At 72.6% G+C, this 115343-nt stretch carries 95 protein-coding genes and 1 pseudogene (1 of these 96 running past the window's edge); 58 read left to right on the top strand and 38 right to left on the bottom strand.

Going from position 1 to position 115343, the window contains the following annotated elements; genetic code table 11:
• Nucleotides 1-114: the beginning of a hypothetical protein gene (locus tag OEB99_RS16505; RefSeq protein WP_263578391.1), read on the bottom strand. 351 nt of this gene lie to the left of the window's left edge; 114 of the gene's 465 nt are visible here — the first part of the coding sequence; the start codon lies at nucleotides 112-114; its stop codon lies off the left edge, out of view.
• Between the two features lie 44 nt (nucleotides 115-158).
• On the opposite strand from OEB99_RS16505, the gene OEB99_RS16500 reads away from it, so the two are divergent.
• The 14 genes from OEB99_RS16500 to OEB99_RS16435 all read left to right on the top strand — a co-directional run bounded on the left by OEB99_RS16500 (nucleotide 159) and on the right by OEB99_RS16435 (nucleotide 13272).
• Nucleotides 159-3176, top strand: coding sequence for a phage tail tape measure protein (locus OEB99_RS16500; RefSeq protein ID WP_263578390.1), 3018 nt, complete (start codon nucleotides 159-161; stop codon nucleotides 3174-3176).
• Entirely contained in the window at nucleotides 3177-3965 is a 789-nt protein-coding gene (locus OEB99_RS16495) for a hypothetical protein (protein ID WP_263578389.1), read from the top strand.
• Entirely contained in the window at nucleotides 3965-5062 is a 1098-nt protein-coding gene (locus tag OEB99_RS16490; protein ID WP_263578388.1) for a hypothetical protein, read from the top strand. The genes OEB99_RS16495 and OEB99_RS16490 overlap by 1 nt, the downstream gene beginning before the upstream one ends.
• Nucleotides 5062-5880, top strand: a complete 819-nt coding sequence (locus tag OEB99_RS16485) for a hypothetical protein (RefSeq protein ID WP_263578387.1) — start codon at nucleotides 5062-5064, stop codon at nucleotides 5878-5880. The genes OEB99_RS16490 and OEB99_RS16485 overlap by 1 nt, the downstream gene beginning before the upstream one ends.
• A 9-nt stretch (nucleotides 5881-5889) precedes the next feature.
• Complete coding sequence (locus OEB99_RS16480; RefSeq protein WP_263578386.1) at nucleotides 5890-6576, top strand: hypothetical protein; 687 nt, start codon at nucleotides 5890-5892, stop codon at nucleotides 6574-6576.
• Nucleotides 6573-7187 (top strand): SGNH/GDSL hydrolase family protein, encoded by a 615-nt coding sequence (locus tag OEB99_RS16475; protein WP_263578385.1) that lies wholly within the window; start codon nucleotides 6573-6575, stop codon nucleotides 7185-7187. Before OEB99_RS16480 ends, OEB99_RS16475 begins: the two co-directional genes overlap by 4 nt.
• On the top strand, nucleotides 7184-8029 hold the full coding sequence (locus OEB99_RS16470) for a M23 family metallopeptidase (protein ID WP_263578384.1): 846 nt from the start codon (nucleotides 7184-7186) through the stop codon (nucleotides 8027-8029). The genes OEB99_RS16475 and OEB99_RS16470 overlap by 4 nt, the downstream gene beginning before the upstream one ends.
• Before the next feature lie 3 nt (nucleotides 8030-8032).
• Nucleotides 8033-8311, top strand: coding sequence for a hypothetical protein (locus tag OEB99_RS16465; RefSeq protein ID WP_263578383.1), 279 nt, complete (start codon nucleotides 8033-8035; stop codon nucleotides 8309-8311).
• A complete protein-coding gene (locus OEB99_RS16460) occupies nucleotides 8308-8433 on the top strand; it encodes a hypothetical protein (RefSeq protein ID WP_263578382.1) in 126 nt (41 codons plus the stop codon). Before OEB99_RS16465 ends, OEB99_RS16460 begins: the two co-directional genes overlap by 4 nt.
• Before the next feature lie 10 nt (nucleotides 8434-8443).
• On the top strand, nucleotides 8444-8806 hold the full coding sequence (locus tag OEB99_RS16455) for a hypothetical protein (RefSeq protein ID WP_263578381.1): 363 nt from the start codon (nucleotides 8444-8446) through the stop codon (nucleotides 8804-8806).
• A 40-nt stretch (nucleotides 8807-8846) separates the two neighbouring features.
• Nucleotides 8847-10004 carry a hypothetical protein gene (locus tag OEB99_RS16450; RefSeq protein ID WP_263578380.1) on the top strand — a complete coding sequence of 386 codons (1158 nt, stop codon included), beginning with the start codon at nucleotides 8847-8849 and terminating at the stop codon, nucleotides 10002-10004.
• A gap of 3 nt (nucleotides 10005-10007) precedes the next feature.
• Nucleotides 10008-11150, top strand: coding sequence for a hypothetical protein (locus tag OEB99_RS16445; protein WP_263578379.1), 1143 nt, complete (start codon nucleotides 10008-10010; stop codon nucleotides 11148-11150).
• Nucleotides 11151-11160: 10 nt separating this feature from the next.
• Nucleotides 11161-12123 (top strand): hypothetical protein, encoded by a 963-nt coding sequence (locus OEB99_RS16440; protein WP_263578378.1) that lies wholly within the window; start codon nucleotides 11161-11163, stop codon nucleotides 12121-12123.
• A 141-nt stretch (nucleotides 12124-12264) separates the two neighbouring features.
• Nucleotides 12265-13272 carry a hypothetical protein gene (locus OEB99_RS16435; protein WP_263578377.1) on the top strand — a complete coding sequence of 336 codons (1008 nt, stop codon included), beginning with the start codon at nucleotides 12265-12267 and terminating at the stop codon, nucleotides 13270-13272.
• Nucleotides 13273-13402: 130 nt separating this feature from the next.
• Here the strand turns inward: OEB99_RS16435 and OEB99_RS16430 are convergent, their stop codons facing one another.
• A complete protein-coding gene (locus OEB99_RS16430; RefSeq protein WP_263578376.1) occupies nucleotides 13403-13906 on the bottom strand; it encodes an excisionase family DNA-binding protein in 504 nt (167 codons plus the stop codon).
• Nucleotides 13907-13988: 82 nt separating this feature from the next.
• Entirely contained in the window at nucleotides 13989-14192 is a 204-nt protein-coding gene (locus tag OEB99_RS16425) for a hypothetical protein (protein WP_263578375.1), read from the bottom strand.
• A gap of 215 nt (nucleotides 14193-14407) precedes the next feature.
• Between OEB99_RS16425 and OEB99_RS16420 the strand changes: the two genes are divergently transcribed.
• Both OEB99_RS16420 and OEB99_RS16415 read left to right on the top strand, forming a co-directional pair.
• A complete protein-coding gene (locus OEB99_RS16420) occupies nucleotides 14408-14650 on the top strand; it encodes a hypothetical protein (protein WP_263578374.1) in 243 nt (80 codons plus the stop codon).
• A 104-nt stretch (nucleotides 14651-14754) separates the two neighbouring features.
• Nucleotides 14755-16101 (top strand): DUF4214 domain-containing protein, encoded by a 1347-nt coding sequence (locus OEB99_RS16415; protein WP_263578373.1) that lies wholly within the window; start codon nucleotides 14755-14757, stop codon nucleotides 16099-16101.
• A gap of 28 nt (nucleotides 16102-16129) precedes the next feature.
• Here the strand turns inward: OEB99_RS16415 and OEB99_RS16410 are convergent, their stop codons facing one another.
• Both OEB99_RS16410 and OEB99_RS16405 read right to left on the bottom strand, forming a co-directional pair.
• A complete protein-coding gene (locus tag OEB99_RS16410; protein ID WP_263578372.1) occupies nucleotides 16130-17377 on the bottom strand; it encodes a tyrosine-type recombinase/integrase in 1248 nt (415 codons plus the stop codon).
• A 217-nt stretch (nucleotides 17378-17594) separates the two neighbouring features.
• Nucleotides 17595-18503, bottom strand: coding sequence for a helix-turn-helix transcriptional regulator (locus OEB99_RS16405; RefSeq protein WP_263578371.1), 909 nt, complete (start codon nucleotides 18501-18503; stop codon nucleotides 17595-17597).
• Nucleotides 18504-18572: 69 nt separating this feature from the next.
• Between OEB99_RS16405 and OEB99_RS16400 the strand changes: the two genes are divergently transcribed.
• The 5 genes from OEB99_RS16400 (at nucleotide 18573) to OEB99_RS16380 (ending at nucleotide 26650) form a co-directional block, all read left to right on the top strand.
• Nucleotides 18573-22016, top strand: coding sequence for a DUF5107 domain-containing protein (locus OEB99_RS16400; RefSeq protein WP_263578370.1), 3444 nt, complete (start codon nucleotides 18573-18575; stop codon nucleotides 22014-22016).
• 2 nt (nucleotides 22017-22018) lie between these two features.
• Complete coding sequence (locus OEB99_RS16395; RefSeq protein ID WP_263578369.1) at nucleotides 22019-23071, top strand: substrate-binding domain-containing protein; 1053 nt, start codon at nucleotides 22019-22021, stop codon at nucleotides 23069-23071.
• Nucleotides 23072-23142: 71 nt separating this feature from the next.
• Nucleotides 23143-24675, top strand: coding sequence for a sugar ABC transporter ATP-binding protein (locus OEB99_RS16390; protein ID WP_263578368.1), 1533 nt, complete (start codon nucleotides 23143-23145; stop codon nucleotides 24673-24675).
• Nucleotides 24675-25697 carry an ABC transporter permease gene (locus tag OEB99_RS16385; RefSeq protein WP_263578367.1) on the top strand — a complete coding sequence of 341 codons (1023 nt, stop codon included), beginning with the start codon at nucleotides 24675-24677 and terminating at the stop codon, nucleotides 25695-25697. The genes OEB99_RS16390 and OEB99_RS16385 overlap by 1 nt, the downstream gene beginning before the upstream one ends.
• Nucleotides 25694-26650 (top strand): DUF4380 domain-containing protein, encoded by a 957-nt coding sequence (locus OEB99_RS16380; protein WP_263578366.1) that lies wholly within the window; start codon nucleotides 25694-25696, stop codon nucleotides 26648-26650. The genes OEB99_RS16385 and OEB99_RS16380 overlap by 4 nt, the downstream gene beginning before the upstream one ends.
• A gap of 116 nt (nucleotides 26651-26766) precedes the next feature.
• On the opposite strand, the gene OEB99_RS16375 is transcribed toward OEB99_RS16380, so the two are convergent.
• A complete protein-coding gene (locus OEB99_RS16375; protein WP_263578365.1) occupies nucleotides 26767-27369 on the bottom strand; it encodes a TetR/AcrR family transcriptional regulator in 603 nt (200 codons plus the stop codon).
• Nucleotides 27370-27462: 93 nt separating this feature from the next.
• On the opposite strand from OEB99_RS16375, the gene OEB99_RS16370 reads away from it, so the two are divergent.
• Nucleotides 27463-28311 (top strand): SDR family oxidoreductase, encoded by an 849-nt coding sequence (locus OEB99_RS16370; protein ID WP_263578364.1) that lies wholly within the window; start codon nucleotides 27463-27465, stop codon nucleotides 28309-28311.
• 121 nt (nucleotides 28312-28432) lie between these two features.
• Here the strand turns inward: OEB99_RS16370 and OEB99_RS16365 are convergent, their stop codons facing one another.
• Both OEB99_RS16365 and OEB99_RS16360 read right to left on the bottom strand, forming a co-directional pair.
• A complete protein-coding gene (locus OEB99_RS16365) occupies nucleotides 28433-30169 on the bottom strand; it encodes a hypothetical protein (RefSeq protein ID WP_263578363.1) in 1737 nt (578 codons plus the stop codon).
• Nucleotides 30170-30454: 285 nt separating this feature from the next.
• On the bottom strand, nucleotides 30455-31180 hold the full coding sequence (locus OEB99_RS16360) for a TetR/AcrR family transcriptional regulator (RefSeq protein WP_263578362.1): 726 nt from the start codon (nucleotides 31178-31180) through the stop codon (nucleotides 30455-30457).
• 288 nt (nucleotides 31181-31468) lie between these two features.
• Between OEB99_RS16360 and OEB99_RS16355 the strand changes: the two genes are divergently transcribed.
• Nucleotides 31469-35041, top strand: a complete 3573-nt coding sequence (locus OEB99_RS16355) for a glycosyl hydrolase (RefSeq protein WP_263578361.1) — start codon at nucleotides 31469-31471, stop codon at nucleotides 35039-35041.
• A gap of 136 nt (nucleotides 35042-35177) precedes the next feature.
• A complete protein-coding gene (locus tag OEB99_RS16350; protein WP_263578360.1) occupies nucleotides 35178-36491 on the top strand; it encodes an MFS transporter in 1314 nt (437 codons plus the stop codon).
• Here the strand turns inward: OEB99_RS16350 and OEB99_RS16345 are convergent.
• The gene (locus tag OEB99_RS16345; RefSeq protein ID WP_263578359.1) at nucleotides 36442-37089 is read right to left on the bottom strand and encodes a TetR/AcrR family transcriptional regulator; all 648 of its coding nucleotides are present in this window, start codon (nucleotides 37087-37089) and stop codon (nucleotides 36442-36444) included. The genes OEB99_RS16350 and OEB99_RS16345 overlap by 50 nt on opposite strands.
• Nucleotides 37090-37375: 286 nt before the next feature.
• Here OEB99_RS16345 and rhaS point away from each other — a divergent pair, with 286 nt between their 5' ends.
• The 13 genes and pseudogenes from rhaS to OEB99_RS16280 all read left to right on the top strand — a co-directional run bounded on the left by rhaS (nucleotide 37376) and on the right by OEB99_RS16280 (nucleotide 50920).
• The gene (gene rhaS / locus OEB99_RS16340) at nucleotides 37376-38440 is read left to right on the top strand and encodes a rhamnose ABC transporter substrate-binding protein (protein WP_263578358.1); all 1065 of its coding nucleotides are present in this window, start codon (nucleotides 37376-37378) and stop codon (nucleotides 38438-38440) included.
• Between the two features lie 70 nt (nucleotides 38441-38510).
• Complete coding sequence (locus OEB99_RS16335) at nucleotides 38511-38855, top strand: L-rhamnose mutarotase (protein ID WP_263578357.1); 345 nt, start codon at nucleotides 38511-38513, stop codon at nucleotides 38853-38855.
• A gap of 69 nt (nucleotides 38856-38924) precedes the next feature.
• Nucleotides 38925-40091, top strand: a complete 1167-nt coding sequence (gene rhaI, locus OEB99_RS16330) for an L-rhamnose isomerase (RefSeq protein WP_263578356.1) — start codon at nucleotides 38925-38927, stop codon at nucleotides 40089-40091.
• Between the two features lie 36 nt (nucleotides 40092-40127).
• Complete coding sequence (locus OEB99_RS16325) at nucleotides 40128-41615, top strand: rhamnulokinase (protein WP_263578355.1); 1488 nt, start codon at nucleotides 40128-40130, stop codon at nucleotides 41613-41615.
• Between the two features lie 88 nt (nucleotides 41616-41703).
• Nucleotides 41704-42528, top strand: a complete 825-nt coding sequence (locus OEB99_RS16320; protein WP_263578354.1) for a class II aldolase/adducin family protein — start codon at nucleotides 41704-41706, stop codon at nucleotides 42526-42528.
• A gap of 377 nt (nucleotides 42529-42905) precedes the next feature.
• A complete protein-coding gene (locus OEB99_RS16315) occupies nucleotides 42906-43415 on the top strand; it encodes a mycothiol transferase (protein ID WP_263578353.1) in 510 nt (169 codons plus the stop codon).
• A 106-nt stretch (nucleotides 43416-43521) separates the two neighbouring features.
• Nucleotides 43522-45450 carry an FAD-dependent oxidoreductase gene (locus OEB99_RS16310; protein WP_263578352.1) on the top strand — a complete coding sequence of 643 codons (1929 nt, stop codon included), beginning with the start codon at nucleotides 43522-43524 and terminating at the stop codon, nucleotides 45448-45450.
• 162 nt (nucleotides 45451-45612) lie between these two features.
• On the top strand, nucleotides 45613-46755 hold the full coding sequence (locus OEB99_RS16305; protein WP_263578351.1) for a 4Fe-4S dicluster domain-containing protein: 1143 nt from the start codon (nucleotides 45613-45615) through the stop codon (nucleotides 46753-46755).
• Nucleotides 46752-47579: an FAD/NAD(P)-binding protein gene (locus OEB99_RS16300; protein WP_263578350.1), complete on the top strand. Its 828-nt coding sequence runs from the start codon at nucleotides 46752-46754 to the stop codon at nucleotides 47577-47579. Before OEB99_RS16305 ends, OEB99_RS16300 begins: the two co-directional genes overlap by 4 nt.
• A complete protein-coding gene (locus tag OEB99_RS16295; RefSeq protein WP_263578349.1) occupies nucleotides 47579-48400 on the top strand; it encodes an NADH-quinone oxidoreductase subunit B family protein in 822 nt (273 codons plus the stop codon). Before OEB99_RS16300 ends, OEB99_RS16295 begins: the two co-directional genes overlap by 1 nt.
• A pseudogene (locus OEB99_RS16290) lies at nucleotides 48397-49656 on the top strand (Ni/Fe hydrogenase subunit alpha); the annotation flags it as partial. The gene OEB99_RS16295 and the pseudogene OEB99_RS16290, both read left to right, overlap by 4 nt.
• The gene (locus OEB99_RS16285; RefSeq protein ID WP_318011431.1) at nucleotides 49581-50174 is read left to right on the top strand and encodes a hydrogenase maturation protease; all 594 of its coding nucleotides are present in this window, start codon (nucleotides 49581-49583) and stop codon (nucleotides 50172-50174) included. The pseudogene OEB99_RS16290 and the gene OEB99_RS16285, both read left to right, overlap by 76 nt.
• Before the next feature lie 134 nt (nucleotides 50175-50308).
• Nucleotides 50309-50920, top strand: coding sequence for a D-alanyl-D-alanine carboxypeptidase family protein (locus OEB99_RS16280; protein ID WP_263578347.1), 612 nt, complete (start codon nucleotides 50309-50311; stop codon nucleotides 50918-50920).
• 63 nt (nucleotides 50921-50983) lie between these two features.
• Here OEB99_RS16280 and hypE read toward each other — a convergent pair whose 3' ends face one another.
• The 5 genes from hypE to OEB99_RS16255 all read right to left on the bottom strand — a co-directional run bounded on the left by hypE (nucleotide 50984) and on the right by OEB99_RS16255 (nucleotide 56746).
• Nucleotides 50984-52042 (bottom strand): hydrogenase expression/formation protein HypE, encoded by a 1059-nt coding sequence (gene hypE, locus OEB99_RS16275; RefSeq protein ID WP_263578346.1) that lies wholly within the window; start codon nucleotides 52040-52042, stop codon nucleotides 50984-50986.
• Nucleotides 52039-53151, bottom strand: a complete 1113-nt coding sequence (gene hypD, locus OEB99_RS16270) for a hydrogenase formation protein HypD (RefSeq protein WP_263578345.1) — start codon at nucleotides 53149-53151, stop codon at nucleotides 52039-52041. The genes hypE and hypD overlap by 4 nt, the downstream gene beginning before the upstream one ends.
• Nucleotides 53148-53516, bottom strand: a complete 369-nt coding sequence (locus OEB99_RS16265; RefSeq protein ID WP_263578344.1) for a HypC/HybG/HupF family hydrogenase formation chaperone — start codon at nucleotides 53514-53516, stop codon at nucleotides 53148-53150. Before OEB99_RS16265 ends, hypD begins: the two co-directional genes overlap by 4 nt.
• 1 nt (nucleotide 53517) lies before the next feature.
• The gene (gene hypF / locus OEB99_RS16260; RefSeq protein ID WP_263578343.1) at nucleotides 53518-55962 is read right to left on the bottom strand and encodes a carbamoyltransferase HypF; all 2445 of its coding nucleotides are present in this window, start codon (nucleotides 55960-55962) and stop codon (nucleotides 53518-53520) included.
• A gap of 73 nt (nucleotides 55963-56035) precedes the next feature.
• The gene (locus OEB99_RS16255; RefSeq protein WP_263578342.1) at nucleotides 56036-56746 is read right to left on the bottom strand and encodes a hypothetical protein; all 711 of its coding nucleotides are present in this window, start codon (nucleotides 56744-56746) and stop codon (nucleotides 56036-56038) included.
• Nucleotides 56747-56856: 110 nt separating this feature from the next.
• Between OEB99_RS16255 and OEB99_RS16250 the strand changes: the two genes are divergently transcribed.
• The 5 genes from OEB99_RS16250 (at nucleotide 56857) to OEB99_RS16230 (ending at nucleotide 63952) form a co-directional block, all read left to right on the top strand.
• A complete protein-coding gene (locus OEB99_RS16250; protein ID WP_263578491.1) occupies nucleotides 56857-58002 on the top strand; it encodes an LLM class flavin-dependent oxidoreductase in 1146 nt (381 codons plus the stop codon).
• Nucleotides 57999-58625, top strand: coding sequence for a CE1759 family FMN reductase (locus OEB99_RS16245; RefSeq protein ID WP_263578341.1), 627 nt, complete (start codon nucleotides 57999-58001; stop codon nucleotides 58623-58625). Before OEB99_RS16250 ends, OEB99_RS16245 begins: the two co-directional genes overlap by 4 nt.
• A gap of 88 nt (nucleotides 58626-58713) precedes the next feature.
• Complete coding sequence (locus tag OEB99_RS16240; RefSeq protein ID WP_263578340.1) at nucleotides 58714-60222, top strand: histidine kinase N-terminal 7TM domain-containing diguanylate cyclase; 1509 nt, start codon at nucleotides 58714-58716, stop codon at nucleotides 60220-60222.
• Nucleotides 60219-62456: a putative bifunctional diguanylate cyclase/phosphodiesterase gene (locus OEB99_RS16235; RefSeq protein ID WP_263578339.1), complete on the top strand. Its 2238-nt coding sequence runs from the start codon at nucleotides 60219-60221 to the stop codon at nucleotides 62454-62456. The genes OEB99_RS16240 and OEB99_RS16235 overlap by 4 nt, the downstream gene beginning before the upstream one ends.
• Nucleotides 62453-63952: a histidine kinase N-terminal 7TM domain-containing diguanylate cyclase gene (locus OEB99_RS16230; RefSeq protein ID WP_263578338.1), complete on the top strand. Its 1500-nt coding sequence runs from the start codon at nucleotides 62453-62455 to the stop codon at nucleotides 63950-63952. The genes OEB99_RS16235 and OEB99_RS16230 overlap by 4 nt, the downstream gene beginning before the upstream one ends.
• A gap of 46 nt (nucleotides 63953-63998) precedes the next feature.
• Here OEB99_RS16230 and OEB99_RS16225 read toward each other — a convergent pair whose 3' ends face one another.
• Nucleotides 63999-64547, bottom strand: a complete 549-nt coding sequence (locus tag OEB99_RS16225; RefSeq protein WP_263578337.1) for an arsenate reductase/protein-tyrosine-phosphatase family protein — start codon at nucleotides 64545-64547, stop codon at nucleotides 63999-64001.
• An 82-nt stretch (nucleotides 64548-64629) separates the two neighbouring features.
• On the opposite strand from OEB99_RS16225, the gene OEB99_RS16220 reads away from it, so the two are divergent.
• Both OEB99_RS16220 and OEB99_RS16215 read left to right on the top strand, forming a co-directional pair.
• Nucleotides 64630-67023, top strand: a complete 2394-nt coding sequence (locus OEB99_RS16220; protein WP_263578336.1) for a putative bifunctional diguanylate cyclase/phosphodiesterase — start codon at nucleotides 64630-64632, stop codon at nucleotides 67021-67023.
• Nucleotides 67024-67087: 64 nt separating this feature from the next.
• Nucleotides 67088-67864 (top strand): VIT1/CCC1 transporter family protein, encoded by a 777-nt coding sequence (locus OEB99_RS16215; RefSeq protein WP_263578335.1) that lies wholly within the window; start codon nucleotides 67088-67090, stop codon nucleotides 67862-67864.
• A 51-nt stretch (nucleotides 67865-67915) separates the two neighbouring features.
• On the opposite strand, the gene OEB99_RS16210 is transcribed toward OEB99_RS16215, so the two are convergent.
• From OEB99_RS16210 to OEB99_RS16190, 5 genes are all read right to left on the bottom strand, one after another.
• Nucleotides 67916-68944, bottom strand: a complete 1029-nt coding sequence (locus OEB99_RS16210; protein ID WP_263578334.1) for a LacI family DNA-binding transcriptional regulator — start codon at nucleotides 68942-68944, stop codon at nucleotides 67916-67918.
• A complete protein-coding gene (locus OEB99_RS16205) occupies nucleotides 68941-70458 on the bottom strand; it encodes a GH1 family beta-glucosidase (protein ID WP_263578333.1) in 1518 nt (505 codons plus the stop codon). The genes OEB99_RS16210 and OEB99_RS16205 overlap by 4 nt, the downstream gene beginning before the upstream one ends.
• Nucleotides 70455-71360 carry a carbohydrate ABC transporter permease gene (locus OEB99_RS16200; protein ID WP_263578332.1) on the bottom strand — a complete coding sequence of 302 codons (906 nt, stop codon included), beginning with the start codon at nucleotides 71358-71360 and terminating at the stop codon, nucleotides 70455-70457. The genes OEB99_RS16205 and OEB99_RS16200 overlap by 4 nt, the downstream gene beginning before the upstream one ends.
• On the bottom strand, nucleotides 71357-72355 hold the full coding sequence (locus tag OEB99_RS16195) for a carbohydrate ABC transporter permease (protein WP_263578331.1): 999 nt from the start codon (nucleotides 72353-72355) through the stop codon (nucleotides 71357-71359). The genes OEB99_RS16200 and OEB99_RS16195 overlap by 4 nt, the downstream gene beginning before the upstream one ends.
• A 136-nt stretch (nucleotides 72356-72491) precedes the next feature.
• Nucleotides 72492-73814, bottom strand: a complete 1323-nt coding sequence (locus OEB99_RS16190; RefSeq protein WP_263578330.1) for an ABC transporter substrate-binding protein — start codon at nucleotides 73812-73814, stop codon at nucleotides 72492-72494.
• A 268-nt stretch (nucleotides 73815-74082) separates the two neighbouring features.
• Between OEB99_RS16190 and OEB99_RS16185 the strand changes: the two genes are divergently transcribed.
• Nucleotides 74083-74727 carry a helix-turn-helix transcriptional regulator gene (locus OEB99_RS16185; RefSeq protein WP_263578329.1) on the top strand — a complete coding sequence of 215 codons (645 nt, stop codon included), beginning with the start codon at nucleotides 74083-74085 and terminating at the stop codon, nucleotides 74725-74727.
• 24 nt (nucleotides 74728-74751) lie between these two features.
• Here the strand turns inward: OEB99_RS16185 and OEB99_RS16180 are convergent, their stop codons facing one another.
• Both OEB99_RS16180 and OEB99_RS16175 read right to left on the bottom strand, forming a co-directional pair.
• Nucleotides 74752-76002: a Glu/Leu/Phe/Val family dehydrogenase gene (locus OEB99_RS16180; RefSeq protein ID WP_263578490.1), complete on the bottom strand. Its 1251-nt coding sequence runs from the start codon at nucleotides 76000-76002 to the stop codon at nucleotides 74752-74754.
• A 198-nt stretch (nucleotides 76003-76200) separates the two neighbouring features.
• The gene (locus OEB99_RS16175) at nucleotides 76201-77256 is read right to left on the bottom strand and encodes a M15 family metallopeptidase (RefSeq protein ID WP_263578328.1); all 1056 of its coding nucleotides are present in this window, start codon (nucleotides 77254-77256) and stop codon (nucleotides 76201-76203) included.
• Between the two features lie 205 nt (nucleotides 77257-77461).
• Between OEB99_RS16175 and OEB99_RS16170 the strand changes: the two genes are divergently transcribed.
• The gene (locus tag OEB99_RS16170) at nucleotides 77462-77980 is read left to right on the top strand and encodes a flavodoxin domain-containing protein (protein ID WP_263578327.1); all 519 of its coding nucleotides are present in this window, start codon (nucleotides 77462-77464) and stop codon (nucleotides 77978-77980) included.
• Here OEB99_RS16170 and OEB99_RS16165 read toward each other — a convergent pair.
• A complete protein-coding gene (locus OEB99_RS16165) occupies nucleotides 77968-78468 on the bottom strand; it encodes a DUF2505 domain-containing protein (protein WP_263578326.1) in 501 nt (166 codons plus the stop codon). The two genes, OEB99_RS16170 and OEB99_RS16165, sit on opposite strands and share 13 nt — an antisense overlap.
• Nucleotides 78469-78555: 87 nt before the next feature.
• Between OEB99_RS16165 and OEB99_RS16160 the strand changes: the two genes are divergently transcribed.
• The gene (locus OEB99_RS16160) at nucleotides 78556-80025 is read left to right on the top strand and encodes a sensor histidine kinase (protein ID WP_263578325.1); all 1470 of its coding nucleotides are present in this window, start codon (nucleotides 78556-78558) and stop codon (nucleotides 80023-80025) included.
• Nucleotides 80026-80188: 163 nt separating this feature from the next.
• Here the strand turns inward: OEB99_RS16160 and OEB99_RS16155 are convergent, their stop codons facing one another.
• Nucleotides 80189-80440, bottom strand: coding sequence for a WhiB family transcriptional regulator (locus tag OEB99_RS16155; RefSeq protein WP_263578324.1), 252 nt, complete (start codon nucleotides 80438-80440; stop codon nucleotides 80189-80191).
• 267 nt (nucleotides 80441-80707) lie between these two features.
• Between OEB99_RS16155 and OEB99_RS16150 the strand changes: the two genes are divergently transcribed.
• The gene (locus OEB99_RS16150; protein ID WP_263578323.1) at nucleotides 80708-81097 is read left to right on the top strand and encodes a hypothetical protein; all 390 of its coding nucleotides are present in this window, start codon (nucleotides 80708-80710) and stop codon (nucleotides 81095-81097) included.
• A gap of 91 nt (nucleotides 81098-81188) precedes the next feature.
• Here OEB99_RS16150 and OEB99_RS16145 read toward each other — a convergent pair whose 3' ends face one another.
• The 5 genes from OEB99_RS16145 to OEB99_RS16125 form a co-directional block, all read right to left on the bottom strand.
• Nucleotides 81189-84503 (bottom strand): FtsK/SpoIIIE domain-containing protein, encoded by a 3315-nt coding sequence (locus OEB99_RS16145; RefSeq protein ID WP_263578322.1) that lies wholly within the window; start codon nucleotides 84501-84503, stop codon nucleotides 81189-81191.
• Between the two features lie 157 nt (nucleotides 84504-84660).
• Nucleotides 84661-87207 (bottom strand): ABC transporter permease, encoded by a 2547-nt coding sequence (locus OEB99_RS16140; RefSeq protein WP_263578321.1) that lies wholly within the window; start codon nucleotides 87205-87207, stop codon nucleotides 84661-84663.
• On the bottom strand, nucleotides 87207-87971 hold the full coding sequence (locus OEB99_RS16135) for an ABC transporter ATP-binding protein (RefSeq protein WP_263578320.1): 765 nt from the start codon (nucleotides 87969-87971) through the stop codon (nucleotides 87207-87209). The genes OEB99_RS16140 and OEB99_RS16135 overlap by 1 nt, the downstream gene beginning before the upstream one ends.
• 130 nt (nucleotides 87972-88101) lie before the next feature.
• Nucleotides 88102-88773, bottom strand: a complete 672-nt coding sequence (locus OEB99_RS16130; RefSeq protein ID WP_263578319.1) for a response regulator — start codon at nucleotides 88771-88773, stop codon at nucleotides 88102-88104.
• Nucleotides 88770-89957 carry a sensor histidine kinase gene (locus OEB99_RS16125; RefSeq protein ID WP_263578318.1) on the bottom strand — a complete coding sequence of 396 codons (1188 nt, stop codon included), beginning with the start codon at nucleotides 89955-89957 and terminating at the stop codon, nucleotides 88770-88772. The genes OEB99_RS16130 and OEB99_RS16125 overlap by 4 nt, the downstream gene beginning before the upstream one ends.
• 108 nt (nucleotides 89958-90065) lie before the next feature.
• Between OEB99_RS16125 and OEB99_RS16120 the strand changes: the two genes are divergently transcribed.
• The 5 genes from OEB99_RS16120 to OEB99_RS16100 all read left to right on the top strand — a co-directional run bounded on the left by OEB99_RS16120 (nucleotide 90066) and on the right by OEB99_RS16100 (nucleotide 95168).
• Nucleotides 90066-90743: a response regulator transcription factor gene (locus OEB99_RS16120; protein ID WP_263578317.1), complete on the top strand. Its 678-nt coding sequence runs from the start codon at nucleotides 90066-90068 to the stop codon at nucleotides 90741-90743.
• Between the two features lie 3 nt (nucleotides 90744-90746).
• Entirely contained in the window at nucleotides 90747-92093 is a 1347-nt protein-coding gene (locus tag OEB99_RS16115) for a sensor histidine kinase (protein ID WP_263578316.1), read from the top strand.
• Nucleotides 92094-92213: 120 nt separating this feature from the next.
• A complete protein-coding gene (locus OEB99_RS16110; RefSeq protein ID WP_263578315.1) occupies nucleotides 92214-93425 on the top strand; it encodes a 5-(carboxyamino)imidazole ribonucleotide synthase in 1212 nt (403 codons plus the stop codon).
• A gap of 60 nt (nucleotides 93426-93485) precedes the next feature.
• Nucleotides 93486-93989: a 5-(carboxyamino)imidazole ribonucleotide mutase gene (gene purE, locus OEB99_RS16105; RefSeq protein WP_411910702.1), complete on the top strand. Its 504-nt coding sequence runs from the start codon at nucleotides 93486-93488 to the stop codon at nucleotides 93987-93989.
• 63 nt (nucleotides 93990-94052) lie between these two features.
• A complete protein-coding gene (locus tag OEB99_RS16100) occupies nucleotides 94053-95168 on the top strand; it encodes an acyltransferase family protein (protein ID WP_263578313.1) in 1116 nt (371 codons plus the stop codon).
• A gap of 113 nt (nucleotides 95169-95281) precedes the next feature.
• Here the strand turns inward: OEB99_RS16100 and OEB99_RS16095 are convergent, their stop codons facing one another.
• The 3 genes from OEB99_RS16095 to rfbB all read right to left on the bottom strand — a co-directional run bounded on the left by OEB99_RS16095 (nucleotide 95282) and on the right by rfbB (nucleotide 99001).
• A complete protein-coding gene (locus OEB99_RS16095) occupies nucleotides 95282-96223 on the bottom strand; it encodes an LCP family protein (RefSeq protein WP_263578312.1) in 942 nt (313 codons plus the stop codon).
• A 367-nt stretch (nucleotides 96224-96590) separates the two neighbouring features.
• Nucleotides 96591-97871 carry an LCP family protein gene (locus OEB99_RS16090; protein ID WP_263578311.1) on the bottom strand — a complete coding sequence of 427 codons (1281 nt, stop codon included), beginning with the start codon at nucleotides 97869-97871 and terminating at the stop codon, nucleotides 96591-96593.
• Between the two features lie 134 nt (nucleotides 97872-98005).
• Entirely contained in the window at nucleotides 98006-99001 is a 996-nt protein-coding gene (gene rfbB, locus OEB99_RS16085) for a dTDP-glucose 4,6-dehydratase (RefSeq protein ID WP_263578310.1), read from the bottom strand.
• A gap of 185 nt (nucleotides 99002-99186) precedes the next feature.
• On the opposite strand from rfbB, the gene OEB99_RS16080 reads away from it, so the two are divergent.
• Nucleotides 99187-101121 carry a DUF4214 domain-containing protein gene (locus tag OEB99_RS16080; protein ID WP_263578309.1) on the top strand — a complete coding sequence of 645 codons (1935 nt, stop codon included), beginning with the start codon at nucleotides 99187-99189 and terminating at the stop codon, nucleotides 101119-101121.
• Between the two features lie 23 nt (nucleotides 101122-101144).
• On the opposite strand, the gene OEB99_RS16075 is transcribed toward OEB99_RS16080, so the two are convergent.
• Both OEB99_RS16075 and OEB99_RS16070 read right to left on the bottom strand, forming a co-directional pair.
• Entirely contained in the window at nucleotides 101145-102356 is a 1212-nt protein-coding gene (locus OEB99_RS16075; protein ID WP_263578308.1) for an ABC transporter ATP-binding protein, read from the bottom strand.
• On the bottom strand, nucleotides 102356-103276 hold the full coding sequence (locus OEB99_RS16070; RefSeq protein ID WP_263578307.1) for an ABC transporter permease: 921 nt from the start codon (nucleotides 103274-103276) through the stop codon (nucleotides 102356-102358). The genes OEB99_RS16075 and OEB99_RS16070 overlap by 1 nt, the downstream gene beginning before the upstream one ends.
• Nucleotides 103277-103414: 138 nt before the next feature.
• Here OEB99_RS16070 and OEB99_RS16065 point away from each other — a divergent pair, with 138 nt between their 5' ends.
• The gene (locus tag OEB99_RS16065; RefSeq protein WP_263578306.1) at nucleotides 103415-105331 is read left to right on the top strand and encodes a SpoIID/LytB domain-containing protein; all 1917 of its coding nucleotides are present in this window, start codon (nucleotides 103415-103417) and stop codon (nucleotides 105329-105331) included.
• Between the two features lie 36 nt (nucleotides 105332-105367).
• Here OEB99_RS16065 and OEB99_RS16060 read toward each other — a convergent pair whose 3' ends face one another.
• The 3 genes from OEB99_RS16060 to OEB99_RS16050 all read right to left on the bottom strand — a co-directional run bounded on the left by OEB99_RS16060 (nucleotide 105368) and on the right by OEB99_RS16050 (nucleotide 109100).
• Complete coding sequence (locus tag OEB99_RS16060) at nucleotides 105368-106762, bottom strand: glycosyltransferase family 4 protein (RefSeq protein ID WP_263578305.1); 1395 nt, start codon at nucleotides 106760-106762, stop codon at nucleotides 105368-105370.
• An 86-nt stretch (nucleotides 106763-106848) separates the two neighbouring features.
• The gene (locus OEB99_RS16055) at nucleotides 106849-108360 is read right to left on the bottom strand and encodes a glycosyltransferase (RefSeq protein WP_263578304.1); all 1512 of its coding nucleotides are present in this window, start codon (nucleotides 108358-108360) and stop codon (nucleotides 106849-106851) included.
• Nucleotides 108357-109100: a hypothetical protein gene (locus OEB99_RS16050; RefSeq protein WP_263578303.1), complete on the bottom strand. Its 744-nt coding sequence runs from the start codon at nucleotides 109098-109100 to the stop codon at nucleotides 108357-108359. The genes OEB99_RS16055 and OEB99_RS16050 overlap by 4 nt, the downstream gene beginning before the upstream one ends.
• Before the next feature lie 95 nt (nucleotides 109101-109195).
• On the opposite strand from OEB99_RS16050, the gene OEB99_RS16045 reads away from it, so the two are divergent.
• Both OEB99_RS16045 and OEB99_RS16040 read left to right on the top strand, forming a co-directional pair.
• Nucleotides 109196-110182, top strand: a complete 987-nt coding sequence (locus OEB99_RS16045) for a GDP-mannose 4,6-dehydratase (RefSeq protein ID WP_263578302.1) — start codon at nucleotides 109196-109198, stop codon at nucleotides 110180-110182.
• Between the two features lie 5 nt (nucleotides 110183-110187).
• Entirely contained in the window at nucleotides 110188-111156 is a 969-nt protein-coding gene (locus tag OEB99_RS16040; protein ID WP_263578301.1) for a GDP-mannose 4,6-dehydratase, read from the top strand.
• 3 nt (nucleotides 111157-111159) lie between these two features.
• Here OEB99_RS16040 and OEB99_RS16035 read toward each other — a convergent pair whose 3' ends face one another.
• Complete coding sequence (locus tag OEB99_RS16035) at nucleotides 111160-112722, bottom strand: DUF2142 domain-containing protein (RefSeq protein ID WP_263578300.1); 1563 nt, start codon at nucleotides 112720-112722, stop codon at nucleotides 111160-111162.
• 122 nt (nucleotides 112723-112844) lie between these two features.
• On the opposite strand from OEB99_RS16035, the gene OEB99_RS16030 reads away from it, so the two are divergent.
• A partial coding sequence (locus OEB99_RS16030; protein WP_263578299.1) for a glycosyltransferase occupies nucleotides 112845-115343 on the top strand: 2499 nt, incomplete at its 3' end.

The raw sequence follows: 115343 nt of genomic DNA, 5'->3' as shown, positions 1-115343 counted from the left end.
AGGCTCCGCCTGTGCGGTCGTCGACTCCGCCGGGGAGGCCTCATCCCCGCTCGATCCCGATGCGCAGCCGGCCAGGAGCAGGGCGAGCAGAGGCACCAGTGCCGCGCGGTTCATCCCGCCATTCAACCGCAGTCGCCCGACACGGGAGGTGACCCCCGATGGCTGAGCGCTCCGTCGTCGTCCGCCTGCGCGCGGAGGTCTCCGACTTCAAGCGTGCGATGGCCGAGGCCGCGCAGGCCGCCGACAAGATCCCCGAGTCGACGCGGCGGGCCGACACGGCGCTCGGCCAGATGGTTCAGTCGGCCCAGTACAACCGCGAGGCCTGGGACCGCACCGGCCGGACGATGGCCACCTTCGGCACACTCACCGTCGGCGGGCTCGCACTGGCCGGCAAGGCCGCGGTCGACTGGGAGTCCCAGTGGACCGGCGTGACCAAGACGGTCTCCGGGTCGAGCATCCAGCTCGAGGCGCTGCAGGAGCAGCTGCGCCAGATGGCCCGCGAGCTCCCGGCGACACACGAGGAGATCGCAGCGGTCGCCGAGGCCGCCGGGCAGCTCGGGATCAAGACCGAGAACATCGCGGCGTTCACGCGCACGATGATCGACCTGGGTGAGACGACGAACCTGACCGCCCAGGACGCAGCCACTGGACTGGCCCGGTTCGCGAACGTGATGGGTACCGCCCAGACCGACTTCGACCGGCTCGGGTCCGTCATCGTCGGCCTGGGCAACAACTACGCGACGACCGAGTCCGAGATCCTGGACATGGCCCAGCGGCTCGCCTCCGCGTCACGCGTGGTGGGGCTCAGCGAGGCCGACACCCTGGGCCTTGCGGCAGCCATGTCGTCGGTCGGCATCGAGGCCGAGGCCGGCGGCTCCGCGGTCTCCCGCGTGATGATCAAGATCAGCCAGGCGGTCGACGACGGCGGCGACAACCTCGACCAGTTCGCCCAGGTCGCCGGCATGTCCTCGGCGCAGTTCGCCGACCAGTGGGCCAACGACCCGGTCGCCGCGCTCCTGGCCGTCGTCCAGGGCCTGTCGAAGATGACCGAGACCGGCCAGGGCACCTTCGGGATGCTGCAGGAGCTCGGCCTCAACGACATCCGGGTCACCAACGCCCTGCTCAGCATGTCCAACGCGACCGAGCTCACCACGGCTGCGGTGGCGCAGGCCTCTGACGAGTGGGAGCGCAACAACGCGCTCGCGGCCGAGGCGGCCAAGCGGTACGACACCGCCCAGGCGAAGATCGAGATCGCGCGCAACTCCATCGTCGACGCCGCGATCAGCCTCGGCGAGACGTTCCTGCCGGCGGTGGCGTCTGCGGCGCAGGGGGTCGCGGACTTCGCCGGCTGGCTCGCCCAGCTCCCCGAGCCCGTGCAGCAGGTCGCCGGGCAGATGGGCGGGCTGGTCGGGACCGTCGCCCTGCTCGGCGGCGCCTTCCTGACGATCACTCCGCGGCTCCTCGAGCTCCGGACCGCGTACCGCCAGCTGCGCTCCGACAACGCCGCCCTGGCCTCAGGGCTGACGCGGGTCGCGAAAGTCGCCGGGCTCGCCGCCGTCGCGGCGACGGTCCTCCAGATCGCCGACGCGGCCCAGCAGGCGAAGGTCAACGCGGCCGAGCTGGCCAACTCGATGCAGGGGCTCGCCGACGGCGCGACGACGGTCTCCGACGTGTTCGACCGGCTCCCTGAGGGCACGTGGGGCAACGTCCTGGACCCGAACGACGTCGACGCGATGGCCCACGAGCTCGAGTACCTCACCCGGGTGCAGAACAACAGCGCCGAGGCCTCGCGGCTGTGGCTGAACGACCTGATCGGCACCGACTCGGGCGCCCGGACACTGTCGAACAGCATCCACGAGATCGGCCGGAACCTCGGCGACCTGACCGGCACCAACCTCACCGAGGCGCAGCGCCAGTTCAACGCCCTCAACCAGGCGTTCGGCGGCACCGAAGAGTCCGCCGGGAACCTCCTGCACATCATGCCCGGGTACCGCGACGCGCTGCTCGCCACCGCGACCGCCGCCGGCATGACCCTGGACGACACGTCGCTCCTCGCCCTCGCGACCGGGAACCTCACCCTCGCGCAGGACGCGGCCGCGTCCTCGACCTCGGACGTGGCCGATGCCACCGCGGCGGCCAACGACCAGCTCGACGCCGCGATCCAGCTCACCCAGGAGTGGCGCGACGCCGTCTCCCAGGCCGACGCCTCGTTCGTCGACCTGGCCGGCGCCTACCAGGGCGTCATCGACAAGAACACCGAGATCGCCCAGGCGGCCGCTGACGCGACCGACTCGATGAGCGACTCGTGGGAAGACTTCTACGACGGCCAGACGGTGTCGGCCGAGGACTACATCGCCCAGCTGCAGGCGCAGGTCGACGCGCAGGCCGCATGGGAGCAGAACCTGCTCGACATCTCCGGCCGGGTGCGCGACGGCATGACCGGCGACATGCGGACCGCCGCCGAGCAGATGATCGACGAACTGCTCAACCTCGGGCCTGACGGCGCCGCGCAGGTCCAGCTTCTGCACGACATGACCGACGAGCAGTTCGCCAAGGTCGTCGAGCTCTGGTCGCAGAAGGGCACTGACGCTGTCGCCGAGTTCACCTCGCAGGTCGAGAGCTACCGCAACCCGGTGATCCCGGTCGAGGCGGACACCACGCCGGCCGACCGCACGGTCCAGGCATGGATCCAGACCCGCCGCATCGCTTCCATCGAAATGCGGGCCACGCTGCCCGACCTGAACGGCTCGGCATCGGGATCGGGCCGCCCCGGCCTGGCGGAGGGCGGGGAGGTCCCCGGCCCGTACATCGGTCCGACCGCGGACAACGTGCTCATCCGGGCGAACCCGAAGGAGTGGGTGCACTCGGTGGCGGCCGTCGACTTCTGGGGTACCGGGTTCATGGACTCTGTCAACCGACGGGATCTCGCGTCCGTGGTCCGCTCGCTCCCGGGCCGAGCCTCGGGTGGGCAGGTCGGGTACGCACCGGCGCCCGGCTACATGACGGTCGTCGGAGGCTCCTTCTCATCGGGCTCTGCGCCATCCCTTGCCGGGCTCGAGATCGTCGGAACGCTCGACACCCCATGGGGGCCGGCGCAGATGCGCGGGATGGTCCGCGAGGAGATCGCGTCGGCGCAGCGTTCGCGCACGTCCGCGTCAGCGAGGGGGGTGGCCTGAGTGGCGCTCGCGATCACCGCGACCCTGGCGGGGGCGACAGATCCGCAGCTGGTGCAGCTCGCGGTGACCGGCCTCACGGCCGGGGTCACGTTCACGGTGGAGGGGTCTGCCGGGTCGTGGACGTGGACGGTGCCGGGTGGCGCCGGGCAGGAGGCGGCCGCAACCACGGCGCTGCTCGCTGACATCTTCACGCCGTTGAACGTCGAGCTCACCTACACGGTGACCCAGGCGGGCGACACCGCGTCGGACACGGTCACAGTGGACTTCGGCGGCCGGTACGTGCTGCAGCACGTGGACGGGTCGGTCGTGGTGCCGTTCGTGTGGCAGGACAACGCTGACCCGCGCTCCGAGCTCGTGCGGGCGACCGCGTTCGAGGTGCCGGGGCGCATCCGCCAGCCGGGCCGGTACGACGTGTCCGCCGGCGAGACGGGCGAGTTGCTGATCCGTGCCGCGGCCTCGGCCGGAGCCACGCTGAAGACGGCGTTGCGGTCCAAGGCGCCGATGTTCGTGCTGCGCACCGACGGTCAGGTCCGGGACCTGGACCCGGTGCAGGTGATCGTGCTCCGGTCGGTGTCCCACGCGCTGTGGGGCGGGGCGACTGACCGCATGGCCAGGATCTGGCGGCTGGCGTTCTTCGCCTCGGACGCGGACCTGTCGACGACCCTCGCGGCATCGACCTGGGACGACCTCGACTCGGTCTACGCATCCTTGACGTGGGACGACTTCGACTCTGAGTGGTCGACGCTCACCTGGGACGACTTCGACACCACCGACTGGGCGAACCGCTGATGCGCGAGGGCGCACCGTCGGACGTCCTGGCTGGGTGGGTCGGCTGGCGCCCGACCGCGTCGGTCTGGCGTGACGGGGCGCTGCTCGCTGGCTCGGTGCCGATCAACTGGGGCAGGTTCACCGCGGCCCGGTCGTTGCGGGTGCCCGAGCGGGTGGAGTTCACCGTCCCGGACCTGGTCGACGGGTTCTCGTGGGTTCCGCGCGATCCGGACCACCCGTTGGCGCGCTACGGGCAGGTCGTGGTCCTGGGCATCACGGTGACCACCCCGCAGGGCGCGGAGTACGAGACCCGGCTCGGCCAGTTCCTGATCCACGACTCCGACCACGACGACGTCGGCGGGCTGGTGCGGGTGTCCGGGCTGGGCATGCTGAACGTGGTCGAGACCGACGACTTCCAGGTCCCGGAGGTCCCGCGCGCCGGCGGCACGTTGGCCTCGGAGTTCCGGCGGCTGATGTCGCCAGGGATCCCGGTGTCGATCGCGGACGGCCTGGTGGACCGGGACTGCCCGCGGTCATTCCAGTGGCCCGATGACCGCCTGGGTGCGCTGTACGACATCGCCAAGGCTTGGCCGGCGCGGATCCTGACCGACCAGTGGGGGCAGGTCGGGCTCCTCGAGCCGCTGCCGGCGGTGCCGTCCCCGGTGCTGTCCTACACCGACGGCCAGGGCGGCACCGTGGTCTCCGCGCCGACGTCGGATACCCGTGAGGGGCAGCCGAACATCGTGGTCGCGACGTCCTCGGTCACCGACTCCACCGCTCTGGAACCCCTGTCGGCGACCGCCCGCGTGACCACCGGGCCGCTGGCTGCGACCGACGACGGCACCGGGTACCGCCGGGTGGTCAAGAAGTGGTCCTCCCCGTTGGCGACGACCCGCGCCCAGCTCGCGGCGTCGGCGGCAACGATCCTGGCCGACGAGTCTCGCGGGTCGGTGGTCCGCACCGTGACCGCGGCCCCGGACCCGCGCCCCGAGCTCGACGACGCGATCTCGGTCACCCGAGACGGCCACACGCAGTGGGGGTGGGTCGTGGCCGTGGAGATCCCGCTCGTCGTGGCCGACGCGGGCGACACGATGCGCCTGGACGTGGGGCTGTCCTGATGGGCGCGCTCGAGGACGCCCGGGAGGCCGCCGCCCAGCCGGTCGGTGCACGCCGTGGGCAGCTGACGAACGTGTCCGGGGTGGCGCGGCTGCTGTCGATCGACGCTGGCACCGCACGGGCGACGGTGTCGTTCCGCGGGTCGCAGGGCTTCGAGCTGCCCTACCTCGGCGCGGACACCGACTACACCGGGATCACCACCGTCCTGGTGCTGTGCAACCCGATGGCGGGCGGGCGGGCGGAGTTCGTGCTCGGCCCGATCGGGGTCGTCGACGAGGACACCGCAGGGCCGGCACCTGTCGTGCCGACGGGCACCGTGACCGAGAAGGCGACGATCCTGCCGACTTGGTCTGGGACATGGCGGGTCATCCGCTCGGCGTGGGACCGGTGGAACATCGACCGCTACGGCGGCCGCTCGGACCTGTACCAGGGTGATGACTACGGGTCGGGCACCCTGATCGGCCTTGCCACCTACGGCGACCAGATCAAGAACCTGGGTGCCACCGCGATCACCGCCGCCGTCGTCAGCGCCCGCCGCAACGGCTCGGGCGGGTCCACCGCCCAGCTCGTGCTGCAGGGCGCTCCGCACGCCTCCCAGCCCGCCGGCGCGCCGTCCCCGACCGGGACCACCGCCGCGGCCAGCGCGGCCGTCGCGATCGACCAGTGGTGCCAGGTCACCTTGCCCTCCGACGTGCGCGAGAACCTGCGCACCGGCGCGGCCAAGGCCCTGGCCGCTGTCGGCGGCACCTACTCCGGCTGGGGTGGCACGGCCACCGCCGGCTCGATGGTCATCTCTCTCACCCTGACCCGTCCCGCCTAGGAGGCGCACATGACTACCGACGCCCGCGGACACACCACCTGGGCCGGCTCCGAGCACCCCTCGCGTGCCTCGCTCCTGGCGTTCGGGCTGTCGATCAACGACCCGATCAACGTCGCGAACGCGACCGCCCGGGCCACCAAGCTCACCGAGCTCGCAACGGCCGGTGTCACCCCATCGACGTCCGCGCCGCTGTTCTTCTTCATGGCCGACACCGGCCAGCTCGTGCAGACCACCGACGGCACGACGTTCGCCATCCTGGTGGCTTCGACCGGCCCCACCGCCTGGGTGCCCGCCTTGACCGCCTCTGGAGGCGGGGTGTCCCTCGGGTCCGGGTCGACCGCGACCGGCGTCTACTCCAAGACCGGGGAGTGGGTCGACGCGTACTTCTCGATCCAGTTCGGCACCTCCGGGGTCACGGTCGGCACCGGCACCTACCGCATCTCGGTTCCAGTCACGATCCACGCCGACCTGGCCTCCGTCACCGACGGCACGATCCCCCTCGGGCAGGTCCGTCTACGGGACGCCTCGACCGGCACGGAGCGGATCTACGAGGCGATCACCCGCTCCGACGACGCGAACACCTTCGAGCTGCGGGCCATCGACGCGAACGACAACTCCGCCGTCACCAACGCCGCCCCGTGGACGTGGGGGATCTCGGACCGGCTGCGCGGCGTCCTGCACTACCGGGCGGCATGACCATGACCCACCGCACCCCGTTCGCGCTCGCGGCCGGGGCGATCGCCGTCGCCCTGAGCATCCTGCCCGCCACCACATACCCGCCCGAGCCCGAGCCTCTCGTGGTCGAGCTCGCCGGCGACTCCCTGACCGACCGGTACGCGAGCCTGACGGACTTCGACCCGATCGGCTGGTGGTACCCGGGCGCGACGTCCGCAGGGGTTCTGAACTACATCCAGCCGGGCGGCGACGTGCTGGTGCTCATGGTCGGCACGAACGACATCCGCGAGGGCATCAGCCGCACGACGACCGTGGCGAACGTGCACGCGATCGTGGACAAGGTCGGCGCCGCACACGTCGTGCTCCTGGCCGTGGCTCCGTGCGACGTCACCGACGACAACGGCATCGATCGCCAGCGCGAGGCGTCGGTCCTGAACCGTTCGCTCGCCACACACGCGCAGGACGCGGGCTGGCTGTTCGTCGACCCGTGGGCGCGGATCCGGACGCTCGACGGCGGCTACGCGTCGGGCATGACCACCGACGGCGTGCACCCGACGACGGCAGGAGCGCAGATCGTGGCGGACGTGGTCGAGGGAGCCGTGCTCATCGCGACCGAGGGGGCCGGGTCATGAGATGGGTTCCTCCCGCGGCCGGCCGGTTCACCGACGACTTCGGTCCGCGCATCGCACCACTGCCCGGCGCCTCGACCTACCACCGCGGCGTCGACATCGCCCCACCGATCCCCGGTCAGACCGGTCGACCCGTCGTCGCCGTCTCCTCGGGTGTCGTCGCGGCGAACCTGTTCTCCCCGGTGCGCGGGTGGTGGGTCGTCGTCAAGCACGACGACGGCTCCTCGACCCGCTACCAGCACCTCGCGGCCCACGCGGCCGTGTCCACGGGGCAGCGCGTGGTGACCGGGCAGCGCCTCGGCGAGATGGGCGCCACCGGCGTCGCCCGCGGGGTGCACCTGCACTTCGAGACCTACAACCCCGGCGTCTCGTGGGTGTCCTCGACCAGCGCCACCGACCCTGAGCCGTTCATGGCCGTCCGCGGTGTGAACCTGCGCACCGACATCGCCCTGGTCGGCAACGCCCTGTGGACCGCGGACGGGCTGCCGACCCCCGAACCCGTCACCACCCTGCCCACCCCGCTGACCCCGGAGGACGACATGCCCTACATGAGCCCCGACGACGTCAAGGCCGTGTTCTCGGCCTACCTCGGCGAGCCGTGCAGCGACTACGACGCCGTGAACATGGCGATCGACGCGCAGACGTCGAGCTGGTCGCTCAAGGACATCCGCACCAAGGTCCAGCGCAGGCCGGCCAACGACTACGCGGTCAAGACCCTGTTCTGGAACATGCTCGGCCGCAAGGCCACCGAGGACGACCTCGCCGAGCGCGTCGGCCAGCCGATCGTCGACATCATCACCGCGATCAAGGCCGGGGACGAGTACCTCGCCCGGGCGAAGGGCTGACCGGTGACACCACCGGTCGACATCACCATCGTCACGTCCTGGCCACAGGCCGTCGTCGCGACCGTGATCGTGTTCGCGCTGCTCGTGTGGCCCGGCATCGCGGCGTGGCTCACCTCCCGGCGGACCAATCGCGTGCTCACGACCAACAACGGCGGGTCCCACGTCAAGGACCAGCTCGACCGCATCGAGGCCGACACGAAGGACAACAGCGTCGCCATCGCCACGCTTGCCGGCCGGTTCGACGAGCACCTCGCCGCCGAGAAGTCTCGCCGCCGGCGATGACGGACGACCACCGGCCCTCGCACACGCCGCCCTGGCGGCTCTCCCGGGTGTGGTGGGTGCCGTTCCTGCTCGCGCTCCTGATCTCCGCAGCCGGCGCCGCCGGCGTGCTCGTCAACCCCTGAGGAGTCCCTCATGCTCACCACCTACACCAAGGCCATCGTCGCGATCGTCGCGGCCGCGCTCGCCGTGCTCGGAGCTGCGACCACCGACGGGGTCGTGACCCCGGTCGAGGCCATCAACATCGCGATCGCCGTCGTCACCGCCGCCGGGGTCTACCTCGTGCCGAACCTCGACACCGGGATCCGCGCCTACGCCAAGGGCATCGTCGCGTTCACCGGAGCCGGCCTCGGCGCCCTGGTCGTGATCCTCGCCGACGTCAACGGCTGGGCCGCGGTCTCCCTGTCCGACTGGATCACCGTCGCGCTCGCCGCGCTCGGAGCGATCGGCGTCGGGGCCCTGCCGAACACCAAGGCCGACGTCGCGCTGGCGGCCTGAGTCCACCACCGCACCAGCCCGGCGAGTACGGAGGTGACCCGTGTCCACCACGCTGCCTGACCCGATCGTCTACGGCACCGTCATCGGGCGTCTGATCGCCGCCACGACGGACAGCGCCGACGCCGACGACCTGCCGGACGCCTCGCCGATGGCGGGCACGGTCACCTTCACCCCGTCGACCTCGGCCGTGCTCCTGGGCACCGCGGTGCCCCCGACCACGCTCGTGCCGAAGCCGATCACGGTCGCCCTCGACGCCAACGGGGCGTTCAGCGTGAAGCTGGTCGCCACCGACATCGCCGACGCCACCCCGACCGCGTGGACCTACACGGTCTCGTTCAACCTGACCGGTGCGATCTACAAGGCCTTCTCGCTGTCGGTGCCCGCCGGCGACACCGTGGACATCACCACCGCCGCTCCCGTGCCGTCGGCGGCCGGGACGGTCACCGTGGTCTCGATCGCGGACCGGCTCGCCGCGCAGGCGGCCGCGGCGGACGCCATCGACGCTGCCGCATCGCTCGAGGTCGGCGTCGCCGGTGGCGTCGCAGCCCTCGACATCGACGGGGACGTGGTCGACGCGACCGGGACGAAGGTGCTCGGCGGAGCGGACCTGACGTCCTACGCCACCCAGGTCGCAGACCTGCCGGACTACCCCACGGCCTTCCCGGTCGCCGACGGGGCAGTGGCGCTCGCCAAGCTCTCCGCCGCGCTGCAGGCCTCCATCGCCAAGGCCGACGCGTCGCTGAACCAGGCCGAGGTCGACGCCCGCGCGCAGCTGATCGTCGACGCCGTCGTCGCCAGTGCACCGGGAGCGCTGGACACGCTCAACGAGCTGGCGGCCGCGCTGGGCGACGACGCGAACTTCGCATCCACCGTCACCACCGCGCTCGCCGGGAAGGTCCCCACGACCCGCACGGTCGCCGGCAAGGCGCTGGACGCCGACGTGGCGCTGGCGCCGGTCGACGTCGGCCTGGACGCCGTCGTTGTCGAGTACCTCGCGGCGGGGTGGCCGACGCCGCTGCCGACGATCACGGGCACGCAGTACTACCGGTTCCGGTCGGTGCGCGTGGTCCCTGGCGACTCGGCGACGGAGGCGGATCTCATCGCGGCACCCGACCCGTACACCGCCTACGGACTGTCGGCCGACGGGCACGCCTGGCTGCCGCACCCGGCGTCCGCGGTCTACGACACGCTGGTCTGAGCGATGCCGCTGAACGAGCTCACCAGGATCGGCGGCGTGTGGGTCGCCGGCGACGGTCGACGCGCGACTCCGGGCCCGGCCGTGGGGACCCGCGAGTGGCGGGCGTCGCTGGTGCCCGGGACGTTCCTGCCGGACGACCGCACCAACGGGCTGCTGTACGGCACCAAGCTCGCGGACGTCTCGGCCGCGATCCCCGGCGACCTCGAGCACGTCGACCTCGGTTCCTCGACCCTGACCCTCGGCACCGTGCCGGTCTACAACAAGCTGTACTGGGGCAAGATCAAGATGGCCCGCAACGGCTGGAACGGGACCGGGTCTGCGGGCGGGAACATCGCCGTCGCCGGGCCCCGACCCGACCTGGTCACCCCGGGCGACGTGTTCTACCTCGTCTCGGCCTACGACACCGACACCTCCCAGCACGCCTTCGACGACGTCCTGGTCAACCCGCTGCTGTGGATGCGCTCGGACGCCCCGGGTGGGCCGTGGACCGAGACCCAGATCCGCGAGGCCTACCTGAACAGCGTGGGCGTCAAGGGCGGCTACGGGACGTTCCGCAACTGGAAGGTCGCGAACTGCCAGGACGACTGGCAGTGGTCGAACAACCGCGTCGACGACGCCGACACCCGCTTCACCCTGATCGAGCACCCCTGGCTCGAGCACCCGATCTGGTACGCGGGCCCGCTGTGGCCCTCACAGCTCGAGGGCACGCACTCGGACAACCTGCAGCCGCAGGTCGGCCAGAACTTCACCGCCCGGGGTGGCCTCATCGGCGGCCCGAACGACCCGGACTCGCTGACCGCGGCGGGATGCGGCGTGACCTGGAAGCAGGAGGACTGGCGGTCCGGGACGACCCCGCTGCCGGCGTGGCGCAAGCAGCGGAACATCCACTACGACCGCGTGATGTTCTGGTTCGCCAGCGGCGGGAACTTCAACGTCAACATCGCCTACAACCCGACGTACCCGAACGACTTCTCCGACGACTGCTCGATGACCGGGTGCCTGCACGTGTTCCGTGACGACGCCAAGTACGTGAACCGCGAAGCCGCCTACTTCGCGCACCTGGACGACCCCACCAACCGGGTCATCTCCAACCCGAGCTCGGGCACCTGGACCGACCTCGGCGCCGTGACCTACACGAACGGGTGAGGAGGCTCACGTGGGCAAGCTGAACACCTTCGAGGGCGGCACCGACGGCGCAACCATCACCGTCGCCAACAGCGGCGGCGCCAGCGGCGACGCGTTCGCGATCGAGCCCCAGCCCACCTCGGGCAACCAGTGGACCTACGAGGCCGACGCCGCCCACCGCGGCACCCTCGGCGCCCGGCGGGTCCTGGACGCGACCGGCGGCTACCTGCGCCTCGACGTCGCCGCGCCCGGCGGTCGCACCGGCGCCGGCGGCTGGTTCTACCTCCCGGCCGTGCCGTCCTCGTCCGCCGCCGGCGTCGTCATCCAGGCGCGCTCAGCCGCCGACGCCACCATCTACAACTGCGTGTTCCGCTCGACCGGGTCGTTCGCCCACGCACCCGGCGGAACCATCAACACCAGCGCCGCCAACCAGTCGCCAGCGATCACCGTGCCGGCCTGGTACCACGTCGAGTGCTGGCTCTACGTCGACACCGCGAACGCAGCGAACGACACCGCCCAGATCGTCATCCGCGACGAGTCCTGGGCAGTGGTGTGGGACCACACCCTCACCGGCGCCTCCGGGATGGGAACCGTCGACCCGGCGCGCTTCCGTCTCGGCGGCGTCACCAACGCCGGCGGATGGTCCGTCATGGACCTCGACGACCTGCGCGTCGACCAACTCACCGCGCCCGCCGTGTTCGACCAGCTCCTCACTGCGCCCACCCTCGTCCTGACGCGCGTCGGCAACGTCATCGACGCCCGCGGCTCCACCTACACCGGCACCCCGACCTTCGCCATCACCGACGCCGACAGCCTGACCTACGAGCAGGTCACGCCCGGGGTCTTCGTGTTCGACGACGACGGCACCGGCCACACCGTCGGGGTCTCTCTGACCGACGACGTGGACACCGCCACCGGCACGATCGACCTGCCCGCCGTCACCGCGACCCGTCGCGTCGGCGAGCTCGTCCGCATCGGAGACCGCTGGCAGTAGCGCACCCGGCGCAGCACACACCGCCCCCTCCCGGCCTGAGCCCCTGGCTCACGGCCGGGAGGGGGCGCCTGCGTGTTTGGCCGTCCTGCCGTGGGCGATCTGGGTAGCCTGCTGGCGACCTCGAGCCGAATTGGGCGTGTCATGACGCAACACCTGGTTGTCGCGACGCCGTGCTACATCACCCAGGCCGGCGATCGCCTCCTGACGGTGAAGTCAGGCGACACGTTCGAGCCCTGGGACCGCTACACCAACAAGTCCTTGATCGTCATCGCGGACGACGGGGGCTTTACCCTCTCCTTCGCCGGGAGCGCCTTCGTCGAGAGAACCCCGACGGATCAATGGCTCGCCGAGACCATCACCGGTCGACCGTCAACTCCCGGCCCTCGAGGTCCACTCGCACCAGCGATCACAGGAGGCCCACTCCCGCAGCGGGTCAGGGTCGGGCCAGCACTCGCCGCAGTCGTCGCCCGACTCGACGCTGCCTTCCCGAACGAGCCGGCCCTGATTCGCGACCACGGCATCGAACTGCTCGCGGCCGGCTGGACGTTCAAGGCCAGGGCCATGCGCATGGGTGCGCCCCCCCGCACATTCTTGTGGACCGCATCGATCAGAGGCGACGACCACGCGTGCACGACTGCCGGGCCACGTCACCGCTATCGAGCCGTCCACCGCGCGCCGCTCCGGTCCGTGGAGCTCGCCGCGATCGGATCCACCGTCGGGGTCAAGGACATGCTCGCAGCGTTCCGTGAGCGGTACCGGACCGGGCTTCCCGAGCTCACGGATGAGTCTGCTGAGGAGTTTCTCTCCGAGCACATTCGCCTCGCGGCGTCGTCGCCCGGTGGCGGAGCGATCGGAACCGACGTCATGGCGATCACCCACGATCCCTTCGGGTCGCCACTCTTCCGCGTCCGCTACCGCCAGGACCCCGCGCGCGGCGTCGCGCGGCAGGCGTTCACCCCCTGGGTCATCACGAACCACATGGTTCAGCCGCCGGCGGTCATCGGCGGGTCGGCGCCGCTCCACATCTCCTGGGTCCCAGGCACCGAAGAGGGGGAGCCCGTCGAGCTCATCAGGTACGAGTCGATTCCGCCAACCACTTGGTCGGGGGGCAACATCCTCAGCAGTCAGCTCCGCCGGCAACCGCCCTGACCGACAGCGACACGGTGACCATCACCACCGCCGCGGCGATTCGATCCACCGACGCATCAAGGTGCTCGGGGGCCAGGAGTAGACACCCACCACCTCACCGCACGGCCCCTTCCCGGCCTGAGCCCCTGGCTCACGGCTGGGAGGGGGCGCGCTTCGCCGTCTCGGCGTTCGAGGGGTCGTCGAACGTCCTCACCCTGATCTGCCTCGAGAAGACCTCCGGGCTCCCGGCAAGCTGCACGATCACGCGCCTGGGCAGGTGCCAGTCGCGGCCGCGGCGCTCGCCGGGCAGGGACCCGGAGTCCAGGCGCTGGCGGACCGCCTGGGGCGAAACGCCGAGCAGGTTCGCGGCCTCGCGCACGGTGATCGTCGCGGGCTCCTCCAGGCCCCACCGCAGGTCGAAGTCCTCGGTCGTCATCACAGTCAGAGCCTGCGGCTCATGCCCCGCGGCCCGCACCACAGACCAGCCGAGGGAGGCCGCCTGGCGCAGGTCCTCGGCGGGCAGGGTGAGGATGAGCTCGAGCGTGCCATAGCGGGTGCCGGCGGCGACGGCGTGGTGCTCGGCGAGCGGGTCGAGGTCGAGGGTGACCGGGTCGACTCGGCCAATGTCGACCACGACGTTGTAGCTGGTGGCCATCGTGTGTGCTCCTGGGTCTGGGTGGGACGATGGTGGACCCGGGGTCGGGAGCCGCTTACCTCGGTTCCCGACCCCGGTCCCGCTAGCGGCGGGGCGGCCAGACGAACCCGTGGCGCCGCAGTGCGGCGATGAGGTTCCTCAGGCTTCGCTGGTCGCCCGGGGTGGTCGAGGCCTTCGTCACGAAGACCCCACCGCGGTAGACCATCGGGTGCCCGTCGCTGGTCGTCCGGATGGTGAAGCCCTGGCGCTCCGCTTCCCGGAGGACCTTGCGGGTGTCCTTGTCCATTGTCCCTCCCCTCTATCTCGTGAACAAGTCCAGAGTATCGATCGCCTTGCGCTAGCGCAAGGCGATCGAGTCGTTCGGGTGAACCCACACGACTCGCACCTCGCGTCATCGGTCACCGATGTAGCGTCCGAGCTCGCGAGGCTCCGCTCCGGCCCCCTGCGAGCGGGGCCTCGCTCCTTGCTCAGGTGTCACCGCCCCCGGGCACGATCGACTCCATGCACCCCGAGCTCGTCCCGCACGCCGACCTACTCGTGACCGTCGGCGACCCGAAGTCCTCGCGCATGCTCGAGCGGCCTCGGCGGGTCCGTGTGCAGTGGCGCACCTACGGCAGGGACGAGGTCACGCTCGAGCTCGACCAGGTCGCAGCCGCGGCCGACCTGGTGTGCGTGCGCCAGGACCGCGGGTTGCCCGACCCGTGGAACGCGTGGGTGCCAGCCGCGGCGGTCAAGGGCGGTTGAATCCGAACGGATGAACACGCAAAGACATGGCACATAAGTCGCGCACCGGACACCCAAGTTCCGGCAGACTCCGCATCGGAACACCACCAGCTGGGAGGGACAACGTGCGTCCGGGTCGTTCGCTCATCTCGTTCGCTGTCGGGTGCACGCTCGCCGCGACGTCAGCTCTTCCCGCGGTGGCCGTGTCGGCCGAGCCGCAACAGCCCACGGTCGTCCAGGCCGCAACCGCCACGGTTCCGGTCGCGTCGCTGCTCGAGCTGCTGTGGATCGAGCCTGAGAACACCTCGGCCTACGACCGGTCGTACTTCCATCACTGGATCGACGCGAATCACGACGGGTGCGACACCCGCCAGGAGGTCCTCAAGGCCGAGGCGTTGAATGGCACCGTTCCGGTGGGCGGGGGATGCCCGGTCACGTCGGGCTTCTGGTACTCCTACTACGACAGGACGACCACGATTGTCCCAGCCGACCTCGACATCGACCACATGGTCCCGCTGTCGGAGGCCTGGGACTCGGGGGCCTGGGCGTGGAGCGCGGCCCAGCGCGAGGCGTTCGCGAACGACCTGGACTGGCCCGCCAGCCTCGTAGCCGTTACCGACAACGTCAACGCGTCCAAGGGCGACCGCGACCCGGCCGACTGGATGCCGCCGGACTCCCAGGTCGCGTGCCAGTACGTGACCGACTGGGTGACCGTGAAGTACCGGTGGAATCTGACGATCGACTGGGACGAGTACGACGCCCTCTCGTACTGGCTGTACGACACGTGGTGCGCGGGCACCACCACGACGGTCCCGGCCAAGGCGGGCACACCCGAGGCCGTGGCCGCGATCCACGCCTACATCTACGCGGTCTACTACGACCTATTCGGGCGCAAGCCCGACTCGACGGGCCTGGCGACCTGGACCACCAAGCTGCAGACCGGCACGCCCTACGGTGAGGTCGCCAACGGGATCACGTACTCCAACGAGTTCCGATCCCGGTTGATCCAAGCGTCCTACCGGCACTACCTCGGCCGGCCAGCGGACTCCTCGGGCCTGGCGTTCTGGCTGGACAAGATGCGCAACGGCTGGCACATCGAGCAGATGCAGTCCGGGTTCATCGCCTCCGACGAGTTCTACGCCCGCGGCGGCGGGACCGACGCCGGATGGGTCCGGCTGCTGTACCGCACCGTGCTAGGCCGCTCCGCCGGATCCTCCGAGGTCGCCTACTGGGTCGGGGAGCTGAACGGTGGCCGCACCCGCCAGAGCGTCGCACTCGGATTCCTGTACTCCACCGAGCACCTGACCGACGTCGTCGACGGCTACTACGTCGACCTGCTCGGCCGACGCATCGACGCGACCGGTCGCAAGTTCTGGGTCACCCAGATCCAGCAGGGCGCCCGCGACGAGCAGATCATCGCCGGCATCGTCTCCAGCGACGAGTACCGCCGGCTCGCCTACGCGATCGTGTGAGCCTGGGCCAGGACTCGACCGTCGGCGCTCACGGCGTGGTCGCCCTATCCTTCTCGCCCTTCGCCGCGCCCAGCTGCAGGCGCTCGGCGATCCGATCCAGTGCCCTCCGCCTCATCGTGGGGGAGACGTGCTGATATCCGCGGGTCGTCGCGATCCGCGAGTGGCCCATGATCTCGATCACGGTCCGTTCGGAGACGTCTGACTCGAGGAGGAGCGTCGCGGTGGCGTGCCGCGCCTCGTGCAGTAGCCACGGACGGCCGGACGGGTGCGCGGCCCCGACCTTCTCCTGTAGCGCGTACCAGGCCGCGCGGTCGTCGACATCGCGTCGCGGCAGCCCGTTCGCGTCTGGCCACACGAGCCCGTAGGGCGACGCCGGTGCGACCTCCCGCCAGGTCGCGAGGGCGGCGCTCATCCAGGTGACGAGCGGGATGATCCGCTTCCCGGCGGACGTCTTCGGGCGGGTGAGGTGCCACGCGCCGGTCAGGTGCCGAGCCTCGTACCCGTCGGGGATCCGGAAGCCCGACGTGCGGTCGTAGGGGATCCGGTAGGGGAGCGGCTGCGCCTGCCACGAGACGTCGAGCGTGCCGGCGTCAAGGTCGACGCACTCCCAGGTGAGCCCGAGACACTCGCCTTGCCGCATGCCCTGGAGGATCGCGGCGACCCAGCGCGAGCCGTCCGGCTCGTTCGCGGCCGCGGCGAGCAGGGCGACAGCCTGATCCAGAGGGATCGCGTCGCGGTCGGAGGCGGCCTTCCCGGGAGCCTGGACGTGCAGAAGGCGCTCGGGCACCTGGTGGCCCTCGACGATCGCCGCTCGGAGCATCCGCGTCAGTGTGCCCTGCGCGTAGGCCGCGGTCGTGCTCGACTTCCCCGCCTTCCGGATGGCTGTGGTGACGGCCCGCACGTCAGCCGGCGTGAGCCGGGCGAGCTCCTTGTGCCCGATCGTCGGGATGAGCCACCGTCGCACGACCGAAGCCTCGGTTGCGTAGTAGCGGGGACGGGCGTGGTGCTCCAGCTCGGCGAGCCACGTCACCGACCATGCCTTGACGGTGGTGCGCGCGCCGGCGCCTTCGGTCGGCATGCCGTCCTTGGCGATGTCGCGCTGCCGGTCGCGCAGACGCTGGCGGCACTCGGCCTCGGTCTTGGCCGACACGGTGATGCGCCGCCGTCCACCGGTACGCGTCCAGCCGGCTTCGATGGTGCCGATCCAGCGGCCGTCGCTTGCACGTCGATGCACCGACCCGGTGCCGTACTGACGTCGCTTGCGCTCTGCAGCCATCTGTGCAGCCATTCTCTGGGTATCCTGAGGGTAGCAACCTAGCACGTCTGTGCAGGTCAGATGCCCTTTCCGTACGGCTCCAGGATAGCCGTTCGTCTGACTACGGATCAGAAGGTTGGGGGTTCGAGTCCCTCCGGGCGCGCAGAACCAGCAGGACGGGAGCCCCGGGCTGAGGCCCGGGGCTTTGTGCTTTCCGGGCGCGGGGCCTGCCGCCGGGTCAGCCCTTCGCGTGCGCCCGGTACGCGCTCGGGCTCGTGCCGTGAACGCGGCGGAAGTGGCGCGAGAAGTACAACGGGTCCGCGTACCCGAGGTCCCGGGCGATCGACGTGATCGATCGCGTCGTGGTGTCGAGCTGCTCGCGGGCCAGGGCCATGCGTTGCCGGGTCTGGTACTCCAGGACGCCGTAGCCGGTCGCCTGGCGGAACAGTGCCGCGTAGTGCGAGGCGCTCAGCCCGACCATGCCGGCCAGGTCGGCCACGGACACCCGCGACGAGGGGGCCTGCCGCAGGTGCTCGATGGTTGCCTCGACCGGGTCGGCCCGGTCTCCCCCGATGGTCCGCCGCTCGGCCGCCAGCAGGGCCAGTGCGTGCCATGCCGCGCCCGCGGCCGCGACCAGGGACGAGCGCGTCTCGTCGCGCTCCATGGCGCGGATGACGGTCTCGATGAGCGCCGTGACCCGCGCGGGGTTGGCGAGCACGACGACCGGCTCGGCGACCGAGACGTGGGCCGCGGCGAGCAGGTCGTCGAGCGCGTCGCCGACCAGGTGCATCCACCAGATCGTCCAGGCGTCGCCGACGGCTGCGCCGTACTGGTGCGGCGTGCCGGCGGGGATCACCACCGCTTGACCCGGTCCTACCTGGTGGCGACCTGACGGCAGCCGGCACTCGCCGGCGCCCTCGGTGCACACGATCACGATGGTCTGGTCCGCGCCGTGAGCACGAGCACGGCCGTGCATGGCCGCATGGGGGAAGTAGCCGGCGTCGGTGACGAGCACCTGCGAGGTCGCCGGCTCGCGTGACGCCTGGGCGACGAGGGGGCGTGGAAGCACTCTCATGCGCTGGCCCGGGAAGCCCTCGCGCACCCGTCGCACGGCCGGGGGACTGCTGAGGTCAGGGTCTGAGATCATGAAATCGTCCATGTGGTCCGTCGGTTTGGTCATTCTGCCGCATCCGTCGGACTCCCTAGCCTCGGGGCCATGCTCGACGAAGAGTCCCGCATCCAGCTCCCGCCGGTCCCCGCCGCCCAGGCCGACCTGCCGGTCGCCGCGTGGCGTGAACCCGTGACCATCGACACCTATGCGCCGATGGCGCCGGACCGCTACCCGGCGTACCTGGACCGCCGCGTGTACCAGGGGTCCTCCGGTCGTATCTACCCGCTGCCGTTCCACGAGCGCATCGAGCCGGACAAGGCGCCGCGGTCGTGGGACGCGGTGCACATCCAGAACCGCTGGGTGCGCCTCATGGTCCTGCCCGAGCTCGGCGGTCGCATCCACATCGGCGTCGACCTGACCAACGGCTACGACTTCTTCTACCGGAACAACGTGATCAAGCCGGCCCTCGTCGGGCTCGCCGGGCCGTGGATCTCCGGTGGCGTCGAGTTCAACTGGCCGCAGCACCACCGGCCGGCCACGTTCCTCGCCACCGAGGTCGAGATCGAGCACGAGCCCGACGGCTGCATCACGGTGTGGTGCTCCGACCACGACCCGTTCGCCCGGATGAAGGGCATGCACGGTGTGCGGCTGCGGCCGGACTCCGCCGTGGTCGAGCTCCGCGCCCGCCTGTTCAACCGCTCCGAGGACGTCCAGACGTTCCTGTGGTGGGCCAACGTCGCGGCCCGCGTGGGCGACGACTACCAGTCCTTCTTCCCGACCGACGTCACCATGGTCGCCGACCACGCCAAGCGTGCCGTGACCGGCTTCCCGAACGCCGACCGGCCCTACTACGGCGTGGACTACCCGGCGCGGGTCGACGCGGACCACCCGGACGGCGACCGGCTCGACTGGTACCGCAACATCCCGGTGCCGACGTCCTACATGGCGATCGGCAGCGAGGACGACTTCTTCGGCGGGTACGACCATGGTGCGGGCGCCGGGTTCGTGCACTGGGCCGACCATCACGTGTCCCCCGGCAAGAAGCAGTGGACCTGGGGCAACGCCGAGTTCGGCTGGGCGTGGGACCGCAACCTCACCGACGGTGACGGGCCCTACGTCGAGCTGATGGCCGGCGTCTTCACGGACAACCAGCCGGACTTCACCTTCCTGGCACCCGGCGAGACGAAGGCGTTCAGCCAGTACTGGTACCCGATCCAGCGCACCGGCCCGGTGCACCAGGCGACGCTCGACGCCGCCGTCCGGCTCGACGTGGACCACCTCGGCTCGGCGACCCGGGCACACGTCGCGGTCGCGGTCACGGCACCGCGGCCGGACCTGACGGTCGCGCTGCTCGTCGACGGATCGGTGGTGTGGACCGCGCGACGTGACGCGGCGCCCGACGCCCCGGTCCTCGAGACGGTCGAGCTCGGTGCCCGGTACGAGCCGCACCAGCTCACCGTCGAGGTGCGGTCCGGCGACGACCTGCTCGTGGCCTGGCAACCCCGCCGGCCGGGCGCATCGGCACCCGCCCTCACGCCGGCAGCGGAGCCGACCGCCCCCGAGCTCGTGGCGACGACCGAGGAGCTCTACCTCGTGGGCCGTCACCTCGAGCAGTACCGGCACGCGACGCGGTCACCCGAGCCGTACTGGCGCGAGGCGCTCCGCCGCGACCCCGAGGACGTGCGCTGCAACGTCGCGCTCGCCGCGCGGCTGCACCGCGACGCGCAGTACGCACAGGCCTTGGGTCATCTCGAGACCGCACTGGCCCGCCTGACCCGGCTCAACCCCAACCCGGAGACCGGCGAGGCGCACTACCGCCTCGGCGCCACCCTCGCGAGGCTCGGCCGCGACCGGGACGCCCGCACCGCCTACGGCAAAGCCGGATGGGACAACGCCTGGACCGTCCCGGCGGGTCTTTCGCTCGCCCGGCTCGAGGCCGCCGAGGGCGAGCCCGGTGCGCTGGACCGGGTGCTCGACCTGCTGGCGCGCGAGCCGCAGCACCTCCAGGTCCGGGACCTGGCCGTGGTGCTGCTGCGGCGCTCGGGCGACGCCGACCGCGCCGACGCCGTGCTCGCGGCGACCCTCGAGCTCGACCCGCTCGACCAGTGGGCCCGGCACCTGCGGGACGGCTCGTTGAGCTCCGACCCGACCACGTGCCTGGACGTCGCCCTCGAGTACGCCACTGTCGGCGAGTGGGCCGCCGCCCTCGACGTCCTCGAGACCACGGCGGCCCGGCCGACCCCCGTCGGCCAGGTGAACGTCGCCCCGCTGGCGCACTACCACCGGGCCGACCTGCTCGCCCGGGCCGGCCAGGAGGCTGCCGCAGCCGAGGCGTACGCCGCGGCGCACGCCGCCGACCGGACCTACTGCCTCGCCTCACGCCTCGACGACGTCGACATGCTGGAGCGCACGGTGCAGCGGGACCCGCAGGACGCGCTCGCCTGGGCACTGATCGGTCACTGGCGCTACGCCCACGACCGGCACGCGGACGCCATGACCGCGTGGCGTCGGTCGCTCGACGCGGGCGCCGAGGACCCGGTCGTCTGGCGGAACCTCGCGGTCGGCATGGTCAACGTCGAGGACGACCCGGACGGGGCGCGGCACTGCTACCGCGTCGCGCGTGAGCTCGCGCCAGGCGACGCCCGGCTGCTCTACGAGACCGACCAGCTGGCGCGTCGCCAGGGGGAGTCGACCGGAGTGCGGCTCGCGGCCCTGCAAGCGGCCGGGTCGCTGGTCGAGGACCGCGACGACCTCGTCGTCGAGCTGGCCCGGCTGCGCACCGCGAACGGCGATGCCGAGCGTGCCGCGACGATCCTGGGCTCGCGGGTCTTCCAGCCCTGGGAGGGCGGCGAGGGCCAGGTGCTCGGCGCCTGGGACGAGGCGTGCCTCGCGCGAGCGCGAGCCGCGCTCGCAGGCGGTGACGCCGCGTCAGCCCTCGCCGCCGTCGAGGAGGCGTTGGTCCCGCCGCTGACCCTGGGCGAGGGACGCCACCTGCTCGCGAACAACAGCCACCTGCTGCTCGCACTGGGCGACGCCCGCGCGGCGAGCGGCGACCTGGACGGCGCACGTGAGGCGTGGTCGAGGGCGGCAGCGTTCTCCGGCGACTTCCAGGAGATGGCGACCACGCCCTACTCCGAGATGACGTACTACTCGGTGCTGGCGGCCCGCCGGGCCGGTGACGACGCGACGGCTGACCGACTCGTCGCCGGTCTGGCCGAGCACGTGGCACGGCTCGCCGACACCCCCGCGACGATCGACTACTTCGCGACATCGCTGCCCACGTTGCTGCTGTTCACCGAGGACCTCGACGCCCGGCGGGCGATCACGGTCCTGGTGCTGCGCGCCCAGCTCGGCGACCTGACGGCCGAGACCGCCACCGACGAGCTGCTGGACGAGGCGCTTCGCCGTGACCCCGGTCACCTGCGCGCGCTCGACCTGCGGCGGCTGCGCGACGCCGCGCGCACCACCCCCGAACCCGGGCGCGAGGCCGCGCCCGTGCCCGTGCCCGCGACGACGTCGCCGGGCGATCGACAGTACGGAGAGGAATGAGCATGACAACGAGGACATGGTCACGGACCCGGAGCACGGCGGTCGCCGTCGTGGGTGCGACAGCACTGCTCGTGTCGCTGACCGCGTGCGACTCCGGCCAGGAGGCCCCCGCGGACGCCGCCGGGACGTCGGCCGCGGGCGACGCCGGCGGGTCCGGCCCGCTGGAGATCGTCTACCTGCAGAAGCAGGGCGACCAGCAGTACTTCGTCGACGAGGCGGACGGCGCGAAGGCTGCCGCTGAGGCGGCCGGCGACGTCACGGTCACCGTGGTGAACCTCGGCACGGACTCGAACAAGGCGATCAGCGAGCTCGACGCCGCCATCGCCCGTGGCGTGGACGGCATCATCATGGTCGCGCCGGACCAGGCCATCGGTCCGCAGGTGATCGAGAAGGCGAACGCCGCGGGCATCCCGCTGCTGGCCTCGGACGACATCCTGACCGACGCCGACGGCAACGAGGCGCCCTTCGTCGGGTTCGACGGCACCTCGATGGGCAACGAGGTCGGCACGAAGGCCGCCGAGCTGTACCAGGCTGCCGGCTGGACCGCCGCGGACACCGCGATCATCGCGGTCGGCAAGCCCGACCTGTCGGTGTGCGTGCAGCGCCTCGAGGGTGCAGCCGACACGTTCGGACAGGGCGCCTCGGACGCGCCGGAGATCCTCGACCTCGGCACTGACAACTCGGTCACCGACGCGCTGAACAAGGCAGGCGGTCTGATCACCGCGCACCAGGACGTCCAGCACTGGGTGGTCTGGGGCTGCAACGACGAGTCGGAGACGGGTGTGGTCACCGCGCTGCAGAACGCCGGTGTCTCGCCCGACAGCATCATCGGCGTGGGCCTCGGCGCGTACCTGACCTGCAAGGACTGGAAGGCCGGGCAGGACACCGGGAACAAGGCCGCGCTGTACATCTCCGGCTACGACGTCGGTAGCGCCGCCCTCGACGCGATGGTCGCCGACCTGCGCGACGGCACCCCGCTGCCGCCGAAGACGATCGCCGCCACCCACATGGTCGACGCCTCCAACTGGGAGGCCGAAGGCGTGACCTGCACCTGACCCACCGGCGCGGGGGCGTGGCCGACCGGCTGCGCCCCCGGCCATCGGCCCATCGACCACGGGAGACGAGGATGAGGACCGTGACGCAGGCGTCGGCGTCCCTGACGGCGCGCGGCATCAGCAAGAACTTCTCGGGCGTGCGCGCCCTCGACGGCGTGGACATCGACCTGCCGGCCGGTCGCGTCACCGCACTGATGGGCGAGAACGGCGCCGGCAAGTCGACGCTGCTGAAGATCCTCAGCGGCGACCACCTGCCGGACGCCGGCGAGATCGAGATCGGCGGCGAGACGGTGTCGTTCCAGACGCCGTTCGACGCCCGCTCGGCCGGCCTCCGGGTGATCGCCCAGGAACCGGAGATCGTCCCTCACGTGTCCGTCGCCGAGAACATCTACCTGGGCGCGCTGCCGTCCGGGCGCCTCGGCCGCGTGTCGCAGCGCGCGATCGAGGAGCAGGCCCGGCAGGACCTCGAGCGGTTCGGGTTCGGTCACCTTCTCGACCCCGCGAGGCTCGGCGTGGAGCTGAGCCCGGCGCAGCGCCAGATCGTCGAGATCGTGCGGTGCCTGATCGACGAGCCGCAGGTGATCTGCTTCGACGAGCCGACCTCGTCGCTGTCCGACCACGAGACCGACGTGCTGTTCGAGCTGATCGCCCGGCTGCGCGACGAGGGTCGCGCGGTCGGCTACGTGTCGCACCGCATGCACGAGATCTTCCGGATCGCCGACACGGTCACGGTGCTGCGCGACGGCCGCCTGATCGGCTCGCGCGAGGTGACCGACACGACCGAGGGCGAGATCGTCAAGATGATGGTCGGTCGGGACCTGACGTCGATGTACGACCGGGATCGACGCGAGCCGGGCGCCCCGGCCCTCGAGCTCGAGGACGTGACCACGGATGACGTGACGGGCGTGTCCCTCACGGTCCACCACGGCGAGGTGGTCGCGCTCGCCGGCCTGGTCGGCGCGGGACGCACCGAGCTCGCGCTGGCGATCGCCGGCGACCGGCCGGTGCGCTCCGGGGTGATCAAGGTCGAGGGGACCCCGCGCCAGTTCGGCAGCCCTCGGGAAGCGATCGCCGCGGGCATCGCGCTCGCGCCCGAGGAACGCAAGGCGGACGCCCTGGTGATGGTGCGCACCGTGCGCGACAACATCGCCCTCGCGGTGCTCGGGTCGTTGTCCCGGTTCGGGTTCGTCAAGGCCCGGCGGGAGAAGGACCTCGCCGACCGCTACATCGAGCAGCTGCACATCAGGACGCCGTCCGCGGCGCAGCTCGTGCAGAACCTCTCGGGCGGCAACCAGCAGAAGGTCGTCCTGGCGCGCTGGCTCGCCCGCGACGCCGGGATCCTCATCCTCGACGAGCCCACCCGTGGGGTGGACGTCGGGGCCAAGGCCGAGATCTACCAGATCATCGACGAGCTCGCGTCGCGCGGCGTCGCTGTCCTCGTCATCTCCTCCGAGCTTCCCGAGGTGCTCGGGCTGGCCGACCGGGTCGTCGTCATGCAGAACGGCCGGGTGACCGGGGAGCTCCACCACACCGAGGCGACCGAGGAACGGATCCTCACTCTCGCGATCGCCGACCACCTCTCCGACGAAGGAGCGACCTCGTGATGACCGCCACCCCCGTAGCCCCCACCGTCGAGGGCGCACCCCCGCGTGAGCGCGGGTGGCGGCGCATCCTCCGTGCCATCGGTGTGCAGAACCTCAGCCTTGTCGCCGCGATCGCCGTCCTGGTGCTCGTGATCGGCTCGCAGAACAGCGCGTTCTACCTGACGTCGAACCTCAAGACGATCGGCATGGCCGTGACCATCTCGGGCCTGCTCGCGGTGGTCCAGACGGTGGTCATCATCATGGGCGGCATCGACCTGTCGGTCGGCTCCGTCGCGGGCCTGGCATCGGTGGCCTCGGCGATGCTCTTCACCTCGTTCGGCAGCGGGGTGTCTCTGATCGGTGCGCTCGCGATCGGCGCGGTGTGCGGCGTGATCAGCGGCTCCGTCGTGGTGTTCGGCCGGGTGACGCCGATGATCGCGACCCTGGCCGGACTGATCGGCTACAAGGGCATCGCCCAGCTCGTCTCGGACGGACGGGCACAGGGCTACACCGGCGCCGACCCGCTGTACGTGTTCCTCGCGCGCGGTTCGGTGCTCGGCATCCCGACGCTGATCTGGATCCTCGCGCTGGTCGCCGCCGCGCTGCACGTGATGCTCCGGTACACCCGGATGGGGCGGAACATCTACGCGGTCGGCGGGAACGACACCGCGGCCCGGCTGTCCGGCATCGACATCAACCGCTACATCCTCGGCGTCTTCGCCCTCGCTGGGACCGTCGCGGCGCTCGCCGGCGTGCTCATCACGGCGCGGACCGGGTCGGGTCAGCCGGTCTCGGGCTCCGAGGGCCTCGAGTTCCAGTCGATCACGGCGGCGGCCCTCGGTGGCGTGGCCCTGCGCGGTGGCAAGGGGTCGATCGGCGGCACCATCCTCGCGGTGATCCTGCTGGGCATCCTGCTCAACGGGATGTCGCTGCTCGGTGTCAACCCGTTCTGGCAGAACATCGCCCAGGGCACCCTGCTGGTGTCCGCGGTGATCATCCAGCAGCTGCGCAACGGAGAGCGCCGGGTCGGTCTGCCCAAGTGACGACGCACGGCGAGGAGCCGTTGCCGGTCCTGCGGATCGGCAACGGCTCCGTCGACCTGGCGTTCCTGCCCTCGGTGGGCGGGCGCTTGATCTCGGTCCGGGTGGACGGCGTCGAGCTGCTCTGGCGGAACTCCGAGTACCTCGACGGCGACCTCGGCACGGTCCGGGCCCGCTCCTCGTGGGCGCCGTTGGACGGGACGATGGGCTCGTGGGCCAACCTCGGCGGGTCCAAGACCTGGCCCGCGCCCCAGGGCTGGTCGGGTCCCGGTGAGTGGCCCGGCCCACCGGACCCGGTGATCGACTCGGGCAGCTGGGACGTCGACGTCGCTCACGACGGCGAAGACGCGGTCGTCACGTTCACCAGCCCGGACGACCCGCGCACCGGCCTTCGAGTGGTGCGCGAGTTCCGGCTGCCCGCGACGGGGACGACGTTCAGGCACCGGGTCACCTTCCGGGCGATCGCGGACCGCCCGGTGACCTGGGCGATCTGGGAGGTGTGCCAGGTCGACACGGAGATGTTCGCTGGTGCACCGTCGGGGAACCCGTCGGGCGTGTGGGTCGGGGTCAGGGGCGGCGCCGAACCTCGGGCGCTCGTCGCCGACGACGGCCTGATCACCGTCGACCCGCCGGCCGGCGGGCGGCGCAGGGTCCACGTGGACGACGTGGTGGCGAAGGTCGGTTTCACCGACGCCGACGGGACGCTCGAGGTGCGGCGCCCGGACGGGGCCGGTGTGGCGTGGAGCTACTCGGTGCTGCCCGGAGCCGCCTACCCCGACGGCGGCTGCGCTGCGGAGATCTGGATGCAGTACCCGACCGCGGCGCCGGTCGGCGGGGGGCTGCGCCCGACGGCGCGCCTGCTGGAGCTCGAGGCGCTCGGACCGCTGACGACGTTGGAGCCGGGGGCCGAGACGAGTCTGGAGATCGTCTGGCACGCCTCCTCACGGATGTCTTGAGGGGCCGGTCACACCGTCGCTGCACATCGGTGGTCGCCCGGCGCTCAGCAGGACACACCCACCGCGGCGGATGACGGGCGTGAGGCCGGTCCGTCGCGCCGCGTCCGATCACTTCGTCAGGTCGCGGCCGCTCGGGTCCCGATGCCACCGACGACCAGCGTCACGAGGTCGTCGATCTCGCGAGGCGTGGGGGCAGGGCGGTGCGTCAGGACGCGGTAGAGCATCGTGGCGGCGAGCGTGTCGGCCACCACGCCGAGGTCGGCGTCCTGGCGGATCTGGCCTGACCCGAGGCCGTGGGCGAGGTACGCGATGAGCTCCTGGCGCGCCGGCCCGGTCAGCTCGGTGTAGAGCCGGTCGGCGTCCTCGACGCGATCCGCGGCGGCTGCGGCGAGACCGCGGACCAGTGCGGCCCGGGACGGGTCGGCCTGGGTCTCGAGGGCGGCGACGAGCCAGGCGCGCACGTCCGTGGCGAGGTTGCCGGTCGCCTCGGGCATGTACGCGTCGACCCGGATGAGGCCGGCGAGCACGGCCTCGGCGACGAGTGCCGACTTCGAGGGCCACCACCGGTACACCGTCTGCTTGCCGACGCCGGCCAGCGCCGCGACCCGCTCGATCGTGAGCCGCTCGTAGCCGACGTCGGTGAGCAGCTCGCGCACGGCCTCGAGGATGGCGGCGTGCGCGCGGGTGTCGCGTGGGCGACCGACAGTGCCCCTGGCCATGCGGACACCCTAGACAGCAGGACGTTCGTCCTAAACAATACAAAGCGTCTCGAAATGCTGGTCGCGTCACCTACCAGGTCGAAGGAGCCCGCGGTGGACAAGGACGTCGTCGTCATCATCGGTGTCGGTGGGATGGGGCTCACGCTCGCCCCGCGGATCAGTGCGGGTCGGCGGGTCCTGCTGGCCGACTTCAGCGAGCAGGCGATGGACTCGGTCGCCGAGCGGCTCGGCGGCACCGGCTACGACGTGACCACGCACCGGGTCGACGTTGCCGACCAGCAGTCCATGGCGGGCCTGGCCGACGCGGCCGCGTCGCTCGGCCGGGTCGCGCAGGTCGCGCACACGGCGGGCCTGTCCCCGGTCCAGGCGCCGGCCGACGCCATCTTCGGCGTGGACCTCCTCGGGGTCGCGCACATGCTCGAGGAGTTCGCCCGGGTCATCGCACCCGGCGGGGCCGGTGTGGTCATCGCCAGCATGGCCGGCCACATGGCCGCAGGCCTGCCCGCCGAGCTCGAACGCGCGCTGGCGACCGTTCCGGCGAAGGACCTGCTCGCGATCCCTGCCCTCGAGGCCGAGGCGTTCGCGGACCCCGGCGCGGCCTACTCCCTGGCCAAGCGCGGCAACATCCTGCGGGTCCAGGCGGCCGCCGTGCCTTGGGGCAAGCGAGGTGCCCGGGTGAACTCGATCAGCCCAGGGATCATCGCGACGCCGATGGGCATGGCCGAGCTCGGCGGCGCGCACGGCGAGCAGATGCGTCAGATGATCGCGATGTCCGGCAGCGGGCGGGTCGGCACGCCGGAGGACATCGCGCGGGCCGCGGAGTTCCTGCTCGACCCGCAGTCGTCGTTCATCACCGGGACGGACCTGCTGGTCGACGGGGGCGTGGTGGCCGCGGCTCGGACCTTGGCGCCGCCGGCCGCCCAGCCCGCGGGTAAGTCGTAGATCTCCGCCCGGACGCCGAGGTTCTCTGGACGACGTTGCGGGGCTGCAGCCGGCCGGCGAGTACCTGTTCATCGTCGCGTGCACCGAAGGCGCTCCGGCAGGCGCAGGGCGGGCGGAGCCTTCAGGTTCGATCTGCAGAGCTGGCGTGAACGAGTCTGATCGCGCACTCCAAGGCGACCTCCAGGTCCTTGCTCACGCTGCCGACTGCGCGCGGGGACGTGACGAACAGCGTCGGCTCCGGCGCGAGGCAGAGGGCCAGCGGCCTTCGGCCGGAGAGCAGCTCGGGTGCGGCAGCGCTGACGCCCAGGACCTCCAGCAGGCGGTCCGCATCGTCCGCCTGGAACTGCCGGAACGACGTGAAGAGAAAGACGGTTCGTGATGTCGCCCCGATCCGACGCAGCAGCTCGATCTCCGTCGTGATGCCCGGTGAGTACCCCAGTGAAACCAGAATGAGGTCGGAGGTGCGCGCCAGAGTCTCGACCTCCTCCTCCCAGGTGTCGTCCGGGAGGGAGGACGAGAACATGCCCAGGATGTCGAGGTGCTTCAGGTAGAACCGTCGCAACGCGCGGCCTTCCAGGTCGTCTTCGTGCGCGGCCGCGCCCTCGGCCGCCGCTCCCGGCGGAGCGACCATCCGCAGGCGGAACCATCCGGCGCACGCCAGGACCGCCGCGGCCGGCGCCGTGGCCCTCCCCTCGATCGGTGCGCCGGCGGGCAGCAGGTTGTCTGCTTCGAACGCGTCGTCCTCGAAGCTCCGGAGCAGCAGCGCCTCGCCTACGAGCCCATTCGTCTCCGCGCCGGAGGCGCACGCTCGCATCGCGGCGCGCACGATGGACTTCGGCTTCCCGAGCTCGAGAACCGATGCCGGGAACGCCTTCGCTCGGCGAAGGCCCCACCCCAGCCTCGAGGGGATGGCGCGGGGTAGGAACAGGCGGGGACTGCGGTACATCCAGATCAGCAGCGGGACCGACGCGCCGAACAGGACCGCCATCGGTCCGAGATCTCGAGCTTCAGAGGTGTCGAGCGAACCCGACAGAAGGCCCAGCACCAAGGAGAGGGTGAGCAGGCCACCAGCGAGCGCTACGGGAACCACCGCGACCGTGAGTCCCAGGAGGACGGCTCGTCGTAGGACTGTTCGACGTACCGGAAGCACCACGCATCCGCCGGGCTCGCGTTGCGACCGCCGGTACCGGCGTCGGCGTGCCGCCTGCACAGCGCCCGCAAGGGGGGCCCTGAACCTCGAGGCCGGGAGGAACCCCAGCCGACCGTGCGCCTGTATTCGCTTGAGGGTGAGGGCGCCGAGCGCCTGCGTCGCGACGCTCGTGGCCAACAGCGAGAGCGAGACTCCGAACAGACCGACCCACAGAAGGAAGCCCAGGTCGATCGTGTTCCCGATGGACTCGAAGAACAACGAGAGGAAGCCGAGAGCAAGGAGCGTGGCGCCGGCCACCATGAAGTAGGCGGCCGTCGAGATGCGAAGGACGACCGTTCGCCGCAACCACCTGCCGAGAGATGTCAGAGTGCCGTCGGCGGGATCCTCGCTCGGAATCGTCCAGGAGTGCTGCCGCGCGGTGCGCGGGAAACGGCCGATCAGCACAGGGGTCATGTCGCGCGAGTCGTGACTCCCGGGTCGGGCGGCGTCACGGACGACGTAGTGCCAGGTGGCATCCAGCTCCGCGGGCGAGAGAGCACAGGTGCCGAGCTCATCGATGTCCGACAAGGCCAGCGCGGCAACCGCCCATCCGGGACCGAGCTCGCCGGCGGCCCACGACCCCGACTCGATCGTCTCGATCGCGGCGCTGCGGTAGCCGAGGCGCAGGAGCCGGCGAAGAGTCGCCGCGCGATCCGGGTCGTCGGACACCCTAGAGTCCCGCGGTCCGGGGTCGAGCCGCCCGCCGGACCGCCGAGAGCGCGCCGTCGGGCGACCGTCTGGTCACTCCCACCACCGTCCTCGAACGAGCGTCTGCGAGGTGGGCCCTCCTCGAGGACGGTCCTCGTGAGCGTGAAGTCTCGATCGGCCGCCGGCACCCGCCGGCCGCGCGGGTCACGAACCACACTAGGGTGCGTCGCACTCCGGTTGTCCGCACGCCCGGGGCCCGGACCTGCTCAGGCGCCCGTCACAGCGTCGGCGCGCGGTGCGCACGTGTCAGTCGGTGCCCCCTGCCGCGTCGCGCAGGACCGGCGCGGGATCCGTGGCGCCGGCCGCTGCCCCGAGCTCCTCGCCGCGGGCTGCCGACGACCATGCCCGCAGCCCCGGCGGGATGTACTCGGGCCGGATCGTGGCTGAGGCGAGGTCGGCGAGCGACGTGGCGATGAGCCCGAGGAGGTCCACGCCACGATCGGCGAGGGTCCACTGGAGCTGGAGGCCGTCGCTGATCGCGACGGTCGTCCGGGCCAGCTGCGCGGGGTCGACCCCGTCGAACAGCTCGCCTCGGGCGGCGCTGCGGGAGAACTGCCCGGTGATGGTGTCGACGACGGTGGCGTAGCGGCCGGCGAAGACGTCGTGGGCGAGGCTCGAGCTGTCGGCCGCCTCGGTCGCGACGGCCACGGCGAGCTCGATCAGCTCGGGTTCCGTGAGGTAGTGCTTCGTCACGTCGATCATCCGCTCGACGATCTCGCCGGCGGAGCTGTCGTCGGTGATGCCGTCCCAGATGTGGCGGCTGGCTTCGAGTCGGTGCCCGGCGACCGCGACCAGGAGGTGCTGCTTGCTGGGGAAGTGGTGCAGCAGGCCGGCGGTCGTGACCCCCACGTCTCTGGCGACGTCAGCGAGCGCCGTGTTGTGGTAGCCGTCGGTCGAGAACCGCTGGGCGGCGACCTCGACGATCTTCGCCCGGGTGGCCCGCCCGGCGCGGTACGGCCCACGAGCTCCCATGGTCAGAGCGTACGGGTGCCTCGCGGAGACCCGCCCTGTCGGCACCCGTCCGGCCCAGTTCTCGCGAATGCCTTGTGCAGTAGGTGTTCGCATGGCTACGTTTTGAAACGTCACATTTCGGTGGGCGCGTCCGGTCCGCGCACCGGTGCGACCGAAGGAACGAGCCTCGTCAACGGAGACGCCTGGCAGTTCGCGGCTCCCTGCGTGGCGACCTTCGCTCCGTCCAGTTCGACCCGAGTGCAGGAGGTCTGAGCAGTGACACATCATCGAACAGGGACTCAGCGGCGCGTGGTTGCGTCGCTCGCCGCGGCCGGTGTCGTCCTCGGGATGACGGCGCTCGCCGTGCCCGCGATGGCCGGCGGGCGGTCCGACCAGAACAGCAGCAGCGTGAACCGGGCGCTCAGCGCCTTCACCGACCCGAGCCTGGATGCCAAGCCGATGGCCCGCATGTGGTTCCCCGACGCAGGTGCGGGCGCCTCGGCCGAAGGGCTCGCCCTGGTCGAGAAGCAGATCCGGGACATCCATGCCGGTGGGTTCGGTGGGGTGGAGATCGCCTACCTCGCGGACGACAGCGACGTGAACAACGACGAGCTCGCGACCGTCGGCTACGGCAGCGAGAACTGGCAGCGGATCCTCAAGACGATGCTCCGCACGGCGAACTCGCTGCCCGGTGGGTTCAAGATCGACATCACGATCACCTCGCACTGGCCGCCGATCGTCAACACCATCGACCCGAACGACGACACGCAGCAGCAGCAGGCCACGGTGGCCTACCGCAAGGTGACCGCCGCCGACGCCGCGGCCGGCGCGGCGGCGCTCCCGCTGCCTGTCCAGCGGACCGAGGACTACCAGCAGGGCTTCGGCGGCAACGAGGACGCCCCGTTCCTGTTCGTGGACAAGTTCACGGCGGCAACGCTGGCCACCGTCACTGCGGTGAGCGCCGACGGCACGCCGACCTTCGGGCTGGCGTCACTGACCGACCTGACCGGTGCCACCGCGGCGGACACGGTCTCGGCCGACGACGCCGCGGCCGGTACCCCTGCACTCGAGGAGGGCGGCGTGCTCTACGCCGGCTACGCGGCAGGCATCCCCGACCGTGCCTACGCGGACGCGAACGGCATCGACTACGACAGCGAGGTCCTGGCGGTCTTCGGTCCGGAGCCGAGCGATCCGGACCTCGAGGGCAAGATCGACGCGGACGGCAACCGCAAGCGGATGGCCGACTGGCAGTACACCTACTCGACCGACCTGTCGGGCGTCGACCTCAGCGGGTACGTGCCGTCCGAGGGCGACGGCTACGAGGTGGGCGACCTGGTGCTGATCGGCTCCTACCACCAGGGCACGGGCCAGGTCATGTCCGGCGGTTCCTCGGTGACGCAGTACAACCGCACCTACGCCACGGACTACTTCTCCGCGGACGGCGTGCAGCAGGTCTTCGACTTCTGGGACGCCAACATCCTCGACAACGAGCTGATCTCGTTGCTGAAGAAGAACGGCAAGCAGGGCACGTCGATCTTCGAGGACTCCATCGAGGTGCACCGGACCGGTGCCATCTGGACGGCCGACCTGCTCGACGAGGCCAGTGCCTTCAACGGGTACGACATGACGGCCGTCGCGCCGGTGCTGACCCTCGGTTCGGCCGGCATGTTCGACGAGTCGGCCGAGGCGACCCGGATCATCGAGGACTACAACCTCACGCTGGGTCACCTCTACAAGGTCGAGCACGCCGACCTGATCAAGGACTGGGCGGCGTCCTTCGGCTACACCTACCGTGCCCAGGCGTACCCGCTCCCGGGTCTCGACGTCGGCGCCGCGGCGGCGACGGTGGACATCCCCGAGGGTGACAACTCCGGCTCCGGTGACATGCTGCGCACCCTCAAGGCTGCGACGAACCTCGGCCGGGAGAAGCTGCTCTCGATGGAGACCACGACGTTCTCGGCGACGATCTTCTCGACGTGGGAGACGGTGGCCAAGGTCGTGAACAGCGACGTGTCGGACGGCGTCAACCGCGCGATCTTCCACGGCACGGCGTTCGCCCGGACCTTCAACGGGTACGAGGCCTCGTGGCCGGGCTGGAACTTCTTCCGGAACAACGGAGGCGGGTTCTCGAACTACAACGCTCGCCAGATCTGGTGGGACGACGTGGACACCTTCAGCGGCTACGTCGCCCGCACGCAGAGCGTGATGCAGACCGGCCAGGCCAAGGTCGACGTGGCCGTGCTGATCGGCAGCGACGCGGGCTACAGCATCTCCAGCGGGAACTCGCTCCAGTCGCTGCTGGACGCCGGGTACTCCTACAACGTCCTGTCCCAGGCGCTGCTGGAGGAGCCGACGGCCGTCGTGACCGACGGTGTGCTGGACCCGGAGGGCTCGCAGTACCAGGCCCTCGTGGTCAAGGACGCCGCGAAGCTGTCGCTGGCCACCGTCGAGACCCTGATCGGCTACGCCGACGCAGGTCTGCCGATCGTCGTGATGGGCGACGGCCCGACCCGCGTCTACGGCACGAACAAGGTCGACGACAACGACGCCGACATGCTGGCCGCGTGGGCGTCGCTGACCGCCAAGCCCGGTGTCGTCACGGTCGCCGACGAGGCAGCTGTGCTCGACCAGCTCGGCGCGGATGGCGTCACCTCGGCCGCCTCGTACGACGTGCCGTTCCTGGAGACCTCGCACCGCACCGACGGCTCGACGTCGTTCTACTACCTGTTCAACGCCGGCACGACGCTCTCCGCCGCGGCGGAGGCGGGCGCGACGACGGTGCGGGTCGGCAGCGTGTACGGGCTGTCCGCGGGTGACCACCTGCTGATCGGCAGTGGTGGCACGCAGGAGGAGGTCGAGATCCTGTCGATCAGCGGCACCACGGTGACGCTCACGGCGCCCCTGCAGTTCGCCCACGCCGGTCCGTCCGGTGGGTTCCTGGGCGGCATCAGCGGCGACGCCGTCTCGGCCCTCGTGGACCAGGACGTGACGCTGACCGGCGAGGGCACGCCGTACGTGCTCAACGCCTGGACCGGTGAGGTCGAGCCGCTCGCGGTGTACAGCCGGGACGGTGACACGATCACGTTCACCCCGCGGATCGGCGGCGAGGACGCGGAGATCGTTGCCCTGGTGAAGGACAACGGCAAGCTGCCGAGCGCGACCGACGTGTCCGGCGGCGAGCTCGTGGTGGCGAGCAACAAGCTCGAGCTCCACGCCTTCGAGGTCGGCGACTACGAGGTCACCCTGGCAGACGGTTCGGTGAAGCAGGTCGAGGTCTCCTCGGTGCCTGCGGACGTCGAGCTCACCGACGGGTGGGACCTGTCCCTGGAGAGCTGGGGACCGGACGCGGAGGCGAACGCGGTCGACCCGACGATCTCGGCGAAGACCACGGTCGAGTTCTCGGACGTCTCCCTCGGCGACTGGGCCGAGCTGCCCGCGAGCGAGGAGCAGCTGGCGGACCTCGGCGTGGCGTCGATGGGCGACGTGTCGGGGACCGGCACCTACTCCACGACCTTCCGGCTGGGCCGTGACTGGCGCGACGCCGGCGCCGTGCTCGACCTGGCGCACGGGAGCGGCGACATGGTCGTGCAGGTCGTCGTCAACGGCACCGTGATCGACGACGTCGACCAGCTCACCGACGCCGTCGATCTGAGCAAGGGCCTCAAGGTCGGCACCAACACGGTCACCGTGACGATCGACACCAGCCTCAACCACAGGTACGTGGTCGAGAACACCGGTGCGTCGAGGAGCCAGACCTACGGCCTGACCGGGGTTGCGCTCGATGCGTACACGATCGCGACGGTGCCGGAGCGCGACGGTGGTGGGCAGCACCGGGCCACGCCGCCGCACCAGCGTGACCGTCACACCTGCCGGCCGATCTGACCGGCTCCACCGGGGGTGCGCGTCGGACCCGGCGTGCACCCCCGGCCGCACCATCTGAGGGACGACCGCGACGCGGTGCCGAGCGCCGACCGAATGCTCGGCACCGCGTCGCCGTACGACGAGGAAGGATCGTGATGTGAACGTCGGGGGTCGACCGGCCGTGCGCCCATGGCGCACGGCCTTCCTGGCCGGCATGGCGTCCTACCTCGACGCCGCGACGATCGTGTCCACCGGGATCGCGCTGGTGCTCTTCGCGCCCGACCTCGGCCTCGGTGAGTGGTCGATCGGGGCGCTGTCCGCCGTGCTCACGCTCTGCTTCGCGATCGGCGCGGTGGTCGGCGGGCGGCTCGGTGACCGGTTCGGGCGACGGCGGGTGTTCACGGTCACCTTGGCGGTGCTCGCCACGGGCCTGAGCGTCCTGGCGGCGGCGACAGCACCCTGGATGCTGGCCGTCGGGGTGGTGGTGGCGGGTCTCGCCATCGGGAGCGACCTTCCCGTGTCGCTCGCGCTCATCGCGGAGGAGGCCGGTCCCGCCGACCGGGGCAAGATGGTCGGTCTCTCGGCGGTGCTCTGGCTCGTGGGCATCGCCGCATCGGTCGGCCTCGCGACGGTGGTCGGTGGGCTCGGCTCCGTCGGTGCGCGCGTGCTGTACGCGCACCTGGTGGTCGTCGCGGTCGGCGTGTCCGCCCTTCGACGGGGCCTTCGCGAGTCGGTGGAGTGGACCACGGCGAGCAGTGCTGCGGACGAGTCCCCGGGCGATCGCGCGACGCGGTCGGCGTTCCGGCTCCTCGTCAGACCGCCCCTGCTCGCCGCCTTCGCCGGCACCGCGGCGTTCTACGCGCTGTGGAACCTTGCGGCGAACACCATGGGCCAGTTCGCCACGTTCTTGTTCGTGAACGTGGCAGGGGCGTCGGTCTCGTTCGCGTCGCTGGTGAGCCTGGTCGGCCTGCCCCTCGGGGTTCTCGGCGGGGTGGTCTTCATGCGCGTGGTCGACGGTGCGCGACGCAGGCCGTACGTCGTGGCGGGGTTCGTCGTCGCTCTCGTCGCCTTCGCCGTGCCGTTGGTCCTCGGCGTCAACGTGGTGACGATGACGGCATGCTCCCTGCTGTTCGGGCTGAGCGCGCCGTTCTTCGGCGAGACGATCTACAAGGTCTGGTCGCAGGAGCTCTTCCCCACGCTCGTGCGTTCCTCCGCGCAGGGCCAGACGATGGCTGCGGCCCGCGTGGCCGCCGCGGCGTGGGCGCTGGTGACGCCGGTGATCGCGAGCTCGTCGCCCGCGGTGCTCTTCGGCGTGCTCCTCGGGTGCATCGCCGGCTCGGGCGCGATCGGCCTGGGCTGGGTCGCCCGGCTCTCCGTGGTCGGAGGCGCTCGACCCGCCGAGGTGGGGGACGGGCCGTCGGTCACGGTCGGCGGTGGGCAGCGGCCGACGGCGGCTGGAACTCCGGTCTGATCGTCGCGACCGCGACATCCCGGAGCGCAGCGCTGACGAGCCCGAGGAGGTCGATCGTGCGATCGGCGAGCGTCCACTGGAGCTGCAGGCCGTCGCTGATCGCCACGCACCGCCGCGCGAGGGACTCCGGGTCGACTCCGGGTCGCAGCTCGCCCCGCGCGGCGCAGGCGGCGAATCGGCTCGTCAGGTTCGTGAGGACGGCGTCGTAGCGGCTGAAGAGGACCTCGTGGGCTGGGCTTGCCGTGTCCGCGGCCTCGGTCGCGACGGCGACGGCGAGCTCGATCAGGCCGGGCTCGGTCAGGAAGAGCGCCGTGACCTTGATCATCCGATCGATGATCTCCCCGGCGGTGCTCGCCGGGGTGATGTCGTCCCACCACGCGACGCTCACGTCGAGGCGGTGCTCCGCGACTGCCAGAAGGAGGTGCTGCTTGCTGGGGAAGTGGTGCAGCAAGCCCCCCTGGGTGATCCCGAGCTCGCGGGCCAGCTGGTTCATCGAGGTCTCGTGGTACCCGTCGACGGCGAACCGGTCGGCGGCCGCCGCGATGATTGCCGCGCGACGCTCGCGTCCGACGCGATACGGGCCTCGGGCGCCAGCCATGGAGGTGATCCTAGGCCGAATCCACGTCGTGATCGGTGGTGGACGCGTGGCCTGCGACGGCCGTCGCTGGGCTCGGGATATCTCGACGGGCACCGTCGACCATCCACGTCGCGGGGCTTGACCTGGAACGTCATTGGCAGTGACGTGCCGGCGAGACGAGACCGACTTGTGACCCGCCAAGCGTTGACGTCCGGTGCGAACGCTGACAATACTCGGGATTGGAAGGTTTCACCTCCCTCATGACCGTGCTCCCCCGGGAGCGGCCCCTCAACGGAGAGGAAGAACAATGAGGTTGCTTCGTCGTAGGTCTGTGGTGGCGGCGGGTGCTGTGGTGGCGCTGTCGTTGGGTTTGGCTGCGTGCTCGTCGGGTGGTGGCGGGGAGGAGTCTTCGTCGGCGGGTGGTGACTCGGGTTCGTCGGACTCGGGGTCGATGTCGTATGACATCGCGTTCTTGCCGAAGAACTTGGGTAACCCGTACTTCGATGCTTCTGATGGTGCGGCGAAGACCGCGGTGGAGGGGTTCGGGGGGACGTTCAAGGAGGTCGGTCCGACCGAGGCTGCTCCGGATGCGCAGGTCTCGTTCATCAACACGTTGACCCAGCAGCAGGTCGGGGCGATCGTGATCTCGGCGAACGACCCGGATGCGTTGTGTGATGCGATCGGTCAGGCGCAGGACGCCGGGGTGCACGTGTTGACGTTCGACTCGGACACGAACTGCCGGGAGATGTACATCGCGGCGTCGAACACCGAGCTGATCGGTCAGAAGCAGGTGGACATCATCGCCGAGGAGATCGGTGGGTCGGGTCAGATCGCGATTCTGTCGGCGAGCGCGAACGCGACGAACCAGAACGCGTGGATCGATGTGATGAAGGCCTACCTGGCGTCGGACTACCCGGACATCGAGCTGGTGGACGTGGTCTACGGCGATGACGACGACCAGACCTCGTACGACAAGACCGAGGCGCTGTTGAGCCAGTACCCGGACCTGAAGGGGATCATCTCCCCGACCACGGTCGGGATCGCGGCGGCGGCCCGGTACCTGTCGACCTCGGAGTACAAGGGTCAGGTCATGCTGACCGGTCTGGGTACCCCGAACGACATGCGCGACTACGTCAAGGACGGCACCGTGCAGGAGTTCGCGCTGTGGAACCCCGAGGACCTGGGGATCCTGGCGTCCTGGGCGGCCAAGGCCCTGATCGACGGGTCGATCACCGGCGCCGAGGGTGACACCTTCACCGCCGAAGGCCTGTCCTCCGACGTCACCGACTTCACCGTCGGCGCCGACGGCATCGTCGTGCTCGGCGACCCCTACGTCTTCAACGCCGACAACATCGACAACTTCAACTTCTGAGCTGTCGTAGACCGGGCACCTCGGTGCCCCGGCACAACCGCCGGGGCACCGAGGTCCGGAGAGGGGAATCGTGGAGCGCGTCTGCTTCCAGCTCCAGGTCAGGCCGGACCGCCTGGACGAGTACAAGGCCCGTCACGCCGCGGTGTGGCCGGACATGCTCCGGGCGCTGGCCGAGACCGGCTGGCACAACTACTCGCTGTTCCTGCGCGACGACGGCCTGCTGATCGGCTACGTGGAGACGCCGTCGATCGAGCAGGCCCTGGCAGGGATGGCTGCCACCGAGGTCAACGCCCGGTGGCAGGCCGAGATGGCCGACTTCTTCGTCGACCTCGGCGACGCCCGCCCGGACACCGGGTTCCTTCGCCTCGAGGAGGTCTTCCACCTCGAGGACCAGCTGGAGCGCCTCGTCGATTGATCCACTCCAGCGCCTCTGCTAGTCTATGAATCGTTTCATTATCCGTGCTTCACCGCCGAAGGACTGACCATGAGCATCGACCAGGCCACCCTCGACCTGCTGGGCCAGCAGGCGATCGAGCTTCCTTCATGGGCGTTCGGCAACGCCGGCACCCGGTTCAGGGTGTTCGGCACCCCGGGCACCCCGCGCACCATCCAGGAGAAGCTCGCCGATGCGGCGCAGGTGAACACGTACACCGGCCTCGCGCCGAGCGTCGCGCTGCACATCCCGTGGGACCTGGTCGACGACTTCGGTGAGCTCGCCGCCTATGCCAAGGACCTCGGGGTGCGGCTCGGCACGATCAACTCGAACACCTTCCAGGACAACGACTACAAGTTCGGCTCCCTGACCCACCACGACGACCGGATCCGCCAGAAGGCGATCGACCACCACTTCGAGTGCATCGACGTGATGAACGTGACGGGTTCGCAGGACCTGAAGATCTGGCTGCCCGACGGCACCAACTACGCGGGCCAGGGCGACATCCGCGGCCGGCAGGACCGGCTGGCCGACTCGCTGCACACGATCTACGACCGGCTCGGGCCGAACCAGCGCCTGGTGCTGGAGTACAAGATCTACGAGCCGTACTTCTACACGATGGACGTCCCGGACTGGGGCACGTCGTTCGCTCACGTCAGCGCGCTGGGCGACCGGGCGATGGTCTGCCTGGACACCGGGCACCACGCACCGCACACCAACATCGAGTTCATCGTCGCCCAGCTGCTGCGGCTCGGGAAGCTCGGCTCGTTCGACTTCAACTCGCGCAACTACGGCGACGACGACCTGATCGTCGGTGCCGCCGACCCGTTCCAGCTCTTCCGGATCATCTACGAGGTGATCCGCGGCGGTGGCTACGGCGAGGGGTCGCAGGTCGCGTTCATGCTCGACCAGTGCCACAACATCGAGGACAAGATCCCCGGCCAGATCCGCTCGGTGCTCAACGTCCAGGAGATGACGGCGCGGGCCCTGATGGTGGACCGCGAGGCCCTTGCCGCGGCCCAGGAGGCCAACGACGTGCTCGGCGCCAACGACATCGTCATGGACGCCTTCTACACCGACGTGCGGCCCGACCTGGCGACCTGGCGGGAGTCCCGTGGGCTGCCGGCCGACCCGATGAAGGCGTTCCTGGCGTCCGGGTACATGGCCAAGGTCGCCGAGGAGCGGGTCGGCGGGACGCAGTCCGGCTGGGGCGCCTGAGGCCGGCCGGGACGAGCGGGACGAGGAACATCTGACGTGGCGGGTACGTACCTGGCGGTCGACCTCGGAGCGTCGAGCGGCCGGGTGATCGCCGGACACCTCGACGGGGGCCGGCTGGTCACCGTCGAGACCGGGCGGTTCTCGAACGTGCCGGTGTGGTTCCCCGAGGGGGGTCGACGCACGCTGCGCTGGGACGTGGCCGCGCTGTGGGGCGGGATCCAGCAGGGCCTGCGCGCGGCCGCGCGCGAGCACGGGGCCCCGGTGTCGGTCGGGGTGGACTCGTGGGGGGTGGACCACGGCCTGCTGGACGCCGACGACGCACTCCTCGGCAACCCGGTGCACTACCGCGACGCGCGCACCGAGGGTGCCGTGGAGCGCTTCTTCGAGGTGCTGGCCGCCGAGGAGCACTACGCCGCGACCGGTCTGCAGGTGCTCCCGATCAACACCGTGTTCCAGCTCGTCGCCGGCGCCGGCAGCGCGCAGCAGCAGGCGGCACGGCGCCTGCTGCTGATGCCCGACCTGGTCTCGCACTGGCTCAGCGGTGCTGCGGTGACCGAGGTCACCAATGCCTCGACGACCGGCATGCTCGACCCGACCACGCGCACCTGGAGCGCCCCGGTGCTCGATGCGCTGGCCGCGGTGACCGGCGCCGACGTGCGTCCGCTGCTCGCACCGTTGGTCGAGCCCGGCCAGACGATCGGCGCGGTGCGGACCGACGTCGCGGCCGACCTCGGCCTGGCCGGAGCGCGCGTCGTGGCGGTGGGCTCGCACGACACGGCCTCGGCGGTCGTGTCGGTGCCGATGGCCGACGCGGCCCGGGCGGCGTACATCTCGTCGGGCACGTGGTCGCTGGTGGGCCTCGAGCTCGACGCGCCGGTGCTGAGCGAGGCGAGCCGTGCCGCGAACGTGACGAACGAGCTCGGCGTCGCGTCGACGGTGCGCTACCTGCGGAACGTGGGCGGTCTGTGGCTCCTGCAGGAGTCCCTGCGGACCTGGGCCGACCAGGGCCGGCCGCAGGACCTCGCCGGTCTGCTCGCGGCGGCGGCGGACGTGCCGGCGCTGCGCACCGTGGTGGACGTCGACGACCCGGTGTTCGCGCCTCCCGGCGACATGCCGGCGCGCGTCGCCGACGCGGCGCGGGAGTCGGGCCAGCCCGTTCCCGAGGATCCGGCGGCGGTCACCCGGTGCCTGCTGGACTCGCTCGCGCTGGCCTACCGGCGGGCGATCGAGCAGGTGACGTCGCTGTCCGGCCGCACCGTCGAGGTCGTGCACGTGGTCGGTGGGGGTTCGCGGAACGCGCTGCTGTGCCGCCTGACCGCCGACGCGACCGGGCTGCCGGTCGTCGCCGGTCCGGCCGAGGGTACGGCGATCGGGAACCTGCTGGTCCAGGCGTGGGCGGCGGGCGAGGTCTCCGGCGGTCTGCCTGAGCTGCGTGCGATCGTCGCGGCGTCGGAGGAGCCGGTGCGCTACGAGCCGAGCGGGGACGAGCAGGCCTGGGTGCGGGCCGCCGAGCGGCTCCGCTGAGCGCGTCGGGCGCTCGCCCGACATGATAGAATGAATCGTTTCATACCGATCGGTCGCAGCGACGGCCGGTCCGAGTGAGGAGTTCGTGATGGAGCTGAAGGAGCCGTACCCCGAGCTCGACGAGGTGCTCACCTCGATGGGTGCCGGTGGCCGTCGGATCTCGGAGATCGACGCGTCCGAGGCCGGCGCGGGCAACATCTCGGTCTACCTGGGCTGGGACGTGGAGCTGCGGCGCCGGTTCCCGGAGCAGTCCGAGATCGAGCTCCCGCTCGCGGCGCCGGCGCTGGCCGGGCACACCCTGCTGGTCACCGGCTCGGGCCGCCGCCTGCGTCAGATCCACGAGGACCCCGAGTCGGCGATCGCCGGCGTCAAGGTCCACGAGGGCGGCACGACGGCGACGATGTTCACCTCGCCGCGCCGCCTGTTCGACAGGTTGACCAGCGAGTTCAACTCGCACCTGGCCGTGCACCAGGACCAGGTGGCCCGCCGCGGCGTGATGTTCCAGGCGGTGGTGCACGCGCAGCCGATGCACACCACCTTCCTGTCGCACATCCCCGCCTACCGCGACACCCAGGCGTTCAACGAGAAGGTGCTGCGCTGGGAGCCGGAGTCGATCGTGGCGCTGTCCGAGGGGATCGGCGTGCTGCCGTTCCTGGTGCCCGGCTCCGCAGGGATGATGGCGGCGAACGTCGAGGGGCTGCGGGCCCACCAGATCGTGGTGTGGTCCAAGCACGGCGTGATGGCGCGGTCGGACCAGTCCGTCACGCGTGCGACCGACCGGATCGAGTACGCCGAGACCGGCGCGAAGTACGAGTACATGAACCTCGTGGCCCGGGGCGTCGCCGAGGGAATGACGCGCGAGGAGATCCGCGAGGTGGCGACCGAGTTCAACATCGACTCGCCCTACGCCTGAGACGGGCGGCCTCGGCCGCGGCGTTCACCCAGAGTTCACACGCCTCGACTGGCGTTCCGGACGGACATGTCGGACACTAGTCATAGGACGAATTCAGGAGGAGCCGATGTCGGACCGTCGAACCGAAGGACCTGACCGAACCGGTGGCGACAAGGGTCGCGACACGCTGGTGGGCAACCCGAACCGCACTCGTCTCTGAGACCTCATCCGGATGGGGCCCGCGCCGATCGGCGCGGGCCCCATCCGTGTTCCCCCGTGTCCACGCGGGCGCCCCTGCCGCACATGAGCAGGCACCCCGCACGCCGCGGCCCGCTCGCCGGCCACGGGGCTCGGCCCGCGGCGTAGCCTGACCTCGCACTCGAGGAGGGGGTCTGCAGATGGACGTCGCCGCACTGCTCGTCGACGGGTACGGACGCGTGGCCGAGGAGGTGGCGCGGGTCCTGGACGGTGCCGACGCCGAGCTGCTCACCGCCCGGCCGGACGACGCGAACTCGATCGGCTGGCTGGTCTGGCACCTGACGCGGGTCCAGGACGACCACCTCGCGGACGCGTTCGACGTCCCGCAGCTCTGGGTCGCCGACGGCTGGGCGGAGCGCTTCGGCCTCGCCCTGCCGGTCCGCGACACCGGCTACGGCCACTCCGGCGACCAGGTCGCCGCGGTCGTCGCCGGTGCGGACCTGCTGCGCGGGTACCACGAGGCCGTGCACGCGCGATCGGTCGATCTGCTGGGTGCGCTGGAGCCCGCGGCGCTGGACCGCGTGGTGGACACCCGCTGGGACCCGCCGGTGACGCTCGGTGTGCGCCTGGTCAGCGTGCTCGCCGACGACCTGCAGCACGTCGGGCAGGCCGCATACCTCCGCGGCATCCTCGAGCGCGCCCGCTCCTGACCGGACGTCCGCCCGACGCGGGTCGGGGCGGGCGCGGCGGGCTCTTCCTGCGCTCCGCAGGACCTACGACCCCGCGTGCCGGTGATCGTGCTCCCGAGAATGGCGAGTGTCCGCGACGGTGCGGGCCGCGACGCCGGGGGAGGGCATGGAACGTCTGCTCGCGCCGCACGAGGTCGCCGGGTTGAGCCTGCGCAACAGGATCGCGATGCCGCCGATGACCACCCGCCTGTCCGGTCCGGACGGCGGGGTGAGCGCGCGTGAGGTGGCGTTCTGGGGCGCACGCGCCCGCGGTGGCGCCGGACTCGTCATCTGTGGCCCGTTCCTCGCCAGCACCGAGGTCGAGGACCCGCTGGGCCGGCTGCGCGCGGACGACGACCGCTTCGTCGCCGGCATCCGCCGCCTGGTCGACGCGGTGCACGACGGCGGCGCGGCGGCCGGGGCGCAGCTGACCGTCGGGCTCGGCCGGCTCGCCCCTCGCGCGCAGAGCCACCCGGTGTCCTCGTCGGCGACGACCACCCCGGACGGCCGGTCCTGCCGCGCCCTCACCGGCGGCGAGATCCGGACGCTGATCGACGACGCCGCCGCGGCCGCGGTCCGGCTCGCGCGGGCCGGCGTGGACCTCATCGACATCGGCGCCCGGGCCGGCGGGCTGGTCGACCAGTTCCTCACACCGCTGTGGAACCACCGGACGGACGAGTGGGGCGGGGACCTGACGGGCCGGGCGGCCCTGCTGCTCGCGCTCGTCGACGCGGTCCGCGAGGCGGGGCTGCCGGTCAGCGTGCGCCTGTCGCTCGACCAGCACCTGCCAGGTGGCCGGGGCCTGACCGAGTCCATCGAGCTCGTCCGGATGCTCGGGGCGGCGGGCGTGGGTCTGGTGACCGTCGAGGAGGGATCACCCGAGGCGCCGTGGCTCGTCGCGCCGGACTACCACCAGCCCGCGGGTGCCCACCTGGACGCGGCCGTGCGGGTCCGCAGCGCGACGGGCGTGCCCGTGCTGGTCGCCGGAGCGACCTCGCTCGAGCAGGCGTCGAAGGCGGTCGGGGACGACGAGATCGACCTGGTGGGGCTCGGCCGTGCCCTGGTGGCCGACCCCGAGCTGCCCGCGCGGGTGATGGCGGGCCAGGCGGGGCGGGTCCGCCCGTGCGTGCGCTGCAACGCGTGCCTGGACGCGGTGCGCGCCGGCCGCCCGCTGCGCTGCGCGGTGAACCCGTTCGCGGGCGAGGAGACCGTGCACGCGGTGCGCCCGGTGGTGCGGGTCCGCAAGGTGGTCGTGATCGGCGGTGGTCCGGCCGGTCTCGAGGCGGCGAGGATGGCCGCGATCCGGGGCCACGCCGTCGACCTCTACGAGGCGCGTCCACGGATCGGTGGCGTGCTCGCACGGGCCGCGAGCCCCGGATTCAAGAGCGAGCTGCTCGCCCTGGTGAGCTGGTACGGCGCCGAGCTCGCCGACCTCGGCGTGACGATCCACCTCGGCCGCACGGTCCGCTCCGGTTCGCACGTGCTGGCCGAGGCCGAGGTGGTCGTGCTGGCCACGGGTGCACGACCGGTGCGCCCGGAGATCACCGGGCTGGACCGTCCTGAGGTGATCGACGTGCTCGACGTGCACGGGTCCGCCCTCGGGTCGCGGGTGGTGATGATCGGCGGCGGCCTGTCCGGGGCCGACACGGCGCTCGACCTCGCGGCGCGTGGCCACCGGGTCACCCTGGTCGAGGCCGGCGACGAGATCGCGCCGGGGAGCCCGTCGGTCTCCCGGGCGGCGTTGCTGGCCGGGCTCGAGGAGCAGGGCGTCCCGGTGCTGACCGGCACGATCGTGCAGGCGGTCGACGACCTCGGCGTGCACGCGGTCGGGCCGGACGGACCGGTGGAGCTGCCGACCGACTCCGTGGTGCTCGCGGTCGGGGTGCTGCCCTCCCGCGAGCTCGCGGCGGGTGGTGTGCTCGAGGACCCGAGGGTGCACCTCGTGGGCGACTGCGTGAGCCCCGGATCGCTCGGCGACGCGGTGCGGTCGGGCTTCGCTGCGGGACTCACGCTCTAGCCGCCACCGCGTCCGGGCCATTGGTCCCGCCGGATCGTCGCCGTATACCCCCATGGGTATGTTTGCGCAGGTCAAGAGTGGGGAAGTAGCGACCTTCGTCCTCCCCCCGGTTGGCCCCCATGGCCCACGCTTGGCGTCATGCCGACGTCGCTTGGAGGGCACATGCGGACGATGGGGTTGGCGGCGATCGACGAGCTCGTCGCCGTCCTGGACGGCGCGGGCTACGAGGTCTTCGGCCCGCGCGTACGTGACGGAGCGATCGTGCTCGCGCCGATCAGCGGGGTGGCCGATCTGCCGCGGGGCGTCGGTGACGAGCAGGACGCAGCGCGCTACCGCCTGCGTGACCGCGGCGACGACCGCCTGTTCGGCTACGCGGCCGCCGCCCAAGGGCTCAAGCCGGTGCTGTTCCCCTCCGACGAGCTGCTCGTCCGGATCCGCAAGACGCCGATCGGCTTCGACCTCGAGGAGCCGGAGGCGCCGGCGCGTCCGCGGGCCTTCCTCGGTGCCCGGGACTGCGACCTGCGGGCCCTCGCGGTGCACGACACCGTGCTGAGCTCGCGCGAGTTCGCGGACAAGTCCTACGGCCAGCGCCGCGACGGCGTGTTCGTCGTCGCGGTGAGCTGTGCGGACCCCTGCGGCACGTGCTTCTGCGTCTCCCAGGGCGGCAGCCCCAAGCCCGGCGACGGGTACGACCTCGCGCTCACCGAGCTCGTCGACGACGCCGGCCACCGGTTCGTGGTCGAGGTCGGCAGCGAGCGCGGCGCCGAGGTCCTCGCGCAGGTCACCACCGCCGAGGCCGCCGAGTCGGACCTCGCCGCGGTCGACGCCCAGGTCGCCGAGGCCACCGCGTCGATGGGCCGCACGCTGGACACCGAAGGGCTCCCGGAGCTCATGTTCGCTGCCGCGGACAGCCCGCACTGGGACACCGTCGCCGCCCGCTGCCTCGCCTGCACCAACTGCACGCTGGTGTGCCCGACGTGCTTCTGCACCTCGGTCGAGGACAGCACCGACCTGTCGATGTCGACCACCGAGCGACACCGGGTGTGGGACTCGTGCTTCGGCGCGAGGTTCTCCTACATCCACGGTGGCGTGGTCCGGGCGAGCGGCAAGTCCCGCTACCGCCAGTGGATCACCCACAAGCTGGCCGGCTACCAGCAGCAGTTCGGTCTCTCGGGCTGCGTCGGGTGCGGGCGCTGCATCACCTGGTGCCCCGCGGCGATCGACATCACCGCCGAGGCCGCGGCGCTGCGGGCGAGCCTGGCCGACCCCGAGACCGACCTGGAGACCGCAGGAGAGGCCCGATGACCGCCACCGACGTCGCCGCCGACGTGACCGCTCCCGGCCCGATGACCCCGCGGCCGTACCGCGTGGTCGCCCGGCGCCAGGACACCCACGACACCGCCACGCTCGACCTCATCCCGCTGTACGGCGAGCAGGCCCACTGGCGATCCGGCCAGTTCATGATGCTCTACGCCTTCGGCGTCGGTGAGATCGCCGTGTCGATCTCCGGTGGGGCCCTGCCGGGCGAGCCGCTGCGGCACACCATCCGCGACGTGGGCGCCGTCAGCCACGCGCTGACCCAGACCAAGGTCGGCGACGTGATCGGCGTCCGTGGCCCGTTCGGGACCTCCTGGGACGCGATGGACGCGGTCGGCGGCGACCTGATGTTCATCGCCGGGGGCATCGGGCTCGCACCGTTGCGCCCCTCGATCCTCGAGGCGGTCCGCCGCCGCGGCGAGTTCCGCCGGGTGATCCTGCTGTACGGCTCCCGGCCCGGTGAGGGCTTCCTGTTCACGGACGAGATCGAGGAGTGGGAGCGGCTGCACGGCTTCACGGTGCACCAAGGCGTGCGCGCCGGCCTCGCCGACGTGGTCAACGATCCGTCGTTCGACCCCGCGATGCTGCTCACCCTCGCGTGCGGCCCCGACATCATGATGGAGGTCGCCGCCAAGACGCTGACCGACCGGGCCGTCCCGCCGCAGAAGGTACGGCTGTCCCTCGAGCGATCGATGCACTGCGGCATCGGGCTGTGCGGCCACTGCCAGCTCCGCGAGGCGTTCATGTGCGTCGACGGCCCGGTGTTCAGCTACGACCAGCTCGTGCCCCTGCTCGCCACTGAGGAGCTCTGATGACGACGACAGCGGTGCGCACCAAGCCCACCGTGGCGGTGTGGAAGTTCGCCTCGTGCGACGGTTGCCAGCTCAACCTGCTCAACGCCGAGGACGAGCTCCTCGAGGTCGCCGACACGGTGAACATCGCCTACTTCCCCGAGGCCACCCGCACGATGCTGCCCGGTCCCTACGACGTGTCCCTGGTCGAGGGCTCGATCACCACGCCCGAGGAGATCGAGCGGATCAAGATGGTGCGCGAGCAGTCCGGCGTGCTCATCACGATCGGTGCTTGCGCCACCCACGGTGGCATCCAGGCACTGCGCAACTACGCCGACGTCGAGGAGTACACGCGCTACGTGTACGCCCACCCCGAGTACATCGAGACGCTCGAGACCTCGACGCCGATCTCCGAGCACGTCAAGGTCGACTTCGAGCTGCGCGGCTGCCCGGTCGACAAGTACCAGCTCGTCGAGGTGATCGCGGCGTTCGCCCAGGGGCGCAGGCCGCGGATCCCGACGTACAGCGTCTGCGTCGAGTGCAAGCGCGCCGGGAACATCTGCGTGCCGGTCGTGAGCGGCGAGCCCTGTCTCGGCCCGGTCACCCAGGCCGGCTGCGGCGCGATCTGCCCGTCGTTCAACCGTGGCTGCTACGCGTGCTTCGGCCCGCAGGACTCCCAGAACTGCCACGGGATGGCCGACCGCCTGGCAGCCCTCGGCATGACCAACGACGAGATGGTCCGTGCGTACCGGACCTTCAACGCCACGTGCGAGCCCTTCCACGCGGAGAGCATGCGGCACGAGCGGGCGCGGAAGGCCGGCGCGGAGGAGGTTGAGGCATGAGCATGCAGCCCACGAGCGAGCGCACGCTCTCGGTCGAGGTCCTGGCCCGCGTCGAGGGCGAGGGCGGTCTGCACCTGTCGCTGCGCAACGGCAAGGTCGACGACGTCAAGCTCAACATCTTCGAGCCGCCGCGCTTCTACGAGGCCTTCCTGCGCGGCCGCTCGATGATGGAGCTGCCCGACCTGACGGCCCGGATCTGCGGGATCTGCCCGGTCGCGTACCAGTTCAGCGCCTGCATGGCGATCGAGGACGCGTGCGGGGTCACCGTGCCGGACTCGGTCCACGCGCTGCGCCGACTGCTGTACTGCGGGGAGTGGATCGAGTCCCAGACCCTGCACGTCTACATGCTCCACGCACCGGACTTCATGGGCTACGCCGGCGCCATCGAGATGGCGAAGGACTTCCCGGCGGAGGTCAAGCGCGGGCTGAGCATGAAGAAGGCCGGCAACGAGCTGATGACGCTGGTCGGCGGTCGTTCGGTGCACCCGGTCAACACCAAGGTCGGCGGCTTCTACAAGATGCCGTCGGTGGCGGACATGCTGGCCCTGCGCCCTGCCCTCGTCCAGGGGCTCGAGGACGCCCTGGAGACGGTGCGGTTCACCGCCGGCCTGGAGTACCCGGACTTCGACCGGCCGTACCTCTACGTCTCGCTGCGCCCGGAGACCGGCTACCCGATCGAGTCGGGACGGATCGTCACCAGCCGCGGCGACGACTGGAGCGTCCGGGAGTTCGTCGAGCAGGTCGAGGAGGTGCACGTCGAGCACTCCAACGCGCTGCACGGCGTGCTCGACGGCGAGCCCTACGTGGTCGGGCCGCTCGCCCGCTACTCGCTCAACTTCGACCGGCTGTCGCCGCTGGCGCAGCAGGCCGCACGGGACGCCGGCCTCGGCGAGACCTGCTACAACCCGTTCAAGTCGATCATCGTGCGCGCCGTGGAGACCGTCGAGGCGTTCCACGAGGCGATCCGGATCATCGACTCGTGGGTCGACGGCCTGCCCGCCTCCGTGCCGGTGCCGCCGCGTGAGGGCGAGGGGTGGGGCGCCACCGAGGCTCCCCGCGGCCTGTGCTTCCACCGGTACAAGATCGACGACAGCGGCATGGTGACCGACGCGCAGATCGCACCGCCGACCTCGCAGAACCAGCCGAGCATCGAGGGCGACCTGCGCGAGCTGGCGACCGAGTGGATGTGGATGTCGGACGAGGACCTCACCCTGCGTGCCGAGGTCGCGATCCGCAACTACGACCCGTGCATCTCCTGCTCCGTGCACTTCCTCAACCTCACGGTGGACCGGGGGTGCCCCGCCCGCGGGCGCGGCGGGTGGTGGTCGGTCTCGGGGCGCCCGAGCGCGGTGACGACGCGGTCGGGTCGGCCGTGGCGCGCGAGGTCGCGCGACGACTGGCCGACTCGCCGTTGCCGGGTGTCGAGGTGGTCGAACGGCACGACCCGACCGCGCTCATCGAGCTGTGGGCCGGTTGCACGCTCAGCGTGGTGTGCGACGCGGTGCGGTCGGGGTCGCCCGCGGGCACGCTGCACGTGGTGCGCACCGGTCCGGACCAGCCCCCGCTGACCGAGGGGCACGCCCAGGAGGCCGGGTCGCACGACTTCGGCCTGGCGAGCGCCGTCGAGCTCGCCCGCGCGCTCGACCGGCTGCCCGAGGTCGTCGTGGTCGGCGTCGAGGCGCAGTCCTTCGGCTGGGGTGAGGCCCTGACCGGCCCGGTCGCGGACGCGGTGCCCGCCGCGGCGGCCGAGGTGCTGCGAGTCCTGCAGCGCTGACGTACGACCGCGGTCGGACCCGCCGGCCCCTGGTGGTCCGACCGAGGGCTGGCCGACGTTCCGCCCGCGGGGCGATGTGCGCGTCCAGCCCCGGCCGGGAGCCTTGAGTCGTGGTGGTCGGTGCTCAGGGTGTCGTGCCACGACGGACCGAAGGGTCGGCCGTCGTTCCGGCTCGGCGTCGCTGGCCGGCCGGGGCAGCGATCGTCCTCGTTCTCGTCGTGGCGCTGGCGGCGCTCGTGGGGCCGCCCGACGCGCGGGCCACGGTGGCGAGCTGGGTGCTCGCGCCGCCGTCGGGACGGGCCGCGTCCGAGCCGGCGCCGAGGTGGTGCGCCGACCGGGTGCCGACCGGTGAGACGCCGACCGGCACCGACGGCCTTCGACAGGAGCTCGCAGCCCGGTTCGCTGACGCGCGCGAGGCGGCTGCCGCTGCCGGCATCGAGCTGGTCATCACGTCGGGGTGCCGGTCGCGCGAGCAACAGAGCGCTTTGGTCGAGCAGGCGCTGAAGGACCACGGCGACCCGACCGAGGCGCACCGGTGGGTCGCGCCGGTCGAGCGCTCCGAGCACGTCCTCGGCCTCGCCGTGGACGTCGGGCCCCAGGAAGCCTGGACCTGGCTCGCCGAGCACGGGGCCGAGCACGGGCTGTGCCGGGTCTACGACAACGAGCCGTGGCACTTCGAGGCGCTCACGGCGCCGGGTGGGACGTGCCCGGCGACGGTGCCCGACGCGTCGGGGCTGTGGTCCTAGGCACGCCACGCGCCCTGGCCGCGACGCCGACGGGACCTGGCGCCGCCGCCGCGACGGCCGACGTCAGCAGATCCGCGGGAGCTGCTCGCCGACCAGCATGTCGACGATCCGCTCCGATCCCACGAGCGTGCGGGCGGTGACCATCCCGGGGTGCTCGGCCACGACCGCGCCGATCCGGACCGCGCCCTCGCCGGCCGGGACCGCGCGCATCGCTGCCAGGACGTCGTCCGCCGTCTCGGCCGGCACGACGGCGACGAGCTTGCCCTCGTTGGCCACGTGGTAGGGGTCCAGGCCGAGCATCTCGCAGGCGCCGCGCACCGGGTCCGGGATCGGCACCGCCGCGTCGTCCAGCACCATGCCGACGCCCGACGCCTCGGCGATCTCGTTGAGCGCCGACGCCAGGCCGCCGCGGGTCGGGTCGCGCAGGACCTTGATGCCGGGCTCGACCGCGAGCATCGCCGCGACCAGCCTGTTCAGCGACTGCGTGTCGGAGGCGATCTCGGCCTCGAACTCCAGCCCCTCGCGCACGCTCATGATCGCCACGCCGTGCAGCCCGATGGGCCCGGAGAGCAGCAGCACGTCGCCCGGGCGTGCGAGGTCCGCGCCCAGCTGCACCCCGGCCGGCACCACGCCGATCCCGGCGGTGTTGATGAAGATCTTGTCCGCGGCCCCGCGCCCGACGACCTTGGTGTCGCCCGTGACGATCCTGGTGCCGGCCGCCGCGGCCGCGCGGGCCGCCGACGCCGTGAGCCCGCCGAGGTCCTCCAGCGGCAGGCCCTCCTCGATCACGTAGGCGAGCGACAGCCCGACCGGCTGGGCGCCCATCATCGCGAGGTCGTTCACCGTGCCGTTGACGGCGAGCTCGGCGATGTCGCCGCCCGGGAACACCAGCGGCGAGACCACGAACGAGTCGGTGGTGAAGGCGATCCGCGCACCGGCCACCTCGAGCACGGCCGCGTCGTTGAGCGGACCGCCGGGGGACGCGTCGGCCAGGCACGGCGCGAGCACGTCGCGCATCAACGCACCGGACAGCTGGCCGCCCGAGCCGTGCCCGAGGATCACCCGCGAGCCTTCCGGGATCGGCACCGGGCAGGTGAGGGCCAAGGGGTCGATGGTCGTCATCCGACGTTCACTCTCCGTGCGTCCAGGCCGCGGTTGGCCGCGTGGAAGGCCGCGCAGGTGCCCTCCGCGCTGACCATCGGGGCGCCGAGGGGGTGCTGCGGCGAGCACAGCGTGCCGTAGGCGGTGCAGTCGATCGGCAGCTTCTCACCGGTGAGGATCTGGCCCGCGATGCAGGCCGGGTGCTCGAGCGTGTGGATGTCGCCGACCTCGAACTTGGTCTCGGCGTCGTAGGCCGCGTACTCCGGGCGCAGGTGGTACCCGGACTGCGGGATCTCGCCGACGCCACGCCAGGTCCGGTCGCCGATCTCGAAGACGTCGAAGATCTGCTTCTGGGCCAGCGGCACGCCCTCGCGCTTGACCGCGCGGGCGTACTGGTTCTCGACCTCGTGGCGGCCCTCCTCGAGCTGGCGGATCGCCATGAGCATGCCCTCGAGCAGGTCGAGCGGCTCGAACCCGGTGACCACGATCGGGGTCTTGTACTTCGCGGCGATCGGCTCGTACTCCGTCCAGCCCATCACGGCGCACACGTGCCCGGCGGCCAGGAACGACTGCACCTGGTTCGTGGGGGAGTCGAGCAGCGACGTCATCGCCGGCGGCACGAGCACATGGCTGACGACGACCGAGTAGTTGTCGATGCCCTGAGCCTTGGCCTGGGCGATCGCCATCGCGTTGGCCGGGGCCGTGGTCTCGAACCCGACGGCGAAGAACACGACCTCCTTGTCGGGGTTGTCCCGCGCGATCTTCAGGGCGTCCAGCGGGTTGTACACGATGCGCACGTCCGCGCCGCGCGCCTTGAGCGCGAGCAGGTCCGTGTCGGTGCCCGGGACGCGCAGCATGTCGCCGTAGCTGGTGAAGATGACGTTGGGCCGGGCGGCGATCGCGAGCGCCTTGTCGATCTGCTCCAGCGGGGTGACGCACACCGGGCAGCCCGGGCCGTGGATCATCCGGACACCCTCGGGCAGGGCCTCGTCCAGGCCCTGCTTGACGATGGTGTGGGTCTGCCCGCCGCAGACCTCCATCAGGGTCCACGGCCGGGTCGTGATGCGGTGGATCTCGGCGAGCAGCGTCTTGGCGAGCTCGGGGTCGCGGTACTCGTCGAGGTACTTCACGGCGTCGGCTCCTGGGTGGACCGCTCGGCGGGTGGGCTCGCGGCCGCGGACGCGAGTGCTCCGCTCACCGGCGTGCCGTCGTCACTGACCACCGCGGGGGCGTCCATCCCCGGCCCCATGGTCTCGAGCTCGGCGGCCACCATGTCACCCATCGAGGACAGCACCTCGAGGGTCTTGAGCGCCTCCTCCTCGTCGACCTTCGAGATCGCGAAGCCCACGTGCACGATGACGTAGTCACCGAGCCGGACCTCGGGCGTGTACGCGAGGCACGCCTCCTTGCGGATGCCACCGAAGTCGACCTTGCCCATCAGGACCGGGCCGTCCTCGCGCAGCTCGATCACCTTGCCGGGGATCCCCAGGCACATGTCAGACCTCCTTCGATGTGGCGAGCGTCGAGGCCCAGGCGGCCGGGTCGCCGGCCATCTGGGCCGCGGCGACCGCCGCCTGCCCGTAGCTGATCCCGCCGTCGTTGCAGGGCACCTGCTCGTTGAGGTGCACCTGGAAACCGTCGCTGCCCAGGCGGTCGAGCAGCGAGGTGGACAACCGGCGGTTCTGCAGCACACCACCGGACAGGCAGACCACGTCGACGTCGGCGCGAACCTCGGCCAGCATCTCACGCGTGACCTCGACGACGGTCTCGTGCAACGCCGCCGCGAGGCTCTCGGTGCTCTCGCCGGCGGCACTCCCGCCGAGCAGCGCGGCCAGGGTCGGCAGCGGGTCGTAGACCAGCAGGCCGTCGGCCCGCTCGAGCCGGTAGGGCAGCAGGGCGCCGGGCAGGTCGCCCGCCGCACGCTCCAGGTCGATCGCCGCCTGCGCCTCGTACTCGACGACGTCGCGCAGGCCGAGCAGTGCGGCGGCCGCGTCGAACAGCCGGCCGGCCGACGACGCGAGCGGCGCGTTCAGGCCCCGTGACACCTGGGTGCGGATCGTGGCGACCTCGCGCGGGTCGAGCCGCCCGAGGAACGGGGCGACGAGGTCGGGGTCGATCAGGTCACCGGGCTGGTCTGCGGGCTGGCCTGCATGCTGGTCTGCGTCGAGCCGCTCGCCGCCGAGCAGGTAGCCGAGCGCCATCCGGTACGGCCGGTGGACGGCGAGCGCACCGCCCGGGAGCGGTGCTCGGGCGAACCGGGCGAGCCGCCGGTAGCCGCGCAGGTCGGCGAGCATCAGCTCACCGCCCCACAGGGTGCCGTCGTCGCCCATCCCGAGACCGTCGTACGCGACGCCGAGGAACCGGCCGGTGACGCCGTGCTCGGCTGCGCACGACGCGACGTGGGCGTGGTGGTGCTGGACGGCGAGCCGGCGCTCGGCCGGCGCGGTGCGCAGCGCGTACTTGGTGGACAGGTACTCCGGGTGCAGGTCGTGCACCACCACCTCGGGCTCGAGCGCGAGCAGCGTGCTCAGGTGCGCGAGGCCGTCGGTGAACGCCTCGTGCGTGCGCAGGTCCTCGAGGTCGCCGTTGTGCGGGGCCACGTGCGCCGATCCGCCGCGCGCGAGGGTGAACGTGTGCTTGAGCTCGGCGCCGACCGCGAGCAACGCGCGGGGTGTGGCGATCGGCAGCGGCAGCGCCTCCGGGGCGTAGCCGCGGCCGCGCCGGAGCATCCGCTCACGCCCGCGGTCCACCCGGGTGACGGAGTCGTCGTAGCGGGCCCGGATGCGCCGGTCGTGCACCAGGAAGGCGTCCGCGATGTCGGCGAGCCGGGTCGCGGCCTCCTCGTCGTCGGTGGCCAGCGGCTCGTCCGCGACGTTGCCCGAGGTGAGCACCAGCGGGCGGTCCACCGCGGCCATCAGCAGGTGGTGCAGCGGCGTGTACGGCAGCAGGACGCCGACGTCGGTCGCCCCGCGCAGCACCGACGGCGCGAGCAGGTTCGCCCGGCCGGACGGGCGCAGCAGCACGATCGGCGCGCGTGGTCCGGTGAGCAGCGTCGCCTCGTCGGCGTCGACGTGCGCGAGCTCGGTCGCGGACGCGAGGGTCGGGACCATGACGGCGAACGGCTTGGCCCAGCGGTGCTTGCGGTCGCGCAGCCGGGCGACCACGGTCTCGTCGGTGGCGTCGCACGCCAGGTGGTAGCCGCCGAGCCCCTTGACCGCGACGATCACACCGGCCGCCAGGTCGGCCGCGGCGGCCGCGATCGGGTCGCCGTCGGCCACGGTCACGGTGCGTGCGCCGGCGCGGTACAGCGGCTGCGGGCCGCACCGCGGGCACGCGACCGGCTCGGCGTGGAAGCGCCGGTCGGCCGGGTCGGTGTACTCGGCCGCGCACGCGTCGCACATGCCGAAGTCGGCCATCGTGGTGGCCGCCCGGTCGTACGGCAGGTCGTCGATGATCGTGGCGCGCGGGCCGCAGTCGGTGCAGTTGGTGAAGGGGTAGCCGAACCGCCGGTCGTCGGGGTCGGTCAGGTCGGTCAGGCACGCCGGACAGGTCGCAAGGTCGGGTGGGAAGTGACGCTCGGCGACCTCCGCGCCCCGCGACGCCTCGATGACGAACGGGTCGGGACGGCTCGCGACCCAGTCCGGGTCGTCCATCTCGCTGGCGCGTACGGCGTCGACCCGGGCTCGGGGCGGCGCGTCCTCGGCGAGGCGGCGGGTGAGCTCGCCGAGTGCCTCGGGACGACCCGCGGCCTCGATCTCGACCCGACCGGCGACGTTCGCGACCCGTCCGGACAGCCCGAGCTCGGTGGCGAGGCGCCAGACGAACGGTCGGAACCCGACGCCCTGGACCACGCCGTCGACCACCACGAGCACGCCCGCGGTCGCGGTGGCCCTGGCCACCGTCCCGTCCGGCGCGCCACCGGTCGTCGTGGCCCTCGTCATGAGTCCCGATGCTGCCATCCGGCGGCGGTCGGCCCGCAGGCCGTAAGACCCGCGCTGACCGTCACAATCACGCTCAGTGGTCCGTCCGGCGCGGTGTCCTGCGGCGCCGGATCGGATGCACGAGCAGCCCCCTGGCCACGCCTCGGGCACCCGAGGCCCCGGCGCGCAGCCGGGCGACCTCGCCGCGGCCCGGCCCGCCCGGCACGTCGCGCGGCAAGGAGTCCGACGCGATCAGCCACGCGGGCATGCCGAGCAGGCGCAGCGCCGCTCGCAGCCGTTCCGACTCGTACGTGCTCGTGCGGTCGATCTCCTCGGCGAGCAGCTCGGTGAGGTCCTCGGCCTGGTCGGGTCGCCCGCAGGCCCGCGCGAGGCCCTCGAGCGCGTCGACGCCGACCGGGTCGGGCATCGTCTCGTCGTCCTCGGGCAGCCCGTAGGAGGGGTCGGAGTCGTAGTGCCCGGCGTCGGGCCCGGCCCAGTCGAGGCGCAGCACCTGGTCGCGGAGCACCGTGGCCCCGAGCACGGTGGTGCCGAGGCGCTCGGCGAGCCGGGCGGTGAGGGCGGCGATGCCGGTGCGGTCACCGGCCACCGCGCCACCCGGGTTGTCCGCGACCGCGACGAGCCAGGGCCGCTCCGCAGGCTGCTCGACCGGGCCGAGGTACCCGCTGAAGCGCAGCGCGGACAGCGTCGCCCGCACCGGCTCGGCCGAGTCGGCCCCGATCACGAGCCCGGCGTAGGTCAGGCCCAGCTCTTCGTGCTCACCGTGCTCCGGCATCTGGGTGCTCACCCGGCCATCTTCCCGCGCGTGGCCGGGAAGGAGTAGACCGGCCGGGAATGCCGGGGGTCGCGCGATGGTTGGTCGAGATGGTTGAATATTGCACGACCAAGGAGGACGAGATGCAGTTCGGCGTGTTCAGCGTGGGCGACGTGACGCCCGACCCCACCACCGGCAGGACCCCTACCGAGGGTGAGCGGATCGCGGCGATGGTGGCCATCGCGCTCAAGGCCGAGGAGGTAGGCCTCGACGTCTTCGCGACCGGGGAGCACCACAACCCGCCGTTCGTGCCGTCGTCGCCGACCACGATGCTCGGCTACGTCGCGGCGCGCACCGAACGGATCGTGCTGTCGACCTCCACGACTCTCATCACCACGAACGACCCGGTCAAGATCGCCGAGGACTACGCGATGCTCCAGCACCTCGCCGGCGGCCGCGTGGACCTCATGATGGGCCGCGGCAACACCGGCCCGGTCTACCCGTGGTTCGGTCAGGACATCCGCAACGGCGTCGAGCTGGCCCTGGAGAACTACGCGCTGCTGCGGCGACTGTGGCGCGAGGACGTCGTCGACTGGTCCGGGCGGTTCCGCACCCCGCTGCAGTCGTTCACCTCGACGCCCCGGCCGCTCGACGGGGTGCCGCCGTTCGTCTGGCACGGCTCGATCCGCACGCCGCAGATCGCCGAGCAGGCCGCCTACTACGGGGACGGGTTCTTCCACAACAACATCTTCTGGCCGATCGAGCACACCGCGGCGATGATCGACCTGTACCGGCGCCGCTGGGAGCACCACGGCCACGGCCCGGCCGACACCGCCATCGTCGGGCTCGGAGGTCAGGTGTTCATGCGACCCCGGTCGCAGGACGCCGTGCGTGAGTTCCGGCCCTACTTCGACGTCGCGCCGGTCTACGGCCACGGACCGTCGCTCGAGGAGTTCACCGAGACCACCCCGCTGACGGTCGGCAGCCCGCAGCAGGTGATCGACCGGTACGCCGCGATGCGCGACCACGTGGGCGACTACCAGCGCCAGCTGTTCCTGATCGACCACGCCGGCCTCCCGCTCGACGTCGTGCTCGAGCAGATCGAGATCCTCGGCGCCGAGGTGGTGCCGGTGCTGCGGCGCGAGCTCGCCGTCGGGCGGCCCGCGCACGTACCCGACGCCCCCACCCACGCCTCGCTCGTCGCCGCCGCGGGTGGTGCGCGGGACGCCACCGTCTACGCGGGCGCCGACGCCGTCACCGGAGCGAGCCCCGAGGCGGTCGTGCGATGAGCGGCAGGCCGACCGCCCCCCGGCGGCTGCTCGTGATCTCCGCCGGGCTGCGCACACCGTCCTCCACCCGGCTGCTCGCGGACCGGCTGCGCGCCGCGGCCGTGACCGCTCTGCGGGCCCGCGGCCTGGACGTCGCGGACACCACCGTCGAGCTGCGCGAGCACGCCAGGGACCTGACGGCCATGCTGCTCACCGGCACCCCGACGCCCGCGCTCACCGGGCTGCTCGACGAGGTCGGCCGGGCGGACGCGGTCGTCCTCGTGACGCCGATCTACTCGGGGGCCTACACCGGCATGGTCAAGGACCTCGTCGACCTGCTGCCCGAGGACGCGCTGGCCGGGGTGCCGGTGCTGATGGGCGCCACCGGGGGCACGGGCCGCCACGCCCTGGCACTCGACCACACGCTGCGCCCGCTGCTCGGGCACGTGCACGCGGTGACCGTGCCGACCGCGGTCTTCGCCGCGACCGAGGACTTCGCGACCGAGGACCCGCAGCACCCGCTCGGGGCCCGCGTGGCACGGGCCGCGGACGAGCTCGCCGCCCTGGTCGCGGGCCGTCCGCCGCGCGTCCAGGACGACCCCTGGGACGTCAGCGGGGTGGCCGAGCTGCTCACCGACCTGTGAGCGGCCGGAGCGTGGGGTGAGAAGCGGCGCCTGAGCCTCAAGCGGGTGCCCGTCTTGCCCGATGTTGTGGGTGAAGGACGGAGACTCGGTGGGGCCTCAGGTCGTGTTCGCCCTCGCCGTCGCCCTCGGGGTGCCGGCGTGCCTCGCCATGCTCTGGCGCGCGCGCTCCGAACAGGGTGTGTGGCCCTCGGTCGTCCTGCTCGCGGGCGGCGCCCTGTGGTCGGCCGCCGGACTGGCCATGACCATGACCCCCGACGTCGAGCTCGAGCGGCAGATCTACGCCTGGAGTGCGCCGGTCTTCGGCGTTGCGGCCGCCGCGATCGTCTGGCAGGCGCTCACCATGACCGGTCGGCGACCCGGACGGTCGCCCTGGCTGGTCGCCGCGCTCGCGCTCGAACCCGCAGTGATGGTCGTCGTCGCGGCCGTCCCCGCCCTCACTGCTCGGCTCGCGCGGGTCGGCACCGGCCCCGACGGCGTGACGCACCTGGTCAACGGCCCCCTGGTGTACGTGCACACGGCCGTGGCGGGCGGCATGGCCGTGCTGGGCGGCGCGCTGCTCGTCGCGGGCCGCTCGCGCGTGGTCACCGGGCACCAGGGCCGGTTCGCCGTCGCAGCCCTCGCGATGGGCGCCCCGACGGCCGCGGCGCTCGCCGGCGTCGCCCTGGTCCGGGACCCCGTGCTGGTGGTCGCCGCGGCCTCGGCCGGCTACGTCGCCACGATCGCGATCCTCGGGAGCCGGCTGGTGCGCAGCCGCGACCTCGGAGTCCCGCTCGGCGTGCACCAGGTGCTCGGCGCGCTCGGTGACGCGGTCCTGGTGACCGACGCGTCCGGCATCGTGGCGCAGGCGAACCCGGCCGCGCGGGCGATGCTCGGACGGTGGAGCCCCGATGGCCCCGAGGGCAAGCACTGGTCCGCGGTGCTGACGCCGGAGCTCGCCGAGGCACTGCGTCGCTCCGGCACCGTGACGGCGCCGGACGGGACGGTCCTCGACGTGCGGACGACCGAGATCCGGACCGGGCGGAGCACGGTCGCCACGGTGGCCGTCGCGCGGGACGTCACCGAGCTCGAGCTGCTCCGCACGCAGCTCGCCGAGCAGGCGCTCCGGGACGACCTCACCGGGCTGCACAACCGTCGCCACCTCGACCAGGTGCTCGGCGAGCGCGACCTGCTCGGCGGCAGCACGACGCTCACCGCGGCGATGGTCGACATCGACCGGTTCAAGTCGGTCAACGACCGGCACGGGCACGCCGTCGGCGACCAGGTGATCATCGCGGTCGCCGGAGTGCTGTCCCGCGACCTGCGCGCGGACGACGTGCTCGTCCGGTTCGGCGGGGAGGAGTTCCTGGCGCTCCTGCCGGGCGCGGCGGTGGACGACGTCCGAGACCGGGCGGAGGAGTGGCGGCGCGCCTGCTCGGCCCTCACCGTGGTGTCCGAGCGTGGCCCGGTCGCGGTGACGGTGAGCATCGGGCTCGCGCAGGCCGAGCCCGGAGACGACGCCGACGACCTGCTGCGCCGCGCGGACGCCGCGCTCTACGCGGCCAAGCGGGCCGGTCGCGACCAGGTCGTCGGTCCCGTCACGGGCGGCGGTGCCGCATGAGGGCGAGCCCGTTGTGCTACGTCGCGGCCGCCGTGATCGCGGCCGCCGTGGCGCTCGGCGCCCCTGCCTGGATCGTGATCGCCGTCGCCGCGACGGTGGCGGTCGCCCACGGCTGGCACGGCCGGGCCGCTGCGGGCCCACCGCGTGGACCGTGGCTGCTCCTGCTCGTGGCCGACGCGCTCTGGACCGTCGGCTTCGTCGCGTTCCACCGGGAGCGGGGCCCCTCGCTCACCGACGGCCTCGCGATCGCCCACGTCCTGGCCGTGCTGTGCCTCGCCGTCGCGATCGCCTGGCTGGCCTGGCGGGCCGGCGGGCGCGACATCCTGCCGATCCTCGACGCCCTGCTGATGGCGATCGGCCTGGGTGCCGTCGTGGCCCAGTTCGTCGTGCCACCGCTGCTCGGCGGCGGGCTCGCGGCGTGGCACGTCGGGCTGAGTGCGATGGCCTTCGCCGCGCTCTCGGCCGCGGTGCTCTACCTCGCCCTCGTCCGGGTCCGGATGGTCGCCTCGTTCCGGCTGCTCGTCGGCGCCGCCGGGCTCCTGCTCGCGACCGACACGCTCGGCCAGCTGCCCGGACCGGACGGTCCGCCCGTGGTGCCCGGGCCCGTCGCGCTCGGCGTGCACGTCGTGGTGATCCTCACCCTCGGCCTGGCGGTGCGGCTGCGTCCCGTGGACCTGACCGTCCGGCCAGGGCCCCAGCACCAGTCCGGTCTCGGCCGGATCGCCGCGCTCACGCTCACCTCGATGGTGGGTGCGGCCGTGATCATGAGCGGGCTGGTCGTCGGTGGGCCGCTCGACCTGTGGCAGGCGCTGGTGATCGCCGGCGCGATGATCGGGCTGGTCATGACGCGCACGTCCGTGGTCGTGCGCCGCCTGCACGCCCAGACCCGACGCCTCGCCGACCTGGTGCAGACCGACCCGGTCACCGGGCTCGCGAACCGCGGTCGGCTCGCCCGGCAGATCGAGGCCGCCGGGACGACGCGCGGTGCCGTGGTGCTGCTCGACGTCGACCGGTTCACAGAGCTGCGTGACGCGCTCGGCTCCCGGGCGGCGGACGCCCTGCTGCGCGAGGTGGCCCGCCGGGCGCTCGGTGCGGCCGGACCTGAGGCGACCGTCGCCCGGATCGGCTCGGCCGTGTTCGGGGTGCTGCTGCCGGAGGTGGGCACGGTCGAGGACGCCATCGGTCGTGCGAGCGCGATCAGGCATGCGTGCGCACCGCCGATGACGCTCGACGGCTTCACGCTCGAGGTCGACGTCGCCGCGGGGTTCGCGCTCGTCGGGGCCGACGGCACGGGCGCCGACGAGCTCCTCGAACGAGCCGACCTGGCGCTCGCCGTGGCCACGCTCCAGCCCGGCGGGGTCGCGGCGTACGGGCGTCAGGTGGACGAGGCACGATCGGCCTCGCCGGTGCTGATCGCCGAGCTCCCCGGTGCGTTGCGACGCGGTGAGCTCGCGGTGCACTTCCAGCCGCAGGTCCGGATCGCCGGGGGCCGGGTCTTCGCACTCGAGGCCCTCGTGCGCTGGCAGCACCCGACCCGCGGCCTGCTCCCGCCCGCGGCGTTCATCCCGGCCGCCGAGCGCACCGGTCTGGTCACCGCGGTGACCCGGTTCGTGCTCGACCGGGCGCTCATGCGTTGCGCGGAGTGGCACGCGGCCGGCGAGCACGTGGCCGTCGCCGTCAACCTGTCGGTCCGCGACCTGCTCGATCCGGGGCTGGTGGACACGGTGCGTCACGCGCTGGACGCCCACCGTCTGCCGGCTGCCGTGCTCGAGCTCGAGGTCACCGAGACCACGGCGATGGTCGACCCCCGCCGTGCGGTCGCGACGATGTCGGCCCTGGCCGAGCTCGGGGTCACGCTCTCGGTGGACGACTTCGGCACCGGGCACAGCTCGCTCGCCTACCTGCAGCGCCTGCCGGTGCGACGGCTGAAGATCGACCGGTCCTTCGTCAGCGGGATGCTGGCCGACGAGGCGAGCCGGGCGATCGTGGCCTCGACGCTCGACCTCGCACGGCGGCTCGGCCTCGAGACGGTCGCGGAGGGCGTGGAGGACCTGGCGACCCTCGACGCCCTGCGGGAGATGTCCTGCGACGCGGCGCAGGGCTACGGTCTCTCCCGCCCGGTGCCCTACGGGGACGTGCTCCCGGTGATCCGCGCCCTCGACCGCACCGTGCCGCAGCAGGCGTCCGGGCACGGCCAACCGGGCCTGTGCCTGTGCGCCGGGGTGTCGCCGTGACGCCGTGGGTGGTCGCCTCGTTCCTGAGCGCCGCGATCTCCGCCTTCGCGCTCGTCGTCGCGCTGCGCCGGCGCACCGAGCTGACCCGCCCGTTGTCGATCGGCCTCGGCTCCGCTGCGGTGTGGTCGCTCGCCGGCGGGGCCGCGCAGCTCGTCACGACGCAGGCCGCCGCGGAGGTCTGCATCGACGTCGTGATCGTCGCCGGTGCGTGCGCACTGGTCGCGGCGCAGGGCTACGCGGCCGCACTGAGCGGCCACGGGCACCTGCTCGCCGACCCGCGCTCGCGACCGCTGCTCGTCGAGCCGGCCGTGGTCGTGCTCGCGGCGCTGACCGACCCCTGGCACCACCTCGTGGTGCGCCAGGTCGAGCTCGACCCTCTGCGCGCGACGCTCGGTCCGGTGCTGTGGGTGCACGCGGTCTACGGGACGGTCGCGATCGTCGTGGTCGCGGTCGTGCACCTGCAGTCCGCCTGGGCGTCGGCCGACGCCGGCGGTGCCCTGCACCTCGCCTCGCTCGTCGGGGTCGTGGTGCCCGGGGCCGCGCTGCTGGTGAGTGTCGCGACCGCCGAGGACCAGCTGGTCGACTACGCCGGAGCGCTGCTGGGAGTCACCGCCCTGGCCTGGCTCTGGGTCGATCGCACCGGCGCCGGTCCGCGGGGGCTGCCGATCTCGACCTCCCAGACCCTGCAGGCCCTGCCCGACGCGATCGTGGTGAGCGACGCGCGTGGCCGGATCGTCGGTGCGAACGCCGCGGCCCAGGAGCTGCTCACCCGGCGGTTCCGGTCCGGGCGCTCGGTGATCGGGGCGAACTGGACGGACATCGTGCGTCCTGAGCTGCTCGCCCGGCTCCGCGCCACCGACCACGAGGTGCTCAGCGTCGCCGGCGGGCTGACGCTGGACATCCGGATCAGCCGGCTTCGCCAGGCGGGAGGCGCCCTGCAGGGCACGGTCACGGTGATCCGCGACATCTCCGAGATCGAGCGGCTGCGGGCCGAGCTGGCCGAGCAGACGGTCCGCGACGGGCTCACCGGCCTGCACAACCGGCGCCACCTGGACCGGGTGCTCGAACCGCTGGTCCAGGCCTCGCTCGCGACCGGCGAACCGTTGAGCGCGATCATGCTCGACCTCGACCACTTCAAGGCGGTCAACGACACCTACGGCCATGCGGTCGGGGACGAGGTGCTCGTCGCCGTGGGGCGCGAGCTGGCCCGCTGCGTCCGGGTGGCCGACGTCCTCGTGCGGTTCGGCGGCGAGGAGTTCCTGGTCCTGATGCCCGGAACGACCGCCGACGTGGCGGCCGTGCGGGCCGAGGAGTGCCGGCGCCGGGTCGCGGGGCTCGAGGTGCGCTCGCCGGGGCCCGCGCTCCAGGTGACCCTCAGCGCCGGGATCGCCGTGCTGCACACCGATGCCGACACCCTCCTGCGCGAGGCCGACGACGCGCTCTACGCGGCCAAGGCGAGGGGCCGCGACCGGGTCGTCGTGGCACCGTCCGGCTGAGTCCGCCTGCCGGGACCGGGGGCTCGCCCGCTGCGACGACCGGGGCTCAGGCCAGCGCGGTCGCCAGGGTCCGGACGGCCTCGTCGATCTCGGCGAAGGCGCGCTGGTATGCCGCGACCGGGCCGCGGTACGGGTCGTCGACGTCGTCGAGCTCGGGCCCGTCCGGGTTGGCGCGGCGGCGGGTGAGCACGTCGGGCAGCGCCGCCACGAGCCGAGCCCCCGGCGACAGGTGGGCGCCGGGCAGCGGGGTCTGCGACACGAGCCGCGCGAGCTCGCGCAGCGTCAGCGTCCGGCGCAGCGCAGCCGGCTCGGCCGCGACGATCGCCGACCGGTGGCCCCGGGTCATCGCGAGCACGAGGTCGGCGGCGCGGACCATGGCCGGCGACAGCTGGATCGCGGCGTGTCGCGGCAGCGCGGTCCCGTGGCGTCCCGCGACCTCCACCATGGTCGGGTCGATCGGCGCGCCGACGACGGCGTGGGTCCCGGCGCTGCCGACCGAGGTGTCCGTCAGGATCGCGCCGAGCAGGGTCGCCGCGAGCGGCGACCGGCAGATGTTCCCCGTGCACACGACCAGGACGCGGGGAGCAGGCGGCATGATCACAGTCTGCCCGACGCGGCCGGCACGGCACATCGCGCCGGTGCCTCAGAGCCCGCAGCAGGCGGCCGATGAGTCCGCCATGAGAAACCAGGCCACGCGGTGGTACCTCGCCGTCGGCCTGGCCCTGATCGCCACGAACCTGCTCGTCCCGTCGGAGCTCGTGCGCCAGGGCGCGTACCTCCTGGCGGCCGGCAGCGCCCCGGTGGCCGTCCTCGTGGGCGTCCGGCGTCGCAGACCCGCTGCGCGGGCGGCGTGGTTGCTGCTCGCCGGCGGCTTCGCGTCCTGGCTGGTCGCCGACGCGGGCTGGATCTGGCTCGAGGGGGTGCTCGGCGTCGATCCTTCGGGCACCTGGGTCGAGGCCTTCTACCTCGGCGCCTACCCGCTGATGGCCGCGGGGCTCTTCCTGCTGGCCCGGGACCCGCGACCGCGGGGTCAGCTCGCGGGGCTGCTCGACGCCGTCTCGATCACGCTCGTCGTGGCGCTCGTCGTCGGCGTGCTGGTGGTCCAGCCGACGCTGGAGGCGGCGGGCGGCAGCTGGTCCGAGCAGCTCCTGCTCGGCGCCTACCCGTTCGGCGACCTGGTGGTCGTCCTGCAGCTCACCTACCTGTGGACGCAGTCCCGTCGCGGCCTGGCGTCGACCCGCCTGCTGCTCGGCTCGATGTTCGTGTTCCTGGTCACCGACCTGCTGTTCCAGGCGGCCTCGGTCTGGGCCGGCCTGGACGGCATCGTCCCGTCGCTCGACGCGGGCTGGATGCTCGGGTACCTCCTCGGCGGAGCAGCCGCCCTGCACCCTTCGATGAGCCTCGTGTCCGGGCACCGGTCCGACGACGACGCCTTCAGCCTGGGCCGGGTGCTCACGCTCGGTGCCGCCTTCGCGACGATCCCCGTCCTGGGGCTGGTGGTCGAGGCGACGGGCCGGCCGCACCCCACCGTCGTGATCGAGACCGCGCATGTCGTGCTGGTCCTTCTCGTCGTCGTCCGGCTGCTCGAGGTGGTGCGCACGATCCGGATCCAGAAGGCGGGGCTGGCCCGTCTCGCCGCGACCGACGTCATCACGGGGCTCGAGAACCGCCGCCGGTTCGTCGAGCGCTGCTCGGCGGTCCTGGACCCCGAGGAGCGGCGGCCGGCAGCGGTCCTCATGGTCGGGCTGCAGAGGTACGCGGAGATCAACGAGACGCTCGGGTACCGGACGGGCGACGAGCTGCTGCGCACCGTCGGAGCGGTGCTCGGCGGGCTCGTCGGCTCGGCGGGCACGGTCGCTCGCCTCGGCGGGGACGTCTTCGGCGTGCTGCTGCCCGACCACGACGCGGACCGTGCCGGCGATCTCGCGCGGCTCGTGCGCGGCATCCTGGTCGAACCGCTGTCGGTCTCCGGCATGTCGATCACGGTCGACGGCGCGGTGGGCATCGTGATGCTCCCGGTCGACGCGGACCGGGCCGAGGACGTGCTCGCCCGGGCCGACGTGGCGCTCGCGGCCGCCGGTGCGGACCCGGCGGGGGTGGCGCGCTACTCGCGCGAGGTGGCCGAGCGGGGCGGTTCGGCACCGCAGCTGATGGCGGAGCTGAAGCGCGCGCTCGACGACGGCGACGTCGTGGTCCACTTCCAGCCGCAGGTGGAGATCGCCACCGGGCGGGTGATCGGAGCCGAGGCGCTGGCACGCTGGCGGCACCCGGCCCGCGGGTTGATCCCGCCGGCCGACTTCATCCCGGCCGCCGAGCGGACCGGCCTGATCCGCCTGCTGACGCTCGTGGTCCTCGACCGTGCCGTCGCCCAGGCATCCCGGTGGCAGGACGAGGGGCGTGGCCTGACGGTCGCGGTGAACCTGTCGGTGCGCAACCTGCTCGACGCACACCTCGTCGACGACGTGCGGGCGAGCCTCGACCGGCACGGGCTGCCCGCGTCGCGCCTCGAGCTGGAGATCACCGAGACCACGGCGATGGTCGACCCGACCCGGGCCGCCGCCGTGCTCGGCGACCTCGCCGAGCTGGGCGTGGTGCTGTCGGTCGACGACTACGGCACCGGCTACGGCTCGCTCGCCTACCTCCAGCGGCTGCCGGTCCGCCGGCTGAAGATCGACCGGTCGTTCGTGACCGGTCTGCTCGGGGACCCGGCCAGCTCGGCGATCGTGCACTCGACGGTCGATCTCGCACGTCACCTGGGGCTCTCCGTCGTCGCCGAGGGCGTCGAGGACCTCGACACCCTCCGGGCGTTGCGGGAGATGCACTGCTTCGCGGCCCAGGGCTTCGGGCTGTCCCGTCCGGTGCCGGCCGAACGGCTGGCCGAGGCGATCGCCCGGATCGAGGAGGTGCTGTCCCACGGCCCGGCGGGGGTGGCGGTCACCCATGGTCCGGGTGCCGAGGTGCTGTCCCACGGTCCGGCGGGGGTGTCGGTGCCGCATCCCCGGTCGGCCCCGTCGGGCGTGGGCACCCGCGCGGGTGCGGGAGCGGGGTGGGGGCTCGCGCACGAGCCGTGACCGTGCCGGTCTGGGAAGGCTTTCCTTGCTGGACCGTGGCGCGTGGTGTGCCTACGGTCGTCCTATGAGCATGCCCGGTCCCGCGAACGAGCGGACGACGAGCGACGGTCCGACGGACGAGCGCGCGGCGGGTTCGTCCGAGCCGGTCGGCAACGGGCTCAAGGCGCGCCTGAACTGGCTCCGCGCGGGCGTGCTCGGCGCGAACGACGGCATCATCTCGGTCGCCGGCCTGCTGATCGGCGTCGTCGCAGCGACCGCGGACCGGGGCGCGATCCTGACGGCGGGTGTGGCAGGTCTGGTCGCCGGCGCGGTGAGCATGGCACTGGGGGAGTACGTCTCGGTGAGCAGCGCCCGGGACACCGAGGTCGCGCTCATCGCCCAGGAGCGCAAGGAGCTCGCGGACGACCCGGAGGGCGAGCTCGTCGAGCTGGCCGATGCCTATGTGGCGAAGGGGCTGAGCCCCGACACGGCGCGCGCCGTGGCCGAGGAACTCACCGCGCACGACGCCATCCGCGCGCACCTCGAGGTCGAGTACGGCCTGGACGCCGACGACCTCACGAACCCGTGGCACGCCGCGCTCGCGTCGGCGATCGCCTTCACGGTCGGTGCGATGCTGCCCATGCTCGCGGTGCTGCTCGCGCCGTCGAGCGCGTCGCAGACGGCGCGGATCGTGGTCACGATCGTCGCGGTCCTGATCGCCCTGGTCGTCACCGGCTCGCTCAGCGCCCAGTTCGGCGGCGCCGGCCGCACCCGCGCGGTCCTGCGCCTGGTGATCGGCGGGGCGCTGGCGATGGGTGTCACCTGGGCGATCGGCGCGGCGCTGGGCACGCAGCTCGCCTGAGCCCCACGCGACGGCGCGCGTGCCGCGTGGCTCGCGGCGGGCCCTGCGGTCTCAGGCCGTCTCGCGCAGCACGAGCTGCGGGGTGAAGACCACCGGGTCGGGGTCGCAGTCCGGGTCGGCGAGCAGCTCGACGAGCATCCTGCCGGCACGGCTCGCGGAGTCCTGGACGGGCTGGGCGACCGTGCTGAGGTGCGGGTGGGTGCTCTCCGCGATCTCGATGTCGTCGAAGCCGATCACCGCGACGTCCTCGGGGACCCGCCTGCCGGCGGCTCCCAGGGCCCGCAGCGCACCCGAGGCCATCAGGTCGGAGGCCGCGAACACCGCGTCGATGTCGGGGTGGGCCTCGAGCAGCTCGGCCATCCCGGCCTGACCGCTGGGCGCCGTGAAGTCGCCGTGCACCACGGCGTCGGCCGGCAGACCCGCCGCCTCGAGCGCGGCGCGCCAGCCGGCGAGCCGGTCGATGCCGGCGGTCATGTCCGCGGGTCCTGCGATCGTCGCGATCCGTCGGTGCCCGGTGCCGAGCAGGTGCTCGGTGGCGAGTCGCGCGCCGAGCGCGTTGTCGGTGTCGACGTAGTGGCGGTGCGCGACGTCGAACGGCCGGCCGATGAAGACCAGGGGGAGCCCCGAGGCGATCAGCTCGGCGTTGAGCGAGTCGTCCCGGTGGTGGGACGCGACGACCGCGCCGTCCACGTTGCCGTTGATGAGGTAGCGCGCGGCGCGTCGGGTGCCCGTGCTGTCCCGCGCGATGACGAGCACCATCTGCAGGTCCGCCTGCTCGAGGGTCAGGGACAGGCCGTTGATGATCGCGCCGAAGAACGGGTCGCTCAGCAGGCGCGTGTTCGGCTCGGGCACGACGAGCGCGACCGAGCCGGTCTTGCGAGTGGCCAGCGAGCGCGCGACCGGGTTCGGGGTGAACCCGAGCCGTTCGATCGCGGCCTCGACGGCTGCCCGCGTGGCCGGGCTGACCAGGTGGCCGCCGTTGATCACCCGGGACGCCGTGGCCCGGGAGACACCGGCCTCGGCAGCGACCTGCCGGATGGTCGGTGCCCGCCCACGCCCGCGGACTGTGCTCTGGCTCACATCTGCACGCTACTCGCCGCGGGCACCTCGCCGGACCTCGCGACCACGGCGAACGTGCGCGCGGAGGTCTTGGGCGTGCGCTTCATGGTCTCGAAGTCCACGTGGACGACGCCGAACCGCTTGTCGTAGCCGTAGGCCCACTCGAAGTTGTCGAGCAGCGACCAGACGAAGTAGCCCTGCACGTCGGCGCCCTCCTCCAGCGCGGCGTGCACCGCCCGCAGGTGGTCGACGAGGTAGGCGGTGCGCTCGGGGTCGTGCACCTCGCCGCTCTCGCCCACCGTGTCGGGGTACGCCGAGCCGTTCTCGGTGATCACCAGGGGGATGCCGAGCGGGCCGGTGAACCTGGTGTGTAGCATCACGAGCAGCCGGCGGAGCCCGTCGGGCTGGACCTCCCAGTCCATCCCGGTGCGGGGCAGGTCGCGGGACCAGGTGTAGGCCTGCAGGCCGACCGACGGGTCGCCGGTCGGACGCTCGGTCGCCGCCGCCGACGGCAGCGTCCGCTCCGGGGGAGGGGGCGTCGCACCGATGAGGTTGCCGTGGTAGTAGTTCACGCCGAGCACGTCGATCGGGGTGGCGATCACGTCGAGGTCGCCCTTGTGGACCGGCACGCGCACGCCGACCGCCGCCCACGCGTCGATCACCTCGGTGGGGTAGCCGTGCCCGGTGATCGGGCCGACGAACACGTCGTTGAACATCGCCTGGGACAGCGCGGCGCTCGCGACGTCGGCGGGGTCGTCCGGGTCGACCGGGTCCTCGACCGTGAAGTTGAGCGTGATGCCGAGGGTCGCCGTCGGGTCGGCGGCGCGCAGCGCGCGAACGGCCTGGCCGTGGGCGAGCAGCAGGTGGTGGGTCGCGTCGATCGCCGCCTGCGGCTCCTGACGCCCGGGGGCGTGCTGGCCGCCGCTGTAGCCGAGGAACGCCGAGCACCACGGCTCGTTGAGCGTGAGCCAGTGGCGCACCCGGTCGCCGAGCGCAGCGTGCACGGCGGTCGCGTACGCGACGAAGTGCTCGACGACCTCACGGATGGTCCAGCCGCCGCGGTCCTCGAGCCACTGCGGCAGGTCCCAGTGGTAGAGCGTGATCCACGGCGTGACCCCGTGCTCGAGCAGGGCGTCGACCAGGTCGGAGTAGAACGCGAGGCCGTCGGGGTTGACCACGCCGGGCTCGGGCATCACGCGGGACCAGGACACCGAGAACCGGTAGGCGTTCAGGCTCAGGTCGGCCATCAGGGCGACGTCCTGCGGCCACCGGTGGTAGTGGTCGGCCGCGACGTCGCCGTCGTCGCCCGCCACGATCGCACCGGGCACCCGGCAGAACGTGTCCCAGATCGACGGCGTCCGCCCGCCCTCCTCGACGCCACCCTCGATCTGGTACGAGGAGGTCGCAGCGCCCCACACGAAGTCGGTGGGGAAGCGCGCCGCGCCGGTGTCGCCGGCGGGGGCCTCGCTCGCCGACGCGGTCTCGGTCGCGGTGCTGGAGGACGACGTGGTGGACGAGGTGGTCGGGTGGCTCATCCCTTGACCGCTCCTTGCATGATTCCGGAGACGAGCTGCTTGCCCGCCACGATGAACAGGAGGACCAGCGGCACGGTCGCGGCGACGACACCGGCCATGATCAGTGCGTAGTCCTTGAAGTAGGACGCCTGCAGCAGCTGCAGCGCCACCGGGAGGGTCGGGTTGGAGGACCCGAGCACCACGAACGGCCAGAAGAAGTTCGTCCAGGACGCCACGAAGGTGAACAGCGAGAGCATCGCTGCCGCGGGCCGGGCCGCCGGGAGCGCGACGTGCCAGAACGTCCGGATCATCGAGCAGCCGTCCACCCGCGCCGCCTCGATCAGCTCGTAGGGCAGCGCGGAGTCGAGGTACTGGGTCATCCAGAACACGCCGAACGCCGTCACGAGGCCCGGCACGATCACCGCGACGAGCTTGCCGGTCCAGCCGAGGTTCGCCATCACGATGAACAGCGGCACCACGCCGAGCTGGGTCGGTACGGCCATCGTGGCGATGATGAACACCAGCAGGCCGCGCCGGCCGCGGAAGCGCAACCGGGAGAACGCGAAGCCGGCCAGCGTCGCGAAGAAGACCACCGAGATCGAGGTGACCACCGCGACGATGAGGCTGTTCAGCACCGCGTGCCAGAAGCCGATGTCGGCCCCGAGCACACGGCCGAGGTTCGTCCACAGGTTCGGGCCGGGGATCAGCGACGGCACCGGGTTCTGGGCGATGGTCGCCGAGTCGGAGGACGCCAGGAGGAACGAGTAGTAGATCGGGTAGGCCGAGATCGCGAGGACCACGGTCAGCAGCGTGTAGGTGACCCAGCCGGGGCGGCGGTTCGAGCCCAGCCCGCGGCGGCGTGCGGCCGCGCGAGCGGCACCGGCTCCGGCGGTCTGCCGGATCATCGGGACCGAGGTGCTCATCGGTGGCCCCCTCGCTTGGTCTTGGGACGGTCAGGTGCGGCGGAGGCGATCCGGCGGGTGATCGAGAAGTTGATCAGCCCGATCACCACGATGATCAGGAACAGGATCCAGGCGACGGCGGCGGCGCGGCCGAAGCTCTTCTGGGCGCCCCAGCCGAGCTCGTAGAGATACATCGTCACGGTCATCCACTGGCGGTCGGCACCGCCGAGCCCGTACTGGTCGTACATCCGCGGCTCGTCGAAGATCTGCAGCCCGCCGATCGTCGAGGTGATGACGACGAAGATGATCGTGGGCCGCAGCAACGGGACGGTCACCGAGAAGAACTGGCGCAGCCGGGACGCGCCGTCGAGCACTGCGGCCTCGTACAGGTCGCGCGGGACGGCCTGCATGGCGGCCAGGAAGATCAGCGTGTTGTAGCCGGTCCAGCGGAAGTTGACCATCGAGGCGATCGCGACGTGGCTCGCGAGGGCGTCCGAGTGCCACCGGACCGGGTCGACCCCGACGTAGCCGAGCAGCTCGTTGATCAGGCCGGACTGGTCGGCGAACAGGCGGGAGAAGATCAGGCCCACGGCGACCGGTGCGACGACGTAGGGGAGCAGGACGCCCATCCGCCAGAAGGTCTTGGCGCGCAGGTTGGCGTCCAGCACGGCGGCGATCACGATCGCCGCGACGACCTGCGGCACGGAGGACAGCAGGAAGATCGAGAAGGTGTTGCGCAGCGCCGTGTAGAACCGCGGCTGCTGGAGCACGTCGACGTAGTTCTGCAGCCCGATGAAGTCGCCCTGGCCGCCGATCAGGTGCCACTCGTGCACCGACACGAACGCGGTGTAGATCAGCGGGAACAGCCCGACGATCGCGAAGAGGATGAAGAACGGTGCGATGTACAGGTAGGGCGAGAGCTTGACGTCGGCCTTGCCGAGCAGGTTCCGCCACCGGCTGGGGGGCGGCGCGGCGCTCGTGCGCGGCGAGGTTGGTGCGGCGGTCGTGGTCGCCATGCGGGACTCCAGGGGCGCGGGTGGACAGGCTCCGGGGCGGCGCCGGCCTGGTCGCCCGGGTCGCGGACGCCCCGAGCGACCGGCCTCGCCGGCGGGGGTGGGGCCGCCCGGACTGACGGCCCCACCCCCGGAGCGCTCAGCTCAGGCCGAGCTCGTTGAAGGCCGTGACGGCCTTGTCCCAGGACGATGCTGCGTCGTCCGTCGCGTCGACGTCCACGCGGGTGATCGCGTCGACGACGGTCTGGTGGATGGCGAAGTAGTTCGCGCCCTTGAACGGCGCGACGGTCACCGCGGCGGCCCGGTCGGCGAGGATCTGGCCGGTCGGGGCGTCGTTGAAGAACGCGTTCGTCTGGGAGAGCAGCTCGTCGCTGGACAGCGCGTCGACCTGGCTCGGGAACGTGCCCTTGGAGATGAAGGCCTTGATCTGCTGCTCGGGCGCGGTCAGCCACGCGGCGAGCTCACGGGCCTCCTCGGGGTGCGCGGACTGCGCCGGCACGGTGAGGAACGAACCGCCCCAGTTGCCGCCGCCGCCGGGGAAGACGTTGGCGATGTCCCAGCCCTCGACGCCCGCGGCGTTGCCCTCGACGACACCGAGCATCCAGCCCGGGCAGAGCATGGTCGCGAAGCCGTCGTTCTGGAACGCGGCGGTCCAGTCGTCGGACCACTGCGTCAGGTGCGCGGAGAGGTCGTCGTCGACCGAGGCGGCCAGCACCTTCTCGTACGCGGCCTGGATCTCGGTGTTGGACGCCAGGTCCTTCGCGTCACCGGTCGACGGGTCCTCGTAGGCCGCGTCCATCTGGTTCACGACGCCCTGGAAGATCGCGTTGCCGGAGTCGAACCAGGCGCTGTCGGAGTTCGCGACGAAGTCCTTGCCGACGTTGAAGTAGTCGTCCCAGCTGCCCTCGAGCAGCGCGGCGACCTCGTCGCGGTCGGTCGGCAGGCCGGCGTCGGCGAACAGGTCGGAGCGGTAGCAGACGCCCTCCGGGCCGATGTCGGTGCCGTAGCCGATGAGCTTGCCGTCCGGCGTGGTGGCCTGGGCGACCTTCCAGTCGAGCCAGCGGCCCTCGACGTCGGCGTTGGTGAGGTCGACGAACTGGTCCGGGTACTGCATGAGCTCGGCGAGCCAGTCGACCTCGATCGCCTCGATGTCGGTCAGGCCGGAGCCGGCCGCGACACCGGTGAGCATCTTGTCGCGGGCCTCGTTCGAGGTCGCCGCCTTGGTGTGCTCGATCGTGATGTTCGGGTGGTCGGCCATGTACTCGTCGAGGAGGTCCTCGTAGCCGAACTCGTTGAACGTGGTGATGGTCAGCGTGATCGGCTCGGACGAGTCGCTGGACTCCCCGCCGCCTGCGCTGTCGGTGCTGTCGTCGGTGCTACCGCCGCCGCAGCCGGCAAGGACCATCGTGATCCCGGCAAGACCCGCGGTGACGGGCAGCCAAGGCCTCATGCTCGTGCGCACGTGTGACTCCTTCGTCGTCGGGGCGGCACCGCTGCCGCCCAGAGGAGAGTTGCTCGCCGGGACCGGCGAGGACTCGGGGCGCTTTTCCTGGGACCGGTCTCATCTCGAACCGGAACCGTGGTGGGACCGGTCTCAGGAATGGCCCTACGGTGACGTCGGGAGCGGGCCGATGTCAAATGCCGTGACCGAACTGTGACAACCGGTTCCGGCCGTGCAAGATGCCCCGAGGTCCTAGATCGACGCGTTGTGCGGGCGCCACACTGTCCGCATGCAACCCGAGTGGGACGAGCACCAGGCGCTCGCGTCACGCAGCCGCACGGCGCTGCTCGAGCTGCTTCGCGGCGACGGTGGCGCGATGGGGGTCGACGAGCTGGCCGATGCGGTCGGCCTCCACGTCAACACGACGCGTGAGCACCTCGACCGCCTGGTCGCAGCCGGCCTGGTGTCGCGAGCTCCCGAGCACCGCACGACGCGAGGCCGTCCGCGAATCCTCTACCGGCACCGCGAACCGGCAGGCAGCTGGGTGCGGACCGTGATGGACGAGGTCCTGCTGGCCGGCTTCGGCCAGCCGATGCCGTCGGCGTCCGACGGCGCCCAGGCGGCCGGGCGGGCCGCCGTCGAGGCGCTCGACCACCCGATGCCGACCGCCGCCGACGCGGACGAGGCCGTGACGCTCCTGGTCGACGAGCTCGACCGGCTCGGGTTCGACGTCGAGCTCGAGGGCGACGCCGTGCGGCTGTGCCAGTGCCCCGTGGAGAGCCTGGCCCGGTCCCGCCCAGACGTGGTGTGCGCGGCACACCTCGGGATGACGTCGGCGCTGGTCGAGCGGATCGGCAAGATCGAGATCGCGGACGCGCAACCGTTCGCGGACGAGACGTCCTGCCTGATCCGGCTGCGCGCCCGCGCGGACTGACCCGTCGGTCAGGGGGCACGCCGGTCAGGGGTAGAGACCCCGGATCCGGTGCGCCTCGGCCACGCGGTGCACGCTGAGCAGCAGGGCGCCGTCGCGCAGCGAGAGCTCCTCGCGCCGCGCGGTCTCGGCGACCTCGGAGTACGCGTGCAGCATCCGCTCGGCGAGCCTCGCCTCGATCTCCGCCTCGCTCCACCAGTAGGCCTGCTGCGCCTGCACCCACTCGAAGTACGACACGACGACACCTCCGGCGTTCGCCAGGATGTCCGGCACCACGATGACGCCGCGGTCCTCGAGCATCCGGTCCGCCGCGCCCGTGGTCGGGCCGTTCGCGGCCTCGACCACCCAGTGGGCCTTGACCTGGTCGGCGTTGCCCGCGTGCAGCACGTGCTCGACCGCGGCCGGCACGAGCACGTCCACGTCCAGGGTGAGCAGCTCGTCGTTGGTGATCGGGTCGCCGCCGTCGAAGCCGACCACGGTCCCGGCGCGGGCGACGTGCTCACGCAGCCGGTGCATGTGCAGGCCGCCGTCGCGGTGCACCGCGCCGTTCTCGTCGCTGACCGCCTCCACCCGCGCGCCGGCCTCGGCGTACATCGCGGCCGCAGGCCCGCCGACCTTGCCGAAACCCTGCACCGCGATCCGCACGTCCGGCAGGTCCAGGCCGGCTTCGTGCAGTGCCGCACGTGTGGTGTGCACGACGCCTCGTGACGTGGCGGTCGCGCGCCCGAGCGAGCCGCCGACCTCGAGCGGCTTGCCGGTGACCACGGCCGGGATCGTGTAGCCCTGGTTGACCGAGTACGTGTCCATCACCCAGGCCATCGTGCGCTCGTCGGTGCCGATGTCCGGCGCCATGATGTCCCGCTCGGGGCCGATCATCGGCATGATCTCGCTGGCGTAGCGGCGGGTGACCCGCTCGAGCTCGGCCTGCGAGTACTGCCGGGGGTCGATGGTCACGCCGCCCTTGGCGCCGCCGTAGGGGAGCTCGACGACCGCACACTTCCAGGTCATCCACATCGCCAGGGCGCGGACCTCGTCGACGTCGACCGCAGGGTGGTAGCGAAGACCGCCCTTGCCGGGACCGCGCGAGACGTTGTGCTGCACGCGGTATCCGTGGAACAGCTCGGTGGTGCCGTCGTCGCGTCGCAGCGGGATCGCGACGTTGATCTCGCGGCGAGGCGTGGCGAGCATCTGGTGCATGCCCTCGTCGTAGCCGAGGCGGCGCACGGCCCCCGCGAGCTGTGCCCGTGCCGTGGCGAGCGGGCCGTCGTCCGGCAGCATGGCGGGGTCGATCGGAGTGGAGTCGATCGGAGCGGGGTCGACGGTCGTGGGGTCGACGGTCGGGTGGTCGGCGACGGCGGGGTCGGCGGTCGCGGACGGGTCGGGCATCGTTGCCTCCTCGGTCGGGTCGGCCGAGATCGTCGGCCGAGACCCACTGTGGCACCGTGCGGCGCACGTCGCAGTGCGGCGCGGCGGACGTCAGCCGCGGTACTCGAAGTGCCAGTACTCGGGGTTGCCCGACTCGGTCGCCGCGGGGCAGTACCAGCCGTAGTCCGGCCCGTGCTGCACGAGCCACTCGTACCGCGGTGTGCCGAAGTCGTACGCCGCCCACTCCCAGGTGTCGATCGCCGTGCCCCAGCCGTGGTTCGACGTGCCCGGCTGAGCCGCCAGGCCCCCGTACAGCTCGCGCGCACGCACCTGGTCGGCGTACGAGCGGTACGACAGGTCGATCGCGATGTTCTCGCCGAACTGCGCCCGGAACGCGGCGTTCAGCCGGACCATGGCCGCTGCCGCGTCACTGCGCAGCCACTGTGCGTGGCCGGCCGAGTCCACGCACCAGCCGAGCGCGGTCATCGCCGATCGCGGCAGGTTGCCGTTGCTGCCGTCGCCGTCGTCGGTGGGTACGGAGGTGTAGAGCGTCGTCGCGGACGGGGTCGAGGTCTCGTACGAGCCGGCCCCGCCGCAGTCGCCGGAGTACGACGAGCGTGCGGCCGCGGCCGCCGCCGCAGCCTGCTCGGCCGCGCGCGCGTCGAGCCACGACTGGTGCGCCGCGTCGAGGTCGGCGATCGCCTGGCGCAGCGCGGCCGTCGCGGCGCTCGCCGCCGCGACGTGCTGCTGGTCCGGCTCGGTGACGCCGAGCGCCGCGGTGAGCGTCTCGACCGCCGCGGTGACGGCGTCCCGGGTGGAGTCGTCGTCCACCTGCCCGTCGGTCTGCCCGAGCAGCTCGTCCGCGTCGGCCAGGTCTGTCTGGGCGACCTTGTTCGCCGTGGCCCAGCTGAGCGCGAGCGCGCCGTCCGCCACGGCAGCCTGGCGGGCCTGCTCGGCCTCCTGGGCGGCGGCGATCCGGTCCGCCTCGGCCTGGGCCGCAGCGCTCGCATCGGCCTCGGCCTGGGCCTGCGCCGCGGCCTCGCGCCGCTGTTCGGCGGCCGACGCGCGCACCTGGACCGCGACCACCGTGGCGACCGCCGCGAGCACGAGGAGCACGACGGCGAGCGGCCACCACGGCCTCACCCTGCGCTGCGCATGCGTCCCCACGCCCCGGAGTCTCTCCCGCGCGGCCGTGCGGTGTCGACCTCCGCCGATACCCCCGGGGGTAGGTCGGAAGTCCCGCGACACCCCCTCCGGTGGCGATCATGGTGGCCCCGTGTGACGAGGTCGTGCCCCGCACGGGACCTGCGGCCCAGGACCTCACGGGCCCCTCGGGCAACGCTGAGGTGTTGACGCGTGGGGGAGGTGCCCGATGAAGGTCCTGCTGCCGGTGGCGTCCCGACACGGTGCGACCCAGGAGATCGGGGACGCGATCGCCGAGGTCCTGCGGGCGTCCGGGTTCGAGGTCGATGTGGTCGACCCCGACGAGGTCGAGGACATCGAGGACTACGAGTCGGTGATCCTGGGCTCGTCGGTCTACGTCGGCCGCTGGGCCGCATCCGCACGCGCCTTCGTCGATCGCTTCGCCGGGCGGCTCGCGCAGCGGCCGGTGTGGCTCTTCTCCTCCGGCCCGGTCGGGGACCCGCCTGCTCCGACGGGCGACCCGGAGGAGGTCGGGGTCCTGATGCGCCGGATGGGCGCTCGCGGGCACCGCACGTTCGGGGGCCGACTCGACCGCGGTGGGCTCGCGCTCGCCGAGCGAGCCGTGGTGGCCCTGCTCCAGGCCGAACCGGGTGACTTCCGGCAGTGGGCGGACGTGCAGGACTGGGCGTCGCAGATCGCCGAGGAGCTGCACGCGTGGGAGATCCGCCGCCTGGGCTACGTGCCGTGATCCGCCAGCCACTGACGGCCGGTGCGTTCCTCGGCCTCGGCCGCGGCCTGCACCGCTGAGGCCGTCGCGCGCTCGACCGCCGCGCCGAACAACGGGATCGCCGCCTTCAGCTCGCCCTCGACCACCAGGCGGGAGCCGGCCGGGTCGCGCAGCAGCGTGGCGGTGCCGGTCATCCGGACCGGGGCGCCGGTGACCTCCACCAGGACGGTTCCTCGTCGCCCGTCCGGCTCGGGCGACTCCCAGGCCTCGACCATCCGGACCTCGAGCGCGTCGCCGACGAGGGAACGGAACTGCGCCGGGATCGCGTCCGACGGCATCTGGCGCCGGGTCGTCACGGTGAACGGCCCGGACGCGTCGCCGACGACGCTCAGTGTGTGCGACCGCGCGCCGGCCGCGTCGACCTTCGCACGGACGAAGTCCTCATCGGCCATCATCCGTGCGACCGCGTCCGGATCGGCGGGGAACTCGGCCTCGGCCCTGACGTGCACCGGTGACTCCTCGCTAACCCTCGACTACCCCTTGATGGCGTGTGGACCGAGGCTAACAGCCCCGCGCCGGAGGCCTAGGCTCAGCGTGTGCCGACCCTGAGCAACCTCATCACCCGACACACCGATCTCGCACCGGCAGACGTCGAGTGGCTGCACCTGCTGGTCGGTGACTGGCAGCTGATCTCGGACCTGGCCTTCGCCGACCTGGTGCTGTGGGTGCCGGCCTCGGACGGCCGGTTCCTCGCCGTCGCGCAGGCCCGGCCGTCGACCGGCGCGACGGTGCACTACGACGACATCGTCGGGTCGACGGCGCCGGACGGGCAGCGTCCCCAGCTCGAGCGGGCGCTGACCGAGGTGGCCATCCAGCGCTCGCGTGAGCCCCGGTGGTTCGGCGCCTACGCCGTGCGCGAGGAGGCCGTGCCCGTGGTCCGGCAGGGGGAGGCCATCGCGGTCATCGCCCGGCAGACGAACCTCGGTGGCGCGCGCACCCCGAGCCGTCTCGAGCTGAACTACGTGGAGGCCGCCGACGACCTTCTCGGCATGATCGCGCGGGGCGAGTTCCCGGCGCCGAACGCTCCGACCGGTCCGCGCCGTGGCGCGCCGCGCGTCGGCGACGGCCTGATCCGTCTCAACTCCGAGGGCGAGGTCCTCTACGCGAGCCCGAACGCGCTGAGCTGCTTCCACCGGCTGGGGGTGCTCGGCTCGCTGGTCGGGCGGTCGCTGGCCGAGGTGACCACCGAGCTGCTCGAGACGGACATGCCGACGGACGAGTCGCTGCCGCTCGTGGTGACCGGCCGCGCCGCATGGCGCACCGACCTGGAGTCCCGTGGCGTGTGCCTGTCCCTGCGCGCGGTCCCACTGACCGAGGGCCGTGACCGCACCGGTTCGGTCCTGCTCTGCCGGGACGTCTCCGAGCTCCGGCGGCGCGAGCGTGAGCTGCTCACGAAGGACGCGACGATCCGCGAGATCCACCACCGGGTGAAGAACAACCTGCAGACGGTGGCGGCGCTGCTCCGGCTCCAGGCACGCCGGATGACCTCGACCGAGGCGCGTGAGGCCCTCGGCGAGGCGATCCGGCGGGTCACGACCATCGCGCAGGTGCACGAGACGCTGTCCCAGACGCTCGACGAGGCCGTCGACTTCGATCAGCTGGTGGACCGCAGCCTGCGCCTGGCGGCGGACGTCGCCTCCGCGGGCGGGTCGGTGCGCACGGTGCGGACCGGAACCTTCGGGATGGTCCCGGCCGAGGCGGCCACCGCCCTGGCCCTGGTGCTCACCGAACTCGTCACGAATGCCGTCGAGCACGGCTTCGCGGACGGGCGGCCGGGCACGGTCGACATCGTCGCCGAGCGCGACGAGAGCCACCTGCGGGCCGTGGTCGCCGACGACGGCGGCGGCCTGCCCGCCACGGGAGGGCCGCAGAGCGGTCTGGGTACCCAGATCGTCTCGACCCTGGTGCGTTACGAGCTGCACGGGACGATCGAGTGGTCGCCGCGCGAGGGTGGGGGCACCAGCGTGGTCATCGAGCTCGACCTGCGGGACGCGCGACCGGCCTGAGGGACGCGCGACCGGCCTGAGCGGCGCGGCGGTGCCGGCGGGCCGGGTCGCTCGGTCGCACCGGTGTCGGCGGCGGGGCGGGAACACCATCCGGACGTGCGACGACCCCGCGGCCGGGGGCCGCGGGGTCGTCGGGTGAAGCCTGTGGTGCGAGCCGGTGAGCTCAGCTCGCCGCGCGGCGGGCCCGGGCGGTGCGGCGCTTGAGCGCGCGACGCTCGTCCTCGGACAGCCCGCCCCAGACGCCGGCGTCCTGGCCGGACTCCAGCGCCCACTTGAGGCAGGTGTCCGTCACCGGGCAACGCCGGCAGACAGCCTTCGCGTCCTCGATCTGCTGCAGGGCGGGGCCGGTGTTCCCGATGGGGAAGAACAGCTCGGGGTCCTCGTCCAGGCAGGCAGCGCGGTGGCGCCAGTCCATACGTGTCACTCCTTGCGAGACATGCAGACCTGTCCCTTGACAGGGGGTCCGCACGGATTGGGGATTTCGTAGAACGTCCTACGACTCATACAAGGGTCACACCTGGCGCGGCGATGCACAAGGGGTAACGGCTATGTTTCGCCACAGTGACGTATGAGGCGTTGGTCACACCGTCACCCGTTCGAACCACTGCGCCGGACGCGGCATTCCCGCCTCGGGACCGCGCGGCGCGGCCGGGGTGGTCGACGGCCGCCTAAGGTCGTCCCCGTGGGACTGCGTGTGGGGATCGCTGCAGGGGTCGGCGTCGAGATCGCGGCGCTGGTCGCCGCGGCCGGCTGGGTGGTCTGGCAGATCCTCGTCGGCGGTGCCGCCGCGCCGGGTCCGGCGCTCGCGCTCGCGGTGTTCGCCCTGATCCTGGCGGCTGCTCTGTTCGGCGCCGTGCGGGCGGTGCTCCGTCGCGGCTCGGGTCCGGCCCGGGCCGTGGTGGTGACCTGGCAGCTGGTGCAGGCGGGCAGCGCGGGCATGATCATCGGGGCGGCGGACACGGCGTCGGTCGCCCTGATCGGCGCGTGGACGGCGGCGGCGCTCGCGGTGGGGGTCGTGCTCGCGTCCGTCCTGGACGCCTGGCGGACCGCAGGTCGCCCTGAGCGCGGCTGAGCCTCACGGCGCGACCGCCGGCTGAACCGGCACGAGCGCGGCTGACCTCACGGCGCCACGGCCGATTGAACCGGCACGAGCGCGGCTGACCTCACGGCGCGGCGGCCAGCTGGACCGGCGCGAGCGCGCCACGGGTACGCAGGGCCGCGCGCCCCGGGATCCGGCGCGGGTCGCACACCGGCGCCAGGTCGGTACCGGCCGCCTCCGCGGACCCTTGCGCCAGCGGGTCGAGGACCAGCACGGTCCCGGCGTCCCGGAGAGCGGCGAGCGCACCCCGGAAGGCGACTGCGACGCGGTCCGTGCGGGCTGCGAGGACGAGCCGGGGTGCGGCCGGGTCGCCGTGCTCGGCGGCGTGGATCCACCCGGTGAGGGTGTCGTCGAGCTCGGGGCGCCTGCGCAGCGCCAGGTCGGCGTCGTCGACGACCAGGAGGGATCCCTCGGCGACCTCGCGCACCGCGTCGGCGAGCCCGTCCGGTCCGCAGGTCACGACGACCCCAGGAACGCCCGCGCGCGCCGTGAGGACGCTGAGGGCCGTGCTCCGCCCGCTGCCGGCCGGCCCCACGACCAGCAGGCCACGGTGCAGGTCGACGCAGATCGGCAGGCCGCGATCCCCGCCGACGCCCAGCACGGAGTGCCACCGGTCGATCTCGACGTGCGGTGCGCGGTCGAGGGCCCTCGGGAGCGCGGCGAGCCGGAGCGGCTCGCGGGGCGCTGCTGCGGGGTCGGCCGGGGGTGCGCACGTGGGTCGCAGGTCGGCGCGTGGGCTCGGCAGTGCGACCTGGCACGGTGCCGAGTCGAGCTCGCCGCGCCCGGGCCCCGGGTGGGCTCCGGTCGCCCGGTCCCCGCCGACCAGCGTGACGAGCTCGGTCGCGACCTGGCGGAGGTCTCGCGGTGTGCCGCTGCACGCGAGCGGGGCCTGCACTCGCTGCAGCAGGTCCGCGAGATCCGCACCGACGCCGCGGGGCAGCGCCTCGAGGGCGCGTCGGACGGAGGCGACGTCGTCGACCAGCAGCACGTCGCGCGGCCGAGGTTCGGCGAGCAGCGTGAGCAGGCGGAGAGCACGTCGGGGGTCGTCCGTGCCGACCGTGGTGCCCCGGCCGGCCGCGGGCATCGGCGGCCAGCGCCACGCCGAGCCGTGCAGCACGTGAACCACCATCCCCGCGTTCGCTGCGCCTTGGGCGACGGTCCGCAGTGCGGTCGTCCGCCCACTGCCCGGCCCGCCGACCACGCCGAGCACGGTGCGACCCGGGTGCCACAGCAGCGGGTCCGTCCGGCGTACCCGATCGACCACGCCGAGCACGAGGGGAGACGTCTGCTCGTCGCCGGGCACCGCGCACGGCTCGTCGCCGGGCACTGCGCCGAGCAGCGACGCCACCTCGTCGAGGTGGACCCGGTCCGGCAGGGGAGGGCGCCACAGGGGTGGGGTCGCCGCGCCGGGGCCGCCCGAGGCCTCGGCGAGTGCCCTGACGAGCGCGGCGATGTGGTCGGGCGGTGTCGACGGCCTCGGTGGCCGGGGCCATCCGGGTGCCCAGCGCGGTGCGGTGTCGCCCGGCGGCAGGGCGGCCCACGCGGTCTGCACCGTCACCGGGGTGGCCTCGGCGCGGCGCAGCAGCGCGCGGCCGGGGACGTCCGCGGGCAGCGACGCGGCGTCCGGGCTGCCGAGCACATCGATCGAGTCCGCGACGTCGGCGACCCGCAGGCAGATCCGCAACGCGACGTTCGCCCGGACCTGGGCGTCCAGAGCGCCCGCCGGCCGTTGCGTCGCCAGCACGAGGTGGATGCCGAGCGCGCGCCCCTGGGTGGCGAGCCGGACGAGGTCGGGCACGGCGTGCGGCACGTCCTCGCGCAGCGCGAGCAGCTCGTCGACCACGACGACCAGCCGAGCGGGTGCAGGGCCGCGGGCCCGCAGCGCCTCCAGGTCGGGCACGCCGGCCTCGGCGATCAGTCCTTCGCGGCGCCGCAGCTCGGCGCGGAGCGCCGCCAGCGCCCGCACCGTCGCGGCCGGGTCGAGGTCGGTGACGGTGCCGGCGACGTGCGGCAGGTCTCGGCACGCCCCGAGGCCGGCGCCACCTTTGAAGTCGACCAGGACGAGCGCCAGGCGGTCCGGCGGGTGGCGGCGCGCGAGCGCGAGCACCAGCGTCTGGAGCAGCTCGGACTTGCCTGAACCCGTGGTCCCCGCGACGAGGACGTGCGGGCCGTCCTCGATCAGGTCGACCCAGGCCGGGCCACCCTCGCCGACGCCGATCGGCACCGTCCACGCGCTCGGCCCCTCCAGCGGGAGCCCGGCCAGGGGCACGAGGCGCGGCAGACCCGTCACGCCCCGTGCGTCCCGTGCTGCGAGGGTCCGGGCGTGCGCCTCGGCCCAGCCGGTCGATGCCCCGACGACACCCGGACGGGCGGGCCGGAGCCGCGGCCCGCGGCGGTCCACCGGTCCCGGCGTGACGCTGTGCCTGCACCACGCCGGCACGTCCGCGGGGCGGTCGGTGACGAGCAGGAGCCCCGCGCCGTCCCGCGCCGACCACCACCGCTGCAGCGCCGACGGTGCCGCGCCGTCGGCGACCAGGAGGTGCCGTGCGCCGTTGCGCCGGGACGTCGCGTCCGGCGCGACGGTGGTGACCCGGGCGCCGAGCCACCTCGCCCAGCTCCAGTCGGACGCCCGCGCCGCGGGCAGCTGGAGGTCGACCGTCAGGTCTGCGTCGAGCACTGCGGAGCCGAGCAGTGTCCGCGCCGCGGCGAGCGTCGCCGCACGGTCGCCGACCAGGGCGAGCCCGTCACGTGCGGCTCCGAGCCAGCCCGGAGCGCCCCGGTCGTCCACCGCCAGCCGCGCGGAGCACCCGGCGGGCTCGGGTGCCCAGACGGCCCGGCGAGGTCGGACGAGCCGCCCGGCGAGCGGCGTCAGGCCGCTGAGGCCGAGCAGGGCGAGCGTCGGGGTGCGCAGCACGAGTGCGGCGACCAGCGCCCCCACCACCGGCACCAGCCACACCCAGGACGGGGTGGCCGGTCCGGCGGCCGGTGCCGGTTGCGGGGTGCGTACGCGCGGCAGTCGCACGATCCGCGCGTCGCGCTCCGGGGCAAGGGCGTGCCGAGGTCGTAGCGGGGTGCAGCGCCCTGCGTCCGGGCCGTCGACGAGCACCGTCCACCACCGGGCCGACCGGGTGGTGGACGGTGGGCGCCGCGACGTGTCCCGTCGCGGGTCGCGGATCGCACCGACCTGGACGCGGCAGCCCTCGACCCACGGCGCGAGACCGGCGACCTGGTGGTCGTCGAGCGTGCGGTGGTCCACGATCAGGGGCGCGTGGGCCAGCGACGTCACCCCGGTGAGGGCGACCAGGCCCGGGCGGGCCGCGGCGAGCTCGATGCCGTCCGGGACGAGCACGTCGCCGAGCGGGTCGAGCGTGAAGCGCACGGCCCGACGGTGCCGCGTCGGCCGCACGCACCGACCGCAAGGGCCGCCACGGCTGTGGATCGCCGTGACGGCCCTGCGGTGTGGACGCCTGGGCCCCTCCAGCCCTGGCGTCGGGTCCGGCGCGCGCGGTGGCTCGACCCGGCGGCGCGCCGGTCGGCTACTCGGACGCGAGCGCCTCCACCGGCGGCGTCCGCGTCGCGGACCGGGCGGGCAGGACCGACGCGAGCAACCCGGCGGCGACTGCCACGAGCAGGACCAGCCCGAGGTCGCGCCACGGCACGGCGAGGGCCACCGAGGTGACCTCGGAGAGCAGGATCTGCGCCCCGATCCAGCCGTAGACGATGCCGAGCAGCGCGCCGACGAGCGTGCCGACGAGCGCGACGAGCAGGCCCTCGATCGCGAGCGACGAGCGCAGCTGGGCACGGGTCATGCCGATCGCCCGCAGCGTCGCCGACTCGCGTCGACGCTCGAGGACGGACAGCGACAGCGTGTTGGTCACGCCGACCATCGCGATCACGACCGCGACCCCGAGAAGCCCCACGACGACGGCCAGCAGCGTGTCGACGACCCGCTGGAAGAACGCCCGCTCGACGGCCAGGCCGATCACCTGGACGACGACGTCGGTCTCGGCTCCGGTGATGTCCTGGATGTCGGTCACCGCCGAGGTCGGGTCCGCGCCCGGTGCGAGCGCGAGCCACAGGTCGGACGCGGGCGCGCCGTGGTCCAGCCCCGCGAGGGTCGACGTGGTCACCATGGCCATCGCCGAGTCGGTGGCGGTGACCTCGAGGTCGAGGACGCCGTCGGGCCCGGTGACCGGCACGCGGTCTCCCACCCCGACGCCGAGCGACGCGGCGTCGGACTCCCCGAGCAGGATGGTCCCGTCGCCGAGCGCGGCCGCCTGGTCCGCGTCGTTCAGCACCCCGGCCAGGGCCGTGGCGTCGCCCGCGTACACGTCGACGCTGGTCTGGTCGCCGTCGGGGCCTGTGACGGTCAGCCCCACCGCCTGCTGCACCACGGCGCTCGCGGCGACGCCGTCCACGGCGCTCACCTCGTCCACCAGGTCCGAGGGGAGCGCCGGGTTGCCGTCGGAGTCCATCGCGACCGACTCGAGCACGACGTCCACCGGGTAGTGCGAGTTCAGCTCGCTCGTGAACGTCCGGGTCACGCTCGCGGCACCGGTGGACATCATCGCGACGAGGGTCACCCCGATGAACAGTGCGCCGCTGGTGGTCGCGACCCGCCGCGGGTTGCGCACCGCGTTGGCAGCGGCCAGTCGCGCTGCGGCGGAGCGCCCGCCGAGCCGGCCGAGCCGGGCGAGGAGCCCGGGCACCCAGAACACCGCGCCGACCATCACGCCGACGAACGACAGCGTGCCGCCGAGCATCCCGACGACGAGCCCGAGCGGCATCGACATCGCGGTGGCCACGGCCATGCCGAGCGCGAGCCCACCCGCACCGACCACCACCAGCACCCCGGCCAGCCATGCGCGGACACGGCCCGAGCGCTGGTGCACCGAGGTGTCGGCCGGTCGCAGGGCAGCGAGCGGCGCGACGCGCGTGGCGGCCCTGGCGGGCGCGAGCGAGGCGAGCACCGTGACGAGCGTGCCGACCAGCAGCGGGACCAGCACGACGGCCGGCGTCATGGTGATCGTCGACGGCAGCGGCACGTCGGTGGTGTCGCCCAGCACGGTGAGGGTCGCCTGGACGAGCCCGATCCCGAGCAGGACGCCGGCCGCGGAGGTCGCGAGCCCCAGCAGCGTCGCCTCGATCAGCACGCCGCGCTGCAGCTGGCGGCGCTCGGCGCCCACGCAGCGCAGCAGCGCGAGCGTCCGGGTCCGCTGTGCGACGAGGACCTGGAAGGTGTTGGCGATGACCAGCGACGCGACCAGCAGGGCCACGGCGGCGAAGCCGAGCACGACGCCGGTCAGGGCCCAGGTCGAGCCGGAGAGCTCGGCCGCGTTGGCGGCCGCCTGCTCGTCACGCGTGCGGACGAGCGTCCCGGTCCCGTCGAGCAGCTGCGAGATCCGGGTGGTCGCGTCGGCCGTCGAGGTCCCCGGAGCGAGCGTGACGGATGCGCTCCAGTACGTGACGTCCTGGCCACCCCAGGAGAGCGCGAGCCAGTCGTGCGCGACCGACTTGGTCACCACTGCCACACCGCCGTCGGAGAGGAACGCGGACGGGGCGTCGACGAGCCCGACCACGCGGAGCGTGCTGAGGTGGTCGGTCGGCTGCGTCGCGTCCGCGGCCCAGGACTGCACGGTCGACTGGACCTGGTCGCCGATCCCGACGCCGAGCTGGTCGGCAACCCGTTCCGGCAGCGCGATCTCGTCGTCCGCGGCGGGCAGCGACCCGTCGGTCGCGCTCACGGCGTCCAGCCGCGGGTCGTCGGCTCGGCCGGCGACCGTGACCCAGGCGTGGCCGCCGGGACCCGTGAGGTCCGCACCGCCGGTGTCGAGCGGCTGCACCGCCTGAACCCCGTCGACGGCTGCGAGCGCGGCCAGGTCGGAGTCGGCCAGGGTCGCCTGGGTGATCACCAGGTCGGCGTCGCCGTACTGCGACGCCGCGGCGTCGTAGGTCGTCCGGGTCAGGACCTCGCCGGACAGCAGGGTCGCAGCGACGAACGCGGCCCCGATCATGATCGCGATCCCGGCCGCGGCCAGGCGCCCGATGCTGCGGCGCATCTGGGCGAGGGTCAGTCGCAGCATCAGTGCACCTCGTCCAGCGCGCGCAGTGCGTCCAGGCCGGCGAGGACGGACTCGGGCGTGGGGTCGGCGATGTCGCCGGCGATCAGGCCGTCGGCGAGCAGCAGCACGCGGTCCGCATAGGCCGCAGCCGAGGGGTCGTGGGTGACCATGACGATGGTCCGGCCGAGCTCGCGCACCGAGGTGCGCAGGAAGCTGAGCACCTGGGCGCCGGCGCGGGAGTCGAGGTTGCCGGTCGGCTCGTCGGCGAACACCACGTCCGGCCGGGTGACCAGGGCCCGCGCGATCGCGACCCGCTGCTGCTGGCCGCCGGAGAGCTCGGACGGGCGGTGGTCCAGCCGGTCGCCGAGGCCGAGCGTCGAGACCAGCGTGTCGAACCACGCGCGGTCGAGCGGCCGTCCGGCGATCTCCAGCGGGAGCGTGATGTTCTGCTCGGCGGTGAACATGGGCAGCAGGTTGAACTGCTGGAACACGAAGCCGACGCGGTCGCGGCGCAGCCGCGTCAGGGCGGTGTCGCCGAGCGCGGTGAGCTCGGTCTCGCCGAGCCAGACCCCGCCGGCGGTCGCACCGTCCAGGCCGGCGAGCAGGTGGAGCAGGGTCGACTTGCCCGAGCCGGACGGGCCCATGATCGCGGTGAACGCTCCGGTGGCGACGTCCACGTCGACCCCGCGCAGCGCGTGCACGGCGGCCTCGCCGCTGCCGTAGACCTTGGTCAGGCCCCTGGCCCGGATCGCGGAGGTCGGGGGAGTCTGGGTGATGTGTGTCATGGCCTCGACGCTAGGGCCGACGCCCGCAGCGCCGGATCGGCCCGCGGGCGGGACCTGATCATCGTCGGGTCATCCCCAGGTCGTACACGTGACCCGTGTCCGGTCCGCCTCGGCGCGTCCGGGGTGCCGGTCAGCGGCCGGGTGCGACCAGGCCGTGCTCGTAGGCCGCCACGACCGCCTGGACCCGGTCGCGTGCACCGAGCTTGGCCAGCACGCGGCCGACGTGGGTCTTCACGGTGGCCTCGGCGACGACGAGGGTGCCGGCGATCTCGCCGTTCGACAGGCCCCGCGCCATGAGCACGAGCACCTCGCGTTCGCGGTCGGTCAGCTCGGCCAGCCCCGGGTGCGCCGGGGTGTCCGCGGGCAGCGCCGTCACCAGGTGCTCGAGCAGTCGCCGGGTCGCCGACGGTGCGATCACGGCGTCGCCGGCGTGCACCGTCCGGATCGCGGCCAGCAGGTCCTCCGGCGGGGCGTCCTTGAGCAGGAAGCCGCTCGCCCCGGCCCGGATCGCCGAGAGCACGTACTCGTCGAGGTCGAACGTGGTGAGGACCACCACCCGCGGCGGCGCGCCCTCCGGACCGGGCGAGGCGGTGAGCCGGGCGGTCGCCTCGAGCCCGTCCATCTCCGGCATCCGGACGTCCATCAGCACCACGTCGGCGGGCACCACGGCCAGGCGGCGGACCGCTTCGGCACCGTCGCCTGCCTCGAGCACCACCTCGAGGTCCGGCTGGGAGTCGATCACCATGCGGAAGCCGGCACGCACCAGCTGCTGGTCGTCGACCAGCGCCACCCTCGTCGTCACTGAACCGCCTCTCGGGTCGGGGGAAGGGGGACCTCGGCGCGGACCCGGAAGCCGCCGCCCGGGCGCGGCCCGACACTCAGCGTGCCGCCGAGCATCGCGACGCGTTCGCGCATGCCGGTGACGCCGTGTCCCGCGCCGTCGTCCGCTGCGGCGGCGCCCCGACCGTCGTCCGAGACCTCGAGGACCAACGATCGGGGGGTCCACTGGACCAGCACGGTCGCCCGCGCCTGCGGTCCGGCGTGCTTGAGCACGTTCGTCAGCGACTCCTGGCATACCCGGTAGACCGAGAGCCCGGTGCCGGGGGGCAGCGTGCGCGGCTCGCCCATCCGCACCAGGGACACCGCGAGGCCGGAGCCGCGGACCTGGTCGACGAGCTCGGCGACCTGCTCGGCGACCGGCTGCGGGCGGAGCTCGGCGCGCGACTCCTCGTCGTCCGCGCGCAGCACGCCGAGGAGCTTGCGCATGTCGGCGAGGGCGGCGCGGCCGGTCTCGGAGATCGTGGCGAGCGCCCGGACGGCGGCCTCGGGCTCGGCGCCCGCGGCGTACCGGCCGCCGTCGGCCTGCGCGATCATCACCGACAGCGAGTGGGCCACGATGTCGTGCATCTCGCGGGCGATGCGGGTCCGTTCGGCGGCGGTGGCGAGCACGGCCTGCTGATCGCGTTCCGCCTCGAGCCGACCCGCGCGTTCGGTGAGGGCGTCGATCTTCTCGCGTCGCGAGCGGCGCAGCAGGGCGAGCGCGAAGGTGGTGAGGCCGAGCAGCCCGGCAGCGATGGCCATCGCGGTCGCGGTCCCCGGGCCGGCGCCGCTGAGCCAGGCCACCACGGCGAGCATCGTGAAGCCGGCGAAGGCGGAGACCAGTGCGGTGCGGTACGCCCAGCGCGGACCGTGCAGCGTGACCGAGCCGAGCGCGGCGAGCACCAGGACGTCGCCCGGCGAGAGCGAGAAGCTGCCGCTGAGCCCGGTGAGCAGGTGCAGCAGCACGACGCCGTACACCGCGACGACCGAGGTGACCGGCAGCCGGCGGCGGACGACGAGCGGCAGCGCGGGCACGATCGCCCAGACCTGCACGCTCGTCCCGGCCGTCGCGACCGAGACGAACAGCAGCCAGAGCAGCACCGCGCCGCCGTCGACGAGGAGCGTGTGGCTGCGGTCCCACGCGCTCAGGCGGTCCCACCAGCGCACCGGCCCAGGGTAGGGCCGGTCGAGGAGGGGCGCGTCGGTCCCAGGTCGGACATTCGGGCTCGGCGGTGTCCCCCCGGTTCGGGCTCGGTGCTGTGGCAGCATGGGGCCATGACGCGCGTGCTCCTTGCCGAGGACGACCCTGCCATTGCCGAACCGTTGGCCCGAGCGCTGGGGCGCGAGGGCTACGACGTGGTCGTGCAAGGAACGGGTCAAGGTGCGATCGACAACGCCCCAGCGGCGGACATGATCATCCTGGACCTCGGCCTGCCCGACATGGACGGTCTCGACGTGGCCCGCCGGGTCCGCAACGACGGGCTGACCACGCCCGTGCTGGTGCTCACCGCGCGCGCCGACGAGGTCGACCTCGTGGTCGGTCTGGACGCCGGGGCCGACGACTACGTGACCAAGCCGTTCCGCCTCGCCGAGCTGCTCGCCCGGGTCCGGGCCCTGCTGCGTCGCACGCACGCCGACGGCACCGAGGAGGACGAGCTGCGGGCCAAGGACGTCAAGGTCGACCTCGCCGCGCACCGGGCCTTCCAGTCCGACCGTGAGCTGCACCTGACGGCGAAGGAGTTCGACCTGCTCCGGGTGCTCGTCCGGGACGCCGGGACGGTCGTCCCGCGTGACTCGCTGATGCGCGAGGTCTGGGGGTCGGACCCGACCGGCTCGACCAAGACCCTCGACATGCACGTGTCGTGGCTGCGCCGCAAGCTCGGCGACGACGCCGGCGCCCCGCGCTACATCACCACGGTGCGTGGGATGGGCTTCCGCTTCGAGTCCGCCTGAGCGATGCGCCGCCGCGTCCTGCAGGCCACGATCGCGGCGGTGACCGTCGCGGTCGTGCTGCTCGGCATCCCGCTCGCGTTCTACGGTGCCCAGCTGGTGCGCGACACCGAGCTGCGCAACCGGGACGACCGCGCCCAGGCGCTCGCGCGACAGGTCGAGGTCCGGATCGCGAACGGCCGTGAGGTCACCGAGGACCTGCTCGAGGTCTACGTCGGGGGCGACGACGGCAACCTGCCCGCGTCCGTGACGGTGCTCGGGCCGGACGGCACGCGCGTGCGCGCGGGCGAGCCGATCGGCGGGCGCGCCTACCCGAAGATCCTCTACACCGAGTCCGGCGCCGTGGTCGTCTTCACGCTGAGCTGGTGGGACGTGTTCTGGCGCTCGGCCCGCGCGGTCGCGCTCGTGGTCGCCGCCTCGCTGGTCGCCTTCGGCGCAGGCATCGCGGTGGCGCTGTGGTCGGCGCGCCGGCTGTCCGCACCGCTGATCTACCTCGCGGCGAGCGCCGAGCAGCTCGGCAGCGGCCAGGTGCGCCCGCACCTGGAGGCCTCCGGCGTCGAGGAGATCGACCTGGTGGCCGCGGAGCTGGGGCGCAGCGCCGACCGCCTGGCGGGGCGCCTGGCGGCCGAGCGCCAGTTCGCCGCGGACGCCTCCCACCAGCTGCGCACGCCGCTGACGGCGCTGAGCATGCGCCTGGAGGAGATCGGGCTGGCCAGCGACTCCGACGAGGTGCGCGAGGAGGCCAGGATCTCGCTGGAGCAGGTCGAGCGGCTCGTGCAGGTGATCGACGACCTGATGTCCCGCTCGCGGCGTGCGGCGGGCGGGACGACCGAGGCGCTGCGCCTGTCCGACGTGGTGAACCAGCAGTACGAGGAGTGGGCGCCGACGTTCCGTCGCGAGGGGCGCAAGCTCGTGGTCGAGGTGCCCGAGGACGCGGCCGTGCTGGCGACGCCCGGCGCGCTGGCCCAGGTGCTCGCGACGCTGATCGAGAACTCGCTGCGGCACGGGGCCGGCACCACGACCGTGCGCGGCCGCCCGTCCGGCAGCAGCGGGGCGTGGGCGGTCGAGGTCGCCGACGAGGGCGCGGGCGTGCCGGACGAGCTCGCCCCGCGGATCTTCGAGCGCGAGGTCACCTCGGGGCGCGGCACCGGCCTGGGGCTGGCGCTCGCGCGGGACCTCATCGCGGCGGACGGTGGTCGGCTCGAGCTCGCCCAGCGGCGCCCCGCGGTGTTCGTGGTCTTCCTGGCCGGTCTCCCGCGGCTGTTCGACCCGGAGGTCGTGCTCCCGCACGGCTCGACGGTGTCGCCCCGGCGCGGCGCGCGCCGTCGCCGCCGTCGTCGCCGCAGCTCGTAGCTCGCGTCGGCGGCGCGCCAGGAGGTGCGCCCGGGGGTGCGAAGCGCGGTCCGCGGCGGCCCGTCGCGGGAGGGGTGCCGGCGCGCCTCCGGTCCCGGGTCGCGGGTACGCTCGGCGACCGTGACTCTCGTGGTGGCCGTGGTCGGCGGCGGACAGCTCGCCCGGATGATGACTCCCGCTGCGACCGCGCTCGGGCTGCGGCTGCGGGTCCTCGTCGAGGCGCCGGCCGCCTCGGCCGCGCAGGTCGTCGTGGACGCGCCGGTGGGTGCGCCGCGCACCGCTGCCGACGTGCTGGACCTGGTCGGCGGCGGCGCCGACGGGCCGCGCGCGGACGTGCTCACGTTCGAGCACGAGCACATCCCGGCCGACGTCCTGGACCGGGTGCGCGCGATGGGCGTCCCCGTCCGGCCCTCGCCCGAGGCTCTGGTGCACGCGCAGGACAAGCTCGTGATGCGCGCCCGGCTCACCGAGCTCGGGGTGCCGTGCCCGCGCTGGGCCCCGGTGCCCGATGCCGCAGCGCTCGCGGCGTTCCTCGCCGAGGTCGGCGGTCGCGCCGTGGTCAAGACCGCGAGGGGCGGCTACGACGGCAAGGGTGTGCGGGTCGTGACCTCGGCCGACGAGGTCGCCGACTGGTTCGTGGCCGCCGCCGACGGTGGTCCCGAGCTGCTCGCCGAGGAGGCTGTGCCGTTCAGCCGCGAGCTCGCGGTGCTGCTGGCCCGGCGTCCGTCCGGCGAGGTGCGGGCGTGGCCCGTGGTCGAGACGGTGCAGCGTGGCGGGGTCTGCGCGGAGGTCGTCGCCCCGGCACCGGACCTCGACCCGGCGGTGGCCGAGGCGGCCGTGGCCGCAGCGACCCGGATCGCCGAGGGGCTCGACGTCACCGGGGTGCTCGCGGTGGAGATGTTCGAGGTGCCGGGCACCGAGGGCGGGCCGTCCCGGGTGCTCGTCAACGAGCTCGCGATGCGCCCGCACAACTCCGGGCACTGGACCCTGGACGGAGCGGTGACCAGCCAGTTCGAGCAGCACCTGCGCGCCGTGCTGGACCTGCCGCTCGGCGACCCCTCGCCGCGGGCGCGGTGGTCGGTGATGGCGAACGTGCTCGGCAGCACGCGTGAGCGACTCACCGACGCCCTGCACGAGGTCCTGGCCGCCGACCACGGGGCTCGCGTGCACCTGTACGGCAAGGAGATCCGGCCCGGGCGCAAGCTCGGCCACGTCACGGTGGTCGGCGACGACCTGGCCGACGTGCGGGCCCGCGCGCGGGCCGCGGCGGCGACCCTGCAAGGTTTCTCCGACGGCGCAGCGCCGTCGGACGCTGCGACCGCCCAGGTCTGACAGGCTGGGCAGGAGGCGAAGGAGGGCGTCGTGGGCGAGCAACCGCTGGTCGGTGTCGTGATGGGTTCGGACTCGGACTGGCCGGTGATGCAGGCCGCGGCCGAGGTCCTCGACGAGTTCGGTGTCGGGTACGAGGCCGACGTGGTCTCGGCGCACCGCATGCCGCAGGAGATGGTCGACTACGGGCGCAGCGCCGCCGAGCGCGGTCTGCGGGTGATCATCGCGGGCGCCGGGGGAGCAGCCCACCTGCCGGGCATGCTGGCCTCGGTCACGCCCCTGCCGGTGATCGGGGTCCCGGTTCCGCTCGCGCACCTGGAGGGCCTGGACTCGCTGCTGTCGATCGTCCAGATGCCGGCCGGTGTCCCGGTGGCCACGGTCTCGGTGGGCGGGGCCCGTAACGCCGGGCTGCTCGCGGTGCGGATCCTGGCCGCGGGCGAGGGGGAGCGCGCCGCCGGCCTGCGCGACGCCATGGTCGCCTTCCAGCAGGATCTGCGCGGTCAGGCCATCGCGAAGGGTGAGCGCCTGCGGTCCCGGGCGACGCAGCGCACCGGCTTCACCGCCTGACGCTGCAGGATCGCGCCGACCGATCGGCACGCCCCGGGGCGGGTTCCGGGTTAAGGTCACGGAATGATAACGACGCCGCCGGAGCGGGCCGTGCCCGCAGGCGCGACGCCGCCCGCAGCCAGCACGCCCGGCCGGTTGCGCACGCTCGACGGCCTGCGCTTCCTCGCGGCGGCAGGGGTCGTCCTGTACCACTTCACAGCGCGCAGCCCCGAGTGGGGGGTCCCGGCCGGTGAGCGCTTCCCGGTCCTCGGGCAGGTCGCGATCTACCTCTCCCTGGCTCCCGAGCTCTTCTTCGTGATCAGCGGCTTCGTCATCCTCTGGACGGCGTGGGGCCGGTCGGTGCCGGACGTGGTGGCCTCGCGGGTCGCCCGGATCTACCCGGCGTACTGGGCGGCCCTGGCCCTGACCGCGGCGCTGCTCGCGGTGTGGTGGCCGGCGCGGGTCTCGGCCGGTCAGGTCGCGGTGAACGCGACGTTGCTGCAGTCGCTGGTCGGGGTGCGGAACGTCGACACGGTGTACTGGACGCTGTGGGCGGAGCTGCGGTTCTACCTGCTCGTCGTGGCGTTGGTCGCGGTCGGGCTGACCCGCACGAGGGTGCTCGCGTTCGCGGCCCTGTGGCCGCCGCTCGCGATGCTCGCCGAGCAGCGGCACGCCGAGCCGTTCGCGACCCTCCTGCTCGGCCAGTACGCCCCGTTCTTCGCCGGTGGCATGGCGCTGTTCCTGGTCTGGCGGGACGGGCACGCGTGGCGACCCTGGCTCGTGGTGGCCGGCAACGCCGTCCTCGGGGTACGCGGCGTGGCTGCCGGTCGTGACGCCGCGTTGACCCGCCTGACGGTGTTCGACCCGAGCCTGCCCCTGCTCGCGGCGGCCGTCGTCGGCTGCTTCGGCCTGGTGGCCCTCGTCACGCTGACGCCCCTGCGACGCTGGGACTGGTCCGGGCTCACGGCGATCGGCGCCCTGACGTACCCGCTGTACCTGGTGCACGAGGCCTGGGGCCGGTTCACCATCGACCTGCTCGCGCCGCACCTGTCGAGCTACGCGACCCTCCTGGCGGCGGTCGCGGTGAGCGTGCTCCTCGCGGTGGTGGTGCACAAGTTCGTGGAGGAGCCGCTGCACGGCCCGGTGCGGCGTGCGGTGCGCCGAGTCCTCAGCCGGCCTGCCGCACCGGCGACCGCGTAGCGGCCGGCCACGGGCCGGCGACCTCGTAGCCGGCGGCCTCGTGGCCGGTGATGACGTGGCCGGCGACCGGGTGCCCGGTGACCACGTGCACGGCCCGGGCACGCGAGCCGAGGTCAGCCCACCCCGCCGACCGAGCCTGGGTCGAGCGTCCCGTCCACCAGCGCCTGCCAGAACGCCGGGGTGGTGTCCGGGTTCAGCAGCACCGTGGAACCGACGCCCCCGGGGCGGTAGTCCGGATCGGAGATCGGCGGGGTGCCGCGCACGCCGTCCGGCCCGGTGGCGGCCCGGAACGCGAGGGCGAGCCGGCCGAGATCCACGATCCCGGTCGACGAGTCGGTACGCAGTGCTCCGAGACCGGCGTCGATGAGCTCGACCTGCCGACCCGGGTGCCACAGCAGAGAGGGCTGAGCGACCGTGCCCGCCAGTGCGGCGATGAGCTGCTGCTGGCGACGGGCCCGGCCGATGTCGCCCTCCAGGTCGGCCTTGCGCATCCGGGCGAAGGAGACGGCCGTCGTGCCGTCGACCACCTGACAACCGGGCTCGGCCCACTGCAGACCGGAGTCGGGGTCGTTCACCGGGAAGGTGACCTTGTCGACCGCCGGATCCATGCACAGCTCGACCCCGCCGACCGCGTCGACGATCTGCGAGACACCGCCGAGCCCGACCTCGACGTAGTGGTCGACGTGCATCCCGGTGAGCTGTTCCACGGTCTGCACGAGGAGCGCGGGTCCGCCGTACGCGTAGGCGGCGTTCAGCTTGGCCGGGCCGTAGCCGGGGATGTCGACGTACGTGTCGCGCGGCAGGCTGATCAGGGCTGCGGGCCCCGACGTGGGCTGGTGGAGCAGCATGATCGTGTCGGTCCGCGCGCCCTCGGTGCCGTCCTGCGCGATCCCCGCGTCGCCACCGCGCGCGTCCGAGCCGGCCAGCAGGTAGGTGGTGCCCGGGGTGGTGTCCGGCGTCCCGCTCAGGGCGTCGACGTGCTGAACCTTGCCGTTGGCCCAGACCACCAGGCCGATCGGCCAGGCCAGGAGCAGGGCCGTGACGAGCGCGATCACGAGGACGGCACGCCGCCCGCGGTGACGGGCCCGGGTCCGCGGCGGCACCTGCCGCACGGGTGCAGGCGTCGTCGTCCGGGGCCTCGGTGCCGGCTGCGCCGGTGGGGTCGGCCGTCGAGCGGGTGCCTGAGTCGGGGCGTAGCTCGCGGGACGAGAGCCCTGCCGCTCCGGGCGGGGCGCCGGGCGGCCGACGACGATCGGTTCGTCGGTCGCCGGCCGGGAACGGGGCCGCTGGCCGGACGGCGGGTAGCTCGGGGGGACGTCGCCGGCGGGGCGGTCGCCCGGTGTCGGTGGTCGTGGCACGGTTGAGCCTAAGCACTCGGCCGGTGTTCAGCCCGGTGCGACGCGGCGGAGGGCCGCGATCGGTTCACCCGCACACGCCGGCGGTGTCGGCGGAGTTGACGTCCAGGCCGGGGATCGAGGAGACGGTGGGCGTCGACGTCGGCGAGGCCGACTCGGTCGTCGTGTCGCTCGTCGCGGTGCCGGTCGCCGTCGAGTCGGCCGTCGTGCTCGGGTCAGCCGTGGCGGTGGCCGTGGCGGTCGGCGTCTCGGTGGCCACGACGGGCTGGTCCGCGGCCATCCGGGCCCAGACCTCGTCGGCCGTCGAGGTCCACACGACGCGGTTCGGGTCGGACGGGGCGGTGGCGACCGGGATCGTCATCAGGACGATCTGGCTCGTGTCGAGGTTCTTCAGGCTGAGCGCGAGGCCGGCCATGTCGGTGAGGTGGCTGAGCCCGGGGTCCACGGTGAGCGAGCTCGTGGCGGCGTCGAGGAACTGCATGAGCCCGCTGACGTTCGTGAACAGGTTCTTGGACAGCACCTGGCGCATCATCGCGGCGACGAGCTCCTGCTGGCGGGTGGCGCGCTGCAGGTCGGAGCCGTTCATGTTGGTGCCCTTGCGAGCACGTGCGTACGCCAGGGCGGTCTGACCGTCGAGGGTCTGGTAGCCCGCGCTCACGTACAGGCCGGCGTCGGGGGAGTTGTAGTCCTCGGGGATGCAGATCGGCACGCCGCCGATCGCGTCCACCATCTGCTGGAAGCCGGCGAAGTCCACGACCACGAAGTGGTCGATCGTCAGACCGGTGAGGCTCTGCACCGTCTTGATCGTGCAGGCTGCGGCCGAGGTGAGGTCGCCGCCCTGGTCCCAGCCGGTCGCGAAGGCCGAGTTGAACATCGCGTTGTACTGCGCCCTGGAGGTCGACCCGTCGGTCATCGTGCACGACGGGATGTCGACCAGCGAGTCGCGGGGGATGGACACGAGCTCGGCCCGCGTCCGGTCGGCCGAGATGTGCGCCACGATCGTCGTGTCGGACCGCATCCCGGCGACGCCCTCGGTGCCGCCGATGACGCCGTTCTCTCCGTCGCGCTCGTCGGAGCCCATGATCAGGATCGTGACGTCCTGGCCGGCCTGCGGGTCGTCCGGGTCGGGCGTGCGGCTCGGCGTCGGTGCCGGGCCGACGAGGGCCTCGACGTCGGCGACGTCGACATTGCCCTGGAACCGGGTGTACGCGGCCGCAGCTCCCGCGGTCGAGAACGACAGCGCCGCCACGACGACGAGCGCGATGGCATGACGGATGCGGTGGGTCCGCTGCGCGACGGCGTGCCGTGGCAGACGGGCGCCCGGTACCGACGCGTGGCGAGGGATCACGACGACAACGATAGGGCCGCCGCCCGCGAAGCCTCGGGTCGAGCCTGGACCGGTTCGGTGGAGGGACTGTGGAGATCGGTCATCACTAGGCCAGACCGGTGACCTGCGACGACGCCGGTCGGGGGGTTCCGGGTCTAGCGACCGAGCTGGGCGTACCTGGCCTCGGTGGCGTCCTTCTGCGGGCGCCACCAGGCCTCGTTCGCGCGGTACCAGTCGACGGTCGCGGCGAGGCCGTCGCGGAAGGTCGTGTAGCGGGGCGACCAGCCGAGCTCGTCGCGCAGCTTCGTCGAGTCGATCGCGTACCGCATGTCGTGGCCGGGGCGGTCGGAGACCAGGTCGTAGGCGTCCGGCTCGAGGCCCATGAGCTCGAGGATGAGCTCGACCACCGTCTTGTTGTTCTCCTCGCCGTCCGCGCCGATCAGGTACGTCTCGCCGATCCGGCCGCGCTCGAGGATCGCCCACACGGCGGAGTTGTGGTCGCGGACGTGGATCCAGTCCCGCACGTTCTCGCCGGTGCCGTAGAGCTTGGGGCGCACGCCGTCGACGACGTTGGTGATCTGCCGCGGGATGAACTTCTCGACGTGCTGGTACGGGCCGTAGTTGTTCGAGCAGTTGGAGATCGTCGCCTGCACGCCGAACGACCGGACCCAGGCCCGGACCAGGAGGTCCGACGCCGCCTTGGTCGAGGAGTAGGGGCTGGACGGGTTGTACGGCGTGGTCGGCGTGAACTTGGCCGGGTCGTCGAGCTCGAGGTCGCCGTAGACCTCGTCGGTGGAGATGTGGTGGTACCGCACCTCGTGGCGGCGGACGGCCTCGAGCAGCGTGTAGGTACCCACCACGTTGGTCCGCACGAACGGCCAGGGGTTGGACAGCGAGTTGTCGTTGTGCGACTCCGCCGCGAAGTGCACGACCGCGTCGGCGTCGGCGACCAGCCGGTCCACGAGCTCGGCGTCGGCCACGTCGCCGCGCGCGAACGAGATCCGGTCCGCGACCGGCGCCAGCGACGCCTCGTCGCCGGCGTAGGTCAGCGCGTCGAGGACCGTCACGCTCACGTCGGGGTGCTCCTCGACCGTCTGGTGCACGAAGTTGGCGCCGATGAAGCCGGCACCGCCGGTGATGAGCAGACGCACGAGAACCTCCGGATCCTGGGAACGCCCCAGGGTAGCGGCCCGGTGGCTGGTCGATGCGGCGTGACATTGTGGGGCGAATCGGGCGGCAGTGCTCACGGTCCTTGACGACGGGCCGACCACTACGGAGACTGCGAGGGCCACGTGTCTCACCAGTCACATCCGTCACACGACTGCCAGGACGTCTCATGCTTCCCTCCATCCTGCTCAGCCTCGCGCTGGTGCTCAGCGGTCTGACGCCCGCGACCGCTCTCGCCGGACGCCCGGCGGTGAGCGCGGACGGCGTCGCCACCGACGGTGTCATCGGTGCCGACGGCAGCGTGGGCTCGGACGCCTCCGACGAGGTCACGGTGACCGAGGTCCCGCTCGAGGTGACGGACGTCCCGGTCGCCGCCGACCAGGTGGCGGGCGCCCCGGACAGCTCCTCGCCCGGCGGCTCGGTCGACACCGTGACGGCGGCGGCCGACGAGCCGCTCGTGGCCGACACGGCCGACGGCGGCCGGGTGGTCAGCGACGTGCTGGAGACCGACGGCTTCCAGACGCTCGGCGTCACCTGGCCGGACAGCGCCGACGCCGACGGGCTCGACGTCCAGGTGCGCACGCGCGACGACCGCGGCGTGTGGTCCGACTGGCATGCCCTCGAGGCCGCCGACGACGGTCCGGACGCCGGCACGCCCGATGCCGAGCGCGAGGTGCGCGGCGGCACGGACCCGCTGTGGGTCGGCGAGGCCGACGCGGTCCAGATCTCGTTCGCCGACGGTGAGGCGGCGCCGTCGGACCTGAGCCTGACGCTCGTCGACGTGCCCGAGCAGTCGACCGTGGACGCGGCGAACGCGCTCGCGACCACCGGCGCCACGGTGGTCTCCGCCGCGATGGTCAGCACCGCGACGGACGCGCCGACGATCATCACGCGTGAGCAGTGGGGTGCCCGGCCCCAGGTCTGCACGCCGAACGTGGCGAGCAAGCTGGTCGGTGCCGTGGTGCACCACACCGCGGGCTCCAACTCCTACTCCACGGTCGCCCAGGCCATGCAGCAGATCCGGGGCGACCAGGCGTACCACATCGACGGACGCGGCTGGTGCGACATCGGCTACAACTTCGTGGTCGACAAGTGGGGAAACATCTACGAGGGCCGCGACGACTCGCTGATCAAGCCGGTCGTCGGCGTGCACGCCGGTGGCTTCAACACCGGCACGCTCGGCGTCTCGATGCTCGGCACCTACGACTCCGCGCCGCCGGCGGCGACCGTCCGGGCCGTCGCGCAGATCATCGGCTGGCGGCTCGGCTACTACGGCGTGAACCCGCAGGGTTCGATGGTCTACCACACGTACGGCGGGGAGAACTCGCGCTACACCGAGGCGGACGTCGCGTTGCCCAGGGTGTTCGGCCACCGGGACGTCGCGTACACCGCGTGCCCGGGCAACGGCGGGTACGCCGCGCTCGGCTCGATCCGCTCCCAGGCCGCGTCCTTCGGGTTCGACCTGCGCTTCCAGTACGCCACGCCGGTGGTCAAGGCGCTCTACTGGGACTTCCTGCGGCGCCAGCCCGACCAGACCGGCATGGGCTACTGGTCCAACGAGTTCGCCGCGGGCCGCGGCGGCGCCCCGCTGGTCGCTGGCCTGACCAACAGCGACGAGTACGTCAACCGCCGGATCCTGCAGGCCTACGAGCAGACCCTCGGCCGCGAGCCCGAGCCCGGTGGCCAGGAGTTCTGGTTCGCCGAGATCCGCGCCGGCCGGGCCACGGTCGACGACGTCACCCGCCGCTTCCTGTCCACCGACGAGTTCCGCGACAAGTCCGGCGGCACGGATGCCGGCCTCGTGCGGCGGCTGTTCGAGACCGTGCTCGGCCGCACCGCGTCGTCGGGCGAGGTGAGCTACTGGGCGGACCGGATCGGTGAGATCGGCCGGGAGAAGGCGATCGACGACATCTGGTTCTCCACCGAGGCGGCGGAGCGCCGCGCCGCGGCGTACTACCTGACGTTCCTCAAGCGGAAGGCCGAGCCCGCGGGCCAGCAGTTCTGGGGCCAGGTGCTGCTGCGGGACGGCGAGGGCGCGGTCCGCGCCGGGATCGCCGGAAGCGACGAGTACGCGGCCAAGGCGCAGGAGCGCTACCCGAGCTGAGCGGGGGCGTGTCGCGCGGCGTCTCAGCCGAGCGAACGGTCGGCCGGCGCGACCGTTGTGTCCAGGTGGACGAAGCCGGTCTCCCTGCCCTGGGCGGTCACGGCGAAGCCGGCGCCACTCACGAGGCGGTGCAGCTCGCGCCCGTCCGGGCCCGAGATCGACCCGTGAGCGGTGTAGCTGCCCTCGCCGATCCACGCGGCCGGGGCGTGGAAGTCGAACGCGAGTCGGCCCGAGCCGGCCGGGAGCTCGGTCCCGAGCAGGCGGCTGTTCGTGCCGTAGATGTTCTGACCGGTGACGGTCTCGATCCCGAAGCCGACGAAGAAGCCGGGCATCGCGTCCTCGACCCGGACGTGGACGCGGAAGGTGAGATCGGCGCCGGTGGGAACGGCCTCGACCTGCTTGCCGCCGCTGAAGACCTGCACCCGCTCGACAACGGCGCTCGGCAGGCTCGCGCTGTGCGTCAGGGCGGCCGAGGCGCGCTCCCGGGCCTGGTCGTCCATCCAGGTCTGCTCGAACTCGGTGCGCAGCGCGTGCAGAGCTTCGCGCGGCGGCCCGTCCGCCTGGACGTGGCCGTGGTCCAGCATGATCGCCCGGTCGCAGAGCTCGGCGACCTGGTCCAGCGAGTGCGTGACCAGGACGATCGTGCGGCCCTCCTGCTGGAAACCGCGGATCCGGTCCATGCACTTGCGCTGGAACGGCTCGTCGCCCACGGCGAGGACCTCGTCGACGAGCAGGATGTCCGGGTCGACGTGCACCGCGACAGCGAAGGCCAGCCGGACGTACATGCCGGACGAGTAGAACTTCACCTGGGTGTCGATGAACGGCTCGATCCCGGAGAAGTCGACGATCGCGTCGAAGTACCGCGCCGTCTCCTGCTGGCTCAGGCCCAGGATCGAGGCGTTGAGGAACACGTTCTCCCGGCCGGTGAGGTCGGGGTGGAAGCCGGCGCCGAGCTCGAGCAGGGCCGCGAGGCGCCCACGCAGCCGGACGTCGCCTGCGGTCGGCTGGATGATCCCGCCGATCACCTTCAGCAGCGTGGACTTGCCGGAGCCGTTCGGGCCGATGAGTCCGACGGTGGAACCCGAGCTGATCCGGAGGTCGACGTCGCGCAGCGCCCAGAAGTCCTCGCGGTGGCGCTGCGAGCGCCCGAAGTTGACCAGTCGCTCCTTGAGCGACTTCTCCTTGCGGATGACGAACCGCTTGGAGACGTCCCGCACCTCGACGACGGTGGTCATCACAGCTCCTGCGCGAAGTTGCTCTGCAGCCGGGCGAACACCCGCTGGGCGAGCCAGAGCAGGACGATCGAGATGACGAGGGTGACCCCGAGGGTCCCTGCGAGGTCCGGCGGTGTCGGTTCGTCGGTACCCGAGACCCAGAAGACCCGTTGGAACGCGAGGACGACCTGGGTCATCGGGTTCGCGAGGTAGAGCTGCGCGAGCATCGGGCTGAGGTGCGACTCGACCAGGCCCCACGAGTAGACGATGGGCGAGGCCCAGAACAGGATCATGATCAGGATCTCGACGAGGTACTGCACGTCGCGCAGGTAGACGTTGATCGCGGAGAGCAGCACGGCGAGTGCGGTCGAGTACACGACGAGCACGGCGAGCGCGAGTGGCAGGAGAAGCCAGCGACTCCCGGTCGGGAAGCGACCCAGCACCGCCGTCGCCGCGACCAGGATCCCGAGCTGGACGGTGAAGTTCACCAGGGCCGCCCCGACCGCCGAGAGCGGGAAGACCTCGCGCGGCAGGTACACCTTCTTGATCAGGCCGGCGTTCCCGACGATCGACGACGTGCCCGTGCTGATGATCTCGCTGAACAGCTGCCACGCGGTCAGGCCGGTGAACACGAAGATCGCGAAGTCGGGGATGCCGGTCTCCCGGCCGGGCACGCGCTCGGCGCCGAGAAACTTGCCGATCGCGACGTAATACACCAAGAGCATCGCGAGCGGCCGGGCGAGGGTCCAGAAGAACCCGAGCACGCTGTCCTTGTAGCGGGCCTTGAGCTCCCGTCGGACCAGCAGGCCGAGCAGCTCGCGGTGGGCGGCGATGTCTCGCAGGGACTGCACGGTCCCGCGGAAGAACCCCGGCTGCGCGCCCGCCGGGCGGAGCGGCTCTGCTGCGAGAGCCGCGGCGCGCTGGCCGCCGTCGATGGTCATCTGCTCCCCGATGGTGGTGGGTAGGTGCGGGTCCGCAGCCTACCTCCGGGTGAGATCCGCTACACACGCGTCGGAGACTGGAGGCAGACCCCTGCGGCCGTGGTGCAATGGATCTCCCGGCTGGAGAGAGGTTGCCAGATGCGACACCGTCGTCGAGCACTGCACTGGATCGTCAGTGCGGCCCTCGTGCCGTTGCTCGTGGTCCCCACGGCCGGGGTCGCCCAGGCGGAGGCGGTCGGCACCGTCGTCGCAACCGTTGCCGAGCCCACCGTGACCTTCATCGGGCACGGTTGGGGGCACGGCCGCGGCATGGGGCAGTACGGCGCGCTGGGCTACGCCACGATGTACGACAAGAGCTACACGTGGATCCTGGACCACTTCTACGGCGGGACCAGTGCGGGCGCCGTCGGGAACCCGACGATCTCCGTCGAGCTGCTGGGCCTGTCGTCGAAGCCACTCATCGTGACCGGCAAGCACGTCTACGTGCGCAGCATGAGCACCCCCGGCACGCTCGTCGACCTCGGCACCGCAGCGCGGTTCACGGTCAGAGCCGACGGGCACGTGAAGGTCGAGAAGGGGGCCGGGTGCAGCACGACGAGCTGGGAGCTCGTGTCCGACGACGCGACGTACCAGGCTGGGAGCACCAGGGTCCAGGCGGCGACGGGAGCCTCGGACGTCACCGACCTGCTGCGGGCGTGCTACCTCGACCTGGACCCGAAGATCGAGCGCGCCTACCGCGGTGAGCTCTCCATCGAGGGCACGTCGACCGCTCAGCTGACCTTCAACCGGGTCGCGACCGAGGACTACCTGCGCGGCGTGGTGCCGCGCGAGAGCCCGTCGAGCTGGGGCGACCTCGCCGGCGGGAAGGGCATGGAGGCACTCAAGGCGCAGGCCGTCGCGGCCCGCTCGTATGCGCTGTCGAGCTCTCGGCCGAGCGGGGCGACCACGTGCGACACGACGGCCTGCCAGGTGTACGGCGGGGCAGGGATCCGTTATCAGGGCTTCACGGTGGAGTCGCTCGAGGCGGCCAACACGAACGCGGCGGTGACCGCAACGGCCGGTCAGGTGCGGATCTGGCCCGGCTCCGGTGCGGTGGCCCGTACCGAGTTCAGCTCGTCGACGGGTGGGTACACCGTCGGTGGCGCCTTCGCGGCCGTGCCGGACGACGGCGATGCGGTGGCACAGAACCCCAATCACGACTGGACGGTCGCCTACCCCCTGTCCACCGTGGCGGCGAAGCTCGGGCTGTCGGGCGTGCGCGGTATCACGGTGACCCAGCGCAACGGGCTCGGCGACCTCGGGGGGCGGGTGCTCTCCGTCCAGGTGGTCGACGACGCCCACGTGACACACACGTACACGGGTGCGACCTTCCGCAGCAAGATGGGCACCTCGCAGTTCAAGAGCGACTGGTTCGCGGTCTCGATGGTGAACCAGGACGAGGCGGAGAACGTCGTGCGGGCTCTGTACTGGGACCTGCTCGGTCGCCGCGTCGACTCCTCCGGGCTGGCGACCTGGACGCGCTACCTGATGACCACCGGTGACACTGCCGGTCTCGTGCGCAGCCTAGCCACGTCGCGCGAGCGTCTCGAGCGGCTCGTGAGCGACCAGTACCGCTCTGCCCTGAACCGCGTCCCGGAGCCCGAAGGGCTCTCGCACTGGGTCGCCCACCTGGATGCGGGCTGGGGCGTGTACGACCTGCAGATCGCCATCTACGGCTCGCCGGAGTCGCTGTCCACGTTGGGCCGTGGCGACGTCAAGGTGTGGATCGGTGCGCTGTACCGGCGAATCCTCGGACGTACCGCCTCAGCGGGCGAGCGCACCTACTGGGCGCAGATCGCGGCCGTCTCGGGGCGCGAGACCGTGGTCGCCGGCATCGCCCAGTCGGACGAGGCCACCATGCGGCGGCTCACCGTCTACTACCGGACCTTCTTGGGGCGTCAGGTCGACGCCTCGGGCAAGGCGACGTTCCTGCCGATGATGACCGCTCGCGGCGACTTCGACGTCCCGGTCCATCTCGGGTCGAGCCCTGAGTACTGGAGCAAGGCGCAGGAGTAGCCGAGGGGCCGGCGTCGACTCCCGGGCCGGCGACGGTCAGGGACGTGGGGTGGTGAGCTGCTGCCACGCCTCCTCGGCGTACTGGGACCAGGAGCGTCGGGGGCGCGCATGCGCTTCGGCGACGAGCCTCGCGTGGAGCGCATCGTCGGTCAGCAGGTCTGCCATCGCGTCGGCCACCGCCAGCGTGTCTCGTGGGTCGACCACGAGGGCACCACCGTCGACGGCGACCTCGGCCATCGCGCCGAAGTTGGACGTGACGACCGGCGTGCCCGAAGCGAGCGACTCGGCCGAGGGAAGCCCGAACCCCTCGCTGATCGACGGGAAGACGGTGCACCGCGCGAGCCGGTAGAGGGCCCAGAGCTGCTCCTCGCCGATATTGGTCAAGACCTCGATCGGTTCGCCGTCGGCCACGGCTCCGGCGAGCGCACGCCGGAACGTGGCACCTCCCCAGGCGTTCCCGCCCACGAACAGCAGGTTGAAGTGCAGCCCACGCCGCCAGAGGATCTGGGCGGCCCGCAGCACGGCCACATGGTTCTTCCGTGGCTCATGGCTGCCCACGCACAGCACCAGGGGAGATCCCGGCACGGCGTGCAGGTCGCGAGCCTCGGCCAGTGCGGCATCGGACGGTTCGGCCGCCACGGTCGCGAGGCGCACCGTGCCCACCTCGGGCCCGGTGTGGCCGGCCGCCTTGATCATGGTGAGCCAGCCCTCGACTTCGCGCCGCGTCGCGTCCGACACCGCGGCGAGCCGGTCCATCGCACGCAGCGCCACGAGGTAGCCCGCGAAGTCGGCCGATACCCCGGTGTCCGTCGTCTCCGCGAGCGTGATCGGGACCATGTCGTGCACGACCGCTCCGGTGCGGCAGCGCGCGTGGAGGCTCAGGGCGTGGATCCGGGCGGAGCGCTCGCGGTCCAGCGCGACCTCGGGGAGCAGGTAGGTGCAGTCCCAGGGCACGATCGCGCGGCGACTCCCAGTGGCCTCGCCGCCGGGGTCGACGCGGTCGCTCTGGGCCGCGGACGGCTCGTGCAGGCAGTTGAACGACGGGTCCCAGACCACCGGTTCGGCGCCGTGCTCGCGCATCCAGCCTCTCGCGGCCTCGAGCGTCACCCGCTGGATCCCCGTCGTGAACGGCGAGCTCGCCGCCTGGTGGACGTCCACGAGCACCGCGCCGCGCACGACCGTGACGTCCACGTCCACCCGGTCGGCCGGGACGGTCGCCTCGATCGCGGCGAGCACGTTCTCCGGTCCGTCGAGCTCGAGCGCCCGTTGTGTCGCGACCACGTCGTTCGCGTGCGGGAACCGGGCATGCAGGGTGGCGGTGGTCAGCCACACCGCGTCGGCACCGCCGGCCAGGAAAGCGAGCACTGCCGCGCGGGGATCCGGCCCGGAGAGGTCGAGAGCCCGGGTGAGCTCCGCGAGGCGGCGCTGCACGACCGGTCCCCGATCCACTGGACGGGCCCCGAGCACGGTGCGCTCGACAACCGACCTGAGTGCCCGGCGGGCTCGGGCTGCGGCGCTCACGCCCGGACCTCCGTCGCCCGGACCACCGGCACGGCGGTCACCAGCGCCTCGTAGAGCTCGCCGGCGTAGTCGTCCCACGTCCGGACGGAGACGAGGGCGGCCTCCTGCTCCAGGCGGTTCAGCTCCGCACGATCCGTGAGCAGCAGCCGCATGGCATGGGTGAGGGCCTCGTCGTCCCGGGGGTCGACGACGAGGCAGCCGCCCCGGGCGGCGATCTCCCCGGTGGAGCCGTAGGCCGTGGTGATCGCGGGCGTGCCGCAGGCCACGGACTCCACGACGGGGAGGCCGAACCCCTCGTGCAACGACGGGAAGACGGTGAACGTCGCGTCCCGGTAGGCCTGCCAGAGCTCCGCGTCGCCGACGCCCCGGCGGGTGCGCACCGGTCGGCCGGCGGCGGCCAGGGCGTCGAGTCGCGCGTCGAGCGGCGCAGAGCCCGAGCCGGCGCCGCCGATGAAGTCGAGGTCGAAGTCGAGCCCGCTGCGCCAGCACAGCTCCGCGGCGTGCAGAACCGCGAGGTGGTTCTTGTGCGGCTCATGGCTGCCGACGCAGAGCACGAGGGGCCGATCGCGCCGTGCGGGGGGCGCGAGCTCCGGTGGGCGGTCCGATGCGAGCATGACCTCGACGACGTCGGGGCCGGCGAGGCCCTGAGGCTCGAGCGAGGCCGCGAAGCCACCGAACTCCGCCGTCGCCGACGTGCTGATCGCGGCCACCCGGCGGGAGTGCTTCACGACCCGCAGGTAGCGCACGTACATGGTGGGCTCGGCCGCGGGTCGCATCTCGGCGCTGGTGATCGGGATCGCGTCGTAACCGATCATCACGACGGCGGAGCCCGAGTACCGAGCGAGCGCGGCGAGCGGTGTCGCGGTCTGGCCCTGGGAGACCTCCGGGAGCAGGACATGGCATCGCCACGGGAGGACGGCGGACGCCGCCGCCGCCAGGGCCGCGTCGTCGGCATCGCTGTCCACCGGGCCGGACCAGCGCAGGACCCGGTCGCGCTCGACCGGGCTGAGCCCGCGGAGCATGGTCTGCTTCTCGTCCCACGCGAGCAGCGTCAGGTCGGTGCGCGTCGTCCAGCGGCTGCAGACCTCGCGTGTGACGCGCTGGATCCCGGTGTGGCGGTTGAACCGCGCCGCATGGTCGACGTCGGCGAGCACGGCGCCGGAGACGACGCGAAGCTCGCGGTCCAGCTCGCCCCGGTCGCGGATCGTCTCCGCGGCGTGCCGCAGGACGTGCGCCGCGAGCTCGGCCGCGCAGGGCTCGAGCGCGAGCTGGTCGAGGAGCGCCTCGACCTGCTCGGTGGTCGGGAGGTGTCCGGCCGTGGCCGCGAGCAGCAGCCAGGCCAGCGAGCCGTCCCGGGTGCTGATGAGCTCGTCGACCATCGCGGCGAGAAGGTCGCCGGCGTCGCGAGCGGCGTCGCCGTGCGGCTGCGGAGGGCTCGTGAGCACGGCGTGTGCCGCGGCGTCGAGCCGACCGTGCAGCCGCGCGACGCGCGCGTCGGGGTCGGTCACCAGGCCCCCATCCGCCGTCGGAACGCGCGGATCGGGCGGGTCAGCCGCCAGGAGATGGTCTGCTGCATCTGCGCGAGCTCGAGCTTCGCCCGGTCGAGCTCGCGCTGGTGGTCCACGGACCAGTCGGGCACCTGGCGCGGTTCCCAGGCCGCCCACGACGAGATCGCCCGACCGCGCCACCGGCTCAGCTGATCGGACAGCTCGGCGACGCGTTCTTCGAGCTCGACGACCCGGGCGTCGATCGAGTCGTCGAGCGAGCACGCGGGGTGGTCGAGCTGAGCGGCGAGCTCGGGGTGATCGGGTGCCGACCAGAATCGGGAGACGCCGTCGTGCACGCCCGGGGTCCAACCCGCGGCGGCGAGCCGCCCGGCATCCAGCGAGGCGTCGGCGACGACGACCCAGGGGCGCCGCGCGTCGAGGTCGATGGCCGCGAGCACGGACCGCGATGTGTCGCCCGCGTGGAGCACCAGCACGTGCAGGTCGCCGTCAGGCTCCGCCACCTGGTCTGCCTGGGCCGGGGCCAGCGTGAGGTCCTGCGGACGTTGTGCGGCGTGCAGCGCGTGCCGATCCGGCGCGAGCACGACGGTCCCGGTCCAGCCGTGCTCGGCCAGCGACCGGGTGACGGGGGCCTCACCGGTCTCGTCGACCTCCAGGTAGTGGCCGGGCGACACGTGACGAAGTGCCCGCCAGAGCACCACGTCCTCCCGGTTGAGGGCACGGGAGACGAAGGGGGTGCTCACCGCGCCATCATAGGCAGCCACGCCTCGCGCGACGGTGCGCCGCGTGCCCGCACGGCTACTATGGGCGCCACTTCTCCCCGAGACTCCGAGGAACCATGCCGCGCGCACTCATCACCGGGATCACCGGTCAGGACGGCCTGTACCTGGCCGAGCTCCTGCTCTCCAAGGGCTACGACGTCTTCGGCCTGATCCGCGGCCAGAACAACCCCAAGCGAGAGATGGTGCGACGCACCGTCCCCGGCGTCGAGCTCCTCACCGGCGACCTCACGGACCTGTCGAGCCTGCTGCGTGCGATGGAGGCCGCGCGGCCCGACGAGGTCTACAACCTCGGCGCGATCTCGTTCGTGGCGTACTCGTGGGAGAACGCGATGCTCACCACGGACGTGACCGGCAAGGGTGTGCTCAACATCCTCGAGGCGGTCCGGCTCTACTCCCACGACGACCCGCGCAAGGTGCGCTTCTACCAGGCGTCCAGCTCGGAGATGTTCGGCAAGGTGCAGGAGGTGCCGCAGCGCGAGTCGACGCTGCTGTGGCCGCGCTCGCCGTACGGCGTCGCCAAGGTCTTCGGCCACTACATGACGATCAACTACCGCGAGTCGTACGGGATGCACGCCTCCTCGGGGATCCTGTTCAACCACGAGTCCCCGCGGCGCGGCCCGGAGTTCGTCACGCGCAAGGTCAGCCGGGCCGTCGCGCGGATCGAGCTCGGGCTGCAGGACGAGATCGTGATGGGCAACCTCGACGCCAAGCGCGACTGGGGCTACGCCGGCGACTACGTCGAGGCGATGTGGCGGATGCTGCAGCAGGACGAGGGCGACGACTACGTCGTGGCGACCGGTGAGACGCACTCGATCCGGGAGCTGCTCGACGTCGCGTTCGGCGCGATCGGCGTCTCCGACTGGTCCGGGTACGTCAAGCAGGACCCGCGGTTCATGCGGCCCGCCGAGGTCGAGCTGCTGATCGGGGACCCGAGCAAGGCCCGCACGGTCCTCGGCTGGGAGCCCAAGGTCGGGTTCGAGCAGCTCGTCACGATGATGGTGGAGAACGACCTCGAGGAACAGCGCGCACTGGCCGGGCGGTAGGGGCCGTGCCCAGGGCACTCATCACCGGCATCACCGGGCAGGACGGCGGCTACCTCGTCGAGCGCCTCGCGCCGGACACCGAGCTGCACGGCCTGGTGCACGACGCCGACCCGGCGCGCGACGAGTTCGTCGCCCGCTACCCGGAGGTCGTCCTGCACCGGGGTGACCTGGCGGACGACGACAGCCTGCGGGCCGTCGTGGACGAGGTCGAGCCCGCCGAGATCTACAACCTGGCCGGGATCAGCTCCGTCGCGCTGTCCTGGGAGAAGCCCGCGCTCACCGGCCGGCTGAGCGGTCAGGCCGCGGTCGTCCTGATGGAGGCGGCCCGCGCCCTGCAGGAACGGAGCGGTGCCCGCGTCGCGTTCGTCCAGGCGTCGAGCGCCGAGATGTTCGGCCAGGCGGCCACGGCTCCCCAGGACGAGCAGACGCCGATCGCACCGGTGTCGCCCTACGGCGCGGCGAAGGCCTACGCCCATCAGATGGCCGGCGTGCTGCGACGGCACGGCCTGTACGCCTCGAGCTGCATCCTCTACAACCACGAGTCGCCCCGGCGGCCGCTGCAGTTCGTCACCCGGAAGATCACGGCCGCTGCCGCGGAGATCGGCCGCACGGGGTCCGGGGTGATCCGGCTCGGCAACCTCGAGGCCCGCCGCGACTGGGGTTGGGCGCCGGACTACGTCGACGCGATGGTCCGCGCCGCGCGGCACGCGGAGGCCGGCGACTTCGTCGTGGCCACCGGCGAGACGCACTCCGTGGCCGAGTTCGCCGAGGCCGCGTTGCGGCGCGCCGGGGTCGGCGACGCGTGGCGCGACCACGTCGAGGTGGACCCGGCGTTCTTCCGGCCGGTCGACGCCGCCGTGCTGGTCGGCGACGCGACGAAGGCCCGGCGCGAGCTGGGTTGGGCGCCCACGGTCGGCTTCGCCGAGGTGGTCGGCCGCATGGTCGACCACGACCTCGCGCTGCTCGACTCCTGAGCGTCAGGCCGGCGCCGGCGAGCCCGGCGGTCCCGGAGTGTGGTCCGCGGGTGCGTCGGGCCGCAGCGCCGCGGCGGCCGCGGCGAGAGCGGCGACGCAAGAGGCCACGAGCAGCGCCGCCCCGGCGACCAGCCAGCCCGGGGGCACGGCGGACCAGGAGGCCCAGCGGGCCCAGGCGACGCCCCACGATGCGCCGTCGCTCGCGTACATGGTCCCGAGTGCGAAGGCCAGGGCGGCGATCGCCGACGCCACGGCTGTCGCGGTCGCGGCGAGCGGCATCGCGCGCCGGAGCCGTGGCGGGATCAGGACGACCGCGGCCGACACGGTGGCGCCGATCACGGCGAGCGAGCTGAACAGATACCTCCCCTGCAGCGCAGGTAGCTGACCGGTCCGCTGGTGCGACTGCCACACGGCGGTCAGGACGATCGCAAGGATGCCGAGCGGCAGGATCCACAGGGTCGCGAGCTGACCGACCCGGTGGGCCCGCCTGGCCCAGACGACGGCGGCGACCAGGGAGACGACCAGGACCGTCTGGCCGACAACCACCCAGACACCCGGGATCGGCACGTCGAGCCAGCCGAAGTTGCCCCAGAACGACTGCGACATGATGCTCGCTGCGGCGCGCAGGAACGTGAGCACGCCCGTCGTCACGGGTTCGGTGGCGTCCGGCAGGCCAGGTTGGCCCGCTGGTTGGACGGTCCCGTGGACAAGGATGTTCCGCAGCCACCACCAGCCGCCGATCGTGAACGCGACCGCCATGGCGAGGCCGCTGCGCAGCCATCGGTCACGCCGCCGCGGCGCGGGCGCGACGAGCAGAGCGACGGCGACCATCGGGATGCCGGCGATCAGCAGTCCCTTGCTCGCCAGACCCAGGCCGAGCGCGGCGCCGAGGCCCGTCGCGAGCCTCAGGCTCGAGCCGCGCGCCAGGGCCCGCGCGGCGAGCCAGACCACGAGCGCTCCCGCCGCGGTGGTGAGGACGTCGTTGGTCACGGTCCCGGCGACGTGCCCGAACTGGGGTATGGCGAGGGGTAGCGCTGCACCGGTCGCGGCCGCCGATCGCGACCTGGTCAGCTCGAGCGCGGTGGCGGCCGTCAGCGGCACGAGGCCGACGGTGAGCGCCACCCCGAGCAGCCGGAGCGCGAGCAGCTGGTCGTCCCACCGCCAGTCCTGCGCGGACAGCACCCACAACAACCCGGCGCCGAGCGTGTAGTAGCCGGGCGGGTGCTGGGTCATCTGGTCGTGGGCGGGCGACGCCGCGTCCGGCCACGGCTCGTCGAGGTCGGTGACGACGGCGCGCTCGTCCCGTGGCACTGGCTCGACCGTGATCATGCTCTCGAAGCCCGGCGCGAACCCGGCCTGCGCGGCGGCGGTCATCGTGCCGACCGTGAGGTACGCCTCGCCGGGCTCGGGCCACCCGTCGCCGCGGAGCAGCCGCAGCACGCTGTTGAAGTGCTGCGGCTCGTCGGGGGCGTGGAAGCCGGGTGTCAGGAACGCCCACATCAGCGACACGCTGCCGAGTGCGGCGGTGAGGAGCCAGACCACCCACCGGTAGGCGCGCCGCGACATGGGACGGCAGGATATCGGATCGCCGTCGGCCGCCACCGGCCGCGCGTCGCGCCGTCGTAGGATCGGCGGCGACCGGACACCGACCTGGAGGCCCATCCCGTGTTCTGGCGAGCGCCGACCCGATGACCGCACTGCCCGCCCGGGAGATCACCCCGGGACTCGTGTCGGTGGTCCTGGTCAACTACAAGGGGGCGCCGGACACCATCACGTGCCTGCAGTCGTTCGCCGACCTGGACTGGCCGGCCGAGCGGCTCGAGCTGATCGTGGTGGACAACGACTCCGGCGACGGGTCGGCCGAGGCGATCCGTGCCGCGGTGCCCGACGCCACGGTGATCGAGTCCGGCGGGAACCTGGGTTTCGCGGGCGGGTGCAACACCGGCGTCGCGCACGCCTCGGGGGAGTACGTCGCGTTCCTCAACAACGACGCGCGGGCCGACGCGGGCTGGATCCGCGCCGCGGTCGACGTGCTCGAGGCGGAACCCGACGTGGCGTCCGTGGCGTCGAAGGTCCTGGACTGGGACGGCAAGCTGGTCGACTACGTCGACGGCTCGCTCACCTGGTTCGGGATGGGCTACAAGCGCGAGGTCGAGAAGCCGGACACCGGCCAGTGGGACAGCCCGAAGGACGTGCTGTTCGGCACCGGTGCCGCGATGTTCGTCCGGACCGCCGTGTACCGCGAGGTCGGCGGGTTCGACGAGCGGTTCTTCATGTTCTACGAGGACGTCGACCTGGGCTGGCGGCTGAACCTGCTCGGCTACCGGGTGCGCTACGTGCCGGGCTCGCTCGCCTTCCACAAGCACCACGGGACGATGAACAAGTTCGGCAGCTACCGGGAGAGCTACCTCCTGGAGCGCAACGCGCTGCTGTCGATGGTGAAGAACTACGACGACGAGTCGCTCGCCCGCACGCTGCCCGCGGCGATGGCCCTGGCGGTGCGACGCTCGGTCGCGCGGACCGGGCTGGACGCGACGATGCTCGACCTGCAGCGCTCGCCCGGCGGTGACGCCGAGCGAGAGGTCTCGGTGCCGAAGATGGCGCTCACCGGGCCGCTCGCGATCGACTACCTCGTCGAGCAGCTGCCGAGCGTCCTGGAGACCCGACGGGACCTGCAGGCGCGGCGCCGGCGCAGCGACCGGGACCTGTTCCCGCTGTTCCGCGAGGCCCTCGAGCCCGCGTACGGCCAGCCCTCCTACCTCGCCGCGCACGACACCCTGGTGGAGATGTTCGGCATCGCCGAGCTGGTCACCACCCGGCACCGGGTGCTCGTCGTGACGGGTGAGCCGCTCGGTGAGCGGCTCGCCGGCCCGGCGATCCGCGCCTGGGAGATGGCGCGGGCGCTGTCCGGCGAGCACGACGTGCGGCTGGTGTCCACGGCCGGTGCGCGGCGCAAGGGCGAGGGTTTCAGCGTCGAGTACGCCGCGGGCACGGGTCTGCGCGAGCCCACCGCCTGGGCGGACGTCGTGGTCTTCCAGGGCTTCCTGCTCGAGACAGCCCCTGGCCTCAAGGCGAGCGACACGGTGGTCGTCGCGGACGTGTACGACCCGATGCACCTCGAACAGCTCGAGCAGGCCAAGGACCTCGGGCCCGAGGGGCGGGCGAACGCGCTCGACGTGACCACCCACGCCCTCAACGAGCAGCTCAAGCGGGCCGACTTCCTGATGTGCGCCTCGGAGAAGCAGCGGGACTTCTGGCTCGGTGCGCTGGCCGCTCAGGGCCGGGTGAACCCCGCCGTGTACGACGAGGACGCCGGCCTGGACAACCTGATCAGCGTCGTGCCGTTCGGCATCCAGGACGAGCCGCCCGTGCAGCGCCGGCACGCGATCAAGGGGGCCGTCCCGGGCATCGGCCCGGACGACAAGGTGATCCTGTGGGGCGGCGGCGTCTACAACTGGTTCGACCCGCTGACCCTGCTGCGGGCCGTGCGGGTGCTCGCCGACCGGCATCCGGACATCCGGCTGTACTTCCTCGGCATGACCCACCCGAACCCCGGCGTGCCGAAGATGCGGATGGCCCAGCAGACGCTCGACCTCGCGGCGGAGCTCGACCTGCTCGACACGCACGTCTTCGTGAACAGCGACTGGGTGCCCTACGACGAGCGTGCCGACTACCTCCTGGACGCGGACCTCGGCGTCTCGACCCACTTCCACCACGTCGAGACCGAGTACAGCTTCCGCACCCGCATCCTGGACTACCTGTGGGCGTCGCTGCCGGTCGTCGCCACCGACGGCGACACGTTCGGTGCGCTGATCCAGGAGCACGGGCTGGGGCGGGCCGTCCCGGCCGAGGACGTCGACGCGCTCGCCGCGGCGCTCGAGGAGATGCTGTACGACGAGGCCGCCGCCGGGAGCGCGCGCGAGGCCGTGACCGCCTTCGCCGAGCGGTTCCGGTGGTCGGCCGTGCTCGCGCCGCTGACCGAGTTCTGCCGGCACCCGCGGCGGGCCGCCGACCTCGCGGTGCCCGGCGCCGCGCCCGAGCCCCGTCGGCGGCGGCGCACCATGCCGGCGCCGTCGCTGGGTTCGGACCTCGCCCTCGCGAAGGCCTACCTGCGTGCGGGCGGGGTCCGTGAGGTGACCCGCCGCGCGGCCGGTCGGGTCCGTCGGGTGACCGGTCTGGGGGACCAG

It is taken from the genome of Actinotalea endophytica (assembly GCF_025717005.1).
GTDB lineage: Bacteria > Actinomycetota > Actinomycetes > Actinomycetales > Cellulomonadaceae > Actinotalea.
Note: the sequence above shows the minus strand (reverse complement) of the source record. Positions and strands in the feature narration are given on the sequence as shown.

What these genes read in the sequence shown, in the direction of transcription:
- OEB99_RS16195 (WP_263578331.1), bottom strand. Translation starts at nt 72,355, where the DNA reads ATGGCGACCACGACCGCCGCACCAACCTCGCCGCGCACGAGCGCCGCG.
- OEB99_RS16500 (WP_263578390.1), top strand. Translation starts at nt 159, where the DNA reads ATGGCTGAGCGCTCCGTCGTCGTCCGCCTGCGCGCGGAGGTCTCCGAC.
- OEB99_RS16185 (WP_263578329.1), top strand. Translation starts at nt 74,083, where the DNA reads ATGCAACCCGAGTGGGACGAGCACCAGGCGCTCGCGTCACGCAGCCGC.
- OEB99_RS16235 (WP_263578339.1), top strand. Translation starts at nt 60,219, where the DNA reads ATGAGGGCGAGCCCGTTGTGCTACGTCGCGGCCGCCGTGATCGCGGCC.
- OEB99_RS16490 (WP_263578388.1), top strand. Translation starts at nt 3,965, where the DNA reads ATGCGCGAGGGCGCACCGTCGGACGTCCTGGCTGGGTGGGTCGGCTGG.
- OEB99_RS16045 (WP_263578302.1), top strand. Translation starts at nt 109,196, where the DNA reads ATGCCGCGCGCACTCATCACCGGGATCACCGGTCAGGACGGCCTGTAC.
- OEB99_RS16305 (WP_263578351.1), top strand. Translation starts at nt 45,613, where the DNA reads ATGCGGACGATGGGGTTGGCGGCGATCGACGAGCTCGTCGCCGTCCTG.
- OEB99_RS16115 (WP_263578316.1), top strand. Translation starts at nt 90,747, where the DNA reads ATGCGCCGCCGCGTCCTGCAGGCCACGATCGCGGCGGTGACCGTCGCG.
- OEB99_RS16480 (WP_263578386.1), top strand. Translation starts at nt 5,890, where the DNA reads ATGACTACCGACGCCCGCGGACACACCACCTGGGCCGGCTCCGAGCAC.
- OEB99_RS16135 (WP_263578320.1), bottom strand. Translation starts at nt 87,971, where the DNA reads ATGACACACATCACCCAGACTCCCCCGACCTCCGCGATCCGGGCCAGG.
- OEB99_RS16220 (WP_263578336.1), top strand. Translation starts at nt 64,630, where the DNA reads ATGAGAAACCAGGCCACGCGGTGGTACCTCGCCGTCGGCCTGGCCCTG.
- OEB99_RS16385 (WP_263578367.1), top strand. Translation starts at nt 24,675, where the DNA reads ATGACCGCCACCCCCGTAGCCCCCACCGTCGAGGGCGCACCCCCGCGT.
- OEB99_RS16200 (WP_263578332.1), bottom strand. Translation starts at nt 71,360, where the DNA reads ATGAGCACCTCGGTCCCGATGATCCGGCAGACCGCCGGAGCCGGTGCC.
- OEB99_RS16075 (WP_263578308.1), bottom strand. Translation starts at nt 102,356, where the DNA reads ATGACCACCGTCGTCGAGGTGCGGGACGTCTCCAAGCGGTTCGTCATC.
- OEB99_RS16445 (WP_263578379.1), top strand. Translation starts at nt 10,008, where the DNA reads ATGCCGCTGAACGAGCTCACCAGGATCGGCGGCGTGTGGGTCGCCGGC.
- OEB99_RS16395 (WP_263578369.1), top strand. Translation starts at nt 22,019, where the DNA reads ATGACAACGAGGACATGGTCACGGACCCGGAGCACGGCGGTCGCCGTC.
- OEB99_RS16100 (WP_263578313.1), top strand. Translation starts at nt 94,053, where the DNA reads ATGATAACGACGCCGCCGGAGCGGGCCGTGCCCGCAGGCGCGACGCCG.
- OEB99_RS16320 (WP_263578354.1), top strand. Translation starts at nt 41,704, where the DNA reads ATGGAGCTGAAGGAGCCGTACCCCGAGCTCGACGAGGTGCTCACCTCG.
- OEB99_RS16345 (WP_263578359.1), bottom strand. Translation starts at nt 37,089, where the DNA reads ATGGCTGGCGCCCGAGGCCCGTATCGCGTCGGACGCGAGCGTCGCGCG.
- OEB99_RS16155 (WP_263578324.1), bottom strand. Translation starts at nt 80,440, where the DNA reads ATGGACTGGCGCCACCGCGCTGCCTGCCTGGACGAGGACCCCGAGCTG.
- OEB99_RS16435 (WP_263578377.1), top strand. Translation starts at nt 12,265, where the DNA reads ATGACGCAACACCTGGTTGTCGCGACGCCGTGCTACATCACCCAGGCC.
- OEB99_RS16140 (WP_263578321.1), bottom strand. Translation starts at nt 87,207, where the DNA reads ATGCTGCGACTGACCCTCGCCCAGATGCGCCGCAGCATCGGGCGCCTG.
- OEB99_RS16265 (WP_263578344.1), bottom strand. Translation starts at nt 53,516, where the DNA reads ATGTGCCTGGGGATCCCCGGCAAGGTGATCGAGCTGCGCGAGGACGGC.
- OEB99_RS16070 (WP_263578307.1), bottom strand. Translation starts at nt 103,276, where the DNA reads ATGACCATCGACGGCGGCCAGCGCGCCGCGGCTCTCGCAGCAGAGCCG.
- OEB99_RS16425 (WP_263578375.1), bottom strand. Translation starts at nt 14,192, where the DNA reads ATGGACAAGGACACCCGCAAGGTCCTCCGGGAAGCGGAGCGCCAGGGC.
- OEB99_RS16315 (WP_263578353.1), top strand. Translation starts at nt 42,906, where the DNA reads ATGGACGTCGCCGCACTGCTCGTCGACGGGTACGGACGCGTGGCCGAG.
- OEB99_RS16455 (WP_263578381.1), top strand. Translation starts at nt 8,444, where the DNA reads ATGCTCACCACCTACACCAAGGCCATCGTCGCGATCGTCGCGGCCGCG.
- OEB99_RS16250 (WP_263578491.1), top strand. Translation starts at nt 56,857, where the DNA reads ATGCAGTTCGGCGTGTTCAGCGTGGGCGACGTGACGCCCGACCCCACC.
- rhaS (WP_263578358.1), top strand. Translation starts at nt 37,376, where the DNA reads ATGAGGTTGCTTCGTCGTAGGTCTGTGGTGGCGGCGGGTGCTGTGGTG.
- OEB99_RS16420 (WP_263578374.1), top strand. Translation starts at nt 14,408, where the DNA reads ATGCACCCCGAGCTCGTCCCGCACGCCGACCTACTCGTGACCGTCGGC.
- OEB99_RS16170 (WP_263578327.1), top strand. Translation starts at nt 77,462, where the DNA reads ATGAAGGTCCTGCTGCCGGTGGCGTCCCGACACGGTGCGACCCAGGAG.
- OEB99_RS16180 (WP_263578490.1), bottom strand. Translation starts at nt 76,002, where the DNA reads ATGCTGCCGGACGACGGCCCGCTCGCCACGGCACGGGCACAGCTCGCG.
- OEB99_RS16405 (WP_263578371.1), bottom strand. Translation starts at nt 18,503, where the DNA reads ATGATCTCAGACCCTGACCTCAGCAGTCCCCCGGCCGTGCGACGGGTG.
- OEB99_RS16475 (WP_263578385.1), top strand. Translation starts at nt 6,573, where the DNA reads ATGACCATGACCCACCGCACCCCGTTCGCGCTCGCGGCCGGGGCGATC.
- OEB99_RS16080 (WP_263578309.1), top strand. Translation starts at nt 99,187, where the DNA reads ATGCTTCCCTCCATCCTGCTCAGCCTCGCGCTGGTGCTCAGCGGTCTG.
- OEB99_RS16400 (WP_263578370.1), top strand. Translation starts at nt 18,573, where the DNA reads ATGCTCGACGAAGAGTCCCGCATCCAGCTCCCGCCGGTCCCCGCCGCC.
- OEB99_RS16035 (WP_263578300.1), bottom strand. Translation starts at nt 112,722, where the DNA reads ATGTCGCGGCGCGCCTACCGGTGGGTGGTCTGGCTCCTCACCGCCGCA.
- OEB99_RS16205 (WP_263578333.1), bottom strand. Translation starts at nt 70,458, where the DNA reads ATGAGCCACCCGACCACCTCGTCCACCACGTCGTCCTCCAGCACCGCG.
- OEB99_RS16485 (WP_263578387.1), top strand. Translation starts at nt 5,062, where the DNA reads ATGGGCGCGCTCGAGGACGCCCGGGAGGCCGCCGCCCAGCCGGTCGGT.
- OEB99_RS16430 (WP_263578376.1), bottom strand. Translation starts at nt 13,906, where the DNA reads ATGGCCACCAGCTACAACGTCGTGGTCGACATTGGCCGAGTCGACCCG.
- OEB99_RS16470 (WP_263578384.1), top strand. Translation starts at nt 7,184, where the DNA reads ATGAGATGGGTTCCTCCCGCGGCCGGCCGGTTCACCGACGACTTCGGT.
- hypE (WP_263578346.1), bottom strand. Translation starts at nt 52,042, where the DNA reads ATGACGACCATCGACCCCTTGGCCCTCACCTGCCCGGTGCCGATCCCG.
- OEB99_RS16225 (WP_263578337.1), bottom strand. Translation starts at nt 64,547, where the DNA reads ATGCCGCCTGCTCCCCGCGTCCTGGTCGTGTGCACGGGGAACATCTGC.
- OEB99_RS16295 (WP_263578349.1), top strand. Translation starts at nt 47,579, where the DNA reads ATGACGACGACAGCGGTGCGCACCAAGCCCACCGTGGCGGTGTGGAAG.
- rhaI (WP_263578356.1), top strand. Translation starts at nt 38,925, where the DNA reads ATGAGCATCGACCAGGCCACCCTCGACCTGCTGGGCCAGCAGGCGATC.
- purE (WP_411910702.1), top strand. Translation starts at nt 93,486, where the DNA reads ATGGGTTCGGACTCGGACTGGCCGGTGATGCAGGCCGCGGCCGAGGTC.
- OEB99_RS16065 (WP_263578306.1), top strand. Translation starts at nt 103,415, where the DNA reads ATGCGACACCGTCGTCGAGCACTGCACTGGATCGTCAGTGCGGCCCTC.
- OEB99_RS16300 (WP_263578350.1), top strand. Translation starts at nt 46,752, where the DNA reads ATGACCGCCACCGACGTCGCCGCCGACGTGACCGCTCCCGGCCCGATG.
- OEB99_RS16390 (WP_263578368.1), top strand. Translation starts at nt 23,143, where the DNA reads ATGAGGACCGTGACGCAGGCGTCGGCGTCCCTGACGGCGCGCGGCATC.
- OEB99_RS16410 (WP_263578372.1), bottom strand. Translation starts at nt 17,377, where the DNA reads ATGGCTGCAGAGCGCAAGCGACGTCAGTACGGCACCGGGTCGGTGCAT.
- OEB99_RS16245 (WP_263578341.1), top strand. Translation starts at nt 57,999, where the DNA reads ATGAGCGGCAGGCCGACCGCCCCCCGGCGGCTGCTCGTGATCTCCGCC.
- OEB99_RS16215 (WP_263578335.1), top strand. Translation starts at nt 67,088, where the DNA reads ATGAGCATGCCCGGTCCCGCGAACGAGCGGACGACGAGCGACGGTCCG.
- OEB99_RS16375 (WP_263578365.1), bottom strand. Translation starts at nt 27,369, where the DNA reads ATGGCCAGGGGCACTGTCGGTCGCCCACGCGACACCCGCGCGCACGCC.
- hypF (WP_263578343.1), bottom strand. Translation starts at nt 55,962, where the DNA reads ATGACGAGGGCCACGACGACCGGTGGCGCGCCGGACGGGACGGTGGCC.
- OEB99_RS16360 (WP_263578362.1), bottom strand. Translation starts at nt 31,180, where the DNA reads ATGGGAGCTCGTGGGCCGTACCGCGCCGGGCGGGCCACCCGGGCGAAG.
- OEB99_RS16460 (WP_263578382.1), top strand. Translation starts at nt 8,308, where the DNA reads ATGACGGACGACCACCGGCCCTCGCACACGCCGCCCTGGCGGCTCTCC.
- OEB99_RS16120 (WP_263578317.1), top strand. Translation starts at nt 90,066, where the DNA reads ATGACGCGCGTGCTCCTTGCCGAGGACGACCCTGCCATTGCCGAACCG.